This window comes from Enterobacter cloacae complex sp. 397G4, from assembly GCF_050031515.1.
GTDB classification, from domain to species: domain Bacteria; phylum Pseudomonadota; class Gammaproteobacteria; order Enterobacterales; family Enterobacteriaceae; genus Enterobacter; species Enterobacter hormaechei_C.
This window is the reverse complement of record NZ_JBLGWE010000001.1, coordinates 3,484,165-3,595,808: the sequence shown is the minus strand read 5'-3', so window position 1 is coordinate 3,595,808 and position 111,644 is coordinate 3,484,165. Positions and strand designations below refer to the sequence as shown.

Annotated in this window: 121 protein-coding genes and 5 pseudogenes (2 of these 126 only partly in view); 94 read left to right on the top strand and 32 right to left on the bottom strand. The window is 54.9% G+C overall.

The genetic code is table 11. The features are described from left to right. The 3 genes from ACQG1Y_RS17265 to trxC form a co-directional block, all read right to left on the bottom strand. Window positions 1–2,576, bottom strand: the 5' portion of a protein-coding gene (locus tag ACQG1Y_RS17265; protein ID WP_368740538.1) for a bifunctional acetate--CoA ligase family protein/GNAT family N-acetyltransferase. 88 nt of this gene lie to the left of the window's left edge; only the first 2,576 of its 2,664 coding nucleotides appear in the window; the start codon lies at window positions 2,574–2,576; its stop codon lies off the left edge, out of view. A 35-nt stretch (window positions 2,577–2,611) separates the two neighbouring features. Continuing rightward, window positions 2,612–3,310, bottom strand: coding sequence for a tRNA-uridine aminocarboxypropyltransferase (gene tapT, locus ACQG1Y_RS17260; protein ID WP_047057367.1), 699 nt, complete (start codon window positions 3,308–3,310; stop codon window positions 2,612–2,614). Between the two features lie 70 nt (window positions 3,311–3,380). Continuing rightward, a complete protein-coding gene (gene trxC, locus ACQG1Y_RS17255) occupies window positions 3,381–3,800 on the bottom strand; it encodes a thioredoxin TrxC (protein WP_032649129.1) in 420 nt (139 codons plus the stop codon). Between the two features lie 204 nt (window positions 3,801–4,004). Between trxC and ACQG1Y_RS17250 the strand changes: the two genes are divergently transcribed. Beyond that, window positions 4,005–5,090, top strand: a complete 1,086-nt coding sequence (locus tag ACQG1Y_RS17250; protein WP_017383555.1) for a tRNA/rRNA methyltransferase — start codon at window positions 4,005–4,007, stop codon at window positions 5,088–5,090. A 39-nt stretch (window positions 5,091–5,129) separates the two neighbouring features. Here the strand turns inward: ACQG1Y_RS17250 and ung are convergent, their stop codons facing one another. Next, window positions 5,130–5,819: a uracil-DNA glycosylase gene (gene ung / locus ACQG1Y_RS17245; RefSeq protein WP_032654620.1), complete on the bottom strand. Its 690-nt coding sequence runs from the start codon at window positions 5,817–5,819 to the stop codon at window positions 5,130–5,132. A gap of 315 nt (window positions 5,820–6,134) precedes the next feature. Between ung and grcA the strand changes: the two genes are divergently transcribed. Further along, a complete protein-coding gene (grcA, locus tag ACQG1Y_RS17240; RefSeq protein ID WP_003860727.1) occupies window positions 6,135–6,518 on the top strand; it encodes an autonomous glycyl radical cofactor GrcA in 384 nt (127 codons plus the stop codon). Between the two features lie 52 nt (window positions 6,519–6,570). Here the strand turns inward: grcA and srmB are convergent, their stop codons facing one another. Continuing rightward, a complete protein-coding gene (gene srmB / locus ACQG1Y_RS17235) occupies window positions 6,571–7,899 on the bottom strand; it encodes an ATP-dependent RNA helicase SrmB (protein ID WP_017383554.1) in 1,329 nt (442 codons plus the stop codon). A gap of 132 nt (window positions 7,900–8,031) precedes the next feature. On the opposite strand from srmB, the gene trmN reads away from it, so the two are divergent. After that, window positions 8,032–8,769, top strand: a complete 738-nt coding sequence (gene trmN / locus ACQG1Y_RS17230; protein ID WP_368740539.1) for a tRNA(1)(Val) (adenine(37)-N(6))-methyltransferase TrmN — start codon at window positions 8,032–8,034, stop codon at window positions 8,767–8,769. Here trmN and nadB read toward each other — a convergent pair. Next, window positions 8,754–10,373 (bottom strand): L-aspartate oxidase, encoded by a 1,620-nt coding sequence (gene nadB, locus ACQG1Y_RS17225; protein WP_017692868.1) that lies wholly within the window; start codon window positions 10,371–10,373, stop codon window positions 8,754–8,756. The genes trmN and nadB overlap by 16 nt on opposite strands. A gap of 425 nt (window positions 10,374–10,798) precedes the next feature. On the opposite strand from nadB, the gene rpoE reads away from it, so the two are divergent. The 5 genes from rpoE to ACQG1Y_RS17200 all read left to right on the top strand — a co-directional run bounded on the left by rpoE (window position 10,799) and on the right by ACQG1Y_RS17200 (window position 15,143). After that, entirely contained in the window at window positions 10,799–11,374 is a 576-nt protein-coding gene (rpoE, locus tag ACQG1Y_RS17220) for an RNA polymerase sigma factor RpoE (protein ID WP_006176728.1), read from the top strand. A gap of 31 nt (window positions 11,375–11,405) precedes the next feature. Continuing rightward, window positions 11,406–12,056 (top strand): anti-sigma-E factor RseA, encoded by a 651-nt coding sequence (gene rseA / locus ACQG1Y_RS17215; RefSeq protein WP_015572138.1) that lies wholly within the window; start codon window positions 11,406–11,408, stop codon window positions 12,054–12,056. Next, entirely contained in the window at window positions 12,056–13,009 is a 954-nt protein-coding gene (gene rseB / locus ACQG1Y_RS17210; RefSeq protein ID WP_003860717.1) for a sigma-E factor regulatory protein RseB, read from the top strand. The genes rseA and rseB overlap by 1 nt, the downstream gene beginning before the upstream one ends. Further along, complete coding sequence (gene rseC / locus ACQG1Y_RS17205) at window positions 13,006–13,482, top strand: SoxR-reducing system protein RseC (RefSeq protein ID WP_006811609.1); 477 nt, start codon at window positions 13,006–13,008, stop codon at window positions 13,480–13,482. Before rseB ends, rseC begins: the two co-directional genes overlap by 4 nt. Window positions 13,483–13,913: 431 nt before the next feature. Continuing rightward, window positions 13,914–15,143 (top strand): tyrosine-type recombinase/integrase, encoded by a 1,230-nt coding sequence (locus ACQG1Y_RS17200; protein ID WP_063867139.1) that lies wholly within the window; start codon window positions 13,914–13,916, stop codon window positions 15,141–15,143. On the opposite strand, the gene xis is transcribed toward ACQG1Y_RS17200, so the two are convergent. The 11 genes and pseudogenes from xis to ACQG1Y_RS17145 form a co-directional block, all read right to left on the bottom strand. Beyond that, window positions 15,121–15,405, bottom strand: coding sequence for an excisionase Xis (xis, locus tag ACQG1Y_RS17195; protein WP_058646364.1), 285 nt, complete (start codon window positions 15,403–15,405; stop codon window positions 15,121–15,123). The two genes, ACQG1Y_RS17200 and xis, sit on opposite strands and share 23 nt — an antisense overlap. A gap of 46 nt (window positions 15,406–15,451) precedes the next feature. Beyond that, window positions 15,452–15,694 carry a DUF4060 family protein gene (locus ACQG1Y_RS17190; RefSeq protein ID WP_063867137.1) on the bottom strand — a complete coding sequence of 81 codons (243 nt, stop codon included), beginning with the start codon at window positions 15,692–15,694 and terminating at the stop codon, window positions 15,452–15,454. Further along, window positions 15,681–16,400 (bottom strand): hypothetical protein, encoded by a 720-nt coding sequence (locus ACQG1Y_RS17185; RefSeq protein WP_063867135.1) that lies wholly within the window; start codon window positions 16,398–16,400, stop codon window positions 15,681–15,683. Before ACQG1Y_RS17185 ends, ACQG1Y_RS17190 begins: the two co-directional genes overlap by 14 nt. Then, window positions 16,393–16,737, bottom strand: coding sequence for a hypothetical protein (locus ACQG1Y_RS17180; RefSeq protein ID WP_063867133.1), 345 nt, complete (start codon window positions 16,735–16,737; stop codon window positions 16,393–16,395). The genes ACQG1Y_RS17185 and ACQG1Y_RS17180 overlap by 8 nt, the downstream gene beginning before the upstream one ends. A 34-nt stretch (window positions 16,738–16,771) precedes the next feature. Next, a pseudogene (locus tag ACQG1Y_RS17175) lies at window positions 16,772–17,930 on the bottom strand (RecT family recombinase); the annotation flags it as partial. Beyond that, window positions 17,896–20,685, bottom strand: coding sequence for a PD-(D/E)XK nuclease-like domain-containing protein (locus tag ACQG1Y_RS17170; RefSeq protein ID WP_426737184.1), 2,790 nt, complete (start codon window positions 20,683–20,685; stop codon window positions 17,896–17,898). The pseudogene ACQG1Y_RS17175 and the gene ACQG1Y_RS17170, both read right to left, overlap by 35 nt. Window positions 20,686–21,087: 402 nt before the next feature. Continuing rightward, complete coding sequence (locus ACQG1Y_RS17165) at window positions 21,088–21,315, bottom strand: RecE family exodeoxyribonuclease (RefSeq protein ID WP_426736871.1); 228 nt, start codon at window positions 21,313–21,315, stop codon at window positions 21,088–21,090. 139 nt (window positions 21,316–21,454) lie between these two features. Next, entirely contained in the window at window positions 21,455–21,616 is a 162-nt protein-coding gene (locus ACQG1Y_RS17160; protein WP_006811603.1) for a YdaE family protein, read from the bottom strand. Between the two features lie 11 nt (window positions 21,617–21,627). Next, complete coding sequence (locus ACQG1Y_RS17155) at window positions 21,628–21,834, bottom strand: phage encoded cell division inhibitor protein (protein WP_032674134.1); 207 nt, start codon at window positions 21,832–21,834, stop codon at window positions 21,628–21,630. A gap of 213 nt (window positions 21,835–22,047) precedes the next feature. Further along, window positions 22,048–22,422, bottom strand: a complete 375-nt coding sequence (locus ACQG1Y_RS17150; protein WP_045621079.1) for a helix-turn-helix domain-containing protein — start codon at window positions 22,420–22,422, stop codon at window positions 22,048–22,050. 17 nt (window positions 22,423–22,439) lie between these two features. Then, window positions 22,440–22,862, bottom strand: coding sequence for a helix-turn-helix domain-containing protein (locus ACQG1Y_RS17145; RefSeq protein ID WP_045621080.1), 423 nt, complete (start codon window positions 22,860–22,862; stop codon window positions 22,440–22,442). Between the two features lie 106 nt (window positions 22,863–22,968). On the opposite strand from ACQG1Y_RS17145, the gene ACQG1Y_RS17140 reads away from it, so the two are divergent. The 25 genes and pseudogenes from ACQG1Y_RS17140 (at window position 22,969) to ACQG1Y_RS17020 (ending at window position 36,285) form a co-directional block, all read left to right on the top strand. Further along, complete coding sequence (locus ACQG1Y_RS17140; RefSeq protein WP_045621081.1) at window positions 22,969–23,196, top strand: transcriptional regulator; 228 nt, start codon at window positions 22,969–22,971, stop codon at window positions 23,194–23,196. A gap of 2 nt (window positions 23,197–23,198) precedes the next feature. Further along, on the top strand, window positions 23,199–23,741 hold the full coding sequence (locus ACQG1Y_RS17135; protein WP_163347616.1) for a toxin YdaT domain-containing protein: 543 nt from the start codon (window positions 23,199–23,201) through the stop codon (window positions 23,739–23,741). An 8-nt stretch (window positions 23,742–23,749) separates the two neighbouring features. After that, window positions 23,750–24,007, top strand: a complete 258-nt coding sequence (locus tag ACQG1Y_RS17130) for a hypothetical protein (RefSeq protein WP_241277278.1) — start codon at window positions 23,750–23,752, stop codon at window positions 24,005–24,007. A 173-nt stretch (window positions 24,008–24,180) separates the two neighbouring features. Then, entirely contained in the window at window positions 24,181–25,173 is a 993-nt protein-coding gene (locus tag ACQG1Y_RS17125; RefSeq protein WP_181242521.1) for a replication protein, read from the top strand. Then, complete coding sequence (locus ACQG1Y_RS17120; protein ID WP_047736760.1) at window positions 25,157–25,849, top strand: replication protein P; 693 nt, start codon at window positions 25,157–25,159, stop codon at window positions 25,847–25,849. Before ACQG1Y_RS17125 ends, ACQG1Y_RS17120 begins: the two co-directional genes overlap by 17 nt. Window positions 25,850–25,860: 11 nt before the next feature. Beyond that, window positions 25,861–26,547, top strand: a complete 687-nt coding sequence (locus ACQG1Y_RS17115; protein ID WP_181242447.1) for a DUF1627 domain-containing protein — start codon at window positions 25,861–25,863, stop codon at window positions 26,545–26,547. A gap of 3 nt (window positions 26,548–26,550) precedes the next feature. Then, window positions 26,551–26,811, top strand: a complete 261-nt coding sequence (locus ACQG1Y_RS17110) for a DUF977 family protein (RefSeq protein WP_181242446.1) — start codon at window positions 26,551–26,553, stop codon at window positions 26,809–26,811. Beyond that, window positions 26,808–27,044: pseudogene (locus ACQG1Y_RS17105) on the top strand (ead/Ea22-like family protein); the annotation flags it as partial. The gene ACQG1Y_RS17110 and the pseudogene ACQG1Y_RS17105, both read left to right, overlap by 4 nt. Before the next feature lie 117 nt (window positions 27,045–27,161). After that, window positions 27,162–27,554, top strand: a pseudogene (locus tag ACQG1Y_RS17100) (hypothetical protein); the annotation flags it as partial. Beyond that, the gene (locus tag ACQG1Y_RS17095; protein ID WP_045621090.1) at window positions 27,554–27,811 is read left to right on the top strand and encodes a hypothetical protein; all 258 of its coding nucleotides are present in this window, start codon (window positions 27,554–27,556) and stop codon (window positions 27,809–27,811) included. The pseudogene ACQG1Y_RS17100 and the gene ACQG1Y_RS17095, both read left to right, overlap by 1 nt. Continuing rightward, window positions 27,808–29,850, top strand: coding sequence for a DNA cytosine methyltransferase (locus ACQG1Y_RS17090; RefSeq protein ID WP_181242444.1), 2,043 nt, complete (start codon window positions 27,808–27,810; stop codon window positions 29,848–29,850). The genes ACQG1Y_RS17095 and ACQG1Y_RS17090 overlap by 4 nt, the downstream gene beginning before the upstream one ends. A 143-nt stretch (window positions 29,851–29,993) precedes the next feature. After that, complete coding sequence (locus ACQG1Y_RS17085) at window positions 29,994–30,227, top strand: DinI family protein (protein WP_006811588.1); 234 nt, start codon at window positions 29,994–29,996, stop codon at window positions 30,225–30,227. Between the two features lie 404 nt (window positions 30,228–30,631). Then, window positions 30,632–31,231, top strand: a complete 600-nt coding sequence (locus ACQG1Y_RS17080) for a DUF1367 family protein (RefSeq protein ID WP_058646352.1) — start codon at window positions 30,632–30,634, stop codon at window positions 31,229–31,231. Next, window positions 31,231–31,437 (top strand): hypothetical protein, encoded by a 207-nt coding sequence (locus ACQG1Y_RS17075; RefSeq protein ID WP_058646351.1) that lies wholly within the window; start codon window positions 31,231–31,233, stop codon window positions 31,435–31,437. The genes ACQG1Y_RS17080 and ACQG1Y_RS17075 overlap by 1 nt, the downstream gene beginning before the upstream one ends. 2 nt (window positions 31,438–31,439) lie before the next feature. Further along, entirely contained in the window at window positions 31,440–31,721 is a 282-nt protein-coding gene (locus ACQG1Y_RS17070; RefSeq protein ID WP_017692886.1) for a hypothetical protein, read from the top strand. Beyond that, window positions 31,718–32,074, top strand: a complete 357-nt coding sequence (locus ACQG1Y_RS17065; protein ID WP_039270102.1) for a RusA family crossover junction endodeoxyribonuclease — start codon at window positions 31,718–31,720, stop codon at window positions 32,072–32,074. The genes ACQG1Y_RS17070 and ACQG1Y_RS17065 overlap by 4 nt, the downstream gene beginning before the upstream one ends. 22 nt (window positions 32,075–32,096) lie before the next feature. Continuing rightward, a pseudogene (locus tag ACQG1Y_RS17060) lies at window positions 32,097–32,216 on the top strand (YlcG family protein); the annotation flags it as partial. Next, on the top strand, window positions 32,216–33,031 hold the full coding sequence (locus ACQG1Y_RS17055) for an antitermination protein (protein WP_039270106.1): 816 nt from the start codon (window positions 32,216–32,218) through the stop codon (window positions 33,029–33,031). The pseudogene ACQG1Y_RS17060 and the gene ACQG1Y_RS17055, both read left to right, overlap by 1 nt. 567 nt (window positions 33,032–33,598) lie before the next feature. Continuing rightward, window positions 33,599–33,982 (top strand): hypothetical protein, encoded by a 384-nt coding sequence (locus tag ACQG1Y_RS17050; protein ID WP_151548461.1) that lies wholly within the window; start codon window positions 33,599–33,601, stop codon window positions 33,980–33,982. Between the two features lie 274 nt (window positions 33,983–34,256). After that, complete coding sequence (locus ACQG1Y_RS17045; protein WP_023306759.1) at window positions 34,257–34,646, top strand: phage holin family protein; 390 nt, start codon at window positions 34,257–34,259, stop codon at window positions 34,644–34,646. Continuing rightward, the gene (locus tag ACQG1Y_RS17040; protein ID WP_023306758.1) at window positions 34,636–34,914 is read left to right on the top strand and encodes a phage holin family protein; all 279 of its coding nucleotides are present in this window, start codon (window positions 34,636–34,638) and stop codon (window positions 34,912–34,914) included. Before ACQG1Y_RS17045 ends, ACQG1Y_RS17040 begins: the two co-directional genes overlap by 11 nt. Beyond that, window positions 34,914–35,543, top strand: coding sequence for a glycoside hydrolase family 19 protein (locus tag ACQG1Y_RS17035; protein WP_023306757.1), 630 nt, complete (start codon window positions 34,914–34,916; stop codon window positions 35,541–35,543). The genes ACQG1Y_RS17040 and ACQG1Y_RS17035 overlap by 1 nt, the downstream gene beginning before the upstream one ends. A gap of 7 nt (window positions 35,544–35,550) precedes the next feature. Next, the gene (locus tag ACQG1Y_RS17030; protein WP_333485833.1) at window positions 35,551–35,826 is read left to right on the top strand and encodes a hypothetical protein; all 276 of its coding nucleotides are present in this window, start codon (window positions 35,551–35,553) and stop codon (window positions 35,824–35,826) included. Next, window positions 35,777–35,956 carry a hypothetical protein gene (locus ACQG1Y_RS17025; protein ID WP_063867114.1) on the top strand — a complete coding sequence of 60 codons (180 nt, stop codon included), beginning with the start codon at window positions 35,777–35,779 and terminating at the stop codon, window positions 35,954–35,956. Before ACQG1Y_RS17030 ends, ACQG1Y_RS17025 begins: the two co-directional genes overlap by 50 nt. 92 nt (window positions 35,957–36,048) lie before the next feature. Next, window positions 36,049–36,285: a hypothetical protein gene (locus tag ACQG1Y_RS17020; protein WP_063867112.1), complete on the top strand. Its 237-nt coding sequence runs from the start codon at window positions 36,049–36,051 to the stop codon at window positions 36,283–36,285. 361 nt (window positions 36,286–36,646) lie between these two features. Here ACQG1Y_RS17020 and ACQG1Y_RS17015 read toward each other — a convergent pair whose 3' ends face one another. Next, window positions 36,647–36,895 carry a DUF6953 family protein gene (locus ACQG1Y_RS17015; protein WP_058659188.1) on the bottom strand — a complete coding sequence of 83 codons (249 nt, stop codon included), beginning with the start codon at window positions 36,893–36,895 and terminating at the stop codon, window positions 36,647–36,649. Window positions 36,896–36,930: 35 nt separating this feature from the next. After that, a complete protein-coding gene (locus ACQG1Y_RS17010) occupies window positions 36,931–37,140 on the bottom strand; it encodes a YodC family protein (RefSeq protein ID WP_074173850.1) in 210 nt (69 codons plus the stop codon). A gap of 27 nt (window positions 37,141–37,167) precedes the next feature. Here ACQG1Y_RS17010 and ACQG1Y_RS17005 point away from each other — a divergent pair, with 27 nt between their 5' ends. From ACQG1Y_RS17005 to ACQG1Y_RS16995, 3 genes are read left to right on the top strand one after another with little or no spacing between them, the layout of a single operon-like run. Beyond that, complete coding sequence (locus ACQG1Y_RS17005; RefSeq protein WP_063867110.1) at window positions 37,168–37,740, top strand: terminase small subunit; 573 nt, start codon at window positions 37,168–37,170, stop codon at window positions 37,738–37,740. Then, complete coding sequence (locus ACQG1Y_RS17000) at window positions 37,737–39,308, top strand: hypothetical protein (RefSeq protein ID WP_063867108.1); 1,572 nt, start codon at window positions 37,737–37,739, stop codon at window positions 39,306–39,308. The genes ACQG1Y_RS17005 and ACQG1Y_RS17000 overlap by 4 nt, the downstream gene beginning before the upstream one ends. 4 nt (window positions 39,309–39,312) lie before the next feature. Beyond that, complete coding sequence (locus tag ACQG1Y_RS16995; protein WP_426736862.1) at window positions 39,313–40,716, top strand: DUF4055 domain-containing protein; 1,404 nt, start codon at window positions 39,313–39,315, stop codon at window positions 40,714–40,716. Here the strand turns inward: ACQG1Y_RS16995 and ACQG1Y_RS16990 are convergent. After that, a complete protein-coding gene (locus ACQG1Y_RS16990) occupies window positions 40,625–41,587 on the bottom strand; it encodes a hypothetical protein (protein WP_375167947.1) in 963 nt (320 codons plus the stop codon). The two genes, ACQG1Y_RS16995 and ACQG1Y_RS16990, sit on opposite strands and share 92 nt — an antisense overlap. Window positions 41,588–41,608: 21 nt before the next feature. After that, a complete protein-coding gene (locus tag ACQG1Y_RS16985; protein WP_370516869.1) occupies window positions 41,609–42,031 on the bottom strand; it encodes a DUF559 domain-containing protein in 423 nt (140 codons plus the stop codon). On the opposite strand from ACQG1Y_RS16985, the gene ACQG1Y_RS16980 reads away from it, so the two are divergent. The 33 genes from ACQG1Y_RS16980 (at window position 42,011) to acpS (ending at window position 70,805) form a co-directional block, all read left to right on the top strand. Beyond that, window positions 42,011–42,889 (top strand): hypothetical protein, encoded by an 879-nt coding sequence (locus tag ACQG1Y_RS16980; RefSeq protein ID WP_375167959.1) that lies wholly within the window; start codon window positions 42,011–42,013, stop codon window positions 42,887–42,889. The two genes, ACQG1Y_RS16985 and ACQG1Y_RS16980, sit on opposite strands and share 21 nt — an antisense overlap. A gap of 145 nt (window positions 42,890–43,034) precedes the next feature. Then, window positions 43,035–43,787 (top strand): DUF6651 domain-containing protein, encoded by a 753-nt coding sequence (locus ACQG1Y_RS16975; RefSeq protein WP_057060557.1) that lies wholly within the window; start codon window positions 43,035–43,037, stop codon window positions 43,785–43,787. Between the two features lie 19 nt (window positions 43,788–43,806). Continuing rightward, complete coding sequence (locus ACQG1Y_RS16970) at window positions 43,807–44,943, top strand: P22 phage major capsid protein family protein (RefSeq protein WP_057060556.1); 1,137 nt, start codon at window positions 43,807–43,809, stop codon at window positions 44,941–44,943. A 38-nt stretch (window positions 44,944–44,981) separates the two neighbouring features. Then, window positions 44,982–45,251, top strand: coding sequence for a hypothetical protein (locus ACQG1Y_RS16965; protein ID WP_426736860.1), 270 nt, complete (start codon window positions 44,982–44,984; stop codon window positions 45,249–45,251). A 2-nt stretch (window positions 45,252–45,253) separates the two neighbouring features. After that, window positions 45,254–45,736, top strand: coding sequence for a DnaT-like ssDNA-binding protein (locus tag ACQG1Y_RS16960; protein WP_426736858.1), 483 nt, complete (start codon window positions 45,254–45,256; stop codon window positions 45,734–45,736). 1 nt (window position 45,737) lies between these two features. Next, window positions 45,738–46,091 carry a hypothetical protein gene (locus tag ACQG1Y_RS16955; protein ID WP_022651630.1) on the top strand — a complete coding sequence of 118 codons (354 nt, stop codon included), beginning with the start codon at window positions 45,738–45,740 and terminating at the stop codon, window positions 46,089–46,091. A 2-nt stretch (window positions 46,092–46,093) separates the two neighbouring features. Next, window positions 46,094–46,693, top strand: a complete 600-nt coding sequence (locus ACQG1Y_RS16950; protein ID WP_063136213.1) for a hypothetical protein — start codon at window positions 46,094–46,096, stop codon at window positions 46,691–46,693. Beyond that, window positions 46,683–47,132: a phage tail terminator-like protein gene (locus ACQG1Y_RS16945; RefSeq protein ID WP_063136215.1), complete on the top strand. Its 450-nt coding sequence runs from the start codon at window positions 46,683–46,685 to the stop codon at window positions 47,130–47,132. Before ACQG1Y_RS16950 ends, ACQG1Y_RS16945 begins: the two co-directional genes overlap by 11 nt. A 46-nt stretch (window positions 47,133–47,178) precedes the next feature. Then, window positions 47,179–48,111 carry a phage tail tube protein gene (locus ACQG1Y_RS16940; protein WP_290334741.1) on the top strand — a complete coding sequence of 311 codons (933 nt, stop codon included), beginning with the start codon at window positions 47,179–47,181 and terminating at the stop codon, window positions 48,109–48,111. A gap of 143 nt (window positions 48,112–48,254) precedes the next feature. Then, window positions 48,255–49,046: a phage tail tip fiber protein gene (locus tag ACQG1Y_RS16935; RefSeq protein ID WP_045346863.1), complete on the top strand. Its 792-nt coding sequence runs from the start codon at window positions 48,255–48,257 to the stop codon at window positions 49,044–49,046. A gap of 65 nt (window positions 49,047–49,111) precedes the next feature. Further along, a complete protein-coding gene (locus ACQG1Y_RS16930) occupies window positions 49,112–49,450 on the top strand; it encodes a phage tail assembly chaperone (RefSeq protein ID WP_039270151.1) in 339 nt (112 codons plus the stop codon). Between the two features lie 17 nt (window positions 49,451–49,467). After that, window positions 49,468–49,755 carry a DUF1799 domain-containing protein gene (locus ACQG1Y_RS16925; protein ID WP_016247126.1) on the top strand — a complete coding sequence of 96 codons (288 nt, stop codon included), beginning with the start codon at window positions 49,468–49,470 and terminating at the stop codon, window positions 49,753–49,755. Beyond that, window positions 49,755–52,826 (top strand): phage tail tape measure protein, encoded by a 3,072-nt coding sequence (locus ACQG1Y_RS16920; protein ID WP_426736854.1) that lies wholly within the window; start codon window positions 49,755–49,757, stop codon window positions 52,824–52,826. The genes ACQG1Y_RS16925 and ACQG1Y_RS16920 overlap by 1 nt, the downstream gene beginning before the upstream one ends. Before the next feature lie 102 nt (window positions 52,827–52,928). Next, window positions 52,929–53,303 carry a hypothetical protein gene (locus ACQG1Y_RS16915; protein ID WP_054623539.1) on the top strand — a complete coding sequence of 125 codons (375 nt, stop codon included), beginning with the start codon at window positions 52,929–52,931 and terminating at the stop codon, window positions 53,301–53,303. A gap of 466 nt (window positions 53,304–53,769) precedes the next feature. Continuing rightward, on the top strand, window positions 53,770–53,949 hold the full coding sequence (locus ACQG1Y_RS16910) for a hypothetical protein (RefSeq protein WP_016156674.1): 180 nt from the start codon (window positions 53,770–53,772) through the stop codon (window positions 53,947–53,949). 10 nt (window positions 53,950–53,959) lie between these two features. Beyond that, window positions 53,960–54,457, top strand: coding sequence for a type II toxin-antitoxin system death-on-curing family toxin (locus ACQG1Y_RS16905; RefSeq protein ID WP_016247130.1), 498 nt, complete (start codon window positions 53,960–53,962; stop codon window positions 54,455–54,457). Window positions 54,458–54,536: 79 nt separating this feature from the next. After that, window positions 54,537–54,887 carry a phage tail protein gene (locus ACQG1Y_RS16900; RefSeq protein ID WP_016247131.1) on the top strand — a complete coding sequence of 117 codons (351 nt, stop codon included), beginning with the start codon at window positions 54,537–54,539 and terminating at the stop codon, window positions 54,885–54,887. Then, on the top strand, window positions 54,887–55,657 hold the full coding sequence (locus tag ACQG1Y_RS16895) for a phage minor tail protein L (RefSeq protein ID WP_057060592.1): 771 nt from the start codon (window positions 54,887–54,889) through the stop codon (window positions 55,655–55,657). The genes ACQG1Y_RS16900 and ACQG1Y_RS16895 overlap by 1 nt, the downstream gene beginning before the upstream one ends. A gap of 99 nt (window positions 55,658–55,756) precedes the next feature. Continuing rightward, window positions 55,757–56,506: a hypothetical protein gene (locus ACQG1Y_RS16890; RefSeq protein ID WP_139136419.1), complete on the top strand. Its 750-nt coding sequence runs from the start codon at window positions 55,757–55,759 to the stop codon at window positions 56,504–56,506. Between the two features lie 42 nt (window positions 56,507–56,548). Continuing rightward, window positions 56,549–57,280, top strand: coding sequence for a C40 family peptidase (locus ACQG1Y_RS16885; RefSeq protein WP_057060591.1), 732 nt, complete (start codon window positions 56,549–56,551; stop codon window positions 57,278–57,280). Further along, a complete protein-coding gene (locus tag ACQG1Y_RS16880) occupies window positions 57,268–57,867 on the top strand; it encodes a tail assembly protein (protein WP_016247134.1) in 600 nt (199 codons plus the stop codon). Before ACQG1Y_RS16885 ends, ACQG1Y_RS16880 begins: the two co-directional genes overlap by 13 nt. Window positions 57,868–57,922: 55 nt before the next feature. Next, entirely contained in the window at window positions 57,923–62,098 is a 4,176-nt protein-coding gene (locus tag ACQG1Y_RS16875) for a phage tail protein (RefSeq protein WP_426736849.1), read from the top strand. A gap of 63 nt (window positions 62,099–62,161) precedes the next feature. Beyond that, window positions 62,162–63,046, top strand: a complete 885-nt coding sequence (locus tag ACQG1Y_RS16870) for a gp53-like domain-containing protein (protein WP_426736848.1) — start codon at window positions 62,162–62,164, stop codon at window positions 63,044–63,046. Window position 63,047: 1 nt separating this feature from the next. Then, complete coding sequence (locus ACQG1Y_RS16865; RefSeq protein WP_045356987.1) at window positions 63,048–63,482, top strand: tail fiber assembly protein; 435 nt, start codon at window positions 63,048–63,050, stop codon at window positions 63,480–63,482. Between the two features lie 64 nt (window positions 63,483–63,546). Then, the gene (locus ACQG1Y_RS16860; protein WP_053520668.1) at window positions 63,547–63,786 is read left to right on the top strand and encodes a hypothetical protein; all 240 of its coding nucleotides are present in this window, start codon (window positions 63,547–63,549) and stop codon (window positions 63,784–63,786) included. Beyond that, window positions 63,786–64,109, top strand: a complete 324-nt coding sequence (locus ACQG1Y_RS16855) for a hypothetical protein (protein WP_057060590.1) — start codon at window positions 63,786–63,788, stop codon at window positions 64,107–64,109. The genes ACQG1Y_RS16860 and ACQG1Y_RS16855 overlap by 1 nt, the downstream gene beginning before the upstream one ends. A gap of 182 nt (window positions 64,110–64,291) precedes the next feature. After that, window positions 64,292–66,097, top strand: coding sequence for a translation elongation factor 4 (gene lepA, locus ACQG1Y_RS16850; RefSeq protein ID WP_368740540.1), 1,806 nt, complete (start codon window positions 64,292–64,294; stop codon window positions 66,095–66,097). Between the two features lie 15 nt (window positions 66,098–66,112). After that, entirely contained in the window at window positions 66,113–67,087 is a 975-nt protein-coding gene (lepB, locus tag ACQG1Y_RS16845; RefSeq protein WP_006811565.1) for a signal peptidase I, read from the top strand. Window positions 67,088–67,310: 223 nt separating this feature from the next. Next, window positions 67,311–67,991 (top strand): ribonuclease III, encoded by a 681-nt coding sequence (gene rnc / locus ACQG1Y_RS16840; protein WP_003860711.1) that lies wholly within the window; start codon window positions 67,311–67,313, stop codon window positions 67,989–67,991. After that, window positions 67,988–68,893, top strand: a complete 906-nt coding sequence (gene era / locus ACQG1Y_RS16835) for a GTPase Era (RefSeq protein ID WP_003860709.1) — start codon at window positions 67,988–67,990, stop codon at window positions 68,891–68,893. The genes rnc and era overlap by 4 nt, the downstream gene beginning before the upstream one ends. 17 nt (window positions 68,894–68,910) lie before the next feature. Further along, window positions 68,911–69,618 (top strand): DNA repair protein RecO, encoded by a 708-nt coding sequence (recO, locus tag ACQG1Y_RS16830; RefSeq protein WP_265448336.1) that lies wholly within the window; start codon window positions 68,911–68,913, stop codon window positions 69,616–69,618. Between the two features lie 75 nt (window positions 69,619–69,693). Then, entirely contained in the window at window positions 69,694–70,425 is a 732-nt protein-coding gene (gene pdxJ, locus ACQG1Y_RS16825) for a pyridoxine 5'-phosphate synthase (RefSeq protein WP_015572143.1), read from the top strand. Continuing rightward, window positions 70,425–70,805, top strand: a complete 381-nt coding sequence (acpS, locus tag ACQG1Y_RS16820) for a holo-ACP synthase (RefSeq protein WP_015572144.1) — start codon at window positions 70,425–70,427, stop codon at window positions 70,803–70,805. Before pdxJ ends, acpS begins: the two co-directional genes overlap by 1 nt. On the opposite strand, the gene ACQG1Y_RS16815 is transcribed toward acpS, so the two are convergent. Next, window positions 70,802–71,062 carry a YfhL family 4Fe-4S dicluster ferredoxin gene (locus tag ACQG1Y_RS16815; protein ID WP_003860704.1) on the bottom strand — a complete coding sequence of 87 codons (261 nt, stop codon included), beginning with the start codon at window positions 71,060–71,062 and terminating at the stop codon, window positions 70,802–70,804. The genes acpS and ACQG1Y_RS16815 overlap by 4 nt on opposite strands. Before the next feature lie 56 nt (window positions 71,063–71,118). Beyond that, complete coding sequence (locus tag ACQG1Y_RS16810; RefSeq protein WP_003860702.1) at window positions 71,119–71,967, bottom strand: MurR/RpiR family transcriptional regulator; 849 nt, start codon at window positions 71,965–71,967, stop codon at window positions 71,119–71,121. Window positions 71,968–72,085: 118 nt separating this feature from the next. Between ACQG1Y_RS16810 and murQ the strand changes: the two genes are divergently transcribed. Genes murQ through tadA form a run of 4 tightly spaced genes read left to right on the top strand, consistent with a single transcriptional unit; the run spans window position 72,086 to window position 75,559 of the window. Further along, window positions 72,086–72,982 carry an N-acetylmuramic acid 6-phosphate etherase gene (murQ, locus tag ACQG1Y_RS16805; RefSeq protein ID WP_015572145.1) on the top strand — a complete coding sequence of 299 codons (897 nt, stop codon included), beginning with the start codon at window positions 72,086–72,088 and terminating at the stop codon, window positions 72,980–72,982. A gap of 9 nt (window positions 72,983–72,991) precedes the next feature. Then, a complete protein-coding gene (locus ACQG1Y_RS16800; RefSeq protein ID WP_015572146.1) occupies window positions 72,992–74,356 on the top strand; it encodes a PTS transporter subunit EIIC in 1,365 nt (454 codons plus the stop codon). A gap of 3 nt (window positions 74,357–74,359) precedes the next feature. Continuing rightward, entirely contained in the window at window positions 74,360–74,995 is a 636-nt protein-coding gene (gene yfhb, locus ACQG1Y_RS16795; RefSeq protein WP_017383550.1) for a phosphatidylglycerophosphatase C, read from the top strand. 24 nt (window positions 74,996–75,019) lie between these two features. Next, the gene (tadA, locus tag ACQG1Y_RS16790) at window positions 75,020–75,559 is read left to right on the top strand and encodes a tRNA adenosine(34) deaminase TadA (RefSeq protein WP_022649032.1); all 540 of its coding nucleotides are present in this window, start codon (window positions 75,020–75,022) and stop codon (window positions 75,557–75,559) included. Here the strand turns inward: tadA and mltF are convergent. Continuing rightward, window positions 75,447–76,997 (bottom strand): membrane-bound lytic murein transglycosylase MltF, encoded by a 1,551-nt coding sequence (gene mltF / locus ACQG1Y_RS16785; RefSeq protein WP_232936486.1) that lies wholly within the window; start codon window positions 76,995–76,997, stop codon window positions 75,447–75,449. The two genes, tadA and mltF, sit on opposite strands and share 113 nt — an antisense overlap. A 267-nt stretch (window positions 76,998–77,264) precedes the next feature. Here mltF and purL point away from each other — a divergent pair, with 267 nt between their 5' ends. The 5 genes from purL (at window position 77,265) to glnB (ending at window position 85,620) form a co-directional block, all read left to right on the top strand. After that, window positions 77,265–81,152 (top strand): phosphoribosylformylglycinamidine synthase, encoded by a 3,888-nt coding sequence (gene purL, locus ACQG1Y_RS16780; protein WP_232936487.1) that lies wholly within the window; start codon window positions 77,265–77,267, stop codon window positions 81,150–81,152. A 532-nt stretch (window positions 81,153–81,684) separates the two neighbouring features. Then, window positions 81,685–83,118, top strand: a complete 1,434-nt coding sequence (gene qseE / locus ACQG1Y_RS16775; RefSeq protein WP_003860691.1) for a two component system sensor histidine kinase QseE/GlrK — start codon at window positions 81,685–81,687, stop codon at window positions 83,116–83,118. Then, on the top strand, window positions 83,115–83,867 hold the full coding sequence (gene qseG, locus ACQG1Y_RS16770) for a two-component system QseEF-associated lipoprotein QseG (RefSeq protein ID WP_063138672.1): 753 nt from the start codon (window positions 83,115–83,117) through the stop codon (window positions 83,865–83,867). The genes qseE and qseG overlap by 4 nt, the downstream gene beginning before the upstream one ends. Further along, a complete protein-coding gene (gene glrR / locus ACQG1Y_RS16765; protein WP_015572150.1) occupies window positions 83,864–85,201 on the top strand; it encodes a two-component system response regulator GlrR in 1,338 nt (445 codons plus the stop codon). The genes qseG and glrR overlap by 4 nt, the downstream gene beginning before the upstream one ends. 80 nt (window positions 85,202–85,281) lie before the next feature. Further along, the gene (gene glnB, locus ACQG1Y_RS16760; protein ID WP_003860685.1) at window positions 85,282–85,620 is read left to right on the top strand and encodes a nitrogen regulatory protein P-II; all 339 of its coding nucleotides are present in this window, start codon (window positions 85,282–85,284) and stop codon (window positions 85,618–85,620) included. 80 nt (window positions 85,621–85,700) lie between these two features. Here the strand turns inward: glnB and hmpA are convergent, their stop codons facing one another. Further along, window positions 85,701–86,891: an NO-inducible flavohemoprotein gene (hmpA, locus tag ACQG1Y_RS16755; protein ID WP_017383546.1), complete on the bottom strand. Its 1,191-nt coding sequence runs from the start codon at window positions 86,889–86,891 to the stop codon at window positions 85,701–85,703. A gap of 304 nt (window positions 86,892–87,195) precedes the next feature. Here hmpA and glyA point away from each other — a divergent pair, with 304 nt between their 5' ends. Next, the gene (gene glyA / locus ACQG1Y_RS16750; RefSeq protein ID WP_368740541.1) at window positions 87,196–88,449 is read left to right on the top strand and encodes a serine hydroxymethyltransferase; all 1,254 of its coding nucleotides are present in this window, start codon (window positions 87,196–87,198) and stop codon (window positions 88,447–88,449) included. Between the two features lie 53 nt (window positions 88,450–88,502). On the opposite strand, the gene ACQG1Y_RS16745 is transcribed toward glyA, so the two are convergent. After that, window positions 88,503–88,925 (bottom strand): DoxX family protein, encoded by a 423-nt coding sequence (locus ACQG1Y_RS16745; RefSeq protein ID WP_015572152.1) that lies wholly within the window; start codon window positions 88,923–88,925, stop codon window positions 88,503–88,505. A gap of 172 nt (window positions 88,926–89,097) precedes the next feature. Between ACQG1Y_RS16745 and ACQG1Y_RS16740 the strand changes: the two are divergent. Then, window positions 89,098–90,237, top strand: a pseudogene (locus ACQG1Y_RS16740) (3-phenylpropionate MFS transporter). On the opposite strand, the gene csiE reads toward ACQG1Y_RS16740, so the two are convergent. After that, window positions 90,238–91,515, bottom strand: coding sequence for a stationary phase inducible protein CsiE (gene csiE / locus ACQG1Y_RS16735; RefSeq protein ID WP_015572154.1), 1,278 nt, complete (start codon window positions 91,513–91,515; stop codon window positions 90,238–90,240). 125 nt (window positions 91,516–91,640) lie between these two features. Between csiE and ACQG1Y_RS16730 the strand changes: the two genes are divergently transcribed. Next, window positions 91,641–92,279 carry a DUF1007 family protein gene (locus ACQG1Y_RS16730; RefSeq protein WP_017692913.1) on the top strand — a complete coding sequence of 213 codons (639 nt, stop codon included), beginning with the start codon at window positions 91,641–91,643 and terminating at the stop codon, window positions 92,277–92,279. Then, a complete protein-coding gene (locus ACQG1Y_RS16725; RefSeq protein WP_032669384.1) occupies window positions 92,270–93,250 on the top strand; it encodes a nickel/cobalt transporter in 981 nt (326 codons plus the stop codon). The genes ACQG1Y_RS16730 and ACQG1Y_RS16725 overlap by 10 nt, the downstream gene beginning before the upstream one ends. 61 nt (window positions 93,251–93,311) lie before the next feature. On the opposite strand, the gene suhB is transcribed toward ACQG1Y_RS16725, so the two are convergent. Continuing rightward, entirely contained in the window at window positions 93,312–94,115 is an 804-nt protein-coding gene (gene suhB / locus ACQG1Y_RS16720) for an inositol-1-monophosphatase (RefSeq protein ID WP_003860668.1), read from the bottom strand. 132 nt (window positions 94,116–94,247) lie between these two features. On the opposite strand from suhB, the gene trmJ reads away from it, so the two are divergent. From trmJ to sseB, 11 genes are all read left to right on the top strand, one after another. Further along, window positions 94,248–94,973 (top strand): tRNA (cytosine(32)/uridine(32)-2'-O)-methyltransferase TrmJ, encoded by a 726-nt coding sequence (trmJ, locus tag ACQG1Y_RS16715; protein WP_015572157.1) that lies wholly within the window; start codon window positions 94,248–94,250, stop codon window positions 94,971–94,973. A 234-nt stretch (window positions 94,974–95,207) separates the two neighbouring features. Then, window positions 95,208–95,699 (top strand): Fe-S cluster assembly transcriptional regulator IscR, encoded by a 492-nt coding sequence (gene iscR, locus ACQG1Y_RS16710; protein WP_022649018.1) that lies wholly within the window; start codon window positions 95,208–95,210, stop codon window positions 95,697–95,699. Window positions 95,700–95,819: 120 nt separating this feature from the next. Beyond that, window positions 95,820–97,034 (top strand): cysteine desulfurase, encoded by a 1,215-nt coding sequence (iscS, locus tag ACQG1Y_RS16705; protein ID WP_003860663.1) that lies wholly within the window; start codon window positions 95,820–95,822, stop codon window positions 97,032–97,034. Window positions 97,035–97,058: 24 nt separating this feature from the next. Beyond that, entirely contained in the window at window positions 97,059–97,445 is a 387-nt protein-coding gene (iscU, locus tag ACQG1Y_RS16700; protein WP_003860661.1) for a Fe-S cluster assembly scaffold IscU, read from the top strand. A gap of 13 nt (window positions 97,446–97,458) precedes the next feature. Beyond that, window positions 97,459–97,782: an iron-sulfur cluster assembly protein IscA gene (gene iscA, locus ACQG1Y_RS16695; RefSeq protein WP_003860659.1), complete on the top strand. Its 324-nt coding sequence runs from the start codon at window positions 97,459–97,461 to the stop codon at window positions 97,780–97,782. 76 nt (window positions 97,783–97,858) lie between these two features. Beyond that, window positions 97,859–98,374, top strand: coding sequence for a co-chaperone HscB (hscB, locus tag ACQG1Y_RS16690; RefSeq protein ID WP_003860657.1), 516 nt, complete (start codon window positions 97,859–97,861; stop codon window positions 98,372–98,374). Window positions 98,375–98,388: 14 nt separating this feature from the next. After that, window positions 98,389–100,239, top strand: a complete 1,851-nt coding sequence (hscA, locus tag ACQG1Y_RS16685; RefSeq protein WP_332999434.1) for a Fe-S protein assembly chaperone HscA — start codon at window positions 98,389–98,391, stop codon at window positions 100,237–100,239. A 1-nt stretch (window position 100,240) separates the two neighbouring features. After that, window positions 100,241–100,576, top strand: a complete 336-nt coding sequence (gene fdx, locus ACQG1Y_RS16680; protein ID WP_003860652.1) for an ISC system 2Fe-2S type ferredoxin — start codon at window positions 100,241–100,243, stop codon at window positions 100,574–100,576. A gap of 1 nt (window position 100,577) precedes the next feature. After that, on the top strand, window positions 100,578–100,778 hold the full coding sequence (gene iscX, locus ACQG1Y_RS16675) for a Fe-S cluster assembly protein IscX (RefSeq protein WP_003860650.1): 201 nt from the start codon (window positions 100,578–100,580) through the stop codon (window positions 100,776–100,778). Window positions 100,779–100,839: 61 nt separating this feature from the next. Next, the gene (gene pepB, locus ACQG1Y_RS16670; RefSeq protein ID WP_126495552.1) at window positions 100,840–102,126 is read left to right on the top strand and encodes an aminopeptidase PepB; all 1,287 of its coding nucleotides are present in this window, start codon (window positions 100,840–100,842) and stop codon (window positions 102,124–102,126) included. A 141-nt stretch (window positions 102,127–102,267) separates the two neighbouring features. Then, window positions 102,268–103,044 (top strand): enhanced serine sensitivity protein SseB, encoded by a 777-nt coding sequence (gene sseB / locus ACQG1Y_RS16665; protein WP_023325069.1) that lies wholly within the window; start codon window positions 102,268–102,270, stop codon window positions 103,042–103,044. A gap of 17 nt (window positions 103,045–103,061) precedes the next feature. On the opposite strand, the gene ACQG1Y_RS16660 is transcribed toward sseB, so the two are convergent. The 4 genes from ACQG1Y_RS16660 to ACQG1Y_RS16645 form a co-directional block, all read right to left on the bottom strand. After that, on the bottom strand, window positions 103,062–103,832 hold the full coding sequence (locus tag ACQG1Y_RS16660; protein WP_015572161.1) for a MurR/RpiR family transcriptional regulator: 771 nt from the start codon (window positions 103,830–103,832) through the stop codon (window positions 103,062–103,064). Next, window positions 103,832–104,677 carry a 3-mercaptopyruvate sulfurtransferase gene (sseA, locus tag ACQG1Y_RS16655; protein ID WP_017383536.1) on the bottom strand — a complete coding sequence of 282 codons (846 nt, stop codon included), beginning with the start codon at window positions 104,675–104,677 and terminating at the stop codon, window positions 103,832–103,834. The genes ACQG1Y_RS16660 and sseA overlap by 1 nt, the downstream gene beginning before the upstream one ends. 89 nt (window positions 104,678–104,766) lie before the next feature. Continuing rightward, the gene (locus ACQG1Y_RS16650; RefSeq protein ID WP_017692919.1) at window positions 104,767–106,134 is read right to left on the bottom strand and encodes a 6-phospho-alpha-glucosidase; all 1,368 of its coding nucleotides are present in this window, start codon (window positions 106,132–106,134) and stop codon (window positions 104,767–104,769) included. A gap of 12 nt (window positions 106,135–106,146) precedes the next feature. Next, window positions 106,147–107,691 (bottom strand): PTS transporter subunit EIIC, encoded by a 1,545-nt coding sequence (locus tag ACQG1Y_RS16645; protein WP_017692920.1) that lies wholly within the window; start codon window positions 107,689–107,691, stop codon window positions 106,147–106,149. 286 nt (window positions 107,692–107,977) lie between these two features. On the opposite strand from ACQG1Y_RS16645, the gene ACQG1Y_RS16640 reads away from it, so the two are divergent. Continuing rightward, on the top strand, window positions 107,978–111,644 hold the 5' portion of the coding sequence (locus tag ACQG1Y_RS16640; RefSeq protein WP_252013565.1) for an alpha-2-macroglobulin family protein. The gene runs 1,286 nt beyond the window's last position; only the first 3,667 of its 4,953 coding nucleotides appear in the window; its start codon is at window positions 107,978–107,980; its stop codon lies beyond the right edge, outside the window.

Sequence of the window (111,644 nt, the reverse complement as noted above, 5' to 3'; positions counted from 1 at the left end):
CGCGCCAGGGTCACCATACCCCGATTGTTTGGCATAGTAATGCCATTCAGGCGTGACAATCCGTGATCGCGCGTATAACCAATGAGTTTTTCGAGCAGCCGTCTGCCCAACCCCAAACCCTTAAGATCGGAACGCACCAGTACGGCAAACTCCGCATCCACGTTATCCGGGTCGGAAATGGCACGCGTCACGCCGAGGATCTCCTCTCCCGCTCCGGAACGGCGGACCGCCACAATCGCCATTTCTCGATCGTAGTCGATCTGGGTCATATTGGCTAAATCGTCGTGGGTAAATTCATTGATTTCGCTGAAATAGCGATAGTACAAATCTTCCTTCGTCACCTGCGAGATGAACGCCCGCAGCAGCGGCTCGTCTTCCGGCAGGATAGGGCGAAACAGCGCCCGTTCCCCATTTTTCATCTCCACCCACTCTTCCAGATGAAGAGGATAAGGACGAATGGCGAGACGGCTTTCCCGATCACCGATAAAGGGCGCAATATCCAGCGTCACGTCCAGCGCGGTAAATTCATTTCCGGAGGCAAGAAGGGGGTGGATATCCAGGCGCTGGATCTCCGCACAGTCAACAATGAGGTTGGAGACCTTCACCAGAAACTGGCTTAATCCGGCGATATCAAGCGGCCGCAGAGCGCTTCTCCCGCGGATTTTTTTGCTTTTGATGGCCTGAATAATCAAATAACGCGCCAGGTTCATGTTTAGAGGAGGAAGCGCGACAACCGCCTGTTCTTCTGGCCGCCACTCAACGCCGCCTTCACCCAGCATAATGAGCGGACCAAAAACCGGATCGTGTTCGACAACCACGCGCAGCTCCTGTGCACCCGCACGGTTGGCCATGCTCTGCACCAGCAGGCCGTGGATCCGGGCCTGTGGCCACGTCATTTTTACGCGATCGATAATGGCATCCGCGGCCTGTTGTACTTCTGTCGCGGTGCGCAGATACAGCATGACGCCCTGCACATCCGATTTGTGCGGAATATCGGGAGAGCGCAGCTTCAGCGCGACCGGATAACCAATCTGCTCAGCGATATGTACCGCCTCAGCGCTGTCGCCGGCGATCCAGGTGGGCAGGGTTTGCATCCCATAGCTGCCAAGAATGGGTTGTACCTCATGTGTATCAAGAGAAGTGGCGCCCTCTTCGATGGCCTGCTGCAAAAGCCTGTGCACATCCACTGAATTTGCGGTGAGATTGCCCGGCATGGCAGGCGTTTCACGCAGCTGCTTCTGGTTGCGGCGGTATTCAACCATATGCATAAACGCGGTAATGGTGCCCTCCGGGGTACGGTAGGTTGGCAACCCGGCTTCACTAAACAGACGCCGTGCCTCCTGGGAGGAGAACTCGCCGCACCAGTTGGTCAGCAGGGTAACGTATTTGCCGCGGGGATGTTTTCGGACTGCCTCAATCAGCGCACGCGCACTTTCGCTGCCTGGCGCAACCGCGCTGGGCGAATGGATAATCATCAGTGCATCAAAGTCCTGGCTATCGAGCAAAATCGTGATCGCCTTAATGTAACGATCGCTGCTGGCATCATCGCGCAAATCGAGGGGATTATCGGGAACAACGCTTCCCGGTAACGCGTCCCGCAGGCGCTGTAGCGTCTCTTCACCCAGCGTGGCCAGCTTGCCGTTGCGTAGCCAGAGCTCGTCCAGCGCCAGGGCGGCGGGAGCGGCACCGTTGCTGACAATCATCAGCTTTTCACCGCGCAGGGGGCGCATGTGGCTTAACGTTTCGACGGCGGAAAAAAGCTCGTGCGTATCCTGTACCCGCAGTAAACCGGCGCGCTGGATCGCTGCATCCCATGCGGGATCCATCCCGGAACGGGAATGTAGCAGGCGCTGAGCCGCAGGGCTGCGCCCGCTTTTGATGACCAGTATCGGTTTATTTCGCGATGCGCTACGCGACGCCGACACAAAACGACGGGCGTCGCTCAGGTGTTCAAGGTAGAGCAGGATAGCGCTGGTTTTGCTGTCACGCGCCAGGAAATCCAGCAGCTCATCGACGTCAATGTCCAGGCTGTCGCCCAAAGCGATGAAGTAGGAAAAGCCCATCTCACGCTGCTGCGCCCAGTCGAGGATGGTATTGGATACCGCAGCCGACTGCGAAATAAAGGCCAGTTTGCCTTTACGGATCGGAACCGGGGAAAAACTGGCATTCAGCCCTTGCCAGGGCGCAAGCAGGCCGAGGCTGTTTGGACCAAGAATGCGCATCTGGTAGCGGCTGGCGCAGGCCAGCAGTTCGGGCTGCTGTTCAGGAGGCGAGGAAAGAATAATGCAGGTTTTACAGCCTTTCTGACCGAGCGACTCAAGCAGTTCGAGGTTTCGTTTCGCATGTGTACAGAGCACGGCGAGGTCGGGAACGAAAGGCAGGCTCTGCACATCCGGCCACGCCAGTACTCCCTGTACCGCTTTATAAGCGGGCGTAACAGGCATGACCGGGCCGTTAAACCCGCCAGCCAGCAGGTTACGCATCATCAGATACCCTGCGCGGTCCGGTTTCATCGAGGCGCCAATAACGGCAATGGATTTCGGACGGAGTAGCGCTTCTAACCCTCTCTGGCTCATGCAGGCCTCCCGTGAATGCAAGCGACCTGATGATTTTAAACGCTTTCTGTCTCTGTTGCTGTGACGCTACCCTTATGAACGGTTTTTCCCGCAAGATAACGTTCACGGAAGCAGGAGAAGTGGGAGCCCAGCGCGCCGGCCGCCTGGGTATCGCCCGCCAGATCCAGTAGCGCAATAGCGACTTCAGCGGTGCAATATTGACCGTCGGCATGCGCTTCACGCAAGCGATAGGCCGAAACGCGCGACAGATCGACGGAAATCACCGGCAGCGCATCAAGGTAAGGGCTTTTGCGAAACATCTTTCTCGCTTCGGTCCAGGTGCCGTCGAGCATAATAAACAGCGGCGGCTTACCGGATGGTGGCACCGTAAGCACCTGACGTTGTTCGCCTGCATATGATGCCGGGAAAACGACCATGGGCTGATAGTCCGGGCTTGCCACCAGGTCGAGCAGAGCCTGAGGTGGCTCAGTGCGCGACCACTGAAACGCTGCGGTGTTGGGCAGAATATCGGCGATCAAACGCCCCGTGTTGCTGGGCTTCATCGGTTCGGTATCGAACATGACCAGACAAAAGCGGCTTTTCGCCTCGCTCGGTGCAAGCGTTTCGCACAGACACACTTTCAGCGGTAAAAGGCAGCGCTGGCAGCGGCGAATACGATTGCCTCGGGCCAGAAAAGGGCGGGTGGCGCGCGCAAGGCGCTCGGCGCGTAATTGAAGTACAGCGTTATCAGTCATGGGCGAAAAGGCAGGAAAAACCCCATTTTCGCAGAGGAGCGAACGGGGCACAAGATATGCCCCGTGAATGTTACAGGGATTCGTTTAACCAGCTGTCGAAAGGCGCTTTCGGTACTGCACCATTGAGCATGTCGATCACTTCACCATTTTTGAAAATCATAATGGTTGGAATGCTGCGAATGCGAAAACGGGCGCTGAGTTCACGTTCCGCTTCGGTATTCACTTTGACAAAACGCATTTTCCCGCTGCGCTCTTCAGCAACGTCTTCGAAGATGGGCGCAAAGTTACGGCAGGGGCCGCACCACGGTGCCCAGAAATCGACCACAACAGGCAGATCATCCTTGAGGAGTTTGTCCAGCGTAGCACCCGTCGCGTTAATGACATCGCCATCAAATAATTCGTGGCCACAACGCCCGCATTTCGCACCGTCATCCATCCGGTCGTCCGGAATGCGGTTTACAGCCTGACAGTTGGCACATACGGTATTCATAACTAACCTCTGATAGAGCCGTGGAACAACGGCAGAACGCCGATAATGTTTCTGATATGTTACATATTATCAGTGAGCTTGTATGAAACGACAATGCGTTTTATTCAATGGGAACAATAGTCACAGGCTTTTGTACGAAATTATGGCTATGAGCTTGCACATCGGGTAATCTGCGCGCTTCGCGCAGCGCTGGTGGAGAAAAGCATGAACGACGAAATGAAAAACAAAAGCGGCAAGGTCAAAGTGATGTATGTCCGCAGTGATGATGACTCTGATAAACGCACCCAAAATCCGCGTACCGGAAAAGGTGGCGGGCGTCCGGCGTCTTCTCGTGCAGACGGTGGCCGTCGCCCCGCCCGCGATGACAGAAATAACCGCGGCGATGACCGCAAACGTGATGACCGTAAGCGTGACGATCGCAAACGCGATGATGTTGTCCGTGACGGTGGATCGCCATGGCGTACCGTTTCGCGCGCGCCCGGTGAAGAGGCGACCGAAAAAGCCGATCACGGCGGTATCAGCGGAAAAAGCTTTATCGATCCGGAAGTGCTGCGTCGTCAGCGTGCGGAAGAGACCCGTGTCTACGGTGAGAACGCCTGTCAGGCCCTGTTCCAGAGCCGCCCGGAGTGTATTGTTCGTGCATGGTTTATTCAGAGCGTGACCCCGCGCTTCAAAGAAGCGCTGCGCTGGATGGCGGCGAACCGCAAAGCCTATCACGTGGTTGACGATGCCGAGCTGACAAAAGCGTCCGGGACTGAACACCACGGCGGCGTCTGCTTCCTGATCAAAAAACGTAACGGCACTACCGTGCAGCAGTGGGTCAGCCAGGCAGATGCCGATGACTGCGTGCTGGCGCTGGAAGATGTGGGTAACCCGCATAACCTGGGCGCTATGATGCGTAGCTGCGCGCACTTTGGCGTGAAAGGCGTTCTGTTGCAGGATGCCGCGCTGCTGGAATCCGGTGCGGCGATTCGTACTGCTGAAGGCGGTGCAGAGCATGTTCAGCCGATCACCGGCGACAGCGTGCTGGAAGCCCTGGAGCAATTCCGTAAAGCGGGCTACACCATTGTCACCACCTCAAGCCGTGCCGCTACGCCGCTGTTTAAAGCGACGTTGCCGCGCAAAATGGTGCTGGTGTTAGGTCAGGAGCGTGATGGTCTGTCTGATGCGGCACTCTCCAGCGCTGACCTGAGCGTCTCTATCGACGGCACTGGCAACGTTGAAAGCCTGAACGTATCCGTTGCGACCGGCGTGCTGCTGGCGGAATGGTGGCGTCAGAACAAGGCATAAGCCTTTTATGTGCCGGGCCTGACCCGGCACATTCAAACCCTACTCGCTCTCTGCCGGTAACACAGGCATCCAGTCAATCGGCTTTTCGCCACGCTTTTCCAGCCACTCATTCGTCAGAACAAAATGATTACTGCCAAAGAAACCGCGATGCGCAGACAGCGGCGACGGGTGCGGTGCCTTCAGCACGTAATGACGCTGACGATCGATAATCGCCCCTTTCTTTTGGGCATGCGAACCCCAGAGTAAAAACACGACGCCTTCACGATGCTCATTGATCAGGCTGATAACCTTATCGGTAAAGGTTTCCCATCCCAGACTGGCGTGGGAGTGTGCCTGACCCGCCCGGACGGTTAATACGGTATTCAGCAACAGCACGCCCTGGCGCGCCCAGCTTTCCAGATAACCGTGATTAGGGCGGGTAAAACCCGGAATCGTTCCTTCCAGCTCTTTATACATATTCAGCAGAGAAGGGGGGATGGCCACGCCCGGACGCACGGAAAATGCCAGTCCGTGAGCCTGCCCGGGGCCGTGGTACGGATCCTGCCCCAGGATAACCACCTTTACATCACTCAGTTCGGTGTAGCGGAAGGCGTTAAACACATCTTTCTGCGGCGGATAAATTGTCTGGCCGGCCTGCCGTTCAGCCGCAACGGTACTGAGGGTGTTAATAAAATAGGGCTGCTGCTTCTCTTCTGCCAGCACGTCATGCCAGGTTAAAGGTGTTGTCATCTCGCTCTCCTGCGAATCTCATTCTGTGTCTAGCTTACCTGCTAAACCCCAATGAGCAAAATTACCCGCGGAAAAGCAGGCTAAGTGTCTCAATTTATGTTGAAAACCAGGCAGGATAAGTTGAATTGGTAAACCTTTAAAATTGATCTAAAACAAAAAATACAGACCACACTCTTTGTGTGGTTGGTGGTTTTGTTGATTTAAATCAATAAATCACCCGGGTCTGAATGTTATATATACACACAACAAACAATGGTTTTACCAATTGGCCGCAAAAGGCCAGCATCAGTTAATGTAGCCTAAGGGAGGCAACACATGATTACAGGTATCCAGATTACTAAAGCTGCAAATGACGATCTGCTGAACTCTTTCTGGCTGCTGGACAGCGAGAAAAACGAAGCGCGCTGTGTAGTAGCGAAAGCAGGTTTTGCGGAAGACGAAATCGTTCCGGTGAGCAAACTGGGCGAAATTGAATACCGTGAAATTCCAATGCAAGTGCAACCAGAAGTACGCGTGGAAGGCGGTCAGCACCTGAACGTTAACGTCCTGCGTCGCGAAACGCTGATGGATGCCGTTGAGCACCCGGAAAAATACCCGCAGCTGACCATCCGTGTGTCTGGCTATGCGGTGCGTTTCAACTCTCTGACCCCGGAACAGCAGCGCGACGTTATCGCGCGTACCTTTACTGAAAGCCTGTAAGGTTTCAGCTTCGGGGGTGGAATAAAAAAGCCGGGAATATCCCGGCTTTTTTTTACTCTTCCGTTTTTGTCTCTGGCGCAGCAGAACTTGGCTTACGGCGCTTACCAATATTTTTGGTATCGCGGTGGCGCTGTTTAACGCGCGGCTTCTCTTTTTCTTTCTCTTTTCTCTCAGCACGTTTCGCGAGCGCTTTCTTGGACGGTTTACCCGTCATTTTTTCACTCGGCGCACGTGTGGTCGGACGAAGCCCGTCAATCACGCGAGCTTTCAGCGGCTCCTCAACGTAGCGGCCAATTTTCTGTAGCAGCAAATGGTCGTGCGCTTCTACCAGAGAGATAGCAATACCTTTGCGGCCCGCACGGCCGGTACGACCAATACGGTGCAGGTAAGTATCACCGCTGCGCGGCATATCAAAGTTGATCACGTGGCTCACGTCCGGGATGTCGATCCCGCGCGCGGCAACGTCGGTGGCAACCAGCACATTCACGCGGCCATCGGTCAGGCGCTTGATCCCTTCAGTACGCTTAACCTGCGCCATTTCACCTTCGAGATAGCAGTTGTTAATGCCGGCGTTGCGCAGCATTTCTGCCAGCTCATGCACGCGCTCACGTTTGCGTACGAAGACGATGGTACGGGTTGCCTCTTCCTGCTTCAGCAGGTGTTTCAACAACTCAACCTTATGCTCAAGGTTATCTGCGCGGTAGTACCACTGGTGGATCTTCTTACGCTCACGGGTCGATGGCGTAGCGGACACTTCCACCGGATCTTCCAGCAGACGTTCGGCGAAATCTTTAATCGCATCCCCTTCAAGGGTTGCCGAGAACAGCATTGTCTGATTACGCCAGCGCGTTTCACCCGCGATGTGTTCGATATCCTGGGCAAAGCCCATGTCCAGCATGCGGTCAGCTTCATCGAGAATCAGCGTTTCCACCGCGCGGCAGTCGAAGTTCTCTTCTTTTATGTATTGCAGCAGACGGCCTGTCGTCGCGACAACGATATCCTGGTTTTCGCTGAACACTTCGGCGTGGTTCATATACGCTACGCCGCCGGTGATGGTCGCGATATCCAGATGGGTGTTCGCCGCCAGCTCACGCGCGTGTTCGGCAACCTGCATCGCCAGTTCACGGGTCGGGGTCAGGATCAAAATGCGCGGCGGGCCTGATTTTTTACGCGGAAAGTCGAGCAAATGCTGCAACACAGGCAGCAAGTAGGCTGCTGTCTTCCCCGTGCCGGTTGGCGCAGAACCGAGCACATCGCGGCCCTCAAGCGCAGGCGGAATGGCCGCGGCCTGAATGGCGGTCGGGCGTGTAAAGCCTTTGCTCTCAAGGGCATTGAGCAGGCTTTCATCGAGTTCAAGTTCGGAAAAAGTCGTTACAGTCATGTTCTACCTCTGTGTGGGGCGCTGATTATAGACGTTACGGCTGTAATCTTCATCTGTTTGTATGGATATCGCTTTTCGACCACTTCGCTTTCCCCTATGCTACTCCAGTTTCACTCAGAAGGTTGTCCTGACATGTCTCAACTCAAAGCGCAGTTGCGCCGCGATGGTTTTACGTTTAAACAGTTTTTTGTGGCGCACGATCGTTGTGCGATGAAAGTCGGCACAGACGGTATTTTACTGGGTGCATGGGCGCCTGTCGCAGGTGTAAAACGCATTCTGGATATTGGTACGGGCAGCGGACTTCAGGCGCTGATGCTGGCGCAGCGAACGGAAGAACACGTCACGATCGACGCCGTTGAGCTTGATCCTCAGGCGTCCCGGCAGGCAAGTGAAAACGCTGCCGACTCTCCGTGGGCAGATCGCATCAGGGTAGAATGCGCCGATGTCCTGACCTGGGCGCCGGAGCAAACCGCGCGTTACGATTTGATTGTCAGCAATCCGCCGTATTTCACGCCAGGCGTGGAATGTGGAACGCCAGAACGCGAGCAGGCACGTTTCACCGGCTCGCTCGATCACAAGGCGCTACTGACCAGTGCGGCGGAGCTTATCTCGGAAGAGGGATTTTTCTGCGTGGTCTTGCCTGAAAGCACGGGTAATACCTTCATTGAGATCGCACGGGGGATCGGCTGGAATCTGCGTCTTCGTACCGATATTTCGGATACGGAAGGACGCTTACCGCACCGCGTGTTGCTGGCGCTCTCGCCGAAAGAGGGGGAATGCTTTATCGACAGGATGGTCATTCGTGGGCCAGACCAGCGTTATTCCGAAGATTACACTGCCCTGACCCAGACCTTTTATCTGTTTATGTGAACCTGCGGCGTCAACACCGACGGGCCGGACATTTCAAGCGGTTCGGGATAGTCCAGCGTATAATGCAGGCCACGGCTCTCTTTGCGCATCATCGCACAGCGCACAATCAGCTCGGCAACCTGCACAAGGTTGCGCAGCTCCAGCAGATTATTAGAAACGCGGAAGTTGGCGTAATATTCATCAATTTCCTGCTGCAACATCATGATGCGGCGTAACGCGCGTTCCAGACGCTTCGTTGTGCGTACAATCCCGACATAATCCCACATGAAAAGCCGCAGCTCGTGCCAGTTATGCTGGATAACCACCAGTTCGTCCGGGTTTTCTACCCGACTTTCATCCCATGCCGGCAAGTGTGTTGTCGGACGTGCATAGGGCATGCGTTTGGTAATATCTTCCGCAGCCGACCACCCATACACCAGACACTCCAGCAGCGAGTTTGAGGCCATGCGATTCGCACCATGCAGGCCGGTGTAGCTGACCTCGCCGATCGCATACAAACCATCCACGTCGGTACGACCATGATCGTCAACCATCACCCCGCCACAGGTATAGTGTGCGGCAGGTACAATCGGCACCGGATCGCGGGTTAAATCAATACCCAGACTCAGCAGCTTTTCATAAATCATCGGGAAGTGCTGGCGAATAAAGTCTTCCGGTTTATGGCTAATGTCCAGATACATACAGTCGACGCCAAGCCGCTTCATCTCGTGGTCAATGGCGCGGGCCACGATATCCCGCGGGGCAAGTTCACCTCGGGGGTCGAAGTCCGGCATAAACCGGGAACCGTCCGGACGCTTCAGATACGCGCCTTCGCCGCGCAACGCTTCAGTTAACAGGAAGTTACGTGCCTGCGGGTGGAAAAGGGCGGTAGGATGGAACTGATTAAACTCCATATTCGCCACGCGGCAGCCTGCGCGCCAGGCCATGGCGATACCGTCTCCGGAGGCGATATCCGGGTTAGTCGTGTACTGGTAAACCTTGGAGGCGCCGCCAGTCGCCAGCACAACGGCTTTTGCCTGGCAGGTTTCCACCTTCTCTTTATTCCGATTCCACACCCATGCGCCGACAACACGGCGCGTGCCGGGCAGGCCAATCTTATCGGAAATAATCAGGTCGACGGCGTTGCTGCGCTCCAGCACCCGAATATTAGGATGGCTGAGGGCTTTGCTGACCAGCGTGGTTTCAACCGCTTTTCCGGTTGCATCAGCAGCGTGCAGAATACGGCGGTGGCTGTGCCCGCCTTCACGGGTCAGGTGATAGCTCTCTTCACCATTAGGCTGAACATGCGTATCAAACAGCACGCCCTGATCGATAAGCCATTGCACGCAGTGGCGGGCATTGCTGGCGACAAACTCTGCCGCATGCTCATCCACGATCCCGGCGCCGGCAATCAGGGTGTCTTCTACGTGCGAGGCTATACTATCCGTTTCATCAAACACGGCGGCAATACCGCCTTGTGCATAGAAGGTGGAACCTTCGCTCATCGGCCCTTTACTCAGCACGATTACGTTCTGATGTTCCGCCAGGCGCAGTGCGAGGGATAGGCCGGCAGCACCGCTGCCGATGATCAGTACATCACAATGAAGTTCAGGCGTCGTGTTCATGATGTTTGTTTAATTTACTAAACATGGTATGGGGAGAATAGCATTGTGATGCGAGATATCGCACGTTTTTTTTGTTGTGTGTTGCAATGACTAAACGGAAGGCCAGAAGTTAAATCTGCGCTAAATGGCCGGAAATATTTTGCGAAGCAGATCGTTAGCTTCAGATTTTGTGGTGAAATAAAGCCTGTGTTGCGTTACTCTTCTGACGATAAAGTTGATGATTCTTGTCAGAAAGCGGGTGCGTATCGTGAACAGACTTATAATGAGAGAAAATGAACGGTCTGCGGCGCGATGAACAAAAACAAAGGCGTTACGGAACTTATTGAAGAACAGACACTCTAATTCGGTGCTTGCTCAAAGTGCAATGTTGTTAGAGTGGCGTTTCGATAACGCGTGGAATTTGGTTTGGGGAGACATTACCTCGGATGAGCGAGCAGTTAACGGACCAGGTCCTGGTTGAACGGGTCCAGAAGGGAGATCAGAAAGCTTTTAACCTACTGGTGGTGCGCTACCAGCATAAGGTAGCGAGTCTGGTTTCCCGCTATGTACCGTCAGGCGATGTTCCTGATGTGGTGCAAGAGTCTTTTATTAAGGCCTATCGCGCGCTGGATTCATTCCGGGGGGATAGTGCTTTTTATACCTGGCTGTATCGTATTGCAGTCAATACGGCTAAGAATTATTTGGTTGCTCAGGGCCGTCGTCCGCCTTCTAGTGATGTCGACGCTATCGACGCAGAAAACTTCGAAAGTGGCGGCGCGCTGAAAGAAATTTCGAACCCTGAGAACTTAATGTTGTCAGAAGAACTGAGACAAATCGTTTTTCGCACGATCGAGTCGCTCCCGGAAGATTTACGCATGGCAATTACGTTACGGGAGCTGGATGGCCTAAGCTATGAAGAGATAGCCGCCATCATGGATTGTCCGGTCGGCACGGTTCGTTCACGAATTTTCCGTGCGCGAGAAGCCATTGATAATAAAGTTCAACCGCTTATCAGGCGTTGACGATAGCGGGATACTGGAAAAGGTATTAGGCATGCAGAAAGAAAAACTTTCCGCTTTAATGGATGGTGAAACGCTGGATAATGAGCTGCTCGATGAGTTGTCTCATTCTCCCGAAATGCAACAGACCTGGGAGAGCTATCATCTTATCCGCGACTCTCTGCGCGGTGATACCAGCGAGGTTCTCCATTTCGATATCTCAGCACGCGTTATGGCGGCCATTGAGAACGAACCTGTTCATCAGACCACGCCGCTGATTCCTGAAGCGCAGCCTGCACCTCACCAATGGCAGAAAATGCCGTTCTGGCACAAGGTGCGTCCATGGGCCAGCCAGCTCACCCAAATGGGGGTCGCTGCGTGCGTATCGCTTGCAGTTATCGTTGGGGTCCAGCACTATAATACTCAGTCTGAAGCCAATCAGCAGCCTGAAGCGCCAGTGTTCAATACGCTGCCGATGATGGGTAAAGCCAGCCCGGTTAGCCTGGGCGTACCGGCAGATGCCTCCGCAAGCGGCGGACAGCAACAGCAGGTACAGGAGCAGCGCCGTCGCATTAATGCGATGTTGCAGGATTACGAGTTGCAGCGCCGTCTGCACTCCGAGCAGCTTCAGTTTGAGCAGGCCCAAACCCAGCAGGCTGCTGTGCAGGTGCCAGGAAACCAAACTTTAGGAACGCAATCGCAGTAATGAAGCAACTTTGGTTCGCCATGTCTTTGATGGCGGGTAGCCTGTTCTTCTCTGCTAACGCCTCGGCTGATGTTTCATCCGGGGCGTTGTTGCAGCAAATGAATCTGGCCAGCCAGTCACTCAATTACGAGTTGGCATTTATCAGCATCAATAAGCAGGGTGTCGAATCGTTACGCTATCGCCACGCCCGCCTTGATAACCAGCCGCTCGCCCAGCTTTTACAGATGGATGGCCCGCGTCGGGAAGTGGTCCAGCGTGGGAATGAAATCAGCTATTTCGAGCCTGGCCTTGAGCCGTTTACGCTCAATGGTGACTACATCGTTGACTCCCTGCCGTCGCTCATTTACACCGATTTTAAACGTCTCGCCCCCTACTATGATTTTATCTCGGTGGGGCGAACGCGTATTGCCGACAGGCTGTGCGAAGTGATCCGCGTTGTTGCGCGGGATGGGACACGTTACAGCTATATCGTCTGGATTGACGCAGAGACGAAGCTGCCGATGCGCGTTGATCTGCTCGATCGCGACGGTGAGACGCTGGAGCAGTTCCGCGTGATCTCCTTCGATGTGAACAGTCAGGTTGGCAACAGCATGCAGAATCTGGCCAAAGCCAGCCTGCCGCCTTTGCTTTCCGTGCCTGCCGGCGACTCTGTCAATTTTAACTGGGTACCATCCTGGATACCGCAAGGGTTCAGCGAAGTTTCCAGCAGCCGTCGCCAGCTTCCGACCATCGAAACACCAGTTGAGTCGCGACTCTATTCCGATGGGCTGTTTAGCTTCTCGGTGAATATCAATCGCGCTACGGCGAACAGTTCCGAACAGATGCTCCGTACCGGTCGCCGGACGGTCAGCACGACGGTGCGCGATAATGCGGAAATTACCATTGTCGGTGAATTACCGCCGCCAACGGCAAAACGTATTTCAGACAGCATTAAATTCAGGGCTGCGCAATGATTAAAGAGTGGGCCACGGTCGTATCCTGGCAGGATGGCGTAGCGCTTGTCAGCTGTGACGTTAAAGCATCATGCAGCAGCTGCGCTTCGCGAGCCGGTTGCGGCAGCCGCGTGTTGAATAAGCTGGGGCCGCAAACGTCGCACACTATTGCTGTGCCGAGCGATCAGCCGCTGGTGGCAGGGCAAAAAGTGGAGCTGGGCATCGCTGAAGGTAGCCTGCTCACTTCCGCCATGCTGGTTTACCTTTCTCCGCTGGCAGGTCTGTTCGTGATGGGCGGGGTTTTCCAGATGCTGTTCGGCACAGATTTGGCCGCCATGTGCGGTGCCGCTTTGGGCGGCGTGGGCGGGTTCTGGCTTGCTAAAGGCGTTTCCCCAAGGCTTGCCGCCCGGGAAGCGTGGCAGCCCGTTATCCTCAGCGTTGCACTGGCACCCGACCAACTTCGTGTTGAGACGCTCTCTTCTGAGGCCCGGTAATCTGCCGGGCTTTATTATTATTTACATCGCAATAAAGAAAACGCCGTCTCTTCGCGCTATACCTGGCTCTAAGTGCATTTCCAGCTGACGAGGATGTAGTGTAGAATGCTGCGTTTTCGCACTGAAAAACGTCAGGCTAAGAACAGCGGCCTCCAGGAATTCGTAAGGCATAATTATTTAACTATATGAAGAACATACGTAACTTTTCGATCATTGCTCACATCGATAATTGATACCCCGCCAGCCTCCGCAAACCTCCGACAAAAACGCCTCAAGATCCCCATCAAATCAGCCTTTCCAAAAATTATACTGTTTGCATGTACAGTCAACCTACGACATCATAAGTCATGGTTTTTGTGTCCACCAGTGCGTCCATATCCTATGATGGACACATAACCCCCCGTTCTGATGGACACACGCAGGGACAAATCATGGCTATTTCAGATAGTTATCTAAAGTCGTGCCTTGGGCGCGAACGAGACAAAGTTGAAGAAAAGGCAGACCGTGATGGTCTGTGGGTACGTATCTCCAAAAAGGGGGCCGTTACTTTTTTCTACCGATTCCGCTTCCTGGGTAAACAGGACAAGATGACGATCGGCAGCTATCCGGAGTTCGGTTTAAAGGCTGCGCGCGATGAAGTGGCTAAGTGGGCCGCTATTCTTGCCCGTGGCGAAAACCCACGGATCAGGCAAAACCTCGACAAAGCCAAAATCAACAGCCAGTACACCTTCGAAGAGCTGTTCCGCGAATGGCACGCTATGGTCTGCATTCAGAAAGAATCAGCCGGGCAGGTCCTCCGCACGTTTGAATTGCACGTTTTCCCTAAGCTCGGGAAGTACCCGGCGCATCAGCTGACGCTTCACAACTGGCTCACTGTTCTGGATCGTCTGGCGCAGGGATACACCGAGATTACCCGGCGCGTAATCAGCAATGGCCGGCAGTGTTATTCATGGGCGGTGAAACGCCAGTTGATGGAGGTCAATCCACTGGCTGAAATGTCGGGTCGTGACTTTGGCATTCAAAAGCAGATGGGCGAGCGAACGCTTGACCGGAAAGAGTTAGCGATTGTCTGGCGCGCGATTGAAGATTCCCGCCTTATTGAGCGAAATAAGATCCTCTATAAATTGTCACTGCTGTGGGCGTGCAGGGTCGGCGAACTCCGGCAGGCTGAAGTTGCACATTTTGATTTTGAAGAAGGGATCTGGACTATTCCGTGGGAAAACCATAAGACGGGCAAGAAGAGCAAAAAGCCAATTATTAGACCTATCATTCCCGAAATGCTCCCGATGCTAAGGCGGGCGATTGAGCTGGCGCCGGGCCGCTTTGTTTTCTCAAAATACGCAGACAAGCCGATGAGTGAAGGCTTCCACATGAGCATCAGCAGCAACCTGGTGAAGTTCATGCTGAAGGCCTATAACGAGCAGGTTCCGCATTTCACGATACATGATCTCCGCAGGACCGCGCGAACAAATTTCTCTGAGCTGACAGAGCCGCATATCGCCGAAATAATGCTTGGCCATAAACTACCAGGGGTGTGGTCGGTGTACGACAAACATACTTACGTTGAGGAAATGAGAGAGGCTTATAGCAAGTGGTGGGCTCGACTTATGAGCATCGTCGAGCCCGACATTCTGGAGTTCACGCCGCGTCAGGTCGGGTGAGGCGGCCTTTATCATCACGGGTTAGGTTCAGGTGAGACATCGGCTTACGGGTTGATCGTGACATCTCTTTAATCTGCCAGGCCGTAACTTTGGTTTTTAACCATTTATTGGGTCCACCCATGTAAGCGCAATCTGGCTCTGGAAAAGGATTCTCGTTTGGGGTTCTTTTCCTGTAGCGTTCGAGCGTACGCGGGGAAATACACAATTGGCCGCAGATATCTTTGGTGCTCATCAGCTCAAATTTATTCGTTGCTTTGCTCATCTTCGTTCTCCAAGGGCCCCAACCGGGGCCGTTTGATAATTCCTTATCAGGACGACTGGCCGGGAAGGGCACGCAAGCGGCGCATTCCTGTCATTGCCGTGGCCACATAGCTCGCCTTGCGGTTCACCACCTCGACCCAGACCTTTACGCCTTCAACCTTCACCGTATACGTCTCTTTCATCTTGCTGCGCCCGTAGTCACCGTAACGTTGCTGGTGGGTAGCCAGTGCGATGTCGCATGCCTGACGTGCTAACGGGGATTGCTGATTACCTCGGTTAATCAGTCGCATGGTCGTCTCCTTCGATACGCTCAAACTCAATAACCCAGACCCATGGGTTAGCTTTCCAGCTTTCTTCGCCGTAGATGGATGCCCACAGCCAGGAAAATACTTCGCGAGCATCATGGCTTGCACCACCGAAATATTGATCCCCCTGATTTATGCAATACCGGCCAGTGGCAGGTAGCTTAACCAGTCCTTCACGCGCAGCATCGTTCGGGCTGATTGACTGGAGGCGCTGCACTCCAACGTTAGTAATCTCCAGCAGAATGCGGCTGGCCCAACGCGGCATATGGATCGACGGCCGCCAACCGTGACGGAGATTATCGTCAAGATCACAGTATTCAGGTTTGGCACCGCCATCAGCGGAATATTCGCAGTATTGCGGCGTTTCGAACTTTTCAGGATGGGCTCGGTATTCTTCGAATAACTCCTCAGAAACAAGCGGCCCCTGGAACGTCTCTCGCACCCAGATGCGATCGCCAACTTCTCCATAAGGACAACCGAACACTTTTGAGCGGGCCTTCAGGCCGCACGCATCGGACTGCGACCAAAAATACTTCCCGTTATCTCTGCCATTTTTGGAGTCAATCACTCGGCGTAATCCCAGCTCTGAATGCTCTGGCTGAATCGCCATGATCCGACGCGTCTGCGTCTTCCGGCCGTCGAGAATGGCGCGCACCATCTCCCCGTTAAAAATCATGCCGCGCTCAATCATTCCAGGCCTCCAGCTCGTTCTCGATCTCTTCGTCTATCTCTTCGTTGGTGGCTTCTTCGTCCAGGTAGTCACGCGCTTCTTTGAGGTACTGCTCCCGGCGTTCGTCATACCAGGCTGAGAACTCAGACGACCAGCCAATAGTCGTGCCGTCATAGTCAAATTTGGCGTTGTTCTCAGCCATGCTCTCAACCATGTTGTAAGCAGTGGTGAGCGCCGCTTCGCGGATATACCCGCGCAGATCACGCTTGCGCCAGTACGGACTATATTTCGAGTCGCAACGACCTTTAAATTCGACGGTCCAGCGACGGATGCAACGTGCATTTAATGATTTGCTCATCTCGTTACCGGGAGGGCGAACCCTCCCGCCTCCCTTAGTCCACGTATTCCGGTTTCATATCCGCCAGGGTGATGCTGAACTGATCGTGCAGCTCTTCGCCCAGGTGACGCTTTGAAGATGCGAGCACACGCTCGGCTTCCGCGAATCGCTCTGTCGCGTCTGGTTCTTCCGGAGAAGGTAGGGAGTTGATCGCCGCTTCCACCTTGTTACGTGCATCGACCAGGTAGTATCGCTTAACGGCTTTGTTTTTCAGCTCGGTGAACAGTGCGGATCCAAGCGTCGCTTTAGCCGTTTCGATGTCTGCACGGACCGCTTTGGCGCTATCCACATCCTGAGCGGCTTCAATGCGGTCGCGGAAATCCTGGGCCAGGGTGTCGATATTTACAGATGGCTCCTGAGGATCCTGCGTGTTTACTACATTTTCACCTTTGATATCAGCCAGGCTCATTTTCTGAACTGGTGCCGGGTTAATTTCCCTTTCGGTGGGCTGCTCAATCTCATCAGGCGTGTAAACGCCTAGGATAACGTGTGGGCAGTACAAGCGCGCCCAATATTTCACGCCGAGGTAGGCTATTTGCTGGTCCGGCTTTGAAACCCACAGCGGCGAATTTCGAGTAACCACCTGCGACAGGTAAAGAGGTTTATCCCAGGTGATTTCACTTTCCCCACGAAGAATGGCTCCGACTTCAACATAGAGTCCTTCTTCGTCTTCATCAGTCCAGTCGCGAACGCGTTCGGTCACGGTGTACTTACCATTCTTACCCATTTTTTCACGGGTCACTTCTTTGGTTTTGGTGCAACGTTCCCAGTCGCCGCCGTAGCGATAATGAAAACGGCCATGAATGGCACTGGAACTGGTAATTACAGCGTTAACAAGCTGCGCTTCGTAACCCAACTGGCCGTTGACGAGGTGAGTTTTTTGCGCCACCGCGTAAGGGTTCATGCCCCACTGCATGGCTTGCATAACAATCGCCATGCAATCCGCAGGCTTACCTGCCAGGTGAGCAGGTACTGTAACGACAGACTGGGCCATCAGCCCGGCGAAAGCCTGCAACTGACCCAATGCCTGAACGTTGAAAATTGAGTTGCTGGCAGAGATAGTGTTAGGAGCTTGCTGCTCAGCAGTTACGATATTCATGTTTTCCATCATCATTCCCCTTATGCCTGTGTACGCAGCGCTTCGAGGCGGCGCAGGTCGAAGTCGTTCAGTTCGTCGGTGTAGTCGGCAGTGATTGGTGCTGGCCATTCACCTGTGTCGAATCCGGTTGCGATAGCGCGCATCGCTTTGCGGTACTCGAGCATGCCCAGCTCCAGCAGTTCAGCGGATGCCTCGATGATGGCGATCCAGTGGTAGTTCTCGTCTTTGTTGACGAAAATCCAGAAGAACTGGTCCAGCGCCGCGGTTTCGCAGTACATGGCCGCGCTCAGGTGGTAGTCGCGGTCAATGATTTCCCGGTGCAGTCTGGCGCGCAGGCTTTCCTGCTTTACGTTCCACATGCTGATAGTTTTCAGGTCTGCGCCGATACGCACACCGTCCAGGTCGATCTCAAGGTCAGGGCGCACACGAACTTCCAGGCCCGTCTCCTCGTCAAAGCCGAAGTAACTCACCTCGACGGCGCGGCCCGGGTGGGTCAGCAGCATGCCGGCGGTCGGGTGAGCCAGAAGCGCTTTTTGAATATTCAGCGCGGTGCTCAGCTGCTGGCGGGTGACCAGCACTTTTCCTTCCGGATTCTCGCGCCAGGCATCCAGCAGCTCGTCGGCAAAAACAGCATCTGGTTTGACTGCTTTCACGGCCTGAATTAGATCGGACTTGGTGCCAGAAACTTTCAGCGGCTGTGGCTTCTGCGCTTCCTGCGCCACCATGTCAGGGTTGATGATCGCTAACTGCTCGAGCAGCGCGTCACGGCTACCGCTGGTTTTCACCTGCGGGGGCAGGGTGGCGTTGTACTCTTTGATGCAGGCTTTCATCGCGTTGGCGGTCTGCTTCTGGTCTGCGTCAATACGCTGGAAGTCAGCTGGCAGTGCCATATAGTTCTGCGCCGTTTCTTCCAGGTTAGCGCCCAGCGGCACCTGCGCGGGGAGGGTGGCGTTGTACTCTTCCAGTAATACCTTGATGTCGTCGGCAGACAGCAGCGCCGGCAGGCTGGCGTTGTACTCATCGATAAAGGCGCGCAGGGTCGCGGCTGTTGTGAATGCGCCTTCCGGGATAGCCGGTTCAATGCTGAATTCTGCGTCCAGCTGTTCAGGCTGCAACGCCAGCGCATGCACTAAGTTGCCCATGTCCAGCACTGCGGAACGCTCTTTGACGATGGTTTTCTCAACGTGGCGCGCATTGAAGTACATCAGCGATACGCGCGCATCTTTCACCTGGGTTGAGCTGATGCCGTTGGCAGCGTGGTAAACCTCGTTCGGAAGACCTTCATAGCGGCCTGGCTCGAAATAAGCAGGATATTCAACAGCTGGTTCTTCCTGATGCACTTCTGGTTCGTTTTGTGCCGATTCTGGTTCGCTTTGAGTAGGTTCTGGCTCTTCCTGGTTGACAGAATCTGTTTTTTGGTGAACACCAGCCTGCTCCTGGTTAGTTAGGCTTGGTGCGGCTGCGGCCAATATCTCTGCCGGAGCTACGGTAACTGCTTGCGTATCAGCTGCATCAACGCCTTCGCCTGGTTGTACCGGATCAGTATTTTCGACTTTCTCTGACTGAGTCGTTTCCATCTGCACATCGCTGGTGGTCTCCGCTGCGTTTTCCGTTTTTTCGGCTTCATTTGAGGCGTTTTGGTTGAGCAGGGCATCAATGGAAAATATGCCGTTGCCCATACTTGTGATTTTCGGTTGTCCTTTCGCTTCCTCGGCGCGGCGGCGCGCACCTTCTTCACGAATCCGTTGTAAATTCTCTTGGTGAGTAGTGGTGGCCACACGCTGGGTCATTTCCCATTTCGGATCTGTTGGGTCGCTAATACCCTCGACAAACTCACCACGTTCTGCTGCCAGCTGCTTGTCCACGTTTTCACGTGAAATACCTGGAGCGGCAGAAGGCAGCGGCATTAACTCTGTTGTCGAATTGAAATTTGTTGTCATCGTTCGATTAACAAATTCCAAGTGAGCAGCAGGCGTCTTGTGGATGTTCTCAGGAGCGATACGCACCAGGTTAAAAATTGCCGTCCGGTTAACCGCCAGAACGCCGGGCTGGTTGCGCAGAATGCTGCTCCATGATTTCCACGGCTCCTCTTTTTTAGCGACAATTTCCTTCGCGCGGCGCAGAACGCTGCCTGGTATTTCGTGTGGGTTGAAGTCCATCGGCAGCAGGGCGCAGGCGATTTCAAGATCGAGAGAGTCCAGCGTATGGTGTGCGCCTTCGCCGCGGTCAGTAACATGGCCGCCATCAGCGTTAGTGCCGGAATCAGTACGCTGCACGCTGCTGATGCGGTTTCCGGCAGCCCATTCGCGCGCCAGGATGCCACGGTCAATGTAATCAGTTTCTGCCCATATTTTGGTAAAACGAAGAACCAAAGCGAGTTCGTGACGCTTCTCCTGGCTGAACACCTTGCGAATGGCGTCGGTATAGCGCCAAAGGTCTTTGGTATCGTAACCCTTAACCTCTTCGCAGTTTTCTGCCGCCAGCAGCAGGTTCTGAACGTAGCTGTTGTCAGTGTCCATCTCCAGCATGCTGATAGCTTCGTACTCTTCGCGGGTAACGTGGTGGCGCAGTTCGTCGGCGGTGAACTGTGAAAGAAGTTGCTTGCGGAAGGGCATTCTGCACACTGGATAACGGGTATTTTCATCGTCGTGCTCGCCGATCTGGATACCGTCATCAGTAGCGATATGCTTGCCAGTTTCAACCCCGGCGTCGCTGGTTCTTTCTGATTTGAGCAGAGTAAGCTTTCCGCTTCTCCACTCTCTTACTACCTCATTGTGGTCGCCAGCATCTACTCTCAACCAGTCGGCCATGAAAGCAGCAAGTAGTTTTACTTCGTGCTCTTCATCTGGCGCGAATACCTGCTTAATCGCCTGTACCAGTTTCCACTCAGCGTTTAGGCTGAGTTCGGCAACTTCAGGGGTGTCGTTCTTCGCCAGTAGCAGATTCTGGAGATAGGTGTTGCCTTCATCCAGTGACATTTCGCTGGCAGCCAGCTGCTGCGCTTTACTGATATGCGTCTGATATTTGTCGCTGGTCAGGTGGAAGGCAAAACGGACTGCTTGAGTACGGTTTTCAAGCGTAACACTCTCGTCGATAGTTTCGACTTTAACGGTCGTTTCCGGAGCGGCAGTGTTAACCACGGATCCAGTAGACTCAGCTCCTGCCTTTGGCAGCCAGGTGCGTCCATCGTCCTGGAGTGCGTAGCGCTCGCACTAGGTGTAATCCACAGTGCCTTCTTCCGGCAGGTCGTTATATACGGGAAAATCGGTGCGGATCGGTTTGGCGTAGTCTTTACCGCGGCCAGTTTCTTCAATGCCTGCTTCTTCCAGTGCAACATCGAGTTGGAGATTGGCGCGGGCTGCACTTTTCGCAGTGAACCAAATCACCGCATCTTTCTTGCCAGATTTCTGACTGGCTTTGAGCAGATGGAAAAATTCCATGTCAGATCCTCATTTTTGGATGTAAGATCCCCGGGCCAGAAATAGCGCCCATTGGGTGTGTTTTTGGTTTGGTATAAATTCCGGTGTAACTTTGGTCGGTGGCACCGGACGTATAGGCCCGCTTCGGCGGGTTGTTACGTTATGCTTCGTGAGCCATCTGGTCGAACGAAGCGCAACGCACAGAACAGTAATCACGTTGTTCGCGTTTCAACTGCGAGCCGTGGATGAAGAGCAGTTTGTTTTTAACTTCCTTCCCTTGCTCGATCGGCTTCCGGCAGTACGCGCATTTCTTTTCCTGCATAACGCCCTCCGTTAATGGCTAAGGCCATTTCCAACGCCGTTTAAATAGACCTCAACCAGCAAATCTTTGGTGTAGGTGCGTTCGACTCCACGGTGAAGATACAGACGGCCTCGTGCATTAGCAGACGCGGTCCAGGTTGAATCTTTGTGTTTGACGAGCATGCCTGGCATAACTGCGCCGCGGTTGACCGTCTGGGTGCCATAGTGCTGATGAACCATGATGATTCCCTCTTGTTTGCCCTTGTCGCCAGGCTGGCGGAACTTTTCTTAACCTGACAACGGTGCGCTTGTTGTCGATAGATAAAGATTACAAGTAAATCTAGAAGGTGTAAAGTGCAGTTTATAGTTTTTCTTTAAATTGAGGGTGCGAGCTTTGACGTAAAGAAAAGCCATTATGTAAAGGACTGATTTGAAGGCTTGGGGTGTAGGAGGCTAGGAGGGATGTTTTTGGGAAAGTTCAATGGCATGAACCATAAGGTTAAGCTTATCTTTATCGTTGAGCTTACTAAAAACAGATAGAAGCGCTTGTTCTTGTTGATCCAATATTCTGTATTGAATGCCTGTTGTGTCACTTTGTGGATGGGTGTTGCTGTTTTCATCAGTGAAAAACCAATGCGGAGGTTTACCGGTTACGACAGAGAGTCTGGTCAAGCGATCTCCAGTAGCTAAATTCTGCCCATTAACCCACTTACTTATTGCAGTGTGAGAAAGCTTAAGTCGGCGTGCTAACTCTGACTTGTTCCATTTATGCTCCCTCATCACCTGCTGAATTTTTATGGAGAAGACTTCTAACAACTGTTTTGACATGACGTGCACGTCCTTACTTATTTTTGTATATCTTTGATGATGTTGGCTACATCACCCTTTAGCAAATCCAACTCTGAGAGTATTGTTTTGGCATGAACAATCAAGCGGTTCTTCTCTGCCTCTGGCATCTGATTAAAGAGTGAAAGGAGCGCCTTTTCCTTATCATCTAACTGGTGAAGCTGAGAGAGTTCTGTTAACTCTTGCTCTGATGGTTCATTTCCCTGCGGAAGGAAAAACCAATGAGTAGGTTTTCCTGTTACAGCAGCAAGGCGTTTAAGTCGCTCTCCTCGCGCTGTTGTTACCCCTTTTGACCATTGCTGCGTTGCCTGAGGGGATACCATAACCCGTCGGGCCAGCTCCGATAGGTTCCAGCCTGTTTCTTGCAGAATCACCTGCATCCTGTAAGCGAAATTTTTATTTTCTTCTTTCATGCCTTCCATTCTACAAACCAACCTTGTAATCAGCACTTCAAGTCTTTAACAAGAAAAACTAGTAATGCTTTAAGTTTGAAGATATAGTTTTCCTTGAAGACAACAAGGGGAGCTTATGAATCCAAATTTGAAACGTCAGATCTGTCTGATTAAGAACCAAACAGAAATAGCTGAGGCACTTGCTACTAAGCCACAGACGGTAAGTTTATGGCTAAAAAGTCAGGTTCCTTCTCATCGAGTCATACCTTTATGCAAGTTTCTGGATTGGAAAATTACGCCTCATGAAGTTCGTGGTGACATTTATCCAAATCCCACAGACGGGCTGCCAAAACAGGAGTCCTGACCATGCATGCCATTTCATATCAACAAAATACCGGATTACATCCGGGGGCGATGATAAATCGCAATCAGCCCAGCGCGGCAGATAAGCACGAACAGATCCGCGATGCCGTTCGTGCCTGGGCCGCGTCACTGGATAACCAGGATGTCGTTGCCGGAATCATCGTTGAGGAATGGGAACGACAGGGCGGCGCCGGGCTGGAATTTCCCGAAGACCTGAGCCGTAAGCGTCAGAAACTCTTCCGCTGGCTCGATGGTGATACGGAGTATGCGCGCAAAAACATCAGCCAGCTGTCGCCCGCGATCATCGCAGTTCTACCGCTTGAGTTCCGTGGACGTCTGGTACCTCAGGACTGCTTTATGACGCGCTATGCAGCGATGGAGAAGGAGATCGGCGAAGCGAAACGCGCGGTGATTCTGAGGGCGCCGCAGCACCAGCTGGTGAAAGAGGTGAGGGAGGGCATTGAACACCTGCTGGCGCTTCTGCCTGGGGAGGCTGTTGTTCAGGTTCTGAGTGGCCTCGCAGTCATGGGCCCGGGCGTCATGTGAGGTGTGCAGTGAATCATGTCGAATTTATTGAAAAGCACGTTCGCGAAGAACTTATCCGGCAGGGCTTCACCGCAGCTGTGGCGCAGGGGGGGGGGGCATTTCAGGCCGTCGATATGTACAAGCGAATGTCTCAGGCAAGTCGTAAGGGGAGAATTTTCGATGATGTTTTGCGTCACGCGAAGTTATGGGCAGAAAAACAGACAGTGCCGGCAGATCGGTTTGAGTCGAAGCGCATCAAGCGCGGTAAGCAGCAGGGGCTGTTCTAAAAGGGTGAAAGCCGCGGTGAGGGGGCACCAACGGCTTTCGTGTGCAAAAACGGGACGTAATTGCGAGGTCATTATGACAAACGCATGTACTAAACACCAGGCTAAAGGGGCATAGCATGTCAAATGTCGCTTATGCCGATTTTGCGGCACGTAGTGCCATCAGGAGCAACCGGATGGAGAACCAGAAGACCGGATTCATCCCGTTGTACCGGAGCGTACTGAAGAAGCCCTGGGCGAAAGATGTGTTCCTGCGCACGTTGTGGGAGAACCTTCTTTTGGGTGCTGCACGTCAGCCCTACACGGCGAACTTTAAAGGCCGTCAATGGCCCTTACAAACCGGACAACTGGTAACCACAACGGCCGATTTGGGGCTGAAATTATGCGACCGGGAAGGGAAGCCGAGTAGTCGCCACGCCGTGGACAGGATGCTTGATGTTTTCGAGCGCGAAGGAATGATTTCTCGTTCTGGAGAGAAGCGAAAAGGCACTGTGATAACCATCACAAATTATGAGCAATATGCTCAAAAAATAGACGATTTACCCGCGCAATTCCCCGCGCATAACGGCGAGCATTTCACCGCGCATGACGAAGCCAGTAATGGCGCGGCTTGCGAGGGACATGCCGCGCATTTACCCGCGCATAAGACCGCGCAATTCCCCGCGCATCATGAACAACAATATAATAACAACAATATAAATAATAAGATCTCTTCGTCTCGGAATTCTGAAGAATCCCGAAACGAGGCGACTCAAAAATTCCTCTCTCGTCACCCTGAAGCTGCTGACGGAATTTACACCCCGGCAGGTAAATCATGGGGAACTGCTGACGATCTCAAAGCCGCTCGCTGGATTCATTCTCTGCGCCTGACCATCAATGCCAGCCTGAGCGAACCGAAATGGGTCGAATGGGCTAACACAATCCGCCTGATGCGCGTCCAGGACAAACGTACGCACTTCGAGATTTGCGATCTGTTCAAGTGGGCCAACAAGGATGATTTCTGGAAAGACAACATCCTGAGTCCGTCAAGCCTGCGCAGGAAGTGGGACGACCTAACTACCAAGCGCCTGCGCAGCGGTGGACAACCAATGAAGACCACTGCGAAGGGCAAGGTGGATTTCAACAACACAGACTGGATCAACGGGGTGTTCGATGAAAAGTCTTTCTGAGCAGATGGTCAGCATAGACCGTGAAAATTTTGCGCGCATAGCACGCGGCATGCCTGAATTGCCGGATGCGCAGGATACGCCCGCCGAGCAGACCGCTGAAATCTTTAACGCGCTGTTTAGCGCCTTGCGTGCAGCATTCCCGGCCAGCGTGCATAGCTTCAGCGACCAGTCTGAGTTTGACGAACTGCGCCGCCAGTGGGCTCTGGCATTTCGTGAAAACGGGATCACCACCATGGAACAAGTGAACGCCGGGCTGCGCATTGCACGTCGCCAGGAACGCCCGTTCCTGCCGTCGCCAGGTCAGTTCATCGCATGGTGCCGGGAAGGTCATGGCGCCCTGGGTATCACCGTTGACGATGTCATGTCCGAATACTGGCGCTGGCGAAAGCTGGTTTTTCGCTACCCGACCAGTGAGCAATACCCGTGGAGCCAGCCCGTGCTCTATCACATTTGCCTTGAACTGCGCAGACGCGGTACTGACGGCCAGCTCAGCGAGAAAGAACTTGTTCGCGTTGCTGGTGATCTACTCCACGACTGGGAAATGCGTGTTCTTGATGGAAAACCTGTTCCACCAGTACGCCGGGCACTAACCGCACCAGCTCAGGATCGAGGCCCGACTCCGGCGCAGATGCTGATGGCGAAATACAAACAGCGAAAAGACGCTGGACTGATTTGAGAGGCAATCACATGGAAACCGTAATTCAGGTACTGGAAAAAATGGGCCGGGCGACATACCGCGAAGTTGCTGCCCGTCTTGATATCGACCCGGTCGATGCGCTCACCATGTTACGTGAGCAGCGTGATCAGGGGTTATGCGATTTTGGAGACGGCGGCTGGTTCCTCGGTACCGTGAAAGGTCAGTCTCAGCAGTCAACGCCAAAGGCACCTGTGAATCCGTTCCCGCGTCTGAAAGGTGAGGAGCCGGAACCCGTTGATCCTGATGTCGTCCGACAGCAGCTGCGTGAGCAGGGGGCTATGACGACAGTTTCGCTGGCCGCGGCCGTCAATCGCAATGCCCGCGGAATGGTCTCTGTTCTTCGCGCGCTGGAGCGCCAGGGCGTTGTGGTGAAGAACGGGAAGGGCAAAGGCGTTACCTGGTCCCTTGCTGTTGTTACAGAACCCGTTAAGCAAGAACCGGTACCGGAGGCACCTGCCGCGCCGGAAGAAGCAAAACCGGTCGAACAGATCGTAAGTGAAATCCCCTCGTTCACCGAAGGGTGCGCCGCAGTCGAAGCGGTACCAGCGGTACGGGATATTTCTCGCGAAATCCGCCGCACCAGAAACAAGCTGGAGCAACTGACCAAACTGCGTGAGGCGGTTCGTGTTATTGGTCGCCACAGAAATCTCGTGCAGCAGCTGACAGGGAGGGAATAACCGATGGCCAGAAAGAAAACCGACAAAGAACGCGCCCTGATCATCAACCGAATTATCGAACTGGTGAAGGAGCAGGGGCGCATCACCACGAATGACGTCGTTGCGATGTTCGGCCTGCACCGGACCACGGCGGAGAAATATCTCCGCGTAGCGGTGGAGCAGGGTGGCCTGGTTCGCCATGGACGCTGCGGTGTCTTCCGTGACATGCGGGCAACAATCGACTTTGACCTGAAGCGTTTTTCACACAACAAGGCGGCAGCATGAGCAACATCGACAAACAGGCGCTGCGTGATAGCGCAGAAAGCACAATCAACATTCTGGAAAACATCGCCGGATTCGAACCATCTGATATCGACGGCGACACCGTAGAGCTCCGCTTTGAAACTGAGGACGGCTTCGATACCGGTTGTGACGTGAGCATTGTTGACCAGTGCCAGAAAGCCGCCGATGTAGTTCAGGCGCTGCTGGATGAGCTGGAAGCCAAAGACAAGCGCCTGAATGAAATTCTCACGCCGAACATGCTGCTGCCAGTGATTGGCGATATGGATGAAGACAATCTGCGTCACGTTATTAAGACCGTCAGCGAAAACTATTCGTTGCTGCACGCGAAATGGGAATCCGCAGAGAAGCGGGTTGCTGAGCTGGAGAGCGACAACGCATACATAAAAAACCGCCACAAAGAACTGGACCTGTTAATCGGTAAAAACATTCTGGTAATGCAGGCAGCAATCATCGAATGGCAGGGAACTGGCGACGCCAGAAAGGGGCTGGCATGGATTTATAACACGCTGTTTGGCCCAGGCGAACTGCCGGACGAATCGGAGAAAGACGCCCAAGCCTATTTTGACCGTAAATATGCTCCTCTGGACGACGAACTCATGAATCTTCATCGGTGGTTCTGGGAGCAGAGCGAAGCTGAGCGCGCCGCCGCGCGCGTAGAGGAGGATGGCTACGACGCTATGCACAAGGCAATGCTCACGGCAGCACCGCAGCAGGAGGAGAAGTAGTGGACCATTTGCTGAAATACGCTTGTAGGCGTGTGGCTGAGTTGGAAAATCTCCTGCTGGTGGAAGTACCTGAAACCATATGGCCTGCCGAGGTCGGTATGGTCTACAGCCAGATTGAAAACGCCGGGAACCTGCCGGCGCACCACCAGCGCCGCCTGCAGCATCACATCAATCGGATGTGGCTGGAACGAATGCCGGTACCGTCAATTATCGCTGCTGCCCGCTCGCTGGCCACCGCCATGGAGGAATACGCGTGAGAGAAATTATTGTTGATAACTTTGCTGGCGGCGGCGGGGCGAGTACAGGAATTGAAATGGCTATCGGGCGCAGTGTGGATATTGCGATCAACCACGACCCGAACGCCGTTGCGATGCACACCACCAACCACCCGGACACGTTGCACTATTGCGAATCCGTCTACGAGGTCCGGCCAAAGATTGCGACCGCTGGCCGCCCGGTTGCGCTGGCATGGTTTTCTCCTGACTGCCGTCACTTTTCGAAAGCCAAAGGCGCAAAGCCCGTTGAGAAAGCGATTCGCGGACTGGCGTGGATTGTCATTCGCTGGGCGCTGGATGTTGGCCCGCGCGTGATGATGCTGGAGAACGTTGAGGAGTTCAAAACGTGGGGGCCGTTGCTACGTGAAATGCCGTTTATCAGTCACGCAGATCGCTTCCTGGATGAATTTATTGGTCCGCCGCAAGCTGTTGAGCAGCGCCCGGATCCTGCCCGCTCTGGCGAAACTTTTGAGGCATTCATTGGCATGCTGACCACTGGCATTTCAGCAGATCATCCTGCGCTGGCGGAATGCTGTGAATTTCTGAATCTTTCGTTGGACAGCGAGGAAGCTGCACGTCTGGTAAAAGGCCTGGGCTATGCCGTTGAGTATCGCGAGCTTCGTGCCTGTGATTATGGTGCTCCGACGATCAGAAAGCGTTTCTTCATGGTGATGCGCCGGGACGGGCAGCCAATTACCTGGCCGGAAGTAACCCACGCGGATCCGAAATCTCCAGCAGTGCAGGCTGGGAAGCTGGCGCCGTGGCGAACAGCTGCTGAATGCATCGACTGGTCGATTGCCGCGCCGTCAATTTTTGGCCGTAAAAAGCCGCTGGCAGAAAACACTCTGAAGCGGATAGCCCGGGGAATTCAGCGCTTCGTCCTGGACAATCCGACGCCGTTCATCGTGAAGTGTAACCACACCAGCACCCGTTCGGGTTATGACTGTTTCAGAGGTCAGAGCCTGAATGAGCCTTTGCAGACCATCACAAAAAAACACGGCTACGCAATCGCAGTACCGCACCTGACGAAGTTCCGCACAGGTGCTACTGGGCAGGAAGTCACTGAACCGGTACCGACAATTACCGCAGGTACATCGAAGCGTCCGGGCGGCAACGGGCATGCACTTGGCATGGTAGAAGCCGCACTTACACCTTTCCTGGCTGGTAACGGCGGCAGTGAATATCAGGCAAAGCCGCGCCCGCTGGAAAAGCCTGCGCATACAATCCTGAAACAGTCACGGGCGTGCGTTGTTGCCCCGGTTATTGCCCGGCAGTTCGGCGCCAGTACAGGACATCGGGCAGACGAACCCAGCGCGACAATCACCGCTGGTGGCGGCGGCAAATCGCAGCTGGTGATGCCTACGCTCATTCAGATGGGCTATGGCGAACGCGCGGGGCAGGAGCCGCGCGTGCTGCAACTGGATAATCCGCTTGGTACCGTTACGGCAGGCGGCAATAAATTCGCCACTGTGAGCGCGTTCCTGGCGAAGCACTACGGCGGGAATTACCAGGGCGCTGGCGTGGGCATGGACGAGCCGATGCACTCTGTGACAACCGTCGATCACCATGCTGCGGTAACCTCTCATCTGGTGAAGCTGCGAGGAACCTGCCGGGACGGACAGCGCACCGACCAGTCAATGCCGACCATTACCGCTGGTGGCACGCATGTGGGAGAGGTGAAAACCATGCTGGCCGTAGACGGATACGACGAGCAGCGCGCGCAGCAGGCGCTGGCGTTCCTGCGCGAATATTGTGGCCCGGACAGCACTGGCCTGGTGACGCTGGATGGGGTGGTTTATCGCATTGTCGATATTGGCATGCGCATGCTGCAACCACATGAGCTATACCGGGCGCAGGGCTTTCCGGAATGGTACATCATCGACCAGGATTTCCGGGGCGTGAAGTACGCGAAGGATAAGCAGGTGGCGCGTTGTGGAAATGCGGTTCCTCCGCCATTCGCAGAGGCGCTGGTGAGGGCGAATCTCCCTGAACTTTGCCAGTCGAAAGAGATAGCAGCTTAAAATCGTCTGATTATTCAACCCGCTACGGCGGGTTTAATTTTTTCTTACATACACAAAATTAGCATTTTGTGCTCTTGTTGCGTTGACCATTTTTCCAGGTAGGTGTACTGTATAAAAACACAGTATATGCAAAGGAGGCCACCATGAAAGTTGAATTAACCATTGATCGCACAAAGAAACTTCCAGATGGAGCAATGCCAGCGCTGGAAAAAGAACTGCTAAAACGGCTCCGGAATCAGTTCGAGGATTGCAGTCTGGTTGTTCGTCGTGCTGGTTCGGATGGGTTAAGCGTTTATGGTGGGGCAAAGGAAGCGAAGAAGACGGTTGAAGGGATCCTTCAGGAAACCTGGGAAAGTGCAGACGACTGGTTCTATTAAGGGTGTACACAGGGGTAGCGCGCATTTTCAGAATACCGCAATTTGCGAATCCCTTTGATGCTGCTGCCGACAATTTCTAATCGCGTCTGTATGTCGCTCAGGGGGATTCCGTGGAGGGTGTAGTTCAGTCAGATCTGCGAGTGACCATAACCGATGGGAAAGGAAGGGAGTTGCTGTCCTTCAAGTTGGGTGCGGAAGAGCGCTATATAATTTCCACCAAAGATAGCTCCATAACTCACAGAAAACTAAGCAGGGACGATCGTTACTGGTCCAAAGAAACCATTATGGAAGTTGTAAGGGAAATGGCTTCTAAAAATTGACTTGTCACTACGTACGCAATCATAATTCTTGAGCTGGCCTGAACAACCAGCAACCTGACCGCGATGCGCCACGGAGTGAACACCATGGCGCAGTTACAACTCATTAAGCAGTCCTCAGGGATCCTGATCCCGGCTACGCCGGAGACCAGCGATTTGCTGCAATCAAAAATCAAGCTCGGCGCCGTGCTGGTGGCCGACTTCAAACAGGTACGCAATCCTGCGTTTCATCGCCGCTTCTTCGCTCTGCTGAATCTGGGCTTCGAATACTGGGAGCCTACCGGCGGCGCAATCTCCTCCAACGAGCGCAAGCTGGTTACCGGCTACGCTAAATTCCTGGCTACCTATGGCGGAAACGAAGGCGCACTGCTCGATGCCGCTGAGCACTATCTTGAGCAGGTTGCGAGCCGCCGCGTAACAAACGGGATCAGCCTCTGTAAATCCTTCGATGCATACCGTGCCTGGGTGACTATTCAGGCCGGGCATTACGACGCTATCAAACTTCCGGATGGCTCACTTCAGAAGCACCCACGCAGTATTTCATTCGCCAACATGGACGAAATTGAGTTCCAGCAGCTGTACAAGGCCGCGCTTGATGTCCTCTGGCGCTGGATATTATCCAAAGCATTCAGGGACCAGCGCGAGGCGGAGAACGCCGCTGCGCAACTCATGAGCTTCGCGGGGTGATGGGGATGAAGCATACCTGGTTCCATCATACCGATTGTACAACCCAGCAGGCCGAAGAACTCATGGCGGAATACCAGCGCCGCGGCGTGAAGGTAGAGCGCAACCTGAACTCAGATTATCTCACCTGGACCGTCAGCGCCCGGCTGCCTGAAGGTAATAAACCACCGCGTATAAATCGCCGGTGGCAAAACCGGATATGGGGGTGAGCATGGCTATTTATCGCAGCAAAAAATGGCTCGCCGCCGTCGGGCAGATCGAGCGTTGTGTTCTTTGTGGAGCATGGGGGACGCAGGTGGCACACCGGAACGAAGGGAAAGGCATGGGATTAAAAACCGATGACTGTGCGACAGCAGCTCTCTGCGTATGTTGTCATGACAGCATTGATAACGGGAATAAGCTTAACCGGGACGAGCGGCGGCAGCTTATGGACCGCGCGATAGTTCTGACAGTGATCGAAGTTGCCCGCCGCGGGCTGGTGGTGCCCGCATGAAAATTTACGAAATTACGCCGATTGGCAAACCCCGAATGACTCAGCGCGACCGATGGCATAAACGGCCAGCAACAGCAGCGTACTGGGCATACAAAGAACAGGTCAGGTTGCTGGGTGTCCATCTGCCAGAGTCCGGATATCACGTCACGTTCGTTATCCCCATGCCGAAGAGCTGGAGTAAGACAAAGCGGGCGCAATATGTCGGCCGGCCTCACCAGCAAAAGCCTGACAAAGACAACCTGGAAAAGGCTCTACTGGATGCGGTGTTTGACGAAGATAGCCATGTCTGGGACGGGCGGGTTACCAAAATCTGGGGAGAAACCGGGCAAATTATCATCGGGGAGGCCACATGAAGCCAGAAACGCTTGAGGTACTGAGGTACTCCGCGCGCGCTGGCAGCGCCTTCGCATCTACCGCTTCCGGGGATCGGTGCTGGTGGATTACCGCATCCTTCGTAATTTTGTTCGCATCTATCATTCAGCAGGAGCCGCATAATGAACCTCGAAAACACCGTGAAATACCACTTCGCCAAGTCGACGCTTATTAGCGACTCTCCGCGCGCCACTGCTTCAGATTCACTGACCGGGACGGATGTTATGGCGGCCATGGGCATGACCCAAGAACGCGCTGGCATGGGATACAGTGCCTTCCTCGGAAAGATGGGTATCAGTTACAACGACCGGGCGAGGGCGATCGAGCTTCTAGCAGAGTATGCACTGACAAAATGCGATAGCGTAGCGGCGCTGCGCAAGCTTGACGACAGTGTTAAGCCGCTGGTGATGCACCAGTTGGCCGCCTTCGCTTTTGAAGATTATTCTCGCAGCGCCGCCAGCGTGAAACAGTGTGACTGCTGCTCGGGTCAGGGATTCATTGAGGCTGATGTTTTCACGATGAAATCGCACTACACCATGAAGCTTCCACAGTGGGCAAAAGACCTTAAGCAGTCGCCTAGTGATTTCGAAGTTAAACGCCAGGTGAAAGAGGTGGTGCGGGTTCTGTGTTCGGCCTGCAAAGGTAAGAAAGTTGTCAGTTGCGCCTGTAAAGACTGCCACGGGCGCGGTAAAGCAGTGAATCAGGTCCTCACTGAAAAGCAGGGCGTGCCGGTTCTGGCCGACTGTAAGCGTTGCGGCGGACGTGGATATGAGCGTATCCCCTCGACTGAGGCATATGCGGCTGTTTGCCGTATTACCGATGCGATATCCGTTGCCACCTGGGAGAAGTCCGTTAAGCGGTTCTACGACCAGCTGATCACTAAATTTGACATTGAGGAAGCGTGGGCGGAGGCTCAGCTTAAACAGATAACAAAATAGCGATCGATAAAATAGCTCATTATTCTATAGTGAGCTATTTACTTTTCCGGAAACTGTGTTAATTTGGTTCTAACGATGGGCGTTGCATGTCCAGGGTATCGGCAAAGAATTTTCATTTTTCTGCCAGCTCACGATTGATAGCACTTCTTACAACAAGTCAGTAGAGAAGGCACAAATTGCCATCAATAAGCTACATTTCCTGTTGATAACTTTGTATATGCACGTATAATGCCGCGCCATCGATTACCTTTCAGGTAAAAAAAGCGGATTTAAAATTCGTGATAATTTGATAAAAAAGTAGTGTTTTTCTTCTTGTGCGAAGTCGAATCTTTAGGTAGGTTGGAGTTGTAGCGCATTCAAGGCTCTACTAAGGAAATTTAATTTGAACAAAATACAGCCAGCTATTGTTTATACAATGACCTTTTTTGCAATCCCTGTATGGGGAATTTGGCTGCTTTCGCTCGTTAAATAACCAAACAACCTCACTCTATCTGATTTTTAAAGATTTTTCTCACCTTATCCATATAGAATAGCCCTGGAACTAACGATCTGCGCAGACGTTGGGTTGTGTTAATCTGGATAAGGTGCCTGTCTATAGACGAAACTTCAAATACTGCTTCTGGAACAAAAGTATGGGCTCTGACCATTATGGTCGGGATAACTATTGCAATAGTTAGCTTTTTCGGCTCTCGCTTGGTTAACCAAGTTGACGAAATGGATAAGGCTCTACAGGCTACGAGAGAAGTACAGGCTTCCCAGACAGAAATTATCAAAGGTCAGCAGCGGGACATTGATAACAATGGGAAAGAAATCGAGCGACTGAGAAATCAAGTTGATCGCCTGAAGGATGACAATGCTGCTCTTAAAGCGAAGGCGGGTATCCCACTAACGCTGAACAACAAGCCACCTTCGGGTGGCTTTTTAGTTTCTAGGCAATGGAAATCGCTTTGAGTATGTGACGACATCCCGGTGAGACCAGGCACACTTCCCTGGCGCGGCAAAGCGATCCCCATTGTGATGAAGCTCAGCGGCGAGCTAGGGAATAGTTTTGCGGTGAATATTCTGGATAAGTAGCCACAAGGCGCGCGTAACCCAATCGGCAGCGCACCGATGGAAGCTGGTTCGACTCCAGCCTTCACAATCATTACTACAGGCTACCTTCGGGTGGCCTTTTTTGTTTCCCCTCAACCTTCTGAGAGGATCAACAGCAATAAGAGGGGGCTTAATGTCCGATCCATTAACCGGCACCGGCGCAGTTCTCGGCGGCGGCCTGCTGGGTTCAGTCCTGTACGGCGTCTTTACTCATACAGATTTCGGTGTGGTGTTTGGGGCGTTTGGTGGTGCGGTGTTCTACGTCGCAACAGCAACGAACCTGTCTCGTGCACGACTGGCTGGGTATTTTCTGACGTCGTTTATCGTTGGGGTGCTTGGGGCTGGATTTGTTGGCTCACTGCTAAATGCCGCATCGCGATATGAAAAACCGTTGGATGCACTAGGAGCAGTGATTCTGTCTGCCCTGTGTATCAAAATCCTAACTTATCTTAATAACCAGGATCTGAACAGCCTGTTCAGCTTTTTCTCGCGTTTACGCGGAGGAGGGGGAAATGGCAGGTGAGCTGACTGCATTCTTTAATGCATTTATCTGCGCGGTAATTGTTATCGTTCTGATGTTCTACCAGCGACATGGCGCCCGGCATCGTCCTTTCATCTCTATCATGGCGTATGTAACCGTACTGGTTTATGCCGTTATCCCGTTGCAGTTTATCTTCGGTCTCTATCGTGACTCCAGCTGGCTGGTGGTGGTGGCAAACCTCCTTATCTGCGCCGCCGTTATGAGGGCCCGGGGAAATCTGGCACGTCTGGTAGATCATCTGAGGCACTAATGAACCAAACACAATTTGAAAAGGCGGCAGGTATAAGCGCCGGTCTAGCCGTGCGCTGGTTTCACTATATCGATGCTGCAATGAAGGAATTCGGCATAACCGCGCCGCTCGATCAGGCCATGTTTATCGCGCAGATGGGCCATGAGTCCGGCGGTTTCACCCGGCTGGTGGAAAACCTGAACTATGCGGCAGAAAACCTGGTACCTACGTTCGGCAAGCATCGCATTACTGCACAGCAGGCCGCCGCACTTGGCAGAACGGCAACGCAACCGGCAAATCAGAAAGCGATAGCCAATCTGGTTTATGGCGGTGAGTGGGGCAAAAAGAACCTGGGCAACCAGGTTGCTGGTGATGGCTGGAAATATCGCGGTCGCGGCCTGAAGCAAATCACCGGGCTCAGCAATTACCGCAACTGTGGCCACGCGCTGAAGTTGGACCTTGTAACCCAGCCTGAATTGCTGGAACAGGATGAATATGCTGCGCGCTCCGCTGCATGGTTCTATGTCTCGCACGGATGCCTGCTCCATTCCGGCGACGTGGAGCGCGTGACGCTGCTTATCAACGGCGGCCGTAACGGGCTGGAACAACGGCGCACCCTGTTTAACCTGGCGAAATCTGTGCTGGTGTGAGGTCACTATGGGGTTTGAAACTTTAATTGGTATTGCTGCAGCAGTCATTGCCGCCATCGCTGGCGCTTTCGGCCTGGGCCATATTCGCGGCTCAAGCAAAGCAGAAGCAAAAGCAGATCAGCAGCGCACCGAAGATAACGCAGCGGCAATGGTCGCAGCAGCAGAACGCCGGGTAGAGACAACGAAAGAGGCCAGCAATGTCCAGCAGACTGTTAATCACATGCCTGATGACGATGTTGATCGCGAGTTGCGCGAAAACTTCACCCGCCCCGGTGGTGATTGATACGGGCTGCCTGTGGACCCGGATTATCTACGTGACAAACCACGATATTGACGTCCTGGATAAGCAGACGAAGAAAGACATCTTGGCGCATAACAAAGCGTGGCAGGCGAACTGCCAGCTCAATAAATAGCGAGCCTCACAATAACCACTTTTACTCAGCATCTCAGAAGATCTGGTTGTTGATAGTTGTTATGTTAATGCTTTCAATGTGAGGGCAAAAACATGCACGATTCTGAAGTGACAATTAATGATCTTTATTTGACGGCGAAAGAATATTTCCCACATGGGCTCATGCGAGTAGAGTTATGGGATATTGGAGTTAAATTTATATGGGTAGATCGAGACAATGATAATCAAGAGCGCTCGGCATTTCTTCAGGCCTCTCTTAAGGATCTTTCCTTAAGCCAGGTCAGAGGATTTCTGGACGCTGAGACTCAGGAAGACCAAGTCAGCCAGTGATAAACAGACCGCCTCCGGGCGGTTTTTTTATGTCAGGAGAAACACAATGAACCAATAAAGCGGATAGACCGCAGCCGAAAGGCAATGCAGCAGTCATGATGCTGCCCCGAGTCGCGTAATAGCGAGCCTGTGTAGTGATGGGTAAGGGTTCATAGATTAAAACAAGCTCCGGTAGAGCAGCGCGAACGCCAGACGCGCACCGGTTATCAGCGGCGAAAGAGCGACAGCACCTCAAGGGCATGAGCGTGGCCACTCCGGGAAGTGGCTGCCATTACAAAGTTCACCTGCTGGTGGGCTTGATAATGGTTAAAGGTTAATGTCTTAAAAAAGGTGACCATAACTTTTGGTCACCTTAAATTATTTACCCGCGCGCTTCGCGTCCAGGCTCATCTTCATTTACGCGATAGCGCCAATATCGCTCAGGTTTAACCCAAACCACTGTGTCACCGCTTACTTTGCGGAATTGGGTAATGACAGGTGTAGATAAAACAAGATTACCCTCAGCATTTTCTTTCAGAAATTGCTCATTATCGAGTTTGACTAAATGATCAACTACGTCTTCCTGATACAGGCAATCGTCATGTTCTAACTGAGCCATCATCCACTTCATCACGTCTGTAAGAGACAACTGGGGTGCGTTTGGGTTTACGACTTTGGGTTGGTAGCAGTCAGTGATTCTTCTGGAAATCTGGCTCTTTCTTGCTTCCTTCCCGAAAACCACTGGCACCAGTAATCGCCAGTAAAAACATCATAGCTGTTTATGATCGGTTCCTGAATGGCCATCGCCGGGCCGCCTGAAACCAAATAAACAATATCGCCGATTTTAAATTTAGGTTTTCTTGCATTTTTTGACATAAAGCTTCCTTTTTAAGAGAGAAATACATGGCACTCACCGACAAACAAGAAATGTTTTGTCGCGAGTACCTCATCGATTTAAACGCCACGCAAGCGGCTATTCGGGCGGGGTACAGCGCAAAGACAGCTAACCGTACCGCATCCGAGAACCTGTCAAAACCTGTCATCCAAAACAGAATCGCCGAACTTAAAATCAAGCGCAACGAAGACGTGGGAATTGATGCTGATTATGTGCTCCGGCGCTTGGTTGAGATCGACCAGATGGACGTTCTGGACATTCTTAACGACGACGGAAGCCTTAAGGCGATCAGCATGTGGCCCAAGTCATGGCGAACAACGCTTTCCGGACTGGATATCAGCACCACCATTCAGAACTTCGACGAGGAGACGACGGAAACTATCCTCAAGAAGATTAAGTGGCCTGACAAAGTTAAAAATCTCGAACTGCTTGGCAAGCATGTGCGTGTACAGGCATTCAAAGAGCAGGTGGAGCAGAAGGTCACTGCAACCCACAGCATCATGCCGGTACCGTCCTGCGATAACGTAGACGACTGGGAAGCCGCAGCGCAGAAGCAACAGAGCGAGGTTCTGGGTGGATGAATTACAAAGCCGTCTGGAAACCTCTGCCGGGATCGCAATCGCTCTCCCTGAGCTGCCCGTGTAACGAGATCCTCTACGAGGGCACGCGCGGGCCGGGTAAGACCGCCGCTCAGCTGGCGCGCTTTCGTCGCTTGGTTGGTTTGGGCTACGGCTCGTTCTGGCGCGGTGTCATTTTCGATACCGAGTATAAAAACCTCACCGACATCATCACCCAGTCGAAGCGTATGTATCGCCTATTTAATGACGGTGCGCGCTATCTGGCGTCAGCATCCGAGCTGCGCTGGGTATGGCCAACTGGAGAAGAACTCCTGTTTCGCTTTGGCAAGGAGGAGGGCGATTACTGGGATTATCACGGGCAGGAATTCCCGTTCATCGGTTTCAACGAACTGACCAAGCAGCAGTCATCTGAGTTTTACGAGATGATGTTTTCCTGCCGGCGCTCATCGTTCCGGCCAGAGAATTACCCGCTGGAAGATGGTTCATTACTTAAGCCGATCCCGCTGGAGACGTTCAGCACCACAAACCCGTTCGGCATCGGCCACACCTGGGTAAAAAAACGATTCATTGAGCCGGCGCCGCGCGGCACCATCATTCGCGAAACACAGAAAGTGTTCAACCCGCATACCGAGCGGGAAGAGGACGTCACGCTTACCCGCGTTGCGATTCACGGCTCGTTCAAAGAGAACCCGTACCTCGATCCGCAGTACATCGCAACGCTGATGGCCATCAAAGACCCGAATCGCCGTAAGGCGTGGGTTGAGGGCTCGTGGGATGTTACCAGCGGCGGACGTTTCGACCATCTGTGGAATGCCTCGCATCATGTCATCAAGCCATTCCGCATACCGGATAGCTGGACGGTCGACCGCTCGCATGACTGGGGCGAATCGAAACCGTTTTCCAACCTGTGGTGGGCACGATCCGACGGAACCGCCGCAGAACTGCCTGATGGCCGCCAGTTCTGCCCGCCTGCTGGGACGCTGATTCTTATTGGCGAGTGGTACGGCTGCCCACCGGACGAGCTGAACAAAGGCCTTAATATGTCATCAACAAACGTCGCTAAGGGCGTGGCCTGGGTAGATAAACGGCTGGTGGGCGATGAACTTGCCGAGCCTGACGAAATCAAGCTTAACGGGGTGACGCAGGGGCAACTGAACATCATGCCTGGCATCTGCAAGAAGGTTACACCGGGCCCGGCTGACAGCGCCATTTACAATACAGGCGATGATGAACTCTCCATTGCGCAGAAGATGGAGTCCCAGGGCGTTAAATGGCTTGAGGCAAACAAAAAGCCGGGATCGCGCGTTAACGGCGCTGCTCTGTTTGCCGATATGCTCGAAGCTGTCAATGAAGGTAAGAAACTGGAATCCGGCATCCCGGAGAAACCTGCATTTTACGTATTCGACTACTGCCGTGGCTGGATCAGCCGTGTGCCGGTACTCGTGCGCGACAGTAAAAACCCCGACGATGTAGATACCCAACAGGAAGATCACGACTGGGATGCTACCCGATATGCCGTTCTGCATTCACCGCCGAAGAGAGTCGGCAAAGTCACCAATCTGAGGCTCTAACTCCATGCCTGACATTTCAACACCCAATCTGGACTATGGGAACATGGTCGAGGCGTGGGATATCAACGATGCCCTGATGGGCGGCACGCTCTATATGCGACAGCTGGGCGAGCAATATCTACCGCGCTGGCCGAAAGAAGACAGGGAGGACTACAAAAAACGTTTGGCCGTGGCCACGCTTCTGCCAGCCTACGAAGAGACCATTAAGCAAAACATCGGGCGTGTATTCGCCGAGCCTATTAAGCTTGCCGAGAATGTGCCGGATCAGCTGCGAGAGTATGCGAAAAATTTCGACCTTGAAGGGACGCGCCTGGACGTCTGGGCTCAGGCATTCTTTGGTCTGGCGATGCAGTATGGCCTCTCCCACGCGCTGGTGGATTATCCCAGGGTGGACACCGAAAAGGTGAAAACCAAAGCTGAAGAGAAAGCTACCGGCGCGCGCCCCTATGTCACCATGCTTAATCCACGCCAGGTAATTGGCTGGAAGTCGAAAATGGTGGACGGCAAAGTGGTGCTGACTGCGCTGCGTATCAAAGAGGTTGTGGTCGAAGACGGCGACGACTTCGGGCAGACCAAGGTCGAGCAAATACGGTACCTGACACCCGGAAAGGTGGAAATTTACCGCAAGGCCAAAGATGCTGACGGTGCCGCGAACTGGGCGCTATTCGAGGAGTGGCAGACATCCCGCCAGGATATCACTCTGGTCACGCTCTACACCAAACGCACCGGGTTTATGTGTGGTTCACCACCGCTTCTCAATATGGCTCTGCTGAACATCAAGCACTGGCAGAGTCAAAGCGAGCAGGACAACATCCTGCATGTCGCCAGGGTGCCGTTGCTCACGGTGTTCGGTTTGGAAGATGGGCAAGAGCTGATAATTGGCTCGTCTTCAGCTACGTCGTTCACTGATCGGCAAAAGCAGGGTCTGGAATACGTCGAGCATACAGGATCCTCCATCGGTGCTGGTAAAGAGTCGCTGGCAGAACTTGTGGAGCAGATGCGCCAGGCTGGTGCGAAGCTGCTGCGTACGGAAAACACCTCTACCAAATCGGTAGACCAGACCTCCGAAGAGAAAATGCAGGAGCAGTCACCGCTCTACACCATGGCTACCAGCCTTGAAGATGCGATCGACAACATTCTGCAAATCATGGCCGAGTACATCGGCGAGAAAGATGGTGGCAACGTTGATGTTCGCACTGAGCTGGATGTCGAATCGACCGTATTCAATCCGTCCGCCGCGCTTGCCATCCAGGCACTGCGCCAGGGTGGTGATATCCGTCGAGCTGATGCGATTAAATCGCTACAGAAGTTGAACATTATTGATGCCGATGCGGATCCTGATGTGGTTCTGAGCGAACTGCTGGCTGAATCATCGTCTCTGGATGCCAGAACGTTAGACGAGGTATAGCATGGCCCGCTCCGTCAATGACCGCCTGCAGGACGAAACGATAGCGCACGGCCTGTATGTAAACCGCTACGGTACTGGCGTCGCTCGTCAGATGGTGGCGCTGCTCAGCAAGATGGATGCTGACCTGGCTGCCAAACTGCTGGTGCTGCTGGATGGTAAGCGTGCCGATACCTACAGCGCTCGCCGCCTGGCTTCGCTGCTGGCTGGTGTGCGTGAACTGAACCAACAGGCCTATGAGTCGGTAATTGATGCGCTGGCACGTGAACTGACGCGCTACGTTGAGTATGAGGCCGGGTATCAGCTTGACCTGTTCAGCAGCATCATTCCAAAGCAGATCCTCAAGCATGTGCCGCTGCAGAGCATAGCGCCCGAGCAGGTATACGCCGCAGCAGTGGCGCAGCCCTTCCAGGGGCGATTGTTGAAAGAGTGGGGGCAGAAGCTTGAAGCCGACCGGCTGGATAAAATCACTAACGCCGTGCGTTCCGGCTTCCTTCAGGGTGAAACGGTAGAGCAGATTGTCCGGCGCGTTGCAGGCACGCCAAAACTTAACCGTGAAGACGGGGTGATTAATGCATCCCGGCGCGACCTGGCTGTGGTGACCCGCACCGCGGTGAATCACATGGCCGCTACGGCGCGTCAGGAGTTCGCCCAGGCCAACAGCGATATCGTGAAGGCCAAACAGTGGTCTTCGACTCTGGACACCCACACCAGCCAGTGGTGCATCATCCGCGACCGCAAACTCTACTCGCTCGATGGCAAGCCGCTGGGCCATGCAATCCCATATCTGCGTGGGCCTGGAAAAATCCACTTTTGCGCGGTACCAAAAGGGACCATCATCACAACTGACAATGGCCACAAAGCGGTAGAGCACATCGAACTTGGGGATATGGCTTTAACCCATAAAGGGTGCTTTGAGCCGGTCATGCAGAAGGTCAGAAAGGCTGCTAATGGTCTCCCTGTCATTAAGATCCAGGATGATACCGGTAGGGTTCTTTTGATAACGCACGATCACCCGGTATTGACGCTTGAAGGGTGGAAATTTGCAGGAGCTCTCAAAGTTGGGGACAAACTTTTCCATCATGGAAAAGAGGTGGTGCCAGTAATCAACGGAAGTGGCCTTGTCACATCTCATGCGCAGGATTACCCAGCCAGACTCCGCCAAACTCTCATCGCGCTTCTGAGAACGACCGAGCTTGTGCCCGCCGACGTCGATTTCGATAGCCACGCCGAGGGATGGGATCGCAAAGTCGAGCAGATAGTGTTCGAAAAGGTGCTGGTGAACCCATCTATCATCATGGGAGAGAGCGAGAAGCATCATTTGCTCGCGATCGCTAATCTTCTCTCTGAATTGGGGTTGCAGCGTTTTGGCTATTTTCTCTCGGTATTCATGGCTAACGTGGCGGTTCTTCATTCGTTCGCTGACTCTCTCGAAATGACCATTGGCAAGATTGGTTGCCTTGATTCTTTCCACGACATCTCCGTTTTGAGTGGGGTTGTTCGCGGTCATGCGAGCGGAGTGGGCGGCCATGACGTCGCTGTTTTCCTTTCTGAGCCCAAAGAAGTGGTGATCGGCTCCGCTGTGGTAGGTGGTAATTCCGCGGTCGATGCTGACACGCTGCTGCTCAGCTCTAGTACGCGTTCTGATGCTGTGCTTAATGGCTGCTCGGGAGACAACACCATTGCCGAGCCCGTACAGCCTCTCGATTTCACGCAAAGAAAGGCCCTTGCCCCAATGCTCGAACTGGATGAGGAATGCGTAATCAATAACTTTTCTCATGGCACTATTGAATCCATTTTTGTTGTCGATAATAGGGATGAATTATACGACCTTTCTGTTGGTGAGGCTAATTCATACTTCGCTAACGGCTTGCTCGTATCAAACTGCCGTTCCGGCGAAATCCTGATTACCAAATCGTGGGAGGAATTGCAGATATCCTCTGGCGAACTGAGCAGCGCCACACGCGCTTCGATGGATGGACAGGTGCCATCGCATACCAGCTATGCCGAATGGCTCGTCAGGCAACCGTACGCACGGCAGGAGCAGGTGCTGGGCGTTACCCGCGCGATGATGCTACGTGATGGCAAAATCACTGTGCCGGAGATGTTCAACGATGCCGGGGAGTTTCTTACCCTGGATGAACTGCGCCGCGTGGATGCGTCGGCGTTTGGTTAATAAATAAGCGATATGGGAATTCCCATATCGGTCAGATCACAGGCTGCCTCCGGGCAGCTTTTTTTATGCCTGCCGCTGAGCGGATGCGACGCGGTGACCGGGTCGGATGACCCACCATTAATGGCCGGAAGGCTGGAGCAAAACAATGAAACTGAAACTTGATGCTAACGGCAATGTGGTCGTTGAAAACGGTATGCCTGTGTACGTCCATGACGACGGCAAAGAGATCCCGTTCGACGCAGCCGCAGCGATGACCAAAATCACATCCCTGAACGGTGAAGCCAAAACTCACCGCGAGGCGAAGGAGCAGGCGGAAGCCAGTCTCGCGAAATTCGCTGGCATCAGCGACCCGACCAAGGCTCTCGAGGCCCTGGAGATGATGACCAAGATCGACCAGAAGAAACTGATCGACGCTGGTGCCGTTGACCAGGTGAAGGCCGAAATCACCAAGGTGTTCCAGCAGCAACTGGATGAAGCGAACGGCAAGAATCAGCAGCTGGAAACCCAGCTCTACGACGAGATGATCGGCGGCCGCTTCGGTGGTTCGAAATTCATCTCCGAGAAGATGGCGATCCCGGCTGAGTTCGTGCGTTCCCATTTCGGTCAGAACTTCAAAATCGAAGACGGCAAGGTCGTGGCCTACGACGGCCAGGGTAACAAGGTGTTCTCCCGCACCAAGCCCGGCGAACTGGCCAGCTTCGACGAAGCGCTGGAATCTCTGGTCGAGTTGCATCCGCAGAAAGACTACATCCTCAAAGCGTCCGGCAACAGCGGCGGCGGCTCTCACCAGTCGCAGCATCAGGCCGGGCAAAAAACCATGAAACGCGGTGCGTTCGACGCTCTTGATGGCGCAGGCAAGCAGGCTGTCCTGAGCGATGGCGTCAGCATCGTCGATTAATCGAAAGGATATTTAGAATATGAGCAATACGCTTACTGGGTTGATTCCTACTCTGTACACCGCACTGAACCGCGTATCCCGCGAGCAGGTGGGCTTCATCCCTGCCGTGGCGCGCAACGCGAAAGCTGACGCTGCGGCTAAAGACCAGACCGTCACAGCGCCGGTGGCACCAAAAACCACCACCGTCGATATCACCCCCGCAGCGACCGCACCGAACGATGGCGATCAGAACATCGGTACCGTGGATGTCAAAATCACCAAATCCAAAATGGCCCCGGTCAAATGGAACGGTGAAGAACAGCTGGCTATCGGGCCGTCAGGTAATTACGACGTCATCCTGGCTGACCAGTTCTCTCAGGCCTTCCGCGCGCTGAGCAATGAGATGGATGCTGACCTGGCGGCGCTGTACTACAAATCCTCTCGCGCAGTGGGCGCGCCGAAGGATACCCCGTTTAGCATCAAAGACGATCTGTCCGATGCGGCGCTGGCCCGCCAGATCCTGGTTGATAACGGTGCCCCAACTACCGACCTGCGCATGGTGCTGGGCGGCGAAGCGATGGCCTCCATTCGTGGCAAGCAGTCCGTGCTGTTCAAGGCGAATGAAGCCGGTACCGATCAGCTATTGCGCGAAGGCATCATCGGTCGCGTGATGGGCTTCAACCTGCATGAATCCGCCAACATCAAGCGCACGGCGAAAAGTACCGCTGCTGGCTACAAGGTCAACGGTGCGAAGAAAGAAGGCGACATCATCGTTGCTATCTCCGCAGGTACTGGTGGGATTGCAGTCGGCACCGCAGTGAAATTCGATGGTGATGACAATCAGTATCTGGTCGTTGCCGCCACTTCTTCCAGCATCACCATTGGTGCGCCGGGTCTGCGTCAGGATCTGGCAGACCAGGCAGCCGTCACTGTGCTGAGCGAGTTTGCGCCAAACATGGCGTTCGACCGCAACGCATTCCTGCTGGCGTGCCGCACCCCGGCAATGCCAAAAGGCGGCGATACCGCCGACGATGTGATGAACGTGACCGACCCAGCATCCGGCATCACCTTCCAGATCGCGCTGTACCGCCAGTACCGCCAGGTACGTTACGAGGTTGGTGTGGCATGGGGTGTGGCATCCGTTCAGCCTGAACATTCCGCCATCATCATGGGTTAACCATAGGGGCTTCGGCCCCTTTGTTTTCAGGAGGCCCAATGGCCGGATTAACCAAAGAGCAGCGCGCGCAGCGTGAGGCTGAAAAGCTTGCCGCGCAGAATGGAGCTGAACAAACTCCTGCCCAGCAGGAACAGCAGCAGGAACAGCAGCAGGAACAGCAGCAGGAACAGCAGCAGGAACAGCAGGGTATTGAGCTGGTGGTCATGGTACGTGACTCCCCAGAATTCCCTGGCGGCCCGCTGCGCGCAGATGTTCATCCTGATGAAGTGGATAACTGGCTGGCGCTGGACTGGCGTCTGGAGGAATAACCATGCTGGTTGCCGATCCCAACTCTCCAGGCTTCAACAGCTACGCCAGCGTGCCAGACCTGCGGGCATTTGCCGCCGGGCGCGGATATACCATACCTGCCGATGACGGCGAGTGCGGCATGTTGTTGATGCAAGCGATGGACTTTCTGGAAGGGCAGGCCTGGCGCGGTCAGCGCTCCAGCACATCTCAGCCGCTGTCGTGGCCGCGCTCCGGCGTACGCTTCGATGGTGTGGACTTGCCGGATGATGCTATTCCACAGCGCCTGATTGATGCCCAATGCCGCCTGGCTATCGAGTCGCAGGAGATTGACCTCACGCCGTCGGTCTCCGGTGGCGGCGCGGTCATAGCTGAGAGCGTACAGGGGGCCGTCTCTGTGCAGTACGAGCCGGGAACGAATAAGGCCACTCCTTCATTCCCCTGGTTCTATTCCTCGCTGCGCGGGCTTGTGGTGGGCGGCAACCAGGTCCGGATCGAAAGGGGGTAGCATGGCAATCGACTATCGCCGCATGCGCGCCACGGCAACGCGGCTGCTGACGGAGAACGGCAAAGCCTACCAACTGACTCGCGGCGGAACCACCACCCGCGATCAGTACGGGAAAGAGGTTATCACCGAGCCTATTACAGCGACCGTTACCGGCGTTATCACCGAATACTCCACGCGTGAAATCGACGGTTCACTGATTGCTACGGGCGATAAGAAACTGGCGGCCACGTTTGAAACGGAAGTGCGCATTGGCGACCTCATTGATATCGACGGCAAAAAGTGGCGCGTGGTTCAGCCGAATCCGGTTAAGCCCGCAGATGTGCTGATCTCCTACAACATCCAGCTGAGGACCTGATTATGACCAGTTCTGCAAATCAGCCGTTCCTGGCTGCCATTCAGTTATTTGTGGATAGTTCGAAGCAGGAGATGGATCAGGTAGTGCGCCGGACGGGTATTAAAATCCTCGGGAGGCTGGTGGATATGTCGCCCGTCGGGCGGCCTGAGATCTGGCAAGTCAACCAGACTGCGACGGCGTACAACACTGCGGTGCGGGAACATAACGCAGCCCTGCGTGATGATCCGGCCAACCTGACCAAATCGGGACGGCTTAGACGCGGCCTGCGCGTAAACGACTCGATGGACATCAAAAAGCCAGATGGCTATGTCGGCGGGCGGTTCAAAAACAACTGGTATGTGGGTTTCGACAGCCAGCCGACTCAGTCAAACGATACACCAGATGCTTCCGGCCAGGGCTCAAATTCCCGTGGCATGGCGGTGCTTGAGGTATTCAGAGTGGGCCAGGTCAGCTCGATTTACTTCACCAATAACCTGCCATATGCGGCAGCGCTGGAAAACGGTCATTCCACCCAGGCGCCGGGCGGGATGGTGGGCATTACAGCTATCGACGCGGCGCAGCTGTTCCGTGAGGCAATGAGCGAGGTGCGCAATGGCCGGTGATCAGTCAATGCGTATCGCTGGCTTGCTGGAAGGTCGCGTCGCGGTTATCTGCTCCTCGCTCGGGCTGCCGGTGGCCTGGCCGAACATCGCGTTTACTCCACCGGATAATGCGCCGTACGGGCGTGTTTACGTTCTTCCGGCGCAAACCGTGGGGCAGGATCTGGAAGGTCAGTTGCGTACATATCAGGGCATTCTCCAGCTCAACATCATCGCGCCGGCAGGCGGCGGGGTGACGCTGGCAAGGGGGCTGGCAAAGTCTGTCGCAGATGCTTTTCCCGAAGGGATTCCGCTGGTGGATGGTGACCTGACTGTTTATATCAATGGACCGCCGCAGGTGCGCCAACCTATACAGGATCGCCCCACATCAGCATCCAACGGCAGAACAGGTTCGATCACCTACACCACCCCCGTCAGCATGCAGTACCGCGCTGACTACTGACCCGCCAGATGGCGGGTTTTTTATTACCTAAATTCAGGAGAGTGCTATGGCATTCGCAATCCCTAACGGCTCGCGTGTGAACGTGGCCAAGGCCTATCAATCCCCAATCACCTTTACCGCTGCCTCTAACGCGACGGAATGCGAACTGACCGTTGCATCGGCCTCAGGCATTCTGGCCGGTGACGTAGTTCAGGTGAGTTCCGGTTGGTTAAAGCTCGATAACATGGTGCTGCGCGTAAAATCGGTGACCAGTAATAAAATCGTGCTGGAAGCATTCGATACTACCGACACCACCAAATTCCCGGCAGGCACTGGCGCGGGCACGCTGCGCAAAATCGACTCATGGATCACCATGCCTCAGGTGATGACACTATCAACTGAAGGTGGTGACCAGCAGACCATCAGCGTGCAGTTCCTGGAAGATGACAAAGCGCGAACCATCCCAACGTTTAAAAACGCGGTGGTTCAGGTTTATACCTTTGCACACGACCCTCAACTGGCGATCTACAAACGCCTCATTGACCTGGATGACTCCAGCGACACAACGGCGGTCTGGTTCCATAACCCACGCGGCAAAGCCGATCGTTTCTACTCAGCCAAAGTATCGTTCCAGCGCGTACCGCGCACGGAAATCAACGCCGTGGAAAGTAACGAGGCGCGCATGAACTTCGAATCGGACATGCAGATTTACCCGATCGCCGATTCATCCGTGACGCCGCTGGCGTTCCTGACCGACCTGCCGGCCACCAAATCGGTTGCCACAGGCACAGCGCTGGATCTGGCGGTGGTAATGAAGGGCGGCTCAGCACCTTACACCTACGTTTGGAAGAAAGGCAGCACCTCTATTCCGGGCAAAACCGCCTCGACGTTCAACATTCCATCTGTGGTATCCGGTGATGCTGGTTCTTACACCTGCGAAGTCACTGACGCGGCGGGCAAAACCATCACCTCGGCTGCGTGTACTGTCACGATCAGCTAACGAATCAGGCCCGGTACGCCGGGCTTTTTTATGCGCATCGCACGCGCACATCGAAGAAAGTCTTTCAGCTGTGAGCCTGGGCAAACCGTTAACTTTCGGTGGATTTGCCGTGCGACAGGCTCACGTCTAAAAGGAAAATTAAAATGTCAGAACCTTCAATCGTCCCTTATGTAAAAACCACTCCCAAACCTTTTGGTGTGGACGTCGAATGGAAATGGCCGGGTGGCTGCGCGGTGCTAGAACTGCAATGCCTTCATGAAGATGGCCGACTTATGAAAGAACGCATCTTCTGGCCAGCTACCGTATGCCTTATTTCCGGCCTCAAAGCTGGTGAGAGATTGCAGGTGCGCCTGCGTCCAATTGCAGAAGATGGCTCAGCACGAGATTGGCGAGCCGGTGACTGGATCGAAGGGGTTTCTTCTGTCGATACCGAAGAGATTATTGAGGCGCTGGACGAAGAGATCCGTAACAGCTGCGCACTTCATGGCCTTAAAGGTGGCTGGTTTGTCGATAAAACCGGCAAGGCTTACATCCACGAAGCGCTGATTGGCGATGGCGTAGTGTCTCAAAACTACAGCGTTAAATTAAACGTCGCCGGCAAAGGCAAGCCGCACGAAGCTGGCATGACCCTCGGTGTTGAAGGTGAGCATAGCAAGGTTGAGTTTCTGGCCGATCGCTTTAAGGTACATGAAGCCGCTTCATCCATCATCGAGAACGCCGTCGCAACAAGCGCGAAGACGAAGATTAGGCTTGGCGATGAAATGAAACATGCCATCATTGATGCCGTGCGTGAAAGCGATTTGTTCGCATCCCTCCTGGCAAAGATTGATGCGCAGACAGCTTCAGTAGTTGGCCTGCAACAGGCGATGCACGAAGCGGTGAACGATGCTCTCCTCAATGCGCTCAAGCCAGGCGGTCTGCTGTACAAACGATAACCCCCCCATCACGCACTCGAATATTCAACCCGCTACGGCGGGTTTTTCTTTTCTAAGGAACCGAAATGACCAAATTTTCTCTGATCCCAAACCCTACGTTTTCCGTGACCGCCAGCATCCCACGCGCTGGCGCCGAAGACGGCAAGCTGACGTTTACTTTCCGCCATAAGACACTGGAAGAGCTGCGCTCTATGGACGAAAAGCTGCAAAAGTCCGCTGAAGGTAAAAAGGGTGCTATCGAGCCGCAGGCCGACTACCTCATGGAAATTGTCGAGGGGTGGGCGCTGCCGGACGAGTTCAACCGCGAGAACGTTATTGTCCTCCTGCGGAACTATCCACGCGCGTTCGACAGCATCGGTCTGGCATACACCAAAGAGCTGATGGGTATCCGCGAAAAAAACTGAGGCAGGTCGCCGCAGCGTTGTACACGCCGGGACCGACGCTCGCGGAGCTGAGCGCTTTTGGTTTGACGCCTGAGGACGTGGAGGAAGAGGTGGGGATCCTGCCCTCGGTGTGGAGGTCCTTCACCATCTTCTCTTCCCTGGCGACCCAGTGGCGAGTCGGCGCGAGCGGGGCGACCGGCCTTGATTACAACGTTCTCCCCTGGATGTTCGAGTTACACGGGGTTGAGGATGCGGCGGCCTGCATGGCTGACCTTCAAATTATGGAAAGCGAGGCTCTCAAGGTAATGCATAAGGAGACGAAATAATGACAGACCAGATCGCCTCGATTACTTTGCGGGCCGATGTTTCTGACCTGAAAACAGCCAGCAACGAACTGGATAAACTCGGCCAGGCGGCGGCCGGTGCTGTAGATAAAGCAGATGATCTGAATAGCGTGTTTCGCGCTGGCGCTGAATCTGCGAAGCAAGGAAGTGAAGGGCTCAAGGAGCAGCAGAACGCGCTCAAAGGGCTGCTGGAGAATATCGACCCGGTTACCAAGGCCTTAAACCGCCTGGATGAGCAGCAAGAATCGCTGCGGAAATTCCAGGCCAAAGGTTTCCTGGATACCGATACCTTTCAGGCTTACAACAAAATCCTGGATGACACCCGCCTCAAGCTGACCGACACCGGAGAAGCAGCGGCGCGTGCTCAGGCCGAATTAGCCGCTACCCAGGCGGCAGAGAAGCAGTCTGCCGCGTTAAAGAATCTCCTGGGCTCAATCGACCCGACGATTCGTGCGTTCAACTCACTGGATGAACAACACGCACAACTGGTGGCCCATTTCGAAGCCGGGCGTATCAACGGCGCTCAGTTTGAGCATTTCAACACAATCCTTAACCAGACGCGTGAACGCCTCTCTGGTGTCGCTGACGTTCTGCCGGAGGCGCTATCCCGGCAGGAAGCTGCTGCCCGGCGCGCTGGAATCTCCGTTGGCCAGTACAGCGCAGCGATGCGTACGCTTCCGGCACAGTTCACCGATATCGCTACGCAGCTGGCTGGCGGTCAGTCTCCGTTCCTGATCCTGCTGCAACAGGGCGGGCAGATTAAAGACCAGTTCGGCTCGGTTCAGGGGGCGCTGTCCGGCGTCGGCGAATACATCCGCAGCATGGCTGGGATGATTAACCCTACCACAATCGCACTTGGTGGTCTGATTGGCACGATCGGCCTGCTGGCTGCCGCTGCGTACAACTCCTCGGAGCAATTTGACCAGGTGGCACGCTCGGTCATTATGATGGGTGGGGCTGGCTTCTCCTCAATGCAGCAGCTCAACCAGGCCGCTGAGGAAGTGGCCGGCAAGACGAATACATCGATCAGTTCCACCGTCGATACGCTGGTTACGCTGAACGATACTGGTAAATATACCGCCAGCCAGATGAAGCAGATCGCAACGACCATCACCCTCATGGGTAAGGCCGGAAACGATACCAAAACGGCAATGGCCGACTTCGGCAAGATTGTCAGCGACCCGGTTAAGGGGCTGGCCAGCCTCAATGAGCAATATGGTTTCGTTGATGAGGCTATGATTAAGCACATCATCCAGCTTCGTAAACAGAAGGGTGAGCAGGCGGCTGTTACCGAAGCCATTAACCTGTTTGCTGGCGTCATGGAAAAACGCGCACAGGAGACTATTGAGGCAACGGACAATATTGGCAAAGCATGGACTGGGCTAAAAGCATTCGCCTCTGACACTTTCGGCCAGATCGGAATTACTGTGCGGGCTTGGGGCAATCAGGTTATCGAGGTGTTCAAGTTATTGAGCACTTCGTTTGAAGCCCTTTTCGTCAAGATGAAAGAGGTCTCCCTTGAAATTATGGGGGGGATGATTACCGGTTTCACGGATATTGCTAACAAACTACCGGGCGGGGAAGCTCTCATCAAATCCATGGGGTTTGATGGGCTCGCTGAGAGCGTTGCCGAGAGCAGAAAGGCTGCAAGCAAGGAATATACTCAGCTTACAGCTGAGTACAATAAGCACATTGCTAATCTCAGTAAATCCCAGTGGCAATGGGAGGAGGAAGCGAAGAATGGTTCTGGTGGTGTAAAAGGCACAGGCTCAGTTGATCGGCAAACTAAGGATGCTGTTTCGAAGCTTGCTCAGGACTCAGACAAAAAGACCAAAGAGGCGAAAGCCACTCTGGAAGCTGGCGATCGCACCCTGGAGAACTACCGCGCCCAGGCCAGAACGTTAACTGAAACGCTCGAGACCCTCCGACAAACAGGCGAAACCCACGCTAAAAACACCGAGTTCAGTAAACAGCAATCTCGATTTGCTGAATTGGATGAGGCAGCCAAAACCCGCGCGTTGACTGCTCAGGAAAAATCTTTACTGTCGAGCCGTGAGGCGATTCTGAACGCCGCCAAGGTGGTTGATCAGAAGAACAAGGAAGTAGAGGCGCAGCAGAAGATTAACGGCCTGGCGCAGCAGGCGAATAAATACGTCACGCAGATGTCGGAAAAAACCGATGCATTGCGTGATAGTGCAGGCCTCAGCAGTCGGCAAACGCAGCGCATGATGGAAGAGGCACAGCTTCGCCAGGGCTGGCTCAACGGTGGCGGTAAGCTTGACGATGCCGGTTATAAAAAAGAACTGGCAGCTCTCAGAAAATATTACGCTGAAGAGGACAAATTACGTGGCGACTGGAAAGCAGGTGCGGTAAGTGGCTGGAATGAATATCTGGATGCGGCCACGAACACTTACGGCGCCGTTAAGAATGTTGCCAGTTCCACGCTGACCGGCTTGAGCAACATGCTGACTGAGCTTATGACAACTGGCACCGCGTCAGTTAAAGAGTTCGGCAAATCTATGCTCAAGATGATCCTCGAGATAACCAACCAACTTATAGTGGCCTATACAGTACAGGCCGCGATGGGCTGGATAAACGGTGGCAGCAAAGGCGGGAGCACACCAGGGGGATCTTACGCGAACGCTGCCGCTGGCCTAACTTTTAACGCTAAAGGCGGTGTTTATGATTCGCCCGGGCTCAGTAAGTACGTTAATGGGGTATACGACTCTCCCCAGTATTTTACTTTCCAGGGCGCATCGAAGTTTGCGAAGGGTGGTGTATTCGCAGAGGCCGGCGCTGAAGCAATCATGCCACTTACTCGGGATTCTGCCGGGCGGCTTGGTGTCAGGGCGCAAGGCGGGGGCGGTGCGCAGCCTCAGGTCAATATTGATATCTACGTTGATAACAAGGGCAACACATCATCAAATACGTCCGGAGACGGCAGTGCTGCGGCGCGTGCCTTAGGCAAGGAAATTGAAGCAAAGGTTACGGAGATCCTCGTGAGGGCCGCTCGGAGTGATGGTTTCCTGGGCAAAACGTTCCAACCCAAATAAGAAACTGCTGTGATTCTGAGATGGGAATATCATCTGCACCTGGTTACAGCGACACATCCCTTGGTTATCATGAGCTAAACCATGCTAATCAAGGGGATGATAATGAAGGCGCTCAAAATTGGCCTTGCAGGGATTGTTGTTATTTACTTGCTCATCAATGCCAGTAAATCACAAGAGATAAAAAGCGAAGATATACCTGCGTTTGCTAAAAGTGAGTCAAATGTATGGATAGCTAATACACTGGGCCAGCCGGGCGCAGACGTCATCAAAAGCTCTACCTACTACCTTAAGCGTGAGATTCCAGAAGAGGATATTGTTTATGGCTATCTTTGTGGAACCATAACAACTGGCGAAAGATTCTTTACTGAGGTCTCGATCAATAAGCGCAAGCACACGTCTGGCATTTTCAAAAATATGATATTTGATAAACGCAATGCAAAGACGTTTAATCAGATCTGGAACACTGAGTGTAAGTAACCATCAAGATCACCCAACACAGCCTCGCTAACGCGGGGCTTTTTTGTCGGCGCAAGGCTCAGTCTTGTTGGTTAAAATCTGAGCGCCTCTTTCAGAGGGGGCGAAATACTACATGAAAGTCTCGAAGTGTGCATTGCCATCTGGACACGGTTTTTGTGCAAAAAGTGCTATTGAGCAAGATTTTGACCGTTTAGAGTCAACCATAGGTCCAGCCTATCTCCTGTGATCGTGACAATAGTTTACTATTACCTGAGGGGTAATTTCGGCGAAAACATGGTTAACTTGCAAAGTGGCCGCGATAAAGTTCGTCGAACATGCATCTATCTTAAGACATAGGCCCATTGCTCAAATATGACGAATGGTATTAAATTGTCCTCAACCACTTGAAGTGGTCATGAAATCTTTGGATGTGTTTACATCCTACAATTTGAGAAAGCACTGCCAAACGTGCATGAGGGTGATAATCATGGGTCACGCATTAAAAAAGGCAGATCGCTTGTACATTCCGCCTCGTGACAAATCCACGGTGGCGAAACCTCGTGCAGCGATCAGCGAAGCATGTTCACACACTGGTCAAGTTAAAAACGCCTTTGAGTTTGGGTTTGCTCGTTATGAGAAGGCGATGGAAGAACTTTCAAAGGTCTGAGTAGAAACGGATGACGATAGAGTATGTTGAAGGAGTCAATTATCTTTCCATTGACGATATCGTTTACATCAATAGGTCTCTGATCGAGACTCAGACGCCAAATGAGCCAATAGGCGTACTGAATCCGAACAACCTCAGTTCTTCACAGTCCAGACCAAGTACGATTCGATATTATGAGCAGACAGACGATATGTTTCGCCTGTCTGCTGTTCTTATTGAAAGCCTGATCCAGAATCATCCATTCGCAAATGCAAACAAACGCACCGCTATGATGGCTGGTTACGTATTCCTGTTGCTGAATGGATATGAGCTTACAGCACCCAGTGATGAGGTCGTAACCATCGCAGAGGGTTTGGCTCGTAAGGATTACTCAGTGGAAGACCTGGAAAATTGGTTATGCCACTGGTCCCGAGAGTACGATTCCAGAACGTTATGTGCAACAGGCGGAAATTCGCTTCAGGCTCTCGTGGCGACTTCACACTACATCCGAATCATATCGAATAACTGAATCCGCTAAGAGGCGGTTTTTTTGCCGACCAATACTGAATTATATAACCCGCTTCGGCGGGTTTTTTTATGGAGCAAATATGGCCGTTGAAACATACAACTGGCGATCTCAGCTCGGGGCTGGCGCGATAGAATATAGTCAAACGGTGCGTGCTGCGCAGTTTGGCGATGGCTACGAACAGGTGGCCGAGAACGGCATCAACTCCACGGCGATCCAGGTGCCAATGAAACACGTTGGCAGTGAGTCTGAGGTAAACGCAGTGCGCGACTTCCTTCTGGCTCATACCGTTAAAGCTTTTATCATCACGCCGCCCGGCGAAGCGAAGGGACTTTATCGGGTAGTCGCCGATTCCGTACGGAAAAATCAGATCAGCAGCAAGTTTGCTGAGCTGACGTTCACCATCAAACGGGCTTACGGAGTGTATGCATAATGGCATTAGTCGATCAGGCGGCGATGCTGGCACCGGGTGGCAGAGTACGCCTGGTTGAAGTTGACGCCTCAGAGTTCAGTGGCGGTATTCACCGTTTCCACTACGCCCCTTTCCCCCATACACCGGAAGAGATCGACGCTGCCAATGGTGATGAAGAAAAGCTCGGACCAAAGCCAATCGTATTCGGTGGCAATACCTACGATTTTTGGCCGTTTCAGGTATCAGGCCTGGAGCTTTCAACAGACCAGGCCGCAGAGCCGACACTCAGCGTTTCCAACCTCGACGGTCATATCACGGCGTTATGCCTGCAATTTAAAGACATGGTTAATGCCAAAGTGAGCATTATCGACACCTATTCGGTTTACCTCGATGCCGTGAATTACCCCGGTGGGATGAACCCGACCGCCGACCCGTCGGTGTTCACGCTTCAGACCTTCTGGCTTGACACGAAAACCTCCGAAGACGACGAAGTGGTTTCATGGTCACTCAGTAGCCCCGCAGACCTGCAGGGGCTTGTTATTCCAACCAGACAAATCACCTCGCTCTGCGAATGGGCGCTACGCGGGCAGTACCGGAGCGGCGATGGATGCACCTATAACGGTACGGCATATTTCGACGCGAAGGGGAATCAGGTTTCAGATCCTGCCCTTGATGTATGTGGTGGTTGCTTCAGTGACTGCCGTAAACGATTTGGCGCCGGCCTGGCTGAACCTGACGCGGCCATCCTCGACTACGGTGGATTTCCTGCTACCACTTTACTGAGCAGGTAATTATAATCTGTCAGCGCGGCTAGACTGGCCAGTCGAAGAGAGTGAACGTAGACACTCCTGCCGCGCACCATCATCTACGCAACCTGCTACGAGGTTTATATGTCACGCATTACTATTTTTCCTGGTGAAAAGTACGGCTATCTTACAATTATTGAAGAAACCAAAGCCCCTAGCCATATAAAAACAAAAGTTCTCAGATACTTTTTGTGCTCTTGTGAATGTGGTGTTGTTAAGAGCATTTCCATGGGGTCACTCCGTAGTGGCGCTGTTGTTTCTTGCGGCTGTTATCATAAGAAAAAAATAACAAAACTGCATAATGGCAAGCCAATCACAGCTTATTCAGGATATTCGTCTTGGACATCTATGCTTGATCGCTGTCGAAATCCTGCTTGCAAGGACTTTCCACACTATGGCGGGCGGGGTATAACAGTCTGCGATGAATGGAGCAACCCCGTGAATTTTGCTCATGACATGGGTGAGAAGCCTAAAGGGTTCTCAATTGAACGCATAGATAACAATAAAGGCTATTCTCCAGACAATTGTCGATGGGCAAATGCTACAGAGCAAGGTCGCAACAAGCGCAATAATCATAAAGTTGTCGTGAGCGGAGAGTCGGTAACTATGAGCGCAGCATGGCAAACAAATGGCATGAAAGAGTCAACTTTTTACAACAGACTAAACGCCGGTATGAATGCCGAAGATGCGTTAGCGAAACCTGTACGAAACCGAATCCCTTACGTAATTTTGAATGGCGAAAAAATGCAACTTAAAGAGGCCGCGTTACGGACTGGCATTAGCAAATACATTCTCAGGAAAAAGGTTAGGCCCGACCTCTCCATAACCATCTAGATAACCAAACCCGCTTCGGCGGGTTTTTTTACGGACTAACCCATGAATAAAACCATAATGGCAGCTATCCGGGCGCATGCACTGGAGGAATCCCCGCGTGAGTGCTGTGGCTTCGTTATTCAGTCAGGCCGTCGCCAGCGCTACATTCCTGTGCCGAATACGCACGAAAATCCGACAGAGCATTTTCGCATCGACGGCGAGCACTGGGCTAACGCCGAAGATATCGGGACGATTATTCGCGTCATTCACTCCCACCCTGGCGACGGTGCCCGGCCTATTCCGTCCGATCTGGACCGACAACAGTGCAATAACTCCGGCGTGGTCTGGGGCATTTACGCGCCGGACAGCGATGAATACGCCGAGATAATGCCGGAGGCGGTGCCGCTTATTGGGCGTCCGTTTATCCTGGGCTCGAATGACTGCTGGGGGCTGATTATGGACTGGCACGCCATTCAGGGCGTCACGCTGAACGATTTTCGCGTCGATTACCCATGGTGGGAAAGCCAGTACCCGGACAATCTCTATTTCGAAAACTGGGAGCGGGAAGGGTTTGTCGAATGCGACCCGTCGCCAGGCTGTATGGTCATCATGCAGGTTGAATCCAGTAAGTGGAACCACGCGGGGATCATTACCGAGGAAGGTGAACTGCTTCACCATCTGTATGGGCAGCCATCCTGCATCACGCCGTATGCGCGTGGTTATTTCAAAGACAGGACGATGATCTGCGTCCGTCACAAGGACCTGCCACAGGAGATAAAGCCATGGCGCGTTTAACCACTATTCGTCTGTATGGCGCACTGGGCGCCCGGTTCGGGCGCGTGCATAAACTGGCAGTGCAGACATCTGCCGAAGCGGTCAAAGCCCTGTGTATCAACTTCGACGGACTGGAAGACTATCTAATGAATGCAAAAAAAAATGGCATGACCTTCGCGGTGTTTCGCGGTAAGCGCAACATAGGCGTGCAGGACTTCCAGGAGCTGGCAGGCGATAGCGATATTCGCATAGCGCCGGTTATGGAGGGGGCGAAGAAGGCGGGTATGTTCCAGACCATCTTGGGGGCAGTGATGGTGGTCGCCGGTATTATCGTCGGCGTGGCGACCGGCTGGACCGGTGTAGGTCTCACCTTTGGTGCCGGACTTATCATGTCGGGCGCGTCAATGATGGCTGGTGGAATTTACCAGATGCTTTCGCCCCAGCCCAAAGGGTTACAAGGGCGAGACGATCCTGACAATAAACCCTCATATGCCTTCGGTGGCTCGGTGAATACCCTTGCGATGGGTAACCCGGTGGCGCTTCTTTATGGTGAGCGCGAGATTGGCGGCGCCATCATCAGTGCCGGCATAGTCGCAGAAGACATCTGAAAACTCCTTTCTGAATATCAAGCACCCAGTCGGGTGCTTTTTTTATGGATGTAATATGGAAGCGATCACTGGTGCAAAGGGTGGCAGCCAGAAGCAGCACACACCTGTAGAACAACCTGATTCGGCGCAGTCAATGGCGCGCTGCCGCATGCTGCTGGCGCTCGGGGAAGGTGAGTTTGCTGGTGGTCTGGATGCGACCAGCATTTTCCTGGACGGTACGCCGCTGGGAAACGCCGACGGAACAATGAACTTTGAAAACGTTTCCTGGGAATTTCGGCCGGGAACACAGACCCAGACGCCGATTCCGGGTTTTCCCGCAGTGGAGAACGAAACTACGGTTGGCGTATCTCTGACAAAAGCCACGCCCTGGACGCGCGCGCTGAGTAACACTCAGATTGACGCTGTGCTCGTTCGCATTGGTATTCCGGGTTTGCAGCAGCAGGAAAACGACGGGGATATTGTCGGCACTACCGTAAAGTACCATATCGATCTTGCTGTAGATGGTGGTGCGTTCTCTACGGTCATGACAAGAACCGTGACAGAGAAACTCAGTTCTCTCTATGAACTGACCCATCGCATTAATCTTCCGAAAGCCAGTACAGGCTGGCAGATTCGCGTGGTACGCGACACCGACGACAGCACCAGCCAGATGTTACAGAATAAAACGCAGGTACAGGCAATCACTGAGGTGATTGATGCGCGCCTGCGCTATCCCCATACAGCGCTGCTGTATGTGTCGTTCAACGCCAAATCGTTCAACAATATCCCGAAGGTTTCCTGTAAACCTAAGGGGCGCATTATCCGCATCCCTTCGAATTACGATCCGATAGCCCGAACCTATAGCGGCACATGGGACGGGACGTTTAAGTGGGGCTGGACGAATAACCCAGCATGGATCTGGTTCGATGTGCTCACTGAGCCGCGTTTCGGACTTGGCCGCCGCGTGACGCCAGAAATGCTCGATAAATGGGAGCTTTATCGCATAGCGCAGCGCTGTGATCAGCTTGTACCAGATGGAAAAGGCGGTAGCGGCACAGAGCTGCGCTTCATGTTTGACGTGTACATTCAGGCGCAGGCCGACGCCTGGCAGGTGATCAAGGATATCGCCGCAGGCTTTAACGGCATGACGTTCTGGGGCAACAACATGTTCAATGTTGTCTCGGACATGCCGGCGGATACGTCGAAGCTGCAAATCCTTACCCGCGCTTCGGTGGTGGGCAAGCCGGTTTACTCGAGCGGCAGTGAAAAGACCCGCTTCTCCAGCGCGCTGATTAACTTCAGTGACCCTGACAATCACTATCAGGACCGCACCACGGCAGTGATGTTTCCGGAACTGGTGAAGCAGTTCAAGTTTAAGCAGACACAAATCACTGCGATCGGTTGTACGCGTGAGAGCGAGGCGCAGCGGCGTGGCGGGTGGGCGGTGTATTCCAACTCCCTTGACCGCATTATCACGCTTCAGACTGGACTTGATGGCTTTGTATTCGTGCCGGGTACCGTATTTGCGTTTGCAGATGAACGCCTGTCAGGGCGCGTTTACGGCGGGCGTATCACCGGGTATAACGCTGGTCTTAAGGCCGTGACCACTGACCGGGGCACCAGTGCGGTGGCGGGCGATACGCTGATGATTCGCACCCAGGGCGGTACCGTCGAAAGCCGGGTGATACAGGCCGTAAATGGCACGCAGCTGATCGTGTCCACGCCGTTCACGGCGGCGCCATTACCTAATGCCGTGTTCGTAATTGATGCTGGTCAGCTGCGCCTACAGTATTTCCGGGTAACGAACCTAAAATTTGATGATGAGGAAAATACCTTCACCATTACCGGTGCGGAGTATAACGCGTCGAAATACGATGCCGTTGATAACAACGCTCGTCTTGATACTCCACCGATAAGCCTGATTCCGACCGGGCTCGTGAACCAGCCGACCAACATCATGGTATCGAGCTATGATGCGGTTCGCCAGGGGCAGCGCGTGGCCACGCTAACCGCCACATGGGATGCGCCAGTTGATAAAGACGGCAAACTGCAGTCGGACGTCATCGCATACCGGGCACAGTGGAAACGCGGAAATAACGAATGGGTAAACGTGCCTGAAACCGGGTTGCGAAATATCGAAGTGCCTGGCATTTTCGAGGGCGATTACCTTGTGCGCGTCCGTGCGATTAACTCTGTGGGAGCGTCCAGCCTTTGGGCCACCTCTGCGTTGACCCATCTTACCGGCCGCACCGGTGACGTGCCCAAACCTGTCGGACTAACTGCAACAGAGGATATTGTATTTGGGATCAACATTACATGGGGTTTCCCCGCAGATACCGCCGACACCCTGAGCACGGAACTGCAATACAGCGCTTCAGTCGATGGGGCAAATCCAATGCTTTTGGCGTCGGTGCCGTATCCTCAGAAACTCTATCAGCAGATGGGGCTGAAGGCAGGGCAGGAATTCTGGTACCGGGCACGGCTGGTTGACCGCATCGGGAATCAGAGCGAATGGACCGACTGGGTGCGCGGGCAGGCCAGCATCGATGTTTCCGATATCACGGATGCAATCCTTGAAGACATCAAAAGCTCTGAAGTCTTCAAGGACCTGATCGAGGATGCCGTGGCCAGCAGTGAAAAACTGGCGGAGCTGTCCGATGCAATTAAGGAGAACGCCGATGGCCTGGCTGCTGCCGTGGGTTCGAATAAGCAGACCGCCGAAGCAATTATCGGCAATGCTCTGGCAATTGCTGATGTTGTTGTGCGGCAGACTGCGCAGCAGGGCGCAAACTCTGCGACATTCGAACAGCTCCGGGAGGTGATCGCCACTGAGACGGAGGCGCGAGTTACTGATGTTACCCGTCTTGAGGCAAAAACTGCGCAGAATGAAGCCGGTATTACTGATGTTCGCCAGGCATTAGCGACGGAAACTGAAGCGCGCGCTTCTGCGGTAAGCCAATTGACTGCTGCCACGCAGGCCGCCTCTGATAAAGCTGATTCAGCTGCTGCTGTAGGTGCTCAGAATACAGCATCAATCACTGATCTTAGCCAGGTAGTCACGGACCTCGATTCCTCAATGGCATCACGTCTGGAAGAACTGGGTGCACAAACTGATAAGGCCAGCGGCGGTATTCAAAACAATGCTATCTCGCTGATCACCAGCACGCTCGCTCAGGTTAACCAGCGTAACCTTCTGAGCGTGCAATATGGCGATAACAAAGCCGGTATTGAGCGGGTCGATAATGTAATGGCCGATGCCAGTAAAGCTGTTGCTGTGTCGTTGCGCACCCTTGACTCCAGTGCCGGTGGAAACACCGCGAATGTCACTGATCTGTCAAAGACGCTTGCTGACTTCACACAGGCTTCGGCAACTCAGAACAATTCGCTGAAGGTCACTGTAAATGGCCAGCAGGCCGCTATTGTCCAGAATGCTCAGGTATCAGCTGACATCAACAATAACCTGAATGCGATGTACAGCATTAAGGTTGCTGTTGATTCTAATGGTAATCAGTATGCAGCAGGGATGGGGATTGGTGTTCAGAATACGCCATCTGGCATGCAGTCGCAGGTTCTCTTCCTGGCTGACCGCTTTGCTGTGATGACTCAGGCGGGAGGGACTGTGACTCTGCCGTTTGTTATCCAGGGTGGACAGGCTTTCTTTAACGATGCGTTTTTCCGCAACGCCAGTATTGAGTTCGGGAAAATCACTGATTCACTGAAGTCGGATAATTTCGTTAGCGGCTCGGCTGGCACTGGCTGGAACCTGCCGAAAAGTGGCAACGCTGAGCTGAATAACGTCACGATCCGGGGAACGGTATACGCCACTAACGGCAGCTTTAAAGGTACGGTAGAGGCGACAACTTTTGTTGGTGATATTGCAAACGTGGGGATTGGCAGTGACGTCAATATTTCTGGCGGCGGGGTTGCGACAAAAACAATCACGTTTACGGATTCCTCATCAGCGGCACTGAGTAAATCAGCACTTCTTGAGGCGCTGATTTATGTTTCTTCAGTGACTGGCACCACAACGGTCTCCATCACTCTCAGCATCAACGGGAATACACGCGATTTAGGCACAATCAATGTGCCAGCCGGGAACAGTGGGCTCTGGATGACCGTAAGACATGCAGTGAAGGGGATTACCTCAGCCACTGTAACCGGCGTCATAACGGTTACCGGCACCGGGACGGCCAGCAAAATCATTTCATCCCCGACATTAACAATTACCCGCGGTACTGGCTCTTTTGCCTGACCTTCTGATATTCAACCTGATTTATAACCCGCTTCGGCGGGTTTTTTATTGCCTGGAGAAAACATGATTTATACTACTGGCACTATCGCCATCAGCGGAAACACCCTTACAGGTACCGGCACAAACTTCACTGCTGCTGGTTCTCTTATTCGTAACGGCTGTACCGTTATTGCAATGACCAGCCCTGTGCAGGTATTTCAGATTACCACCATTGGCAGCGCAACAAGTCTCACCGTTACGCCAGCTGCTAACCCTGCAATCCCTGCTGGAACAAAATACGCCATTCTTCTCAGCGACAGCCTGAGTGTCGATGGTCTGGCGCAGGATATTGCTGAAACATTCACGATGTACCAGCGCTATATGAGCGGTTTCGCGGATGTGATGAACGGCACCACAGATGTCACCATCACGATTAACGGTGCGGCCGTCACGGTACCGGGTCAGAAGTCGCTGGCTAAAAAAGGAGCCAACAATGATATTACAAGCCTGAGCGGGTTGACCACGGCGCTAAGTATTGAACAAGGTGGCACTGGAGCAAAAGATACTTCGGGAGCGCTTGCCAACTTCGGGATAAAGACTGCAGCGATGCGTGATGTCGGAACTGGCCATAATCAAATACCCGATATGGGGGGGTTTTCAGTATCACTGGGGGTTAATGGCTGGGCAAAATTACCTAATGGTTTGATATTCCAATGGGGCTCCGCAGGCCCATTAACCCCACAAAACCCTGATGCAATAGCGAATTTCAATATTACATTTCCAAATAAATGTTTATTTATTACTGAACATGACCAGGGGAATGCAGCTCGAAAAACTGAAGTTCAAATTGGTTATTTAACAAATACAGCTTTCACTTTATATAATTTAGGCATTCTGGACAGGACAGCTCCGACCGGACTCCAGCCACCGATTACGGCATATGTCCCCTGGTTTGCGATAGGATATTGATATGAGCAATTACGTTTATAGCCCTAAAAATAATGCATTTTATGCTGTGTCGCTAAAGGATGCGTATGAAATGGCAGGCTCCTGGCCTGACGACAGTAGCGATATTAGTGATGAGATGTTCATTGAATTTACCGCGAGCGCACCTGAAGGCAAAGTGAGGGTCGCCGGAGATGACGGCATGCCGGTATGGGCTGATATTCCACCCAAGACTCCCGAGCAGTTGCAGGTTCAGGCTGAAAAAGAGCAGCAGCATTTACTTAATACTGCCAGCGTCATTACTGAGGACTGGCGCACAGAGCTGGCTCTTGGAATTATCAGCAATGATGATAAGGCTAAATTGACTGCGTGGATGGGGTATATAAAGCAAGTTAAGTCCGTCAAGATTGAGGAAGCCAAAGAACCGGGATTCAGCTGGCCTGAACAGCCGGCAATGTAAACCTCCTTGATCTGCACACCCTTTAAAACTACTGTATATAAAAACAGCAAAAGGAGTGCAGATCATGCCCCGCAAATCAGACATTCACAGCGCATTTGTCGCTGCCATACACCTAAACCCTAAGGGTTATCAGTGCCTTCGCACCGACGACTTTATCCGAGAACTGCGCGCCAGAAACTGGCATTTCAGCCAGAAAGATGCCAACGAGTGGATTGAGTATTATCAGGAGTTCTTCGTCGACAAGACGCCGGACAACAGCGAAAACCGTCTCTGGATGCTCCGCAACATGGGGAGGGTTCACTGATGGGATTTGCATCACCAGCAGCTGATTACGTTGAGCGCCAGCTCACCCCCGAAATTCTGTGCAACATGGGCGCCGATAGCAGGGTTCTTGAAACTGATATGGGATTCGCGGTTATCGAGCCTGTAGTGATGAAGACGCCAGGAGATGTGTTACTGATTTTGTGCGACGGGCACACACAGTTTGCCAAGCTGATGGGGCGATCGCTCATAACAGACGACGGCGAACCGATCGAAGGGTCTGCTCTGGAAGAAGTTGAGGTATTGGGTAGAGTGACGTTCTTCATCAACCGTGCGCTGGGCGATGATGAATGCCCAACAATTTAATTTTCATTGCTTAACCGTAGGCACTCGTTATCACACGATGAACAGGAGATCGTATGCTGACGATTTGGGCGCTACAGTGTAATATGCATGCCAGTCGTTGATGGGGTAGTTACTGTGGAGTGTCCACCGCTGTGTCCATCAAGAAGATTTAATCCGCATAGCGAGTAAATAAATTCATACATATGAAGAACATAAGAAATTTCTCCATCATTGCTCACATTGACCACGGTAAGTCGACGCTGTCTGACCGTATTATCCAGATTTGCGGTGGCCTGTCTGATCGTGAAATGGCAGCCCAGGTTCTGGACTCCATGGACCTGGAACGCGAACGCGGTATTACCATCAAAGCGCAGAGCGTGACGCTCGACTATAAAGCTTCCGATGGTGAAACCTATCAGCTGAACTTTATCGACACCCCAGGGCACGTTGACTTCTCTTATGAAGTGTCACGCTCGCTGGCGGCCTGCGAAGGCGCGCTGCTGGTGGTGGATGCCGGGCAGGGCGTAGAGGCCCAGACGCTGGCAAACTGCTACACCGCCATGGAAATGGATCTCGAAGTGGTGCCGGTTCTGAATAAAATCGACCTGCCAGCCGCCGATCCTGAGCGCGTAGCGGAAGAGATTGAAGACATCGTCGGTATTGATGCGACCGATGCAGTACGCTGCTCGGCGAAAACCGGTGTCGGTGTTCCGGACGTACTGGAACGTCTGGTGCGAGATATTCCGCCGCCGGAAGGCGACCCGGATGCGCCGCTACAGGCGCTGATCATCGACTCCTGGTTTGATAACTACCTCGGCGTTGTCTCGCTGGTGCGTATTAAAAACGGCACCATGCGTAAAGGCGACAAAATCAAGGTCATGAGCACCGGCCAGGTCTACAACGCTGACCGTCTGGGCATCTTCACGCCAAAACAGGTTGACCGTACCGAACTGAAATGCGGCGAAGTGGGCTGGCTGGTCTGTGCAATTAAAGACATCCTCGGCGCGCCGGTGGGCGATACCCTGACCGGTGCACGTAACCCGGCAGATAACGCGCTGCCAGGCTTCAAAAAGGTGAAACCGCAGGTTTATGCGGGTCTGTTCCCGGTCAGCTCTGACGATTACGAAAACTTCCGCGATGCGCTCGGAAAGCTGAGCCTCAACGATGCCTCCCTGTTCTACGAGCCAGAAAGCTCAACGGCGCTGGGCTTTGGCTTCCGCTGTGGCTTCCTCGGTCTGCTGCACATGGAGATCATTCAGGAACGTCTGGAGCGTGAATACGATCTGGATCTGATCACCACCGCCCCGACGGTTGTCTACGAAGTAGAAACCACCTCGAAAGAGGTGATCTACGTCGACAGCCCGTCCAAGCTCCCACCGCTGAATAATATTCAGGAACTGCGCGAGCCTATCGCAGAGTGTCACATGCTGCTGCCGCAGGAGTTCCTCGGTAACGTGATCACCCTGTGTATTGAGAAGCGTGGCGTGCAGACCAACATGGTTTACCACGGTAACCAGGTGGCGCTGACCTATGAAATTCCGATGGCAGAAGTGGTGCTCGACTTCTTCGACCGTCTGAAGTCTACCTCCCGTGGCTATGCGTCGCTGGACTACAACTTCAAACGCTTCCAGGCCTCGAACATGGTTCGTGTGGACGTGCTGATCAACGGCGAGCGTGTGGATGCGCTGGCGCTGATCACTCACAACGATAACGCACCGTACCGTGGTCGTGAGCTGGTTGAGAAGATGAAAGATCTGATCCCGCGTCAGCAGTTTGACATTGCGATTCAGGCGGCCATTGGTAACCACATCATTGCCCGTTCAACCGTGAAGCAGCTGCGTAAAAACGTTCTGGCTAAGTGCTACGGCGGCGACGTCAGCCGTAAGAAAAAGCTGTTGCAGAAGCAGAAAGAAGGTAAGAAGCGTATGAAGCAGGTCGGTAACGTTGAGCTGCCGCAGGAAGCATTCCTTGCCATCCTTCATGTTGGTAAAGACGGTAACGGTAAATAACCTTAAGGAGTTGGCATGGCGAACATGTTTGCCCTGATCCTGGTCATCGCTACCCTGGTGACAGGTCTGTTGTGGTGCCTCGATAAGTTTATCTTCGCCCCAAAACGCCGTGAACGTCAGGCTGCCGCGCAGGCAGCCACGGGCGATGCGCTGGACGCGAAAACCCTGAAAAAAGTCGGCCCAAAACCGGGCTGGCTGGAAACAGGGGCATCGGTATTCCCGGTGCTGGCGATTGTGCTGGTGGTGCGTTCATTTATTTATGAACCGTTCCAGATCCCGTCAGGATCGATGATGCCAACGCTGCTGATCGGTGATTTCATTCTGGTTGAGAAGTTTGCCTATGGCATCAAAGATCCGATCTATCAGAAAACGCTGATCGAAACGGGTCATCCGAAACGTGGCGACATCGTGGTGTTTAAATATCCGGAAGACCCGCGGCTGGATTATATTAAACGCGCGGTAGGTCTGCCGGGCGATAAAGTGACCTACGATCCGGTGGCAAAAGAGGTGACCATTCAGCCAGGCTGTAGCTCTGGCACCGCATGTGAAAATGCGCTGCCAGTCACTTACTCCAACGTTGAGCCAGCTGATTTTGTGCAGACCTTCGCCCGCCGTAACGGCGGTGAAGCGACCAGCGGATTCTTCCAGGTGCCAAAAGGTGAAACCAAAGAGAATGGCATTCGTCTGGTTGAACGCAAAGAGACGCTGGGCGATGTTACTCACCGCATTCTGACCGTGCCCATCGCACAGGATCAGCTGGCAATGTACTACCAGCAGCCAGGCCAACAACTGGCGACCTGGATTGTGCCGCCGGGACACTACTTCATGATGGGTGATAACCGCGATAACTCTGCGGACAGCCGTTACTGGGGCTTTGTGCCGGAAGCGAATCTGGTCGGTAAAGCAACCGCTATCTGGATGAGTTTTGAGAAGCAGGAAGGCGAGTGGCCGACCGGTGTTCGCCTGAATCGTATTGGCGGAATTCATTAATTTTCGCCAAAAATAACACGTAGCGGCTTTTATTCGCCGCTACGTGAATTATTTCAGCGATAAATCTCTTTGAACTAACGACATCCCCTGTCGTTGTGTATAGAATATTCCCCCGAAGTTTAAGGTTGGCCCTGCAAGGGTGCCACGGCACACGAAACCGCGTTGGTTTTCTCAGGTCGGTTTCGTGTGCTGCATTTTTGACGCATTCATTTATTGGTATCGCATGAACCCCATCGTAATTAATCGGCTTCAACGGAAGCTGGGCTACACTTTTCATCATCAGGAGTTGTTGCAACAGGCATTAACCCATCGCAGTGCCAGCAGCAAACATAATGAGCGTCTCGAGTTTTTAGGCGACTCTATTTTAAGTTTTGTGATTGCAAATGCGCTTTATCATCGTTTTCCGCGTGTGGACGAAGGTGATATGAGCCGCATGCGCGCCACGCTGGTGCGCGGCAATACCCTCGCTGAAATCGCACGCGAGTTTGAGCTGGGTGAATGCCTGCGTCTGGGGCCAGGTGAGCTGAAAAGTGGTGGTTTCCGTCGTGAATCCATCCTTGCCGATACGGTCGAGGCATTGATCGGTGGCGTGTTCCTGGACAGCGATATCCAGACCGTAGAAAAGCTGATCCTTAACTGGTATCAGACCCGCCTGGACGAAATCAGCCCGGGCGATAAACAAAAAGATCCTAAAACGCGTCTGCAAGAATATTTGCAGGGTCGTCATCTGCCGCTGCCATCCTATCTGGTGGTGCAGGTGCGTGGCGAAGCCCACGATCAGGAATTTACCATCCATTGCCAGGTCAGTGGCCTGAGTGAACCGGTGGTCGGCACGGGTTCAAGCCGTCGTAAGGCTGAACAGGCTGCCGCCGAACAGGCGTTAAAAATGCTGGAGCTGGAATGAGCATCGACAAAACCTATTGCGGATTTATTGCCATCGTCGGACGTCCGAACGTTGGCAAATCCACCCTGCTGAATAATCTGCTTGGGCAGAAGATTTCTATCACCTCGCGTAAGGCGCAGACCACGCGTCACCGCATCGTCGGTATCCATACTGAAGGTGCGTATCAGGCGATCTACGTCGATACACCGGGCCTGCACATGGAAGAGAAGCGCGCCATCAACCGTCTGATGAACAAGGCGGCGAGCAGCTCCATTGGCGACGTAGAGCTGGTGATTTTCGTTGTGGAAGGCACCCGCTGGACGCCGGACGACGAAATGGTCCTGAACAAGCTGCGCGACGGCAAAACGCCGGTGATCCTCGCAGTCAATAAAGTGGACAACGTGCAGGAAAAAGCCGATCTGCTGCCGCACCTGCAATGGCTGGGCAGCCAGATGAACTTCCTGGACATCGTCCCGCTGTCTGCGGAAACGGGTCTGAACGTTGATACCATTGCGGGTATCGTGCGCAAGCATCTGCCGGAAGCGACTCATCACTTCCCGGAAGACTACATCACCGATCGCTCTCAGCGTTTTATGGCGTCTGAAATCATCCGTGAGAAGCTGATGCGTTTCCTGGGCGCTGAACTTCCGTATTCTGTGACGGTGGAGATCGAGCGTTTCCAGAGCAACGAGCGTGGCGGCTACGATATTAACGGTCTGATCCTCGTTGAGCGTGAAGGGCAGAAGAAGATGGTGATCGGCAATAAAGGCGCCAAGATCAAAACTATCGGAATCGAAGCCCGTAAAGACATGCAGGACATGTTTGAAGCACCGGTTCACCTGGAACTGTGGGTGAAAGTGAAATCTGGCTGGGCCGATGATGAGCGTGCGCTGCGCAGCCTCGGTTACGGCGAAGATCAGTAACCTAAGACGACGAGCATATGGATGGATGGCAGCGCGCCTTTGCCCTGCATAGTCGTCCCTGGAGCGAAACCAGCCTGATGCTGGACGTCTTCACGGAAGAGTCCGGTCGCGTGCGCCTTGTTGCCAAAGGCGCACGTTCCAGACGTTCTAATCTGAAAGGTGCCTTGCAGCCTTTCACCCCGCTGCTGGTCCGCTTTGGCGGGCGAGGGGAAGTCAAAACCCTGCGCAGTGCTGAAGCCGTCTCCCTGGCGCTTCCTCTTTCTGGTATCACGCTCTACAGCGGTTTGTATGTTAACGAACTCATCTCACGGGTTCTTGAACATGAGACCCGCTTCTCTGAACTTTTCTTTGATTACCTGCACTGTATTCAGGCACTTGCTGGCGCAACCGGCACCCCTGAGCCTGTTCTGCGTCGTTTCGAACTGGCGCTGCTCGGGCACCTTGGTTACGGCGTCGATTTTCTGCACTGTGCGGGAAGCGGAGACGAGGTAGAAGACACCATGACCTATCGCTATCGTGAGGAAAAGGGCTTTATTGCCAGTGTCGTCGTCGATAACAGCACCTTTACCGGGCGCCAGCTCAGAGCACTGTATGAACGCGAGTTCCCGGACGCCGACACTCTGCGTGCGGCAAAACGCTTTACCCGAATTGCGCTCAAGCCGTATCTTGGGGGCAAACCTTTAAAGAGCCGCGAATTATTCAGGCAGTTTATGCCGAAACGCTAATGTTTTACCCCTCACCCCAGCCCTCTCCCGGAGGGAGAGGGAGAAGGTAAATGAACAAAAATACCGAGGATTGTCATGGCTGAATTACTTTTAGGCGTCAACATCGATCACATCGCCACGTTACGTAATGCACGCGGTACCGCGTATCCCGATCCTGTTCAGGCGGCGTTTATCGCTGAGCAGGCTGGCGCCGACGGCATTACCGTTCACCTGCGTGAAGATCGTCGCCACATCACCGACCGGGACGTGCGCATCCTGCGTCAGACGCTGGACACCCGCATGAATCTGGAGATGGCGGTCACCGAAGAGATGCTGGCGATTGCCTGCGAGACCAAACCGCATTTCTGCTGCCTGGTGCCGGAAAAGCGTCAGGAAGTGACCACCGAAGGCGGTCTGGATGTGGCCGGGCAGCTCGACAAAATGCGCGATGCCTGCAAACGCCTGGCGGATGCCGGTATCCTGGTTTCTCTGTTTATCGACGCCGATTTCACCCAGATTAAAGCCGCTGCCGACGTGGGTGCGCCGTATATTGAAATTCACACCGGCTGCTATGCCGATGCCGAAAACGATGCAGCGCAGGCGAAAGAGCTGGAGCGAATCGCCAAAGCGGCAACCTACGCCGCGAGCCTGGGACTGAAGGTTAACGCCGGTCACGGCCTGACCTATCACAACGTAAAAGCCATCGCTGCCCTGCCGGAAATGCACGAGCTGAACATCGGCCACGCCATCATTGGCCGCGCGGTGATGAGCGGTCTGAAAGAAGCGGTTTCCGAGATGAAGCGCCTGATGCTGGAAGCGCGTCAGTAATGGCTATTCTGGGCTTAGGCACCGACATCGTTGAAATAGCCCGCATTGAAGCGGTGATCGCCCGGAGCGGCGATCGCCTCGCAAGACGCGTGCTGAGCGATAACGAATGGGCTATCTGGGAGGCGCATCAACAGCCGGTGCGCTTTCTGGCAAAGCGTTTCGCGGTAAAAGAGGCGGCGGCGAAAGCGTTCGGCACGGGCATTCGTAACGGCCTGGCGTTTAACCAGTTTGAAGTGTTTAACGATGAGCTGGGTAAGCCACGTCTGCGTTTATGGGGCGAGGCGCTTAAGCTGGCGGAAAAGCTGGGCGTGGCGCACATGCACGTAACGCTTGCAGATGAACGCCACTACGCCTGTGCGACGGTGATCATCGAGAGTTAAATTTTGTCCGCATGGTGCATCAGGACAAACTTATCCCACAGCTGTTCTTCGTTCTCGACGTGTGCCGGATCTTTTAAGATCGTATTGGGAATGGGGCACACCTTCTGGCAGGTCGGCGTCTCATAGTGGCCGATGCATTCGGTGCAGCGGTCGCTGTTAATCTCATAAATGCTGTCGCCCATCGAAATCGCCTCGTTCGGGCATTCGGGTTCGCACATATCGCAGTTGATGCATTTTTTGGTGATTAACAGCGCCATCAGGAAATTCTCAGAAACATCACAAACAGGGCGGGCATTATACGCTCATTCGTTGTTCAGACCAGTTTTTTTACCAGCTCTTCGCTGTGACGAATACGCTCTGGCGCACGCTCCAGATCCTGCTGAACCAGCGCCATAAACAGCAGGTCCGTCAGCATCATCTGCGCACTCGTCGACGAAATCGCCGCACTGCGAGTGGCCTGTTCCTCGGCAATGGTATACAGACAGCGGGTGGCCCGCTGCTGGAGCGCATTCGGGCTGAAGCCAGTAATCGCCAGAATTTTTCCTCCTACGCGCAGGGCTTCGTCGGTAGCCATATTAATTTCACGACGCTCGCCGGAATAGGAGATGGCCAGCAGTAAATCGTCAGGATCCATGGCCTGCACGGTCGCCAGCAGCGCGTGCATATCCTGTTCAACGATGGCGTTATAGCCGATTTTTGTCAGCTTCCAGCCAAAGTTACGCGCAACCAGTCCGGAGGCGCCGATCCCGGTCAACACAATACGCCGCGCGTCGCGAAGCATGGCTACGCTTTCCAGCAGCTTCTCTTCCGTGTTCACATCCAGCGTGGCATGCATTGCCGCCACGTTCTCTTTGATCAGCTTTTCGCCGACCAGACGCATCGGATCGTCGCCGCGGATCTGGTTATGCACCGGCATTGACTGCGGATTAGGGTTGCTTACCAGTGCTTCACTGATCGCCAGTTTTAGCGCCGGAAAGCCTTTATAGCCTATCTTCTGGGCAAATTTCACCACGCTCGACTGGCTCACCCCGGCTTCGCCTGCCAGCTGCTGGGAGCTGAGGTGTCGCGCGCGATCGGGCTGGGAAAGTAAATAATCCGCCAGCTTTTTGTCACTCTGGGCAAACCCTGCGTAGCGCTGGCGAATACGAATTAAACAGTTCATACGGTCTCCTGGCGAAAATGTGATTACCCGCGCAAATACGAATTTTGCTCGCCTGAATGAATTTTATATTCCATTATAGTGCGTTTATTATGAATTAAAAATTCCAGAGGTAAATAACATGAATCTAGGCTCTCTTGTTTCTGAAACGCGTAACCCGCAAACCATGGATCTTGATGCACTGTCCACGCTGGAGCTGGTAAACCGCTTTAATCAACAGGATACCCTCGTCGCGCTGGCAGTCAAAGAGACATTGCCCGAGGTGGCGAAAGCCGTAGACGCCGCTGCCGACGCTCTGAAAGCAGGAGGACGCATTATTTACATGGGGGCGGGTACCAGTGGGCGCCTCGGTGTGCTGGATGCCTCAGAGTGTCCCCCGACCTTTGGCGTTCCGCATGGTCTGGTCGTTGGCCTGATTGCCGGTGGCCCCGGCGCGCTGCTGAAAGCGGTGGAAGGGGCAGAAGACAATAAACAGCTTGGGGAAGACGATCTCAGGGCGCTGAACCTGACCGCGCAGGATCTGGTCGTCGGGCTGGCGGCTTCTGGTCGTACGCCGTACGTCATTGGTGGGCTGGAATACGCCAGACAGACGGGATGTACCACGGTGGCCATCTCCTGTAACCCGGGTTCGCCGATTGCGCAGGTGGCTGCCATTGCCATCTCTCCGGTCGTCGGGCCGGAAGCGCTCACCGGCTCCACGCGCCTGAAATCGGGAACCGCGCAGAAGCTGGTGCTCAATATGATCTCCACCGGCGCGATGGTGAAATTCGGCAAGGTCTACCAAAACCTGATGGTGGATATGCAGGCCACCAACGTCAAGCTGGTGGACAGAGCCTGCCGCATGGTGATAGAGGCGACAGGGGCAGGTCGGGAAGAGGCGGAAGCGGTACTCAAACAGACCGATTACGACGTCAAACCCGCCATTCTGATGATATTAACCGGGCTGGATGCAGCCGCGGCCAGAGCCAGGCTCGAAGCCCATCACGGGTTTTTACGGGCGGCATTAGAACACCAATAAGAGGCGTGTATGGACAAAACAGCAGCGCTCGCCAGCGACATCCTGCTTGGGATCGGTGGGGAAAAAAATATTCAGCGTCTGGAAAACTGCATGACGCGTGTACGCGTCGAGGTGCACAACGACGAAAAGCTTGATTTAACGCGCCTGAAGCAGCTCCCCGGCGTGAGCGGGTACGTTAAACAGGGGCAACAGCACCAGCTGATTGTCGGTCCGGGCAAAGCGGCGCAGGTGGTTGATGCCATGCGCGCCCTGATGACGGGCAGTGAAACGGCTCCCGCCTTTGACGACGCGGAACGCACCAAAGCGCAGGCGAAAGCCAAATACAAAGCCCCCATGAGCGATGCGCTGCGCCAGCTGGCAAACGTCTTTATTCCTCTGATCCCGGCGTTTATCGCATCGGGGCTGATCACCGGGATTATCAATATCCTCAAGCGTCCGGATATTGTCGGGAATTTCGCCACCCAGTATCCGAACCTGCTGGGTATTCTGGCGATTTTCGGCAGCGCGGTGTTTGCCATCATGAACATTCTGGTGGGGGTAAACACGGCCAAAGTGTTCGGCGGCTCGCTGGCGATGGGCGGCGTAATGGCGGGTATCCTCTCCAGCCCGCAGCTGGCGCAGATTACGCTGTTTGGCGAGGCGCTTCAGCCAGGCCGCGGTGGGGTGATTGCCGTGCTGCTGGTGGTCATTCTGATGTGCTGGATCGAGAAAAAGCTGCGCGCGTTGCTGCCAGGCTCGATTGAGCTGATCCTCAACCCGCTGCTGACCACATTGATTACCGGGAGCGTGGCGATTGTGGCGCTGCAACCGTTAGGCGGCGCGATCTCTGAAGCCATCGCCCACGGCGCGTCTCTGGCGATCGATCGCGGCGGGCTGCTGGTGGGGGCCGTGCTGTCCGGGACCTTCCTGCCGTTAGTGCTGACCGGTCTGCATCAGGGGCTGGTGCCGATCCACGTCGAACTGGTACAGGCGCACGGCTATAACGCACTGCTGCCGATCCTGTCGATGGCGGGCGTTGGGCAGGTCGGCGCGGCCATCGCGGTGCTGATGAAAACCCGCAACGCGCGTCTGAAAAAGGTCATTAAAGGGGCGCTGCCGGTCGGGTTACTCGGTATCGGCGAACCGTTGATTTTCGGCGTGACCTTGCCACTGGGTAAGCCGTTCCTGGCCGCCTGTCTCGGTGGCGCGGTGGGCGGGGCGTTAATCAGCTACTGGAAAGTGGCGACCGTCATTACCTTCGGGATCTCCGGTTTACCGCTGGCATTAACCATCGTGACCGGAAAAGTGATGCTCTATCTGTTAGGCTATCTGGTAGCGGTGATCGCCGGGTTCCTGTTTACCTGGCTGTTAGGATTCAACGACCCAGAGGAGTAAGGTTTGGCCAGTCACGAGCGTCGCGTTGTCTTTTTTGATCTGGATGGAACGCTGCATCAGCAGGATATGTTCGGCACCTTTATGCGCTACCTGCTGCGGCGCCAGCCCCTTAACGCGTTGCTGGTATTACCCCTGTTACCCGTTATTGGTATCGCGCTGCTGGTGAAAGGCCGTGCAGCGCGCTGGCCGATGAGCCTGCTGCTCTGGGGATGCACGTTTGGTCATAGCGAAGCGCGCCTTAAGCAGCTCGAACAGGATTTTGCGCACTGGTTTCGCGGGCACGTCGCCGCGTTTCCCGTGGTACAGGCGCGCCTGACCAGCTATCTCGACGCCAACGATGCCGATATCTGGCTGATTACCGGCTCCCCGCAGACGCTGGTGGAGCATGTCTATTTTGATACGCCCTGGCTGCCGCGCGTGAATCTTATCGCGACACAAATCGCGCGCGGCTACGGCGGCTGGGTGCTGACTATGCGCTGCCTCGGACATGAAAAAGTGGTGCAGCTGGAGAAACGCATCGGTACGCCGCTGCGTCTGTACAGCGGCTACAGCGACAGCAAGCAGGACAACCCGCTGCTCTATTTTTGCCAGCATCGCTGGCGCGTCACGCCTCTGGGCGAACTTCAGCAACTCGAATAGTCTTATCTGTACCGGCTGTGTATAATGCCGCCCGCTTTTCGACTGGAGTATCAGCCCTTGTCCAACCCTGAACACAATCATGAATACTGGATGCGCCATGCGCTGGCGCTGGCTCAGCGCGCCTGGGAAGAGGGCGAAGTGCCCGTGGGCGCGGTACTGGTCCATAACAATCAGGTGATTGGGGAAGGGTGGAACCGTCCGATTGGCCGTCACGATCCTACCGCGCATGCTGAAATTATGGCGCTGCGTCAGGGCGGACTGGTGCTGCAAAACTATCGTCTGCTTGATACCACCCTGTATGTCACCCTTGAGCCGTGCGTAATGTGCTCCGGGGCGATGGTGCACAGCCGAATCGGTACGCTGGTGTTTGGCGCGCGGGATGAAAAGACGGGCGCTGCTGGTTCACTGATGGACGTACTTGGGCATCCGGGGATGAACCACCAGGTGAAAACTATCGGCGGGGTACTTGCACCAGAATGTTCGGGTCTGTTAAGTGACTTTTTTCGAATGCGTCGGCAGCAGAAAAAGCAACAAAAGGCAGAATTGAAACCGCAGGATGATTAAGCTCGTCCGGTGCGACCACCGGATAGCTTTCAGCCAGCTGTTGCGCCTCGGCCGCCTCTTTTTCTTTCTCCAGCAGATATCCCACCAGGCTTATCTGGTACTTACGAATATTTTCCACGTAGGCATACGCTTCATGCCCGCGCGCATAGCCGTACGTCAGCTTCTGGTACCACTGTTTCTGGCTAAGCAGCGGCAGGCGCTGTTTTACATCTGACCAGCTGTCCGGGTTACCTTTGGTTTTCGCCGTCAGCGCCCGCGCGTCGAGCATGTGCGCATAACCCATGTTATAGGCGGCCAGCGCAAACCAGATACGCTCCCCTTCCGGGACCGTCTCCGGCACTTTCGCCATCATATCCTGTAAATACTGCGCGCCGCCGCTGATGCTCTGTTCCGCATCGGTCCGGTCGCTGATGCCGAGGCTCTGGGCGGTATTTTTGGTCAGCATCATCAACCCGCGCACGCCCGTGGGGGAGGTGGCCTGAGCATCCCAGTGCGATTCCTGGTAGGAAATTGCCGCCAGCAGCTTCCAGTCAATCTCCTCGGCGTACTTCTCAAACATCGGTTGCAGGTCCGGCAGCACGCTGTCCACCGCGCGCAGGAAAGTGCGGGTGTCAACGTAATCAAAATCGTCCCCGTGACCGAGATATTTCTCTTCCAGGCGCGCCAGGGTGCCGTCTTCATTGATGGAATTAAAGAAATCGAGCATAGCCGCAGAGACGGTTTGATCGTCGTCCAGCTGGGTAAACCAGGTCACCGGCTGTTCGTCGGTCACATCCAGCGCCACGGCAATTTCAGGATGAACGCGCTGGAAAAGGCTGATCGCCACCGAATCAGCAATGGTATAGGCCAGCTTTTTATCTTTTACCTGCTCCAGCAATTCGGTCGTGCCGAGTTTAGGATCGACCGTCCAGCTGAGGTTCGGGTATTTTTTCTCTTTCAACGCCCGCAGATCGTCAATCACCACATGGCCTGGCGCAATGGTCAATTGCTGGTCGGTGATGTCGGCCAGTGAGCGTGGGCGCAGGCTACCCACACGATAAACCACCTGCTGCGACACGGAGTAATAGGTCGGGCCCGGTTGATAGTTTTTGCTGCGTTCGCTGTTGTACACCAGACCTGCGGCGAGAATATCGGCACGGTCATGGTCCAAATCATCAAACAGCTGGTTGATGTTCTGCCGCACGGTAACTTTCAGCTTCACGCCCAGATAGTCCGCAAACAGCTGTGCCAGTTCGTAATCAAGACCGATGGTTTTACCGTTGATATCGTCGTAAATAAGCGGGGAGGAGAGGGTACTGACGCGCAACTCCCCCCGCTCCTGAATGGCGGCGATACGGTTTTCGGCCTTGCCGAACCAGGGGATAGACGGCCAGAGGGCCACTGCCAGCAGCAACGTAACAATGCCGATGAGCAGATAATTAATCTTTAATTTTTTCAATTAGTTAATTCTCTGCGACGCCGGTTGCCTCAGTGTGCTGTAGTCATGTTAAGAGTAGAGTTTGCCATTGATTGAGCGGCATTTTGCGCAAAGTAGCGCCAGTTGGCAACCAATTAGAGAGACAGGTCACATCTATTGTTAAACATAAAGGATGATTTTATTTCGACGCAAACGGTTTCGTCGGCGCTCAGGATTCTCTATAATGACGCCCGTTTTCCCCCCTTGCGCACACTGTAAGCGCCCCGGCGCTTCGAAGACGAGAGACTTATGATGGAAATTCTGCGTGGTTCGCCTGCACTGTCTGCCTTCCGTATTAACAAACTGCTGGCACGTTTTCAGGCGGCCGACCTTCCGGTAAGCAATATTTACGCTGAGTATGTCCATTTTGCTGACCTGAATGCCCCCCTGGATGCAGAGGAGCGCGTACAGCTGGAACGCCTGCTTAAATATGGCCCAAGCCTGAGCAGCCATACGCCGACCGGCAAATTAATCCTCGCCACGCCACGCCCTGGCACCATCTCCCCCTGGTCTTCCAAAGCCACCGACATCGCTCACAACTGCGGCCTGAGCCAGATTAACCGTCTGGAGCGCGGTGTGGCGTACTATGTGGAAGCGTCAACCCTGAGCGACGCGCAGTGGCAGGTGGTTGCCGCAGAGCTGCACGACCGCATGATGGAGAGCGTGTTTGACTCTCTGGATGATGCGCAGAAACTGTTCTCCCACCATCAGCCTGCGCCGGTACAGAGCGTGGATTTGCTGGGGCAGGGGCGTCAGGCGCTGATCGACGCAAACCTGCGTCTTGGTCTGGCGCTCGCAGAAGATGAAATCGACTACCTTCAGGATGCATTCGTTAAGCTGAATCGCAACCCGAACGACATCGAACTGTATATGTTCGCGCAGGCCAACTCCGAGCACTGCCGCCACAAGATTTTCAACGCCGACTGGATTATCGACGGCGAACAGCAGCCGAAGTCGCTGTTCAAAATGATCAAAAACACCATGGAGCAAACCCCTGACCACGTGCTGTCTGCCTATAAAGACAACGCCGCGGTGATGGAAGGTTCCGAGGTGGGCCGCTTCTTCGCCGACCGCGAAGCGGGGCGCTATGACTTCCACCAGGAGCCTGCGCATATCCTGATGAAAGTGGAAACCCACAACCACCCGACGGCGATCTCCCCGTGGCCGGGTGCAGCGACCGGCTCCGGCGGTGAAATCCGTGACGAAGGTGCGACCGGTCGCGGCGCGAAACCAAAAGCGGGTCTGGTCGGTTTCTCCGTTTCCAACCTGCGTATTCCGGGCTTTGAGCAGCCGTGGGAAGAAGACTTCGGCAAGCCAGAGCGCATTGTCACCGCGCTGGATATCATGACCGAAGGCCCGCTGGGCGGCGCGGCGTTCAACAACGAATTTGGTCGTCCGGCGCTGAACGGTTACTTCCGTACCTACGAAGAGAAAGTGGACAGCCACAACGGCGAAGAGCTGCGCGGCTACCACAAACCGATCATGCTGGCGGGCGGGATCGGCAACATTCGCGCCGATCATGTGCAGAAAGGCGAGATCGTCGTCGGCGCGAAGCTGATCGTGCTCGGCGGCCCGGCAATGAACATCGGTCTGGGCGGCGGGGCAGCCTCGTCTATGGCCTCCGGCCAGTCTGATGCGGATCTCGACTTCGCGTCCGTGCAGCGCGACAACCCGGAAATGGAGCGCCGTTGTCAGGAAGTGATCGACCGCTGCTGGCAGCTCGGCGATGCCAACCCGATTCTGTTCATCCACGACGTGGGCGCGGGTGGACTCTCTAACGCCATGCCTGAGCTGGTGAGCGACGGCGGTCGCGGCGGACGCTTCAACCTGCGCGATATCCTGAGCGATGAGCCGGGCATGAGCCCGCTGGAAATCTGGTGTAACGAATCCCAGGAGCGCTACGTGCTGGCGGTTGCCGCCGATCAGCTGCCGCTGTTTGACGAGCTGTGCCGCCGCGAGCGCGCGCCGTATGCCGTCATCGGTGAAGCGACCGAAGAGCAGCACCTTTCCTTAAGCGACACCCACTTTGACAACCAGCCGATCGATCTGCCGCTGGACGTGCTGCTCGGCAAAACGCCGAAGATGACCCGCGACGTGCAGACTCGCAAAGCGGCGGGCAAAGCGCTGGATCGCCAGGGCATCACCGTGGCAGAAGCGGTTAACCGCGTGCTGCACCTGCCTGCCGTGGCAGAGAAAACCTTCCTGGTGACCATCGGCGACCGTACCGTGACCGGTATGGTGTCGCGCGATCAGATGGTCGGCCCGTGGCAGATCCCGGTCGCTAACTGCGCTGTGACCACCGCGAGCCTCGACAGCTACTACGGCGAAGCGATGGCCCTGGGCGAACGCACGCCAGTGGCGCTGCTGGACTTCGCCGCTTCTGCCCGTCTGGCGGTCGGTGAAGCGCTGACCAACATCGCCGCGACGCAGATTGGCGATATCAAACGTATCAAACTTTCCGCGAACTGGATGGCCGCTGCCGGTCACCCGGGCGAAGATGCTGGCCTGTACGAAGCGGTGAAAGCGGTGGGTGAAGAGCTCTGTCCTGCGCTCGGCCTGACCATTCCGGTGGGTAAAGACTCCATGTCGATGAAAACCCGTTGGCAGGAAGGTAACGAGCAGCGCGAGATGACCTCTCCGCTGTCGCTGGTGATCACCGCGTTTGCGCGCGTGGAAGACGTGCGTCATACCGTTACGCCGCAGCTTTCCACTGAAGATAACGCCCTGCTGTTGATTGACCTCGGCAAAGGCCATAACGCGCTGGGCGCCACCGCGCTGGCGCAGGTTTACCGCCAGCTCGGCGATAAGCCAGCCGACGTGCGCGATGTCGCCCAGCTGAAAGGCTTCTACGACGCAATTCAGGCGCTGGTGGCGCAGCGTAAGCTGCTGGCCTACCACGACCGTTCCGATGGTGGCCTGCTGGTGACGCTGGCAGAGATGGCCTTCACCGGTCACTGCGGCGTTGAAGCAAACATTGCAACGCTTGGCGAAGACCGCCTGGCAGCGCTGTTTAACGAAGAGCTTGGCGCGGTCATTCAGGTACGCGCCGCAGATCGCGACGCGGTGGAAGCGATTCTGGCGCAGCACGGTCTGGCAGACTGCGTACACTATCTCGGTAAAGCGGTGCAGGGCGACCGCTTCGTGATTGAAGCCGACGGCCACGCGGTGTTCAGCGAAAGCCGCACCACGCTGCGTATGTGGTGGGCGGAAACCACCTGGCAGATGCAGCGCCTGCGTGACAATCCGGAATGCGCCGATCAGGAACACAACGCGAAGGCGAACGACAACGATCCTGGCCTGAACGTGAAGCTCAGCTTCGACATTAACGAAGACATTGCCGCGCCGTACATTGCGACCGGTGCGCGTCCGAAAGTAGCCGTGCTGCGCGAGCAGGGCGTTAACTCCCACGTTGAGATGGCGGCGGCCTTCCACCGGGCGGGCTTTGACGCCATCGACGTCCACATGAGCGACCTGCTGGCCGGGCGTACCGGGCTCGATGATTTCCAGGCGCTGGTCGCCTGCGGGGGGTTCTCCTACGGTGACGTGCTGGGCGCGGGCGAAGGCTGGGCGAAGTCTATTCTGTTCAACAGCCGCGTGCGTGACGAGTTCGAAACCTTCTTCCATCGTCCGCAGACGCTGGCGCTGGGCGTGTGTAACGGCTGTCAGATGATGTCTAACCTGCGCGAGCTGATCCCGGGCAGCGAAGCCTGGCCGCGCTTTGTGCGTAACCAGTCTGACCGCTTCGAAGCGCGCTTCAGTCTGGTAGAAGTGACCCAAAGCCCGTCTCTGCTGTTGCAGGGAATGGTCGGTTCACAGATGCCAATCGCGGTTTCGCACGGTGAAGGTCAGGTTGAAGTGCGTGATGCGGCGCACCTGGCTCAGCTTGAAAGCAAAGGACTGGTGGCGCTGCGCTTTGTTGATAACTTCGGCAAGGTCACCGAAACCTATCCGGCTAACCCGAACGGTTCGGCAAATGGCATTACCGCGGTCACCAGCGAAAGCGGTCGGGTGACGATCATGATGCCGCACCCGGAGCGTGTCTTCCGTACCGTTAGCAACTCCTGGCACCCGGAAAACTGGGGCGAGGACAGCCCGTGGATGCGCATTTTCCGCAACGCGCGTAAACAACTGGGTTAAGTTTCAACGCCCTGACTGTAGGCCCGGTAAGCGCGAGCGCCACCGGGCTTTTTTGTACCTGTCGCAAAATCGCGACAATCCTCTGGGTTGAGTGTCTCCAATAAGAGACATTTAACTTATTGATTTATATATATCAGGACGGGTTCCCATTAAGGTGTTGCTTAATAGCGACACTTAGCCTGGAAATCATTCACCTGACAATCAATGCATTTTAATAATAAAACGATTATTAATCATAAGGATAGTATCAATTTTTGCAATCTGGCACGCACGTTGCATAATAGTAACCAGTGGCTCATTCACCTTCTTATGTCAGCCCCTTCGGGACGTGCTACATAAACTTCGAATGACGCACAAAAAGGTGCCTGCCGTCCAACTACTGATTATTGCAATGCTTTATCAGGCCAGGGCGAAACGTCGAGTTAGGCACCGCCTTATTCCATGACAAAGCCGGGTTTTTACCCGGCTTTGTTGTATCTGAAGGGCAGACTCAGTTACGCTCTCCTCAAACCCGGATGATGAGAGTAATGTGTTGAAACGCTGGCCCGCTTTCCCTCGCTCCCTGCGACAGCTCGTTATGATGGCCTTCCTGCTGATCCTGCTACCTTTGCTGGTTCTGGCGTGGCAGGCATGGCAAAGCCTGAATGCGTTAAGTGCCCAGGCGGCCCTGACTAACCGCACCACGCTTATTGATGCCCGCCGTAGCGAGGCAATGACCAACGCCGCGCTGGAGATGGAGCGTAGCTATCGCCAGTACTGCGTGCTGGACGACCGCACGCTGGAGAGGGTCTATCAGAACCAGCGTAAACGCTACAGCGAAATGCTGGATGCCCATGCCGGGGTCTTGCCGGATGACAAACTCTATCAGGCGCTGCGTCAGGATCTGAACGATCTGGCGCAGCTCCAGTGCAAAAACAGCGGTCCTGATGCCGCCGCCGCCGCCCGACTTGAAGCCTTCGCGAACGCCAATACGGAGATGGTGCAGTCCACCCGTACGGTTATCTTTTCCCGTGGCCAGCAACTCCAGCAGGAGATTGCCGAGCGCGGCCAGTTCTTCGGCTGGCAGGCGCTGGTGCTGTTCCTCGTCAGCCTTGGGCTGGTACTGCTCTTTACCCGCATGATTATCGGCCCCGTAAAGGGGATCCAGCGGATGATTAACCGCCTGGGGGAGGGCAAATCTCTCGGGGATACGGTTGTTTTTAAAGGCCCGCGCGAGCTGCGCTCGGTCGGTCAGCGTATCATCTGGCTTTCTGAACGCCTGGCGTGGCTGGAATCGCAGCGTCATCAGTTCCTGCGCCATATCTCACACGAACTCAAAACACCGCTGGCCAGTATGCGTGAAGGCACGGAGCTGCTGGCAGACGAAGTAGCGGGGCCGTTAACCCCTGAGCAAAAAGAGATCGTGGCGATTCTGGATGCCAGTAGCCGCAATTTACAAAAACTTATTGAACAACTGCTGGACTATAACCGCAAGCTGGCGGATGGTGCTGTGGTGCTTGAAAGCGTTGAGATTGAACCGTTGGTGGACATGGTGATCTCCGCCCATAGCCTGCCAGCAAGAGCTAAAATGATGCATACCCAGGTGGATCTCAATGCGCCTTCCTGCCTGGCAGAGCCGATGCTGTTAATGAGCGTACTGGATAATCTTTATTCCAATGCGGTGCACTATGGTACTGAATCCGGTACCATTTATATCAGAAGCAATAACAACGGTTCGCGGGTATTTATTGACGTAGCGAATACGGGAAGCCCGATTCCGGATGATGAAAAAACGATGATCTTTGAGCCCTTCTTCCAGGGGAGTCATCAGCGAAAAGGTGCGGTAAAAGGAAGTGGTCTGGGGCTGAGTATTGCCCGCGACTGCATACGACGCATGCAGGGTGAGCTTAACATCGTGAGTGATGAACGCGCCGATGTCTGTTTTCGTATCGAACTGCCTCTTGAGCCGGAAAAATCAATGAAATGAATAACAACCTGGTGAGTATGTCACACGTCTTTTACCGCGCACTGCGCGCGGTGTTTTCCAGCAAAAATGTGCGCCTGAGCCTGCCCTGCTTACTGCTGGCCGGCTGTGTAACCCATGCGCCGAAAAGTGCAATTAGCCAGAAACAGGAAGATAAATGGCCGCAAAAACAGCTGGCCGATTTCCTTTCAACACGTTGCGATGATATCTGGAACCTGTCGGGGCGTGATGTTGAATCCAATCCGCTGTTCTGGCTGCGCGGAATAGACTGCGCCCAGCGGCTGGCGCCCGCCGAGGCCCGTGCCCAGGCGGCGATGCTGGTGGACGATACCTGGCAGGACGCGTTTAAACGTGGGATCGTGATGGCGGATGCCAGAATCACGCCTGTCGAACGCCGCGCCAACGTGACGCGGCTGGATACTTACGTGATCAATATTCCCCCGCAGGTGCGCCCGGTCTATCAGCTCTGGCGGGATGGACAAACCCTGCAATTACAACTGTCTGAAGAGCGTTTCCGCTACAGCAAATTGCAGCAGTCGAGCGACAGCGAGCTTGATGCGCTTCGCCAGCAGCAGGAGTCGCTGCGCGAGCAGCTGGAAACCACCACCCGCAAGCTCGAAAATCTGACCGATATCGAAAGACAGCTCTCGACGCGTAAGCCGGCAGGCAGCTATCTGCCCGATGGGTCGAAAGGCAACTCTGCCACGACGCCAGACAGTGAGACGCCGAAACAAGAGGATGTGAAGCCATGACAAGCCGTAAACCTGCCCATCTGTTACTGGTGGATGACGATCCCGGGCTGTTAAAGCTGCTGGGAATGCGTCTGGTCAGCGAAGGCTACAGCGTGGTCACCGCTGAAAGCGGGCAGGAGGGGCTGAAAGTGCTCAGCCGCGAGAAAATCGATCTGGTGATCAGTGATTTGCGCATGGATGAAATGGATGGCCTGCAACTGTTCACGGAGATCCAGAAGCAGCAGCCCGGGATGCCGGTTATTATCCTCACCGCTCACGGCTCTATTCCTGATGCGGTGGCCGCGACGCAGCAGGGGGTATTCAGCTTCCTCACCAAACCAGTGGATAAAGACGCTCTCTATAAAGCAATCGACAGCGCCCTTGAGCATGCGGCGCCATCCGGCGACGACGCCTGGCGTGAATCCATCGTGACGCGTAGCCCTGTGATGCTGCGCCTGCTGGAACAGGCGCGGATGGTGGCGCAATCCGACGTTAGCGTGCTGATCAACGGCCAGAGCGGGACCGGGAAAGAGATCCTGGCCCAGGCGATCCACAACGCCAGCCCGCGCAGTAAAAATGCCTTTATTGCCATCAACTGTGGCGCGCTGCCGGAACAGCTGCTTGAGTCTGAGCTCTTCGGCCATGCCCGCGGCGCCTTTACCGGCGCGGTGAGCAGCCGTGAAGGGCTGTTCCAGGCGGCTGAGGGGGGCACGCTGTTTCTTGATGAAATTGGCGATATGCCCGCGCCGTTGCAGGTCAAACTGCTGCGCGTGTTGCAGGAGCGAAAAGTGCGTCCGCTTGGCAGCAACCGCGATATCGATATCAACGTGCGTATTATTTCCGCTACCCATCGCGATTTACCCAAGGTGATGGCGCGCAACGAGTTCCGTGAAGATCTTTACTATCGACTGAATGTCGTCAACCTGAAAATCCCGGCGCTGGCCGAGCGTGCGGAAGATATCCCGCTGCTGGCAAATCACCTTTTGCGCCAGGCCGCTGACCGCCACAAACCATTCGTGCGCGCGTTCTCCACCGATGCGATGAAACGCCTGATGACCGCAAGCTGGCCGGGCAACGTACGCCAGCTGGTGAACGTGATTGAGCAGTGCGTGGCGCTGACTTCATCACCGGTGATCAGCGATGCGCTGGTGGAGCAGGCGCTCGAGGGGGAAAACACGGCCTTACCGACGTTTGCGGAAGCGCGAAACCAGTTCGAGCTGAACTATCTGCGCAAGCTGCTGCAAATCACCAAAGGCAACGTGACCCACGCGGCGCGCATGGCCGGTCGTAACCGTACCGAGTTTTATAAATTGCTCTCACGCCACGAGCTGGAAGCGAACGATTTTAAAGAGTAATACCGCAAAATTCGCCTGAATATGATACTGTGAGCAACCGATTACGAGGCTGCTTACTGGCAAGAGTTTAAGGACCCACCATGAAAAAGATTGATGCGATTATTAAACCTTTCAAACTGGATGATGTACGTGAAGCGCTGGCAGAAGTAGGCATCACCGGGATGACCGTAACTGAAGTGAAAGGTTTTGGTCGTCAGAAGGGCCACACCGAGCTATACCGTGGCGCAGAGTACATGGTGGACTTTCTGCCGAAAGTGAAAATCGAGATCGTGGTGAGCGATGATATCGTCGATACCTGTGTGGATACCATCATCCGCACGGCGCAGACCGGTAAAATTGGCGACGGGAAAATCTTCGTCTTTGACGTGGCGCGCGTGATCCGTATCCGTACCGGCGAAGAAGACGACGCGGCGATTTAACATTCTTGCCGGGTGGCGCTGCGCGTACCCGGCCTAAAAAACCCTTCGTAGGCCCGTGCAAGCGCAGCGCCGCCGGGCGATTACAGCACTTTATGCGGGCCGAAACATTCGTAATGAATGTTGTCTTTATTCACGCCCAGGTCTACCAGCTGCTTCGCGGCATACTGCATAAACGCTACTGGCCCACAAACGTAGAACTGCATCCCCGGTGCGCTGAACGCCCCTTCATGCTGCCCTAAATTCATCAGGCCTTCGCTGTCGAAACGAGCCGCTGCGCGGTCTGCCTCCGTCGGCAGGCGATACCAGGTATGCGCGGTGAAACGCGGCAGGGTCGCTCCGAGCGCTTTGACTTCATCCGCAAAGGCGTGCACATCACCGTTCTCCGCCGCGTGGAACCAGTTAACCTGCGCGCTGTGGTTTGCTTTCGCCAGCGTATCCAGCATCGCCAGCATTGGCGTCTGACCTACGCCTGCGGAGATCAGCGTCACCGGGGTATTCGTTTCAACGGCCATAAAGAAATCGCCCGCCGGTGCCGCCAGATGGACCACGTCGCCCACGCTGGCTTCGTTATGCAGCCAGTTGGATACCTGACCGCCTTCCTCACGTTTAACCGCAATGCGATAGCCTTTGCCGTCTGGCTTGCGGGTCAGGGAGTACTGGCGAATCTCCTGGTGCGGGAAGCCTTCAGGCTTCAGCCAGACGCCCAGATACTGGCCCGGCTGGTAATCGGCAACCGGCTGACCGTCCACTGGCTCAAATTCAAAGCTGGTGATCAGTGCGCTGCGCGGGGTTTTCTCGACGATGCGGAAGGCGCGCGTGCCTTCCCAGCCGCCATTCTTGCTGGCGTTTTCGCTGTAGATCTGCGCTTCACGGTTGATGAATACGTTTGCCAGTACGCCATAGGCCTTACCCCAGGCATCCAGTACTTCCTGGCCCGGGCTGAACATTTCGTCCAGGGTTGCCAGCAGGTGACTGCCGACGATGTTGTACTGCTCAGGTTTGATCTGGAAGCTGGTGTGCTTCTGGGCGATTTTTTCCACCGCAGGCAGCAGAGCCGGCAGGTTTTCGATGTTGCTGGCATAGGCGGCAATAGCGTTAAACAGCGCTTCGCGCTGATCGCCGTTACGCTGGTTGCTCATGTTGAAAATCTCTTTGAGCTCCGGGTTATGCGCGAACATGCGATCGTAGAAATGGGCGGTCAGTTTAGGACCCGTTTCAACCAGCAGGGGGATTGTGGCTTTCACGGTAGCGATGGTTTGGGCGTCGAGCATAGCAGCTTCCTTCTGATGTTACTTTAATGATGTATTTTATATGCATCTTATAAAAATACCCCTGCAATGTAAATGGTTCTTTGCATCGTGAAAAATATGCATCACAAAGCTGAAAAGAAATCCGTTGAAAATGGCGAGAGCTTTATTGCTCAAACCCTTGCGTGGCGTGGAGGTAAACGTTTGCGTAAAATCGTTTGTCAAGACCTGTTATCGCAGAACTATTCAGTTATACTGTTGCCCGTCGTCCAACAGGACTGCCTTTTCAGGCCAAAAATTTACTTGTTAGCTGAGTCAGGAGATGCGGATGTTAAAGCGTGAAATGAACATTGCCGATTATGATGCCGAACTGTGGCAGGCTATGGAGCAGGAAAAAGTACGTCAGGAAGAGCACATCGAACTGATCGCCTCCGAAAACTACACCAGCCCGCGCGTAATGCAGGCGCAGGGTTCTCAGCTGACCAACAAATATGCTGAAGGTTATCCGGGCAAGCGCTACTACGGCGGTTGCGAATACGTTGATATCGTTGAGCAGCTGGCGATTGACCGTGCGAAAGAACTCTTTGGCGCTGACTACGCGAACGTCCAGCCGCACTCTGGCTCTCAGGCTAACTTCGCTGTTTATACCGCGCTGTTGCAGCCGGGCGATACCGTTCTGGGTATGAACCTGGCGCAGGGCGGCCACCTGACTCACGGCTCCCCGGTTAACTTCTCTGGCAAACTGTACAACATCATCCCTTACGGTATTGATGAGTCCGGTAAAATTGACTACGAAGACATGGCGAAGCAGGCCAAAGAGCACAAGCCGAAGATGATCATCGGTGGTTTCTCTGCTTACTCCGGCATCGTTGACTGGGCAAAAATGCGTGCAATTGCTGACAGCATCGGCGCGTACCTGTTCGTCGACATGGCGCACGTTGCCGGTCTGATTGCGGCAGGCGTTTATCCGAACCCGGTTCCACATGCGCACGTTGTGACCACCACCACCCACAAAACCCTGGCGGGTCCACGCGGTGGCCTGATCCTGGCGAAAGGCGGTGACGAAGAGCTGTACAAAAAGCTGAACTCCGCAGTGTTCCCAAGCGCCCAGGGCGGCCCGCTGATGCACGTTATCGCCGCGAAAGCCGTCGCGCTGAAAGAAGCGATGGAGCCAGAGTTCAAGGTTTATCAGCAGCAGGTTGCTAAAAACGCCAAAGCGATGGTGGAAGTGTTCCTGAACCGTGGCTACAAAGTGGTCTCTGGCGGGACTGAAAACCACCTGTTCCTGCTGGACCTGGTTGATAAGAACCTGACCGGTAAAGAAGCTGACGCAGCCCTCGGCCGCGCCAACATTACCGTCAACAAAAACAGCGTGCCAAACGATCCGAAGAGCCCGTTCGTGACCTCCGGTATCCGTATCGGTTCTCCGGCAGTGACTCGCCGTGGCTTCAAAGAAGCGGAAGTGAAAGAGCTGGCGGGCTGGATGTGTGACGTTCTGGACAACATCAATGACGACGCGGTTATCGAGCGCGTTAAAGGTAAAGTTCTGGACATCTGCGCACGCTTCCCGGTGTACGCATAATTCTCTGCGTCGCAGAACTGAAAAAGGCCGCTCATGCGGCCTTTTTTTATGGGCTAACGTCGGTCGAGGGAGATGGCCCCCGGCCCGGTAATCGCCAGCAAAATAAAGCCGCCAGCGATACTCACATTTTTGTAGAAGTTAATCATATTTGGCAGAACCGCATCGCCCGTCATATCCCAGTAGTGGTGACCAATCACCGCCGTTCCCAGCGTATAGAAGACAAAGATCACCGCGAGGGGGCGGGTGAAAAAGCCCAGCACGATCAGAATCGCGGCGGGGACTTCCATCACCACCGCAACAATGGCGGCCAGCATGGGCATGGGGGCGCCGAGCGACGTCATATACTGAACGGTGCCGCTAAACCCCGTCAGCTTGGGATAACCGAAAATAATAAACAGGACCACAATAGCAATGCGGGCAATTAAAAGCAGGAAAGAACGAGAGGAGCCGAAATCGAAATAACGTAAGTTGTTCATGGCAAACGACCTCTTCAGGCGATGTTCTTTAAACGTAATACAATTTTGCCGCTCTCGCCATACGCCGACCGGCTGTCCATGATGTTAATTTATCGTTAATTTATAGCGCGCTAACGACTTGCTAAAGTCAGGGATTAACGCCAGACTATCGCCTCCATTTCGGGAGGGATTCATGGTCTTGCATTCCACGCGCTGGCTGGCGCTCAGCTATTTCACCTATTTCTTTAGTTACGGTATTTTTTTGCCTTTCTGGAGCGTCTGGCTCAAGGGAATTGGTCTGACGCCTGAGACCATTGGCATCCTGCTGGGCGCGGGGCTGGTGGCACGTTTCCTGGGTAGCCTGCTGATTGCGCCCCGCGTCAGCGATCCCTCCTTACTGATTAAAGCGGTGCGAATTCTGGCCCTGCTGACGCTGGTCTTTGCGGCCTGTTTCTGGGTCAGCCATCAGTTTGCCTGGCTGATGGTGGTAATGGTTGGCTTTAATCTGTTCTTCTCCCCGCTGGTGCCGCTGACGGATGCCCTGGCGAACACCTGGCAAAAGCAGATCACCATGGACTATGGCCGCGTGCGCCTGTGGGGATCGATTGCCTTCGTGATCGGCTCTGCGCTGGTCGGGAAACTGGTCAGCCTCTATGACTATCGTGCCATTCTGGCGCTGTTAACGCTCGGCATCGCCTCGATGCTGCTCGGTATGTTGCTGCGTCCGTCGGTAATGCCGCAGGGCGAAAGCCGCCATCAGGAGAGCGCCGGCTGGCCCGCCTGGCGCTCGCTGGTGGCGCAAAGCTGGCGTTTCCTGGCCTGCGTCTGTCTGCTCCAGGGGGCACATGCGGCCTATTACGGCTTCAGCGCCATCTACTGGCAGGGGGCGGGCTACTCGGCTTCTGCGGTAGGCTACCTGTGGTTGCTCGGCGTGGTAGCGGAGGTCATTATCTTCGCGCTGAGCCAAAAACTTTTCCGTCGTTTCGGGGCGCGTGACCTGCTGCTGCTTTCCGCCGTTTGCGGCGTGGTGCGCTGGGGCATCATGGGCTGGACGACGGAGCTGCCGTGGCTGATTGTGGCGCAAATTCTGCACTGAGGAACCTTCACCGTGTGCCATCTGGCGGCGATGCGCTACATCGCGGCGCGAGAGGGGGGGGACGTTATTCGTCTTCAGGCGGTCTATTCAGCGGTGGCGATGGGCGGCAGTATTGCGGTGATGACCGTATTTGCCGGTTTCCTCTATCAGCACCTGGGGCACGGTGTGTTCTGGGTGATGGCGCTGGTCGCTTTACCTGCCATCGTCATCCGCCCAAAGGTGGCTGCTCGCTCGTAACTATGATTCGAGCATAACGCGAATATGTTCCTGCTGCTGCGTGTTCAGGGCCTCAACGGCATGAATGAGCGGCGGCGAGAACAGCGGCAGGGCGGTTGGATAAGGCGTAATGACCAGCGCCGCCTCGCGGGGGGCGCCCTCCTTCTTAAACGCCTCCAGGCTAAGATAACGAATATTGAGCGGCAGCAGCGTCAGCTCGCGAAGCTGCTGCTCAATTAACGCTTCACAGGCTTTATCTTCCCCCGTTAACAGGACCACCTGTTTTTCATGCAGGTCGGTCTCCTGCATTAGCCAGGCACCAAAAATCACCGCCACCAGAGCCATCTCTTCACCGGAGAATCGCAGACCAAATTCGGCTTCCAGCTCAAACAGCGCCTCTTTAGTGGTGCGCAGCAGCCGGGGGTATAAACGGTGGATCTCTTCCGGCAGACTGTTGTCGATGCCGATGTCAAATAAGGAGCGGTCCAGCGCCTGAGCCAGATGAATATAAAGCTGATCGGTCAGCCCTTGCTCATCGCTGAAGTTCATCCCGGTTTGCGCCCGGAAACGGGCAATCATACGCACGATGGCGCGACGCAGGCGCTGATCCTGCTGGTGTTTATCCATCACCGGGTCGGGTGTGCGAAGCATCATAAACAGCAGTGCCAGGAACAGCTGTTCATCGCTGTGCGTTCCCTGCGGGACGCGCCGTTTCCAGTGGCGGACAATTTCCTGCGCCGTAAAGTATTCCCCTCGGGACTGCGTCCAGCTGCGCTGAACGGGCGAAAACTCTGGCGTATTGCCCAGATGATGCTGAATCAGACAATATTGCAGATAAAGCTGTAAAAACTGTACGTCGCGGGACTCAAACTGGCGCTGAAGCTTGCGCGCACAAAAGTTGATAAGCGCCCGAAGGTTCGCATCGTCATAAAGCGGGCGGGCAATGCCGTGCTGTTTAAGCGCGGTTTTTAAGGCAGGGGTAAACTGTTGGGCAACAAAATGTGGACACAGCCGAAGCGCCCTGCGCAGCCAGTGCAGCAGGCACAAACGTTGATTCAGGGCGGAACCCTCAATTCGGTAGCAGCCATCATGGTGCGTGACAATATCAAGCCGATGATAGCGCTGGATTTCATCGCGCGTCTCGGCTATATCTTGCCGTGCCATGACGTCGTCCACGCCGTTGGCAGCGATTATGCTCTGTGCGGTGATGGCAGCATCGGGCAGGTAAAGCATCAAAAGCACCTGGCAGCGGCGCTGCGAACTGGAAAGCACAGATGGAATTTCAAGCGTCGTCATCATCTGTCGGGTATCCAGTGTGAATGTTTGATAAGAATAGCTAAAGGATGGGCGCTGAAAAGCGCACCGGCAGGCCTTTCACTCAGGATTGCTGGCGAACATCACAGAATTTTTGACGTGAGGAACAGATGCAAATAGTTAAACAAAGCGCGGTAGCGTTATTTTTGGCGGTTTTCACTTGTGCCGCCGGCGCACATCCTCACAGTTTTATCAGCCTGAAAACCGAACTGGTGACGGACGGCACGCAGCTCAGCGGCCTGAAAATGCGCTGGACGATGGATGAAATCACCTCCGCCGACCTGCTGTACGATGCCGGAAACGCAAAGCCCGGCGATGAGATCTGGAAAAAGCTGGCGGCGGAAGTGATGGCCAACGTGCTGGGTCAGCACTACTTCACCGAGTTCTGGCACAACGGACAAAAGGTGAAATTTCTCAACCGTCCCACGGTGTACGGTATGACCCGCGACGGACATCAGGCGGTGCTGACCTTTATCCTTCCGCTGGCGCACCCTCAACCGCTGGCCGGGCAGAAGTACAGGTTTTCCACGTTTGACCCAACCTACTATGTCGATATGCGCTATGACAATGACAGCGACGTACGGCTGCCGGACGCGCTGCAAAAAAGCTGCAAAATTGCCGTGCACACCCCGAAACCCAGCGAAGAGATGCTGAACTTTGCCGTTTCTCTTGATAAAGAGGATGCGCCCCCCGAAGACATGGAGTTAGGTAAACAGTTTGCGCAGGAGGTGACGTTACAATGTCAGTGATCTCCTCTCCCGTCAGTAAGCCGCGTCGCTGGCTGCACCTCTGGCCTCTGGCGCTCTTTTTGTTGTTAGCGGTTGGCGGCGCGCTCTGGCTGTGGCAGGCATGGCCGCAGGTGATGATGAAAAGCATCCTCTGGCAGCGGGAAGTTAATCAGCAGATGAGCGGTCTGCTGAAAGCCGTGGCGGAAAATCCGACCAAAGCGGGCGGCGCTCTTCTGGCGTTCAGCTTTATCTATGGCGTGCTGCATGCCCTGGGACCGGGGCACGGCAAAATCGTCATCACGACCTGGCTTGCCACGCACCCGTCGAAGCTGAAATCGAGTATCGGCCTGACGCTGGCTTCTTCTTTACTTCAGGGCGGTGTGGCGATTGCGCTGGTCGTGGTCGTCCTTTCGCTGCTACAGCTGCCGGCCCGCCAGCTGCATATGAGCAGCTTCTGGCTGGAGAAGGGGAGTTACGCGCTGGTAGGCGTGCTGGGGCTGATCCTCTGCTGGCGGGCGCTGAAAAAATTGCGCGCGTTACTGCGAAAACCAAAATTCAAATCCTTTACACCGCATCACGTTCACCATGAAAACTGCGGGTGCGGGCATCAGCATCTGCCGACGCAGGAACAATTACAGAACGGTGAGGACTGGCGTGCGCGCCTGATGATTGTTCTCTCAATGGGGATGCGTCCATGCTCGGGCGCAATCATGGTGCTGTTGTTCAGCAAAGTGACAGGCGTATTTGGCTGGGGCATGCTCTCGGCGCTGGCGATGGCGGCGGGAACGTCTCTGACGATCTCTTCGTTAGCCCTGCTGGTGCACAGCTTCCGTCAGCTGGCGGTAAAACTCAGCGGCAATAAAACGCCGGTATTGTGGCGACAGGTTGGCTGGACGACTCTGGCGCTGGCGGGCGGGGTGATTCTGCTGGTAGCGGCGGTGACAATGTGGATGAGCGCGGTGCCGGTGGGAAGGGGGGTGCGGCCTTTCTAGCCGTATCTGAGGCGTGTTGTAGGCCCGGTAAGCGTGGCGCCACCGGGCTTAACAGACTGAATTAACGCTTCAGCGCATCGCTCAGTTCATCACGCATGTTTGCCAGCATGGCTTTAACAACGCGCGGGTTACCTGCAACGATGTTGCCGGTAGACATATAGTTATGGCCGCCGGTGAAGTCGCAAACAATCGCGCCAGCTTCACGAGCGATCAGCTCGCCCGCCGCGAAGTCCCACGGCTTCAGAGACAGCTCAAAGTAACCGTCAACGCGGCCGGTCGCGACGTAGGCCAGATCCAGTGCAGCAGAGCCGGTGCGACGGAAGTCCGCGCATTCGGTGAACAGCTTGCCCAGGATATTCATATAAGTGGTTGCGTGCTGCTTCGCCTTGAACGGGAAGCCGGTCGCCAGAATCGTGCCGTCCAGATCGCGTGCATTGCTGCAACGCAGACGGTAGCCGTTCAGCTGCGCGCCCTGACCGCGGGTCGCGGTGAACAGTTCGTTACGCATTGGATCGTAAACAACGGCGACTTCAGTACGGCCTTTGATGCGTACTGCGATAGACACAGAGAAGTGTGGCAGGCGTTTGACGAAGTTGGTGGTGCCATCCAGTGGATCGATAACCCATTGAACATCCTGATCGGTACCTTCATGTTCACCGCTTTCTTCGGTGATGATGGTGTGCTGCGGGTAAGATTTGCGGATCGTTTCGATAATAATCGCTTCTGCGGCTTTATCTACGTTCGTCACGAAATCATTGCTGCCTTTCTGGCTGGTTTCTACGGAGTCTGGGGTTTCGTAGTGTTTGGCAATTACATTACCCGCCTTGCGCGCTGCGCGCACGGCGATGGTCAGCATCGGATGCATCGGTCTCTCTCACTGGATGTTAAAGAACAGGAAAATCGGCGCAGAGTATAGCAGCGGGATCGGATTATGTCTCTCGTTTATGATAATATGCCCGAATATTCTTCAGACACTGAATCCAGACATTTAAAAATTATGCTGCAAAACATTCGAATCGTGCTGGTCGAAACATCGCACACCGGCAACATGGGCTCTGTGGCCCGCGCTATGAAAACCATGGGCTTAACGAACCTGTGGCTGGTGAATCCGCTGGTGAAACCAGACTCTCAGGCTATTGCTCTGGCGGCCGGCGCCAGCGACGTGATCGGGAATGCGCAGATCGTGGACACCCTGGATGAAGCCCTGGCCGGTTGCAGCCTGGTGGTGGGGACCAGCGCGCGCTCCCGTACGCTGCCCTGGCCGATGCTGGACCCGCGCGAATGCGGCCTGAAAAGCATCTCAGAAGCGGAACAGGCGCCGGTTGCGCTGGTGTTTGGCCGTGAACGCGTTGGCCTGACCAACGAGGAATTACAGAAGTGTCACTATCATGTGGCGATTGCCGCCAACCCGGAATACAGCTCGCTGAATCTGGCGATGGCGGTGCAGGTGATTGCCTATGAAGTGCGCATGGCATGGCTGGCGACGCAGGAGAAACCGGTGGAACCTAAAGAAGAGACGGCCTACCCGCTGGTGGACGACCTCGAGCGCTTCTACGGTCATCTGGAACAGACGCTGCTCTCAACCGGCTTTATCCGTGAAGGCCACCCGGGCCAGGTGATGAACAAGTTGCGCCGTATGTTCACCCGCGCGCGTCCGGAAAGCCAGGAGCTGAACATCCTGCGCGGGATTCTGGCGTCGATTGAGCAGAAGAATAAAGAGTAGTGCAGTGTGTTCGCCGGGTGGCGCTGCGCTTACCCGGCCTACAAAGCCCGTAGGCCCGTGCAAGCGCAGCGCCGCCGGGCAAAATACGGCACAGAAGGTTAAATACCTGACTAAAACAGTCAAGTAAATAGTTGACCAATTTAGTCAGGAATGTCAGACTTGGCCCTGCTATGCAATACCCCCATTTTACAATAAAAAACCCCGGGCAGGGGCGAGTTTGAGGTTAAGTAAGACATGAGACTGACATCTAAAGGGCGTTATGCCGTGACCGCGATGCTGGACGTTGCGCTCAACTCCGAAGCGGGCCCGGTTCCGTTGGCTGATATTTCTGAACGACAAGGGATCTCCCTCTCTTACCTGGAACAGCTGTTCTCCAGACTGCGTAAAAATGGACTGGTGTCCAGCGTTCGTGGCCCGGGCGGCGGTTATCTGCTGGGTAAAGACGCAGGCAGTATTGCGGTTGGCGAAGTGATTAGCGCGGTTGACGAATCCGTTGACGCGACCCGTTGCCAGGGTAAAGGCGGCTGTCAGGGCGGCGATAAATGCCTGACCCACGCGCTGTGGCGCGATCTGAGCGACCGTCTGACCGGCTTCCTGAACAACATCACCCTGGGTGAACTGGTTAATAACCAGGAAGTTCTGGATGTCTCTGGTCGTCAGCATAGTCAGGATTCACAGCGCAGCACCCGTTCGCAGGACGCCATCGACGTTAAACTGCGCGCGTAATTAAAAAGATAAGTATTTCAGAATCAGGCCGGGGCGTTAGCTCGCCCCGCGTACTCGGTCGTACATCCAGCCGGTTGCCTGATTCCTTGCATTGAAGCGATGTACGGAGTTTATAGAGCAATGAAATTACCGATTTATCTCGATTACTCCGCAACCACGCCGGTGGACCCGCGTGTTGCCGAGAAAATGATGCAGTGTCTGACCCTGGACGGAAACTTTGGTAACCCAGCTTCCCGTTCTCACCGTTTTGGCTGGCATGCTGAAGAGGCGGTTGATATCGCCCGTAATCAGATTGCTGACCTGGTCGGTGCCGACCCGCGTGAAATTGTTTTCACCTCCGGTGCGACCGAATCCGACAACCTGGCGATCAAAGGTGCTGCCAACTTTTATCAGAAAAAAGGCAAGCACATTATCACCAGCAAAACCGAACACAAAGCCGTGCTGGACACCTGCCGTCAGCTGGAGCGTGAAGGGTTCGAAGTGACTTACCTGGCGCCGCAGAGCAACGGGATCATCGACCTGAAAGAGCTCGAAGCGGCCATGCGTGATGACACCATTCTGGTTTCCATCATGCACGTTAACAACGAAATCGGCGTTGTGCAGGACATCGCAACCATCGGCGAAATGTGCCGTGCGCGCGGCATCATCTACCACGTGGATGCGACCCAGAGCGTGGGCAAACTGCCTATCGACCTGAGCCAGCTGAAAGTGGACCTGATGTCCTTCTCCGGTCACAAAATCTATGGTCCGAAAGGTATCGGCGCGCTGTACGTTCGTCGTAAGCCACGTATCCGCATCGAAGCACAGATGCACGGCGGTGGTCACGAGCGCGGCATGCGTTCCGGTACGCTGCCTGTTCACCAGATCGTGGGCATGGGCGAAGCGTATCGCATTGCAAAAGAAGAGATGGAAACCGAGATGGCACGCCTGCGTACGCTGCGTAACCGTCTGTGGGACGGCGTGAAAGATATGGAAGAAGTGTATCTGAACGGCGATCTCGAGCAGGGCGCGCCAAACATCCTCAACGTCAGCTTCAACTATGTTGAAGGCGAGTCGCTGATCATGGCGCTGAAAGACCTGGCGGTTTCTTCCGGTTCTGCCTGTACGTCTGCAAGCCTGGAGCCATCCTACGTGCTGCGCGCGCTGGGTATGACTGACGAGCTGGCACACAGCTCTATCCGTTTCTCTTTAGGTCGTTTTACTACCGAAGAAGAGATTGACTACACCATCAAACTGGTTCGTAACTCCATTGGCCGTCTGCGCGACCTTTCTCCACTGTGGGAAATGTTCAAGCAGGGCGTGGATCTGAACAGCATTGAATGGTCACATCACTAATCGGTACATAAGGAGAATTCAATCATGGCATACAGCGAAAAAGTTATCGATCATTACGAGAACCCGCGCAACGTTGGCTCTTTTGACAACAGCGATGAATCTGTCGGTAGCGGCATGGTCGGTGCACCGGCATGTGGCGACGTGATGAAGTTGCAGATTAAAGTCAACAATGAAGGTATCATTGAAGACGCGCGCTTCAAGACCTACGGCTGCGGTTCAGCTATCGCGTCCAGCTCCCTGGTCACCGAATGGGTGAAGGGCAAGTCTCTGGACGAAGCACAGGCAATCAAGAACACGGATATTGCTGAAGAACTCGAACTGCCGCCGGTGAAAATTCACTGCTCAATTCTGGCAGAAGACGCGATCAAAGCCGCCATTGCGGATTACAAAAGCAAACGTGAAGCAAAATAATTGAGGTTTGAGTATGTCGATTACCCTTAGCGACAGCGCTGCCGCGCGAGTAAGCTCTTTTCTGGCGAACCGTGGTAAAGGCTTTGGCCTGCGACTGGGCGTACGTACCTCCGGCTGTTCTGGTATGGCTTACGTACTGGAGTTTGTTGACGAACCGGCGTCTGATGACACCGTGTTTGAAGACAAGGGCGTGAAGGTGGTGGTCGATGGCAAAAGCCTGCAATTCCTCAACGGCACTCAGCTGGACTTCGTAAAAGAAGGCCTGAACGAAGGGTTCAAATTCACGAATCCGAACGTCAAAGACGAGTGTGGTTGCGGCGAAAGCTTCCACGTTTAACCGCGCGTCATCCGAAACCCCACCGTGGCTTTGCTACGCGTGGGGTTTGTTCTAACAGGCTACCCCTGAGATTGTTATGGATTACTTCACTCTCTTCGGACTACCCGCTCAATACCCGATCGATCTCCAGGCGCTGACGGTCCGTTTTCAGGATCTCCAGCGTCAGTACCATCCGGATAAATTCGCCAGCGGGACGCAGGCAGAGCAGCTGGCTGCGGTATCACACTCCGCAACCATCAACCAGGCCTGGCAAACGCTGCGTCATCCGCTGGCGCGTGCAGAATATCTGCTCTCGCTCCACGGTTTCGATCTGGCGAGCGAACAGCATACCGTGCGCGACACCGCCTTTCTGATGGAACAGCTGGAGCTGCGCGAAGAGCTGGATGAAATTGAACAGGCTAAAGACGAAGCGCGCCTGGAAAGCTTTATCACGCGCGTAAAGGGCATGTTCGATACCCGCCATCAGCAGATGGTGGAGCAACTGAACAACGAGACCTGGGACGTGGCGGCAGACACTGTGCGCAAACTCCGTTTTCTCGATAAACTGCGAAGCAGTGCTGAACAACTCGAAGAAAAGCTGCTCGATTTTTAATTTCGGAAGCAATTATGGCCTTATTACAAATTAGTGAGCCAGGCTTAAGCGCCGCACCGCACCAGCGTCGTCTGGCGGTCGGTATTGACCTGGGCACCACCAATTCCCTCGTGGCGACCGTGCGCAGCGGCCAGGCGGAAACGCTGGCTGACGAGCAGGGCCGCCATCTGCTGCCTTCCGTGGTCCACTACCAGCAGCAGGGTCACGCGGTCGGGTTTGATGCCCGCACCAACGCCGCGCGCGATCCGGCCAACACCATCAGCTCGGTTAAGCGCATGATGGGCCGCTCGCTGGCTGATATCCAGACCCGTTACCCGCATCTGCCGTATCAGCTACAGGCCAGCGAAAACGGCCTGCCGATGATCGCGACGTCTGCCGGTCTGCTGAACCCGATTCGCGTTTCTGCTGACATCCTCAAAGCGCTGGCGGCGCGCGCCACGGCGACACTCGGCGGCGATCTCGACGGCGTGGTAATCACCGTTCCGGCCTACTTCGACGATGCACAGCGTCAGGGCACCAAAGACGCTGCGCGTCTGGCGGGCCTGCATGTGCTGCGTCTGCTGAACGAACCGACGGCGGCGGCCATTGCCTACGGCCTCGATTCCGGTCAGGAAGGGGTGATTGCGGTTTACGATCTCGGCGGCGGGACGTTTGATATTTCAATCCTGCGCCTGAGCCGCGGCGTGTTCGAAGTGCTGGCGACCGGCGGGGATTCCGCGCTCGGCGGCGATGACTTCGACCATCTGCTGGCAGACTACATCCGCGAGCAGGCGGGCATCAGCGATCGCAGCGATGCGCGCGTACAGCGTGAACTGCTGGATGCGGCCATCGACGCCAAAATCGCCCTGAGCGACGCGCAATCGGTCACGGTTAACGTTGCGGGCTGGCAGGGTGAGATCACCCGCAATCAGTTCAGCGAACTGATCGCGCCTCTGGTTAAGCGTACCCTGCTGGCCTGCCGTCGCGCATTGAAAGATGCGGGCGTGGAGGCCAGCGAGGTGCTGGAAGTGGCCATGGTTGGCGGCTCAACCCGCGTGCCGCTGGTGCGCGAGCGCGTGGGCGAATTCTTTGGCCGCACGCCGCTGACCTCTATCGACCCGGACAAAGTAGTTGCCGTGGGCGCCGCTATCCAGGCCGATATCCTGGTCGGCAACAAGCCGGACAGCGAAATGCTGCTGCTGGACGTCATCCCGCTGTCTCTGGGTTTAGAAACCATGGGCGGCCTGGTGGAGAAAGTCATTCCGCGTAACACCACCATTCCGGTGGCGCGCGCGCAGGAGTTTACTACCTTCAAAGACGGCCAGACCGCGATGTCCATCCACGTGATGCAGGGCGAGCGCGAGCTGGTGCAGGACTGCCGCTCTCTGGCGCGCTTTGCGCTGCGCGGAATTCCGGCGTTGCCAGCGGGCGGGGCGCATATTCGCGTCACCTTCCAGGTGGATGCGGACGGCCTGCTGAGCGTTACGGCGATGGAAAAATCGACCGGCGTGGAATCGTCCATCCAGGTGAAGCCGTCCTACGGCCTGACCGATGGCGAAATCGCCTCCATGATTCAGGACTCAATGAGCTACGCCGAGCAGGATGTGAAGGCGCGTATGCTGGCCGAACAAAAAGTGGAAGCCGCACGCGTGCTGGAAAGCCTGAACGGCGCACTCGCTGCCGATGCCGCGCTGTTAAGCGCCGCTGAGCGCCAGGTGATTGACGACGCTGCCGCGCGCTTAAGCGCAGTCGCCGAAGGCAATGACGCTGACGCAATAGAAGAAGCCATTAAAAACGTTGATAAACAAACCCAGGACTTCGCTGCTCGCCGCATGGACAAATCTGTCCGCGTCGCGCTGAAAGGCCAGTCCGTGGACGAGGTTTAATATGCCAAAGATTGTAATTTTGCCTCATGCGGACCTCTGTCCGGATGGCGCTGTTCTGGAAGCGAAGACCGGTGAAACCATTCTCGATGTAGCCCTGCGTGCAGGTATCGAAGTGGAACACGCCTGTGAAAAATCCTGTGCCTGCACAACGTGCCACTGCATCGTGCGTGAAGGTTTCGACTCTCTCGCCGAGAGCACCGAAGACGAAGACGACATGCTGGATAAAGCATGGGGTCTGGAGCCAGACAGCCGCCTGAGCTGCCAGGCCGCGGTGACCGATGAAGATCTGGTCGTGGAATTCCCACGCTACACCATCAACCACGCACGCGAGCATTGATATGGGACTGAAGTGGACAGACAGCCGTGAAATCGGCGAAGCGCTCTACGACGCGAACCCGGATCTCGATCCGAAGACCGTACGATTCACCGATATGCATCAGTGGATTTGCGATCTGGAAGATTTTGACGACGATCCAAACGCATCCAATGAAAAAATTCTGGAGGCGATTCTGTTAGTCTGGTTAGATGAAGCAGAATAGATAACATAAACGGGCTGCCTTCAGGCGGCCCGTTTGCTAGTTGCTAATAAGGATAAATAAAATGACCGAAGCGATGAAGATTACGCTCTCCACGCAGCCAGCCGACGCACGCTGGGGCGAAAAAGCCACCTACAGCATCAACAACGACGGTATTACCCTGCACCTGACGGGCAATGATGATTTGGGCCTGATCCAGCGCGCCGCGCGTAAAATTGACGGCCTTGGCATTAAGCATGTGTCGCTGGAAGGCGAAAGCTGGGACACCGACCGCAGCTGGGCGTTCTGGGCAGGCTACAAAGGCCCGAAAGGCACCCGCAAAATCGAGTGGGCGAACCTCGACGAAGCCGGTCAGAAAGAGCTGGAAAGCCGCCTGCAAATCATCGACTGGGTGCGCGACACCATCAACGCCCCGGCGGAAGAGTTAGGCCCTGAGCAGCTGGCGCAGCGCGCGGTTGACCTGCTGTGGGGCGTAGCGGGCGACAAGATGTCTTACCGCATCACCAAAGGTGAAGACCTGCGCGAGCAAAACTACATGGGCATTCACACCGTGGGCCGTGGCTCCGAGCGTCCTCCGGTCCTGCTGGCGCTGGATTACAACCCAACCGGCGATAAAGAAGCGCCGGTCTTTGCCTGTCTGGTCGGAAAAGGCATCACTTTCGACACCGGCGGCTACAGCCTGAAGCAGAGCTCGTTCATGGATTCCATGAAGTCCGACATGGGCGGTGCGGCCACCATTACCGGCGCGCTGGCGTTCGCCATCACCCGTGGCCTGAACAAGCGCGTGAAGCTCTACCTATGCTGCGCGGACAACATGGTGAGCGGCAACGCCTTCAAGCTGGGCGACATCATTCGCTACCGCAACGGTAAAAACGTTGAGGTGATGAACACCGACGCCGAAGGCCGTCTGGTGCTGGCCGATGGCCTGATCGACGCCTCTGCGCAGAAGCCGGAGCTGATTATCGACATGGCAACCCTGACCGGCGCGGCGAAAACGGCGCTGGGTAACGACTATCACGCCCTGTTCAGCTTCGACGACAAGCTGGCCGCTCGCCTGCTGGCCAGCGCGGCGGCGGAAAACGAACCGTTCTGGCGTCTGCCGCTGGCCGAGTTCCACCGCAGCCAGCTGCCGTCCAACTTCGCCGAGCTGAACAACACCGCGAGCGCGGCGTACCCGGCGGGGGCAAGCACCGCAGCAGGCTTCCTGTCTCACTTCGTTGAGAACTACCATGAAGGCTGGCTGCACATTGACTGCTCCGCAACCTACCGTAAAGCGGCGGTTGAGCATTGGTCTGCGGGTGCGACCGGTCTGGGCGTGCGTACCGTGGCGAACCTGCTGACGGCTGAGTGATCTTTTTTGCCGGGTAGCGCTACGCTTACGCGCGCCTTCGGAGTCATCGTATTGCCCGGCGGCGCTGCGCTTGCACGGGCCTACGGTTTTGTAGGCCGGGTCAGCGAAGCGCCACCCGGCGTTTTTTGAAGTAGCCAAACTATGTCAGAAACCAAAAACGAATTAGAAACCCTGCTGGAGCAGGCGGCGACCGAACCCGCCCACCGTCCGGCCTTTTTCCGCACGCTGCTGGAATCCACCGTCTGGGTGCCGGGCACCGCGGCGGAAGGGGAGCAGGTTGTCGAAGACAGCGCGCTGGATCTGCTGCACTGGGAGAAAGACGACGGCACCTCGGTGATCCCGTTCTTTACTTCGCTCGAGGCCTTGCAGGAAGCGGTAGAAGACGAACAGGCGTTCGTGGTGATGCCGGTGCGCACGTTGTTCGAAATGACCCTGGGGCAGACGCTGTTCCTCAACGCCAAACTGCCGACCGGGAAAGAGTTTACTCCGCGCGAAATCAGCCACCTGATTGGTGACGAGGGCAACCCGCTCAGCACTCAGGAGGTGCTGGAAGGGGGCGAAACGCTGCTGCTGTCTGAAGTGGCCGAGCCGCCCGCGCAGATGATTGACTCCCTGACCACGCTGTTTAAAACCATCAAGCCGGTAAAACGCGCGTTTCTCTGCTCCATCAAAGAGAGCGCTGACGAAAAGCCTGTTCTGCTGATAGGGATTGAGGCCGACGGCGATATCGACGAGATCATCCAGGCAGCGGGAAGCGTGGCAACCGACACCCTGCCGGGCGATGAGCCGATTGATATCTGTCAGGTGAAGAAAGGTGAGAAGGGGATCAGCCACTTTATTACCGAGCACATCACCCCGTTCTACGAGCGTCGCTGGGGCGGCTTCCTGCGCGATCTCAAGACCAACCGCATTATCTGATTACGGCGGGGTGACCTTCACCCCGTTGCTTCCAGCAGCAGTAAATCCATCAGCAGCACCAGATTCGACTCAAACGACGTTACCCCTGCGGCTTCGGCGGCGAAATGTACCGCTTCGTCATAGAGGGCAAAATGCACGTCCGCCATGCCTGCCAGCGTATTGGCCGACGCGCGGGTAAAGGCGACGATCGTCATGCCGACGTTTTTGGCGATCCGCGCTTTATCCAGTACCTGCTCCGTTTCGCCGCTGCGTGAAACGGCAATAAACACCTGATAGCGCGCGGCGTTGCTGAGAAAAATATTCCGGCTGTCTCCCGGCCCGGAGATGAACGCCGTTTTTCCCAGCACCTGCAACTTCTTGGTCAGGTACTCGGCAAAAAGGTACGAAAACCCGGCGCCGTAGAGAAAGAAGCTCTCTTTCTGGCGCAGCAGGCTGGCAAACTGCTGGCGTTTGTCCTGAGTGACCCACTGGAAGGTCTGCTGATAGTTGGCAACGAACCGGGTAAAAAGCGCGGGCATTTCCGCATGTTGCTCAGGCTGTACGGTGATATGCGGCGTGTCAGAAAGCAGCTGCTTGCAGTGCCAGATAAACTCGCTAAAGCCGCTAAACCCCAGCTTCTGACACAGCCGCATAATCGTCGCGGTAGAGACAAATGTCGCCTGCGCCAGCTCGCGCACCGTGATGTTGCCCACCAGCAATGGATGCTCAGTGAGGTGGGCGAGGACGCGATACTCCGCGCGAGTCAGCGACGATCCGCGCGTTAACAGCGTTGCCAGGCGGTTATCCATTATTTCGCCGGTTCAACCGGCAGATCGTCCCGTGCACCCCATTCACTCCAGGCGCCGTCGTACAGAGTCACGTCATTCGCGCCAAGGGTTGCCAGCGCCAGGATCACCACGCAGGCCGTCACGCCGGAGCCGCAGCTGGCAATAACCGGACGATGCAAATCCACGCCCTGACGTTCAAAAATGGCACGCAATTCATCGGTGGTTTTCAGCTCGCCTTCAAACACCAGATCGCCCCACGGTACGTTCAGCGCCCCCGGGATATGTCCGCGTTTCAGTCCCGGACGCGGCTCGTCCGCTTCTGCGTTGAAACGTGGAGCGGGACGCGCATCGACGATTTGCGCCGTGTTTTCGTGGCTCACGACCAGCACGTCGGTCAGGCGCTTGACCACGTTAGCGTCAAACGTGGCATCAAATTCCCCTTCCGGCAGCGTGACGTCACCCTGCTGAAGCGGTAGTTCGTCGCGCTTCCAGCCTGCAAGTCCGCCCGCCAGAATCGATACCTTTTCCACGCCGAAGTTTTTCAGCATCCACCACGCTCGCGGCGCGGAAAACAGATTACCTTCATCGTAAACAACAAGATGTTTATCTTTGCTGATGCCCAGCTCGCGCATCGCCACGGAAAACGCTTCCGGGCGAGGCAGCATGTGCGGCAGGGGAGAGGTGTGATCGGAGAGGGCTTCGATATCAAAAAATACCGCGCCAGGCAGGTGCCCTGCACGGTATTCAGCGGGAACGTCACGATGCTCCTGGCCCGGAGGGGCCATGCGCGCGTCGATAATCTGAACTTCCGGGTCGTCGCCGTGCTCAATCAGCCAGTCGGCAGCGACAAAATATGAGGTGGACATGGTTGCCTCCATTCTTTTCCGTAAAAAAGGATTGTCGGTGTTTTTTCTGACACCGACAAGCTAACCACGTTCAACTCGCGAGCAAGCCCCTATTTTTTCACCGCTTCACCGTCCTGCCAGGCCTTTTGCAGCGCAGGCCAGTAGTCGCGGTTGGCTTCGATCATCTCATCCAGAATCGCTTTCGCGTGCTCCATGGTCGGCACGGTGCGGTTCAGAGTGAACGCCTGCAACGCTTTCTCGTAGCTGCCTTCGATGGTTGCCTCAACCAGCAGCTGTTCAGAGGCCAGCTGCTGTTGCAGGAGCGTCTGGTGGAACAGCGGTACCTGACCCACGCGGACAGGCTCCGGCCCTTCGGAGGTGATATAGGCAGGCACTTCCACCACCGCATCGTACGGCAGGTTGGTAATCGCCCCGCGGTTTTCCACCATCACCAGATGGCGTTGGCGCAGGTTGAACGCCAGTGAGCAGGCGACATCGACGATAAATTCGCCGTGAACACCTACGTGGAAGGCGTCCGGTAAAATTCCGGTGCGCTGGTACTCTTCGGCGGCGGCAAACAGCTTTTTCTCACGCCCGTTCATCACTTCGTTGGCGCGGGTATAGTCCGGGTTCTGATGCTCCACAATCTGGTTTGGCATCAGGTAGTACTGTAGATACGGGTTCGGCAGGTACTCCGGGAAGTTATCCATAATCGGCTTGATGTTGCGCCAGGTTTTCACCCACGACGGATCCGAGTGCTGCGGGTCGGTTTTCGCGGCATCTTCCGTCAGCAGGCCAAACTTCGCGATATGTTTACGCAGCTCCGGCAGCTTGTCCTCGCCGTCCACCCGTACGCGGGTAAACCAGCCGAAATGGTTGAGGCCAAAATAGTCCACCTCCAGTTTATGGCGATCCACGCCCAGAATGGCGCCCATATTGCGCATCGCGGCAACCGGCATATCGCAGATGTTCAGCACGCGTGCGTTGGGGCGCAGGCGACGCACGCCCTCAGCGACAATCGCCGCCGGGTTGGAGTAGTTCACGATCCACGCCTTTTCGTGCGCGTAGCGTTCCACCCGATCGATCAGCTCTACCATCGGCAGGATAGTACGCAGGCCATATGCCAGCCCGCCGGGTCCGCAGGTTTCCTGGCCGACCACCCCGTGGCGCAGCGGGATCTTTTCATCCTGCTCGCGCATTTTGTACTGTCCGACGCGCATCTGGGCAAAAACAAAATGCGCGCCGCTGAAGGCCACTTCCGGGTCGCTGGTGACGGTGAATTTGATGCTCTGGCTGTGGTCGCGAATAACCTTCTCCACCACGGGCGCAATGGTGTTCTGGCGCGCCTCGTCAATGTCATACAGGCGGATCTCTGCCAGAGGGAAATCATGCAGACGTACCATCAGGCTTTTCACAATACCTGGCGTGTAGGTGCTACCGCCGCCGGCAATCGACAGAATAAATGGGGGTGTAAACATCTTTAGCTCCTTTCAGAGAAACGTCTCAACGGCTTCTCGCATTTTTTTGACATGCAGCCCGTAGACCACCTGAACGTTGTTACCTTGTTTGATTATCCCTTTCGCGCCGGTCGCTTTCAGGCGCGGTTCATCGATGATAGCGACGTCCTTCACCGTGACGCGTAAGCGGGTGTAGCAGTTATCCACTACCTCTATATTTTCCCGACCGCCCAGACCCACCACGATGGATTCGCCCAGCTCGTCGTTATTGCCCTTCGCCTGGTACTCCTGCTTGCTGTAAAGGCGTGTCTCCTGGTCCTCATCTTCACGCCCCGGCGTTTTCATGTTGAAGCGCAGGATCAGGAAGCGGAATACCACGAAATAAAGGGCGAACATGATCAGCCCGACCACGATGTACATGGGCCAGTTGGACTTCTCCGTGCCGAGCGGCAGGTTGTAGAGGATGAAATCGATAATCCCGTTGGCGCCGATGGCGTGAACGCCAAACAGCGAGAACAGCATCATGCCGATGCCGGTCAGCACCGCATGCACCACGAACAGCAGCGGGGCGACGAACAGGAAGGAGAATTCAATCGGCTCGGTTACGCCGACCAGCAGCGAGGTCAGCGCCGCCGGGATCAGAATCGCTTTCGCAATCGCTTTACGCTCTGGCTTCGCGGTCATGTACATCGCCAGCGCGGCGGCAGGAAGGCCGAACATCTTGCTGATGCCGCGCGCATCCCACACCACGGTACTGCTGAGCTGCTTCACGTCCGGGCAGGCCATCTCGGCGAAGTAGATATTGCGCGCGCCCTGATAGGTTGCGCCACACACCTCCTGCGTACCGCCCAGTTCGGTATACAGGAACGGCGTATAGACCAGATGATGCAGGCCCGTCGGCACCAGAATGCGTTCAAGGAAACCGTAGATCGCCACGCCAAACGGACCGGACCCTTTGATCGCCAGCGCCAGAGCGCTTATTCCATGCTGTGCGTACGGCCAGAGTTCGCTCATGACCACGCCGAGCAGCATAGAGACAGGCAGCATCACAATCGCGACAAAGCAGTGACCGGAGTAAATCGCCATCGCGCCGTTAAACTGGACACCGGAATATTTGTTGTACAGATAACCGGAGAGCGCCCCGGTCAGGATCCCGGCGAAAACGCCCATCTCCAGCACCTGGACGCCCAGCACCATGCTTTGTCCGGCGGCTTTCATCTGTTCCGCAGGGGCCAGTTCTCCCTGAAGCTGTAACGTCACGTTCATCGCGTTAATGAATACGATAAAGGTCACCAGCCCAATCAACGCCGCGTAGCCTTTGTCTCGTGTTGCCAGTCCAATGGGGATCCCGACGGCAAATACCAGCGCCAGGTTGACCAGCACCGACACGGCAGATTTGGCGATCAGCTGGCCGACACTCTGGATCAGCGGGTGGCCGAGAAACGGCAGGTACTCGGCCAGATTGCCGTTACCCAGTACATTCCCGAAGGCGATAAACAGGCCGACGATGGGTAAGATAAGTACAGGTCCGTACAATGATTTTCCGAAATTTTGTAGGGCGTTCACGGCTCGTTTCATGGCTTTCTCTCTTATTGAACCGCGCACTCGGGGTGCGTCATGGTCATAAAACTAGCAGGCCTGATGCGAGCTTATCCAGCTATCTTCTTGTTTTAAAAACAAATGACGCGAAAGGTAACATGTGACGTTATGCGCTGTGATCGCCGTTCCATCACGGTTTGGCTGCGTGATGCCATTCTGCGAGGTGCTTTCCAGATTATAAAATTGGACTTTTTGTATTAACGAAACTTGCGGATAATACTTATCCGGACGATGACCAACAGGCCCCTCAGGCCAGGGACACAGGATGAAACCGTTTCGCTTAGCTGCGATCTCTCTCGCGCTGCTCACCACCTTTACGCTTGTCGGCTGTGATAACAGCGACGACAAACCTCAGGCCGCTGCCCCCGCAGCGTCTACTGCATCAGAACAGAAAACCCCGGCAAAACCGGATCCTGAAAAGCTGGCTAAGCTGGCCGCGCAGAGTCAGGGCAAGGCGTTGACGCTGCTGGATGCCTCTGAAGTGCAACTCGACGGCGCTGCGACGCTGGTTCTGACCTTCTCTGTACCGCTGGATCCCAGCCAGGATTTTGCGAAAACGGTGCATGTGGTGGATAAAAAAAGCGGCAAAGTGGACGGCGCCTGGGAACTGGCCCCCAATCTGAAAGAGCTGCGCCTGCGCCATCTGGAGCCGAATCGTAATCTGGTCGTCACCGTCGAACGTAATTTGCTGGCGCTGAACAAAGCGACATTCGGCATCGACTATGAAAAAGCGATCACCACCCGGGATGTTGAACCGACGGTCGGATTCGCCAGCCGCGGATCGCTGCTGCCGGGTAAGGTGGTGGAAGGGTTGCCGGTGATGGCGCTCAACGTCAACAATGTGGATGTGAACTTCTATCGCGTGAAGCCGGAGTCGCTGGCCTCGTTTGTCAGCCAGTGGGAGTACCGTAACTCGCTGACCAACTGGGAATCTGACAACCTGCTGAAGATGGCGGAACTGGTCTACACCGGCCGTTTCGACCTCAACCCGGCGCGCAATACGCGTGAAAAACTGCTCCTGCCGCTCAAAGATATTAAGCCGCTCCAGCAGTCTGGCGTCTATATCGCCGTGATGAATCAGGCTGGTCACTATAACTACAGTAACGCCGCGACGCTCTTTACCTTAAGTGATATTGGGCTGTCCGCTCACCGTTATCATAACCGCCTGGACATCTTCACCCAGAGTCTTGAAAACGGTGCGGCGCAGTCAGGTGTGGCCATTACCCTTCTGAACGATAAAGGGCAGACCCTGGCCGAGGCGAACAGCGACGCCGATGGTCATGCGAAACTGGAAACCGATAAAGAAGCCGCGCTGATCCTGGCCAGTAAAGATGGCCAGACGACGCTTCTCGACCTCAAACTTCCGGCGCTCGATCTGGCGGAGTTTGATATCGCCGGTAACCCGGGTTACAGCAAACAGTTCTTTATGTTTGGCCCGCGCGATCTCTATCGTCCGGGTGAAACGGTGATCCTGAACGGCCTGCTTCGCGACAGCGATGGCAAACCGCTTCCCGATCAGCCGGTAAAACTTGACGTGCTGCGCCCGGACGGACAGGTGGCGCGTACGGTCGTTGTGCAACCTGAGAACGGCCTTTATCGCTTCAACTATCCGCTCGATAGCGGCGCCCAGACCGGCATGTGGCATATTCGCGCGAATACGGGCGATAACCAGCAGCGCATGTGGGATTTCCACGTCGAAGATTTTATGCCTGAGCGTATGGCGCTGAATCTGACCGGGCAAAAAACGCCAGTTTCCCCGCAGGATAATGTCGACTTTAACGTTGTGGGCTATTACCTGTATGGCGCGCCGGCTAACGGCAATTCTCTGCAAGGCCAGCTTTTCCTGCGTCCGCTACGTGACGCGGTGCCTGCGCTGCCTGGCTTCCAGTTCGGTGATATTGCCGAGGAGAACCTGAGCCGCAGCCTGGATGAAGTGCAGCTTACGCTGGACGAACAGGGGCGTGGGCAGGTTACCACCGAAAGCCAGTGGAAAGAGGCGCACTCGCCGCTGCAACTGATTTTGCAGGCCAGCCTGCTGGAATCAGGTGGGCGTCCGGTAACGCGACGCGCCGAGCAGACTATCTGGCCTGCGGCTGAACTTCCGGGGATCCGCCCACAGTTCGCCAGCAAGGCCGTTTACGACTACCGTACCGATACCACCGTCAATCAGCCGATTGTCGATGAAAACGGCAACGCCAGCTTTGACATCGTCTATGCCGATGCCAGCGGGACAAAAAAAGCGGTATCTGGTTTGCAGGTGCGTCTGATCCGTGAGCGTCGCGACTACTTCTGGAACTGGTCCGAGAGTGAGGGCTGGCAGTCTCAGTTTGATCAAAAAGATCTGGTTGAGGGCGAGCAGGAGCTAAACCTCAAGGCCGATGAAACCGGTAAAGTCACCTTCCCGGTGGAGTGGGGCTCATACCGTCTGGAAGTGAAAGCCCCTGATGACATGGTCAGCAGCGTGCGCTTCTGGGCGGGGTACAGCTGGCAGGATAACAGCGATGGCACGGGCGCTGCTCGCCCGGATCGTGTGACGCTGAAACTGGACAAGCCATCCTATCAGCCAGGCGATACCATCAACCTGCATATTGCAGCGCCGGCCGCAGGCAAGGGCTATGCAATGATCGAATCCAGCGAAGGACCGCTGTGGTGGAAAGAGATCGACGTGCCAGCAAACGGTCTGGATCTCGCCATTCCGGTGGATAAGGACTGGAAACGTCACGATCTCTACCTCAGCACGCTGGTGGTTCGTCCTGGCGATAAATCCAAATCCGCCACGCCAAAACGGGCGGTTGGCCTGCTGCATCTGCCAATGGGGGACGAAAATCGTCGCCTGGCCATCGCACTGGATAACCCGCAAAAAATGCGTCCGAACCAGACGCTTTCTGTGAAAGTGAAAGCCAGCGTAAAAGAGGGGGCTGTGCCACAGAAGGTGAACGTGCTGGTCTCGGCTGTCGATAGCGGCGTGCTGAACATTACCGACTACGTCACGCCGGATCCGTGGGAAGCTTTCTTCGGTCAGAAGCGCTATGGCGCGGACATCTATGATGTTTACGGCCAGGTGATTGAAGGTCAGGGACGTCTGGCCGCACTGCGCTTTGGCGGAGACGGCGATGAACTGAAACGCGGCGGTAAGCCACCGGTGAACCATGTCACCATAATTGCCCAGCAGGCGCAGCCGGTTACGCTTGATGCCAACGGCGAAGGCACCATCACGCTGCCGATTGGCGATTTCAACGGCGAACTGCGTCTGATGGCGCAGGCCTGGACGGAAGACGATTTCGGCAGCAGCGAAAGCAAAATCATTGTGGCGGCTCCGATTATCACCGAGCTTAATACGCCGCGATTCCTCGCAAGTGGCGATACCTCCCGCCAGACGCTGGACCTGACTAACCTGACGGACCAGCCTCAAACGCTGAACATTGCGTTAACCGCAACCGGTAAGTTGTCGCTCGAAGGTGCTCAGCCAGAGCCGGTTAAGCTGCCGCCTGGCGCACGTAGCACCCTGTTTATTCCGGTGCGCGCCCTGGAAGGCTATGGTGATGGTGAAGTGACTGCTCAGGTGTCGGGGCTTCAGCTCCCTGGTGAGACGTTTGCGCCGCAGCAGAAGAGCTGGAAAATTGGCGTGCGTCCCGCATTCCCGGCGCAAACGGTGAATACGGGCACGATGCTGAACCCTGGCGAATCCTGGAGTGCCCCAGCACAGCATATCAACGGTTTCTCGCCTGCCACGCTACAGGGGCAGCTGTTGCTCAGTGGTAAACCACCTTTAAATCTGGCGCGCTACATTCGTGAACTTCAGGCTTATCCATACGGATGTCTTGAGCAGACCACCAGCGGCCTGTTCCCGTCGCTTTACACCAACGCGGCACAACTTAAGGCACTGGGTATTAAAGGCGATACCGACGATAAACGCCGTGCGGCCATTGATA

Bases quoted from the DNA above. Each gene is read 5' to 3' on its own strand.
- lepB (WP_006811565.1), top strand. From the start codon at position 66,113: ATGGCGAACATGTTTGCCCTGATCCTGGTCATCGCTACCCTGGTGACA.
- ACQG1Y_RS17025 (WP_063867114.1), top strand. From the start codon at position 35,777: ATGTTGATCGCGAGTTGCGCGAAAACTTCACCCGCCCCGGTGGTGATT.
- ACQG1Y_RS16815 (WP_003860704.1), bottom strand. From the start codon at position 71,062: ATGGCGCTGTTAATCACCAAAAAATGCATCAACTGCGATATGTGCGAA.
- hmpA (WP_017383546.1), bottom strand. From the start codon at position 86,891: ATGCTCGACGCCCAAACCATCGCTACCGTGAAAGCCACAATCCCCCTG.
- sseA (WP_017383536.1), bottom strand. From the start codon at position 104,677: ATGTCCACCTCATATTTTGTCGCTGCCGACTGGCTGATTGAGCACGGC.
- ACQG1Y_RS17065 (WP_039270102.1), top strand. From the start codon at position 31,718: ATGAAAATTTACGAAATTACGCCGATTGGCAAACCCCGAATGACTCAG.
- ACQG1Y_RS16995 (WP_426736862.1), top strand. From the start codon at position 39,313: ATGCCTGACATTTCAACACCCAATCTGGACTATGGGAACATGGTCGAG.
- ACQG1Y_RS17160 (WP_006811603.1), bottom strand. From the start codon at position 21,616: ATGCAGGAAAAGAAATGCGCGTACTGCCGGAAGCCGATCGAGCAAGGG.
- ACQG1Y_RS17155 (WP_032674134.1), bottom strand. From the start codon at position 21,834: ATGGTTCATCAGCACTATGGCACCCAGACGGTCAACCGCGGCGCAGTT.
- ACQG1Y_RS16920 (WP_426736854.1), top strand. From the start codon at position 49,755: ATGACAGACCAGATCGCCTCGATTACTTTGCGGGCCGATGTTTCTGAC.
- tapT (WP_047057367.1), bottom strand. From the start codon at position 3,310: ATGACTGATAACGCTGTACTTCAATTACGCGCCGAGCGCCTTGCGCGC.
- trmJ (WP_015572157.1), top strand. From the start codon at position 94,248: ATGCTGCAAAACATTCGAATCGTGCTGGTCGAAACATCGCACACCGGC.
- lepA (WP_368740540.1), top strand. From the start codon at position 64,292: ATGAAGAACATAAGAAATTTCTCCATCATTGCTCACATTGACCACGGT.
- ACQG1Y_RS17150 (WP_045621079.1), bottom strand. From the start codon at position 22,422: ATGTCAAAACAGTTGTTAGAAGTCTTCTCCATAAAAATTCAGCAGGTG.
- ACQG1Y_RS17045 (WP_023306759.1), top strand. From the start codon at position 34,257: ATGTCCGATCCATTAACCGGCACCGGCGCAGTTCTCGGCGGCGGCCTG.
- ACQG1Y_RS16985 (WP_370516869.1), bottom strand. From the start codon at position 42,031: ATGCTTCTCGCTCTCTCCCATGATGATAGATGGGTTCACCAGCACCTT.
- csiE (WP_015572154.1), bottom strand. From the start codon at position 91,515: ATGATGACGACGCTTGAAATTCCATCTGTGCTTTCCAGTTCGCAGCGC.
- ACQG1Y_RS16860 (WP_053520668.1), top strand. From the start codon at position 63,547: ATGCCCCGCAAATCAGACATTCACAGCGCATTTGTCGCTGCCATACAC.
- ACQG1Y_RS16730 (WP_017692913.1), top strand. From the start codon at position 91,641: ATGCAAATAGTTAAACAAAGCGCGGTAGCGTTATTTTTGGCGGTTTTC.
- ACQG1Y_RS16800 (WP_015572146.1), top strand. From the start codon at position 72,992: ATGGACAAAACAGCAGCGCTCGCCAGCGACATCCTGCTTGGGATCGGT.
- trmN (WP_368740539.1), top strand. From the start codon at position 8,032: ATGTCTCAACTCAAAGCGCAGTTGCGCCGCGATGGTTTTACGTTTAAA.
- ACQG1Y_RS16915 (WP_054623539.1), top strand. From the start codon at position 52,929: ATGAAGGCGCTCAAAATTGGCCTTGCAGGGATTGTTGTTATTTACTTG.
- ACQG1Y_RS17125 (WP_181242521.1), top strand. From the start codon at position 24,181: ATGGAGAACCAGAAGACCGGATTCATCCCGTTGTACCGGAGCGTACTG.
- ACQG1Y_RS17200 (WP_063867139.1), top strand. From the start codon at position 13,914: ATGGCTATTTCAGATAGTTATCTAAAGTCGTGCCTTGGGCGCGAACGA.
- ACQG1Y_RS17185 (WP_063867135.1), bottom strand. From the start codon at position 16,400: ATGATTGAGCGCGGCATGATTTTTAACGGGGAGATGGTGCGCGCCATT.
- ACQG1Y_RS17190 (WP_063867137.1), bottom strand. From the start codon at position 15,694: ATGCGACTGATTAACCGAGGTAATCAGCAATCCCCGTTAGCACGTCAG.
- grcA (WP_003860727.1), top strand. From the start codon at position 6,135: ATGATTACAGGTATCCAGATTACTAAAGCTGCAAATGACGATCTGCTG.
- ACQG1Y_RS16870 (WP_426736848.1), top strand. From the start codon at position 62,162: ATGATTTATACTACTGGCACTATCGCCATCAGCGGAAACACCCTTACA.
- ACQG1Y_RS17085 (WP_006811588.1), top strand. From the start codon at position 29,994: ATGAAAGTTGAATTAACCATTGATCGCACAAAGAAACTTCCAGATGGA.
- hscA (WP_332999434.1), top strand. From the start codon at position 98,389: ATGGCCTTATTACAAATTAGTGAGCCAGGCTTAAGCGCCGCACCGCAC.
- ACQG1Y_RS17145 (WP_045621080.1), bottom strand. From the start codon at position 22,862: ATGGAAGGCATGAAAGAAGAAAATAAAAATTTCGCTTACAGGATGCAG.
- tadA (WP_022649032.1), top strand. From the start codon at position 75,020: ATGCCGCCCGCTTTTCGACTGGAGTATCAGCCCTTGTCCAACCCTGAA.
- pdxJ (WP_015572143.1), top strand. From the start codon at position 69,694: ATGGCTGAATTACTTTTAGGCGTCAACATCGATCACATCGCCACGTTA.
- ACQG1Y_RS16885 (WP_057060591.1), top strand. From the start codon at position 56,549: ATGAATAAAACCATAATGGCAGCTATCCGGGCGCATGCACTGGAGGAA.
- ACQG1Y_RS16660 (WP_015572161.1), bottom strand. From the start codon at position 103,832: ATGGATAACCGCCTGGCAACGCTGTTAACGCGCGGATCGTCGCTGACT.
- ACQG1Y_RS16965 (WP_426736860.1), top strand. From the start codon at position 44,982: ATGGCCGGATTAACCAAAGAGCAGCGCGCGCAGCGTGAGGCTGAAAAG.
- iscS (WP_003860663.1), top strand. From the start codon at position 95,820: ATGAAATTACCGATTTATCTCGATTACTCCGCAACCACGCCGGTGGAC.
- ACQG1Y_RS16890 (WP_139136419.1), top strand. From the start codon at position 55,757: ATGTCACGCATTACTATTTTTCCTGGTGAAAAGTACGGCTATCTTACA.
- ACQG1Y_RS16970 (WP_057060556.1), top strand. From the start codon at position 43,807: ATGAGCAATACGCTTACTGGGTTGATTCCTACTCTGTACACCGCACTG.
- nadB (WP_017692868.1), bottom strand. From the start codon at position 10,373: ATGAACACGACGCCTGAACTTCATTGTGATGTACTGATCATCGGCAGC.
- sseB (WP_023325069.1), top strand. From the start codon at position 102,268: ATGTCAGAAACCAAAAACGAATTAGAAACCCTGCTGGAGCAGGCGGCG.
- rseA (WP_015572138.1), top strand. From the start codon at position 11,406: ATGCAGAAAGAAAAACTTTCCGCTTTAATGGATGGTGAAACGCTGGAT.
- ACQG1Y_RS17075 (WP_058646351.1), top strand. From the start codon at position 31,231: ATGGGGATGAAGCATACCTGGTTCCATCATACCGATTGTACAACCCAG.
- ACQG1Y_RS16880 (WP_016247134.1), top strand. From the start codon at position 57,268: ATGGCGCGTTTAACCACTATTCGTCTGTATGGCGCACTGGGCGCCCGG.
- ACQG1Y_RS17015 (WP_058659188.1), bottom strand. From the start codon at position 36,895: ATGAAGTGGATGATGGCTCAGTTAGAACATGACGATTGCCTGTATCAG.
- ACQG1Y_RS16745 (WP_015572152.1), bottom strand. From the start codon at position 88,925: ATGAACAACTTACGTTATTTCGATTTCGGCTCCTCTCGTTCTTTCCTG.
- ACQG1Y_RS16650 (WP_017692919.1), bottom strand. From the start codon at position 106,134: ATGTTTACACCCCCATTTATTCTGTCGATTGCCGGCGGCGGTAGCACC.
- trxC (WP_032649129.1), bottom strand. From the start codon at position 3,800: ATGAATACCGTATGTGCCAACTGTCAGGCTGTAAACCGCATTCCGGAC.
- iscU (WP_003860661.1), top strand. From the start codon at position 97,059: ATGGCATACAGCGAAAAAGTTATCGATCATTACGAGAACCCGCGCAAC.
- ung (WP_032654620.1), bottom strand. From the start codon at position 5,819: ATGACAACACCTTTAACCTGGCATGACGTGCTGGCAGAAGAGAAGCAG.
- ACQG1Y_RS16930 (WP_039270151.1), top strand. From the start codon at position 49,112: ATGACCAAATTTTCTCTGATCCCAAACCCTACGTTTTCCGTGACCGCC.
- ACQG1Y_RS17000 (WP_063867108.1), top strand. From the start codon at position 37,737: ATGAATTACAAAGCCGTCTGGAAACCTCTGCCGGGATCGCAATCGCTC.
- recO (WP_265448336.1), top strand. From the start codon at position 68,911: ATGGATGGATGGCAGCGCGCCTTTGCCCTGCATAGTCGTCCCTGGAGC.
- ACQG1Y_RS17135 (WP_163347616.1), top strand. From the start codon at position 23,199: ATGCATGCCATTTCATATCAACAAAATACCGGATTACATCCGGGGGCG.
- ACQG1Y_RS17010 (WP_074173850.1), bottom strand. From the start codon at position 37,140: ATGTCAAAAAATGCAAGAAAACCTAAATTTAAAATCGGCGATATTGTT.
- ACQG1Y_RS16910 (WP_016156674.1), top strand. From the start codon at position 53,770: ATGGGTCACGCATTAAAAAAGGCAGATCGCTTGTACATTCCGCCTCGT.
- purL (WP_232936487.1), top strand. From the start codon at position 77,265: ATGATGGAAATTCTGCGTGGTTCGCCTGCACTGTCTGCCTTCCGTATT.
- rpoE (WP_006176728.1), top strand. From the start codon at position 10,799: ATGAGCGAGCAGTTAACGGACCAGGTCCTGGTTGAACGGGTCCAGAAG.
- fdx (WP_003860652.1), top strand. From the start codon at position 100,241: ATGCCAAAGATTGTAATTTTGCCTCATGCGGACCTCTGTCCGGATGGC.
- ACQG1Y_RS17030 (WP_333485833.1), top strand. From the start codon at position 35,551: ATGGGGTTTGAAACTTTAATTGGTATTGCTGCAGCAGTCATTGCCGCC.
- ACQG1Y_RS17005 (WP_063867110.1), top strand. From the start codon at position 37,168: ATGGCACTCACCGACAAACAAGAAATGTTTTGTCGCGAGTACCTCATC.
- ACQG1Y_RS17120 (WP_047736760.1), top strand. From the start codon at position 25,157: ATGAAAAGTCTTTCTGAGCAGATGGTCAGCATAGACCGTGAAAATTTT.
- ACQG1Y_RS17020 (WP_063867112.1), top strand. From the start codon at position 36,049: ATGCACGATTCTGAAGTGACAATTAATGATCTTTATTTGACGGCGAAA.
- ACQG1Y_RS16905 (WP_016247130.1), top strand. From the start codon at position 53,960: ATGACGATAGAGTATGTTGAAGGAGTCAATTATCTTTCCATTGACGAT.
- murQ (WP_015572145.1), top strand. From the start codon at position 72,086: ATGAATCTAGGCTCTCTTGTTTCTGAAACGCGTAACCCGCAAACCATG.
- ACQG1Y_RS16960 (WP_426736858.1), top strand. From the start codon at position 45,254: ATGCTGGTTGCCGATCCCAACTCTCCAGGCTTCAACAGCTACGCCAGC.
- ACQG1Y_RS17040 (WP_023306758.1), top strand. From the start codon at position 34,636: ATGGCAGGTGAGCTGACTGCATTCTTTAATGCATTTATCTGCGCGGTA.
- glrR (WP_015572150.1), top strand. From the start codon at position 83,864: ATGACAAGCCGTAAACCTGCCCATCTGTTACTGGTGGATGACGATCCC.
- ACQG1Y_RS16945 (WP_063136215.1), top strand. From the start codon at position 46,683: ATGGCCGGTGATCAGTCAATGCGTATCGCTGGCTTGCTGGAAGGTCGC.
- ACQG1Y_RS17035 (WP_023306757.1), top strand. From the start codon at position 34,914: ATGAACCAAACACAATTTGAAAAGGCGGCAGGTATAAGCGCCGGTCTA.
- iscX (WP_003860650.1), top strand. From the start codon at position 100,578: ATGGGACTGAAGTGGACAGACAGCCGTGAAATCGGCGAAGCGCTCTAC.
- ACQG1Y_RS17165 (WP_426736871.1), bottom strand. From the start codon at position 21,315: ATGGAATTTTTCCATCTGCTCAAAGCCAGTCAGAAATCTGGCAAGAAA.
- xis (WP_058646364.1), bottom strand. From the start codon at position 15,405: ATGAGCAAAGCAACGAATAAATTTGAGCTGATGAGCACCAAAGATATC.
- glyA (WP_368740541.1), top strand. From the start codon at position 87,196: ATGTTAAAGCGTGAAATGAACATTGCCGATTATGATGCCGAACTGTGG.
- srmB (WP_017383554.1), bottom strand. From the start codon at position 7,899: ATGACTGTAACGACTTTTTCCGAACTTGAACTCGATGAAAGCCTGCTC.
- pepB (WP_126495552.1), top strand. From the start codon at position 100,840: ATGACCGAAGCGATGAAGATTACGCTCTCCACGCAGCCAGCCGACGCA.
- ACQG1Y_RS16855 (WP_057060590.1), top strand. From the start codon at position 63,786: ATGGGATTTGCATCACCAGCAGCTGATTACGTTGAGCGCCAGCTCACC.
- ACQG1Y_RS16980 (WP_375167959.1), top strand. From the start codon at position 42,011: ATGGGAGAGAGCGAGAAGCATCATTTGCTCGCGATCGCTAATCTTCTC.
- ACQG1Y_RS16935 (WP_045346863.1), top strand. From the start codon at position 48,255: ATGTCAGAACCTTCAATCGTCCCTTATGTAAAAACCACTCCCAAACCT.
- era (WP_003860709.1), top strand. From the start codon at position 67,988: ATGAGCATCGACAAAACCTATTGCGGATTTATTGCCATCGTCGGACGT.
- ACQG1Y_RS17070 (WP_017692886.1), top strand. From the start codon at position 31,440: ATGGCTATTTATCGCAGCAAAAAATGGCTCGCCGCCGTCGGGCAGATC.
- ACQG1Y_RS17080 (WP_058646352.1), top strand. From the start codon at position 30,632: ATGGCGCAGTTACAACTCATTAAGCAGTCCTCAGGGATCCTGATCCCG.
- ACQG1Y_RS16895 (WP_057060592.1), top strand. From the start codon at position 54,887: ATGGCATTAGTCGATCAGGCGGCGATGCTGGCACCGGGTGGCAGAGTA.
- iscA (WP_003860659.1), top strand. From the start codon at position 97,459: ATGTCGATTACCCTTAGCGACAGCGCTGCCGCGCGAGTAAGCTCTTTT.
- ACQG1Y_RS17170 (WP_426737184.1), bottom strand. From the start codon at position 20,685: ATGGCCGACTGGTTGAGAGTAGATGCTGGCGACCACAATGAGGTAGTA.
- ACQG1Y_RS17110 (WP_181242446.1), top strand. From the start codon at position 26,551: ATGGCCAGAAAGAAAACCGACAAAGAACGCGCCCTGATCATCAACCGA.
- ACQG1Y_RS16975 (WP_057060557.1), top strand. From the start codon at position 43,035: ATGAAACTGAAACTTGATGCTAACGGCAATGTGGTCGTTGAAAACGGT.
- ACQG1Y_RS16810 (WP_003860702.1), bottom strand. From the start codon at position 71,967: ATGAACTGTTTAATTCGTATTCGCCAGCGCTACGCAGGGTTTGCCCAG.
- ACQG1Y_RS17250 (WP_017383555.1), top strand. From the start codon at position 4,005: ATGAACGACGAAATGAAAAACAAAAGCGGCAAGGTCAAAGTGATGTAT.
- rnc (WP_003860711.1), top strand. From the start codon at position 67,311: ATGAACCCCATCGTAATTAATCGGCTTCAACGGAAGCTGGGCTACACT.
- ACQG1Y_RS17115 (WP_181242447.1), top strand. From the start codon at position 25,861: ATGGAAACCGTAATTCAGGTACTGGAAAAAATGGGCCGGGCGACATAC.
- rseC (WP_006811609.1), top strand. From the start codon at position 13,006: ATGATTAAAGAGTGGGCCACGGTCGTATCCTGGCAGGATGGCGTAGCG.
- acpS (WP_015572144.1), top strand. From the start codon at position 70,425: ATGGCTATTCTGGGCTTAGGCACCGACATCGTTGAAATAGCCCGCATT.
- ACQG1Y_RS16865 (WP_045356987.1), top strand. From the start codon at position 63,048: ATGAGCAATTACGTTTATAGCCCTAAAAATAATGCATTTTATGCTGTG.
- ACQG1Y_RS16940 (WP_290334741.1), top strand. From the start codon at position 47,179: ATGGCATTCGCAATCCCTAACGGCTCGCGTGTGAACGTGGCCAAGGCC.
- ACQG1Y_RS16725 (WP_032669384.1), top strand. From the start codon at position 92,270: ATGTCAGTGATCTCCTCTCCCGTCAGTAAGCCGCGTCGCTGGCTGCAC.
- rseB (WP_003860717.1), top strand. From the start codon at position 12,056: ATGAAGCAACTTTGGTTCGCCATGTCTTTGATGGCGGGTAGCCTGTTC.
- ACQG1Y_RS16645 (WP_017692920.1), bottom strand. From the start codon at position 107,691: ATGAAACGAGCCGTGAACGCCCTACAAAATTTCGGAAAATCATTGTAC.
- iscR (WP_022649018.1), top strand. From the start codon at position 95,208: ATGAGACTGACATCTAAAGGGCGTTATGCCGTGACCGCGATGCTGGAC.
- hscB (WP_003860657.1), top strand. From the start codon at position 97,859: ATGGATTACTTCACTCTCTTCGGACTACCCGCTCAATACCCGATCGAT.
- qseG (WP_063138672.1), top strand. From the start codon at position 83,115: ATGAATAACAACCTGGTGAGTATGTCACACGTCTTTTACCGCGCACTG.
- ACQG1Y_RS17140 (WP_045621081.1), top strand. From the start codon at position 22,969: ATGAATCCAAATTTGAAACGTCAGATCTGTCTGATTAAGAACCAAACA.
- ACQG1Y_RS17055 (WP_039270106.1), top strand. From the start codon at position 32,216: ATGAACCTCGAAAACACCGTGAAATACCACTTCGCCAAGTCGACGCTT.
- ACQG1Y_RS16950 (WP_063136213.1), top strand. From the start codon at position 46,094: ATGACCAGTTCTGCAAATCAGCCGTTCCTGGCTGCCATTCAGTTATTT.
- ACQG1Y_RS16875 (WP_426736849.1), top strand. From the start codon at position 57,923: ATGGAAGCGATCACTGGTGCAAAGGGTGGCAGCCAGAAGCAGCACACA.
- suhB (WP_003860668.1), bottom strand. From the start codon at position 94,115: ATGCATCCGATGCTGACCATCGCCGTGCGCGCAGCGCGCAAGGCGGGT.
- glnB (WP_003860685.1), top strand. From the start codon at position 85,282: ATGAAAAAGATTGATGCGATTATTAAACCTTTCAAACTGGATGATGTA.
- ACQG1Y_RS16900 (WP_016247131.1), top strand. From the start codon at position 54,537: ATGGCCGTTGAAACATACAACTGGCGATCTCAGCTCGGGGCTGGCGCG.
- ACQG1Y_RS17180 (WP_063867133.1), bottom strand. From the start codon at position 16,737: ATGAGCAAATCATTAAATGCACGTTGCATCCGTCGCTGGACCGTCGAA.
- ACQG1Y_RS16955 (WP_022651630.1), top strand. From the start codon at position 45,738: ATGGCAATCGACTATCGCCGCATGCGCGCCACGGCAACGCGGCTGCTG.